The organism is Sinorhizobium arboris LMG 14919, from assembly GCF_000427465.1.
In the GTDB taxonomy this organism is placed as follows: Bacteria; Pseudomonadota; Alphaproteobacteria; order Rhizobiales; family Rhizobiaceae; genus Sinorhizobium; species Sinorhizobium arboris.
The window spans coordinates 56,600-170,376 of record NZ_ATYB01000009.1; the positions used below are offsets into that span (position 1 = coordinate 56,600).

104 protein-coding genes and 5 pseudogenes (2 of these 109 running past the window's edge) are annotated in these 113,777 nt (G+C 62.0%); 51 read left to right on the forward strand and 58 right to left on the reverse strand.

What is annotated here, in order from left to right; translation table 11 throughout:
- A protein-coding gene (locus SINAR_RS0108055) for an ABC transporter substrate-binding protein (protein ID WP_027998625.1) crosses the window boundary here: on the reverse strand, positions 1–709 show its 5' portion. It extends 551 nt beyond the left edge of the window; the window shows 709 of its 1,260 coding nt (coding positions 1–709); it begins with the start codon at positions 707–709; its stop codon lies off the left edge, out of view.
- A gap of 167 nt (positions 710–876) precedes the next feature.
- Between SINAR_RS0108055 and SINAR_RS0108060 the strand changes: the two genes are divergently transcribed.
- A complete protein-coding gene (locus tag SINAR_RS0108060; RefSeq protein ID WP_027998626.1) occupies positions 877–1,896 on the forward strand; it encodes a LacI family DNA-binding transcriptional regulator in 1,020 nt (339 codons plus the stop codon).
- Here the strand turns inward: SINAR_RS0108060 and SINAR_RS1000000137700 are convergent.
- Positions 1,850–2,068 carry a type II toxin-antitoxin system Phd/YefM family antitoxin gene (locus SINAR_RS1000000137700; RefSeq protein ID WP_084617284.1) on the reverse strand — a complete coding sequence of 73 codons (219 nt, stop codon included), beginning with the start codon at positions 2,066–2,068 and terminating at the stop codon, positions 1,850–1,852. The two genes, SINAR_RS0108060 and SINAR_RS1000000137700, sit on opposite strands and share 47 nt — an antisense overlap.
- On the opposite strand from SINAR_RS1000000137700, the pseudogene SINAR_RS1000000135145 reads away from it, so the two are divergent.
- Positions 2,012–2,182 (forward strand): annotated as a pseudogene (locus tag SINAR_RS1000000135145) (integrase); the annotation flags it as partial. The gene SINAR_RS1000000137700 and the pseudogene SINAR_RS1000000135145 sit on opposite strands and share 57 nt — an antisense overlap.
- 50 nt (positions 2,183–2,232) lie before the next feature.
- Here the strand turns inward: SINAR_RS1000000135145 and SINAR_RS0108070 are convergent.
- From SINAR_RS0108070 to SINAR_RS0108080, 3 genes are all read right to left on the reverse strand, one after another.
- Positions 2,233–2,637 (reverse strand): type II toxin-antitoxin system VapC family toxin, encoded by a 405-nt coding sequence (locus tag SINAR_RS0108070; protein ID WP_027998628.1) that lies wholly within the window; start codon positions 2,635–2,637, stop codon positions 2,233–2,235.
- The gene (locus SINAR_RS0108075; protein ID WP_027998629.1) at positions 2,634–2,867 is read right to left on the reverse strand and encodes an AbrB/MazE/SpoVT family DNA-binding domain-containing protein; all 234 of its coding nucleotides are present in this window, start codon (positions 2,865–2,867) and stop codon (positions 2,634–2,636) included. Before SINAR_RS0108075 ends, SINAR_RS0108070 begins: the two co-directional genes overlap by 4 nt.
- A gap of 125 nt (positions 2,868–2,992) precedes the next feature.
- Positions 2,993–4,315, reverse strand: coding sequence for an MFS transporter (locus SINAR_RS0108080; RefSeq protein ID WP_027998630.1), 1,323 nt, complete (start codon positions 4,313–4,315; stop codon positions 2,993–2,995).
- Between the two features lie 443 nt (positions 4,316–4,758).
- Here SINAR_RS0108080 and SINAR_RS0108090 point away from each other — a divergent pair, with 443 nt between their 5' ends.
- Both SINAR_RS0108090 and SINAR_RS01000000133150 read left to right on the forward strand, forming a co-directional pair.
- Positions 4,759–5,574 carry an SH3 domain-containing protein gene (locus tag SINAR_RS0108090; protein WP_027998631.1) on the forward strand — a complete coding sequence of 272 codons (816 nt, stop codon included), beginning with the start codon at positions 4,759–4,761 and terminating at the stop codon, positions 5,572–5,574.
- A 39-nt stretch (positions 5,575–5,613) separates the two neighbouring features.
- Entirely contained in the window at positions 5,614–5,796 is a 183-nt protein-coding gene (locus tag SINAR_RS01000000133150) for a hypothetical protein (RefSeq protein ID WP_033057195.1), read from the forward strand.
- A 58-nt stretch (positions 5,797–5,854) separates the two neighbouring features.
- On the opposite strand, the gene SINAR_RS0108095 is transcribed toward SINAR_RS01000000133150, so the two are convergent.
- The 4 genes from SINAR_RS0108095 to SINAR_RS0108110 are packed head-to-tail and all read right to left on the reverse strand — an operon-like array spanning position 5,855 to position 9,570.
- Positions 5,855–7,042, reverse strand: a complete 1,188-nt coding sequence (locus SINAR_RS0108095; RefSeq protein ID WP_027998632.1) for a M24 family metallopeptidase — start codon at positions 7,040–7,042, stop codon at positions 5,855–5,857.
- Between the two features lie 34 nt (positions 7,043–7,076).
- Positions 7,077–7,490, reverse strand: coding sequence for a cupin domain-containing protein (locus SINAR_RS0108100; protein WP_027998633.1), 414 nt, complete (start codon positions 7,488–7,490; stop codon positions 7,077–7,079).
- A gap of 29 nt (positions 7,491–7,519) precedes the next feature.
- The gene (locus SINAR_RS0108105) at positions 7,520–8,362 is read right to left on the reverse strand and encodes a phosphoenolpyruvate hydrolase family protein (RefSeq protein WP_027998634.1); all 843 of its coding nucleotides are present in this window, start codon (positions 8,360–8,362) and stop codon (positions 7,520–7,522) included.
- A gap of 11 nt (positions 8,363–8,373) precedes the next feature.
- Entirely contained in the window at positions 8,374–9,570 is a 1,197-nt protein-coding gene (locus tag SINAR_RS0108110; protein ID WP_027998635.1) for a Tm-1-like ATP-binding domain-containing protein, read from the reverse strand.
- Between the two features lie 105 nt (positions 9,571–9,675).
- On the opposite strand from SINAR_RS0108110, the gene SINAR_RS0108115 reads away from it, so the two are divergent.
- From SINAR_RS0108115 to SINAR_RS0108145, 7 genes are all read left to right on the forward strand, one after another.
- Entirely contained in the window at positions 9,676–10,317 is a 642-nt protein-coding gene (locus tag SINAR_RS0108115; RefSeq protein ID WP_027998636.1) for a TetR/AcrR family transcriptional regulator, read from the forward strand.
- Positions 10,318–10,670: 353 nt separating this feature from the next.
- Positions 10,671–11,978, forward strand: coding sequence for an ABC transporter substrate-binding protein (locus tag SINAR_RS0108120; RefSeq protein WP_027998637.1), 1,308 nt, complete (start codon positions 10,671–10,673; stop codon positions 11,976–11,978).
- 147 nt (positions 11,979–12,125) lie between these two features.
- Positions 12,126–13,031: a carbohydrate ABC transporter permease gene (locus SINAR_RS0108125; RefSeq protein WP_003526755.1), complete on the forward strand. Its 906-nt coding sequence runs from the start codon at positions 12,126–12,128 to the stop codon at positions 13,029–13,031.
- 1 nt (position 13,032) lies between these two features.
- Positions 13,033–13,992, forward strand: a complete 960-nt coding sequence (locus tag SINAR_RS0108130) for a carbohydrate ABC transporter permease (RefSeq protein WP_027998638.1) — start codon at positions 13,033–13,035, stop codon at positions 13,990–13,992.
- A complete protein-coding gene (locus SINAR_RS0108135) occupies positions 13,989–14,192 on the forward strand; it encodes a hypothetical protein (protein WP_027998639.1) in 204 nt (67 codons plus the stop codon). The genes SINAR_RS0108130 and SINAR_RS0108135 overlap by 4 nt, the downstream gene beginning before the upstream one ends.
- Entirely contained in the window at positions 14,189–15,298 is a 1,110-nt protein-coding gene (locus SINAR_RS0108140; protein ID WP_027998640.1) for an ABC transporter ATP-binding protein, read from the forward strand. The genes SINAR_RS0108135 and SINAR_RS0108140 overlap by 4 nt, the downstream gene beginning before the upstream one ends.
- Positions 15,298–16,374 (forward strand): ABC transporter ATP-binding protein, encoded by a 1,077-nt coding sequence (locus SINAR_RS0108145; RefSeq protein WP_027998641.1) that lies wholly within the window; start codon positions 15,298–15,300, stop codon positions 16,372–16,374. The genes SINAR_RS0108140 and SINAR_RS0108145 overlap by 1 nt, the downstream gene beginning before the upstream one ends.
- 109 nt (positions 16,375–16,483) lie before the next feature.
- Here the strand turns inward: SINAR_RS0108145 and SINAR_RS0108150 are convergent, their stop codons facing one another.
- The 4 genes from SINAR_RS0108150 to SINAR_RS0108165 are packed head-to-tail and all read right to left on the reverse strand — an operon-like array spanning position 16,484 to position 20,291.
- The gene (locus SINAR_RS0108150; protein WP_027998642.1) at positions 16,484–17,458 is read right to left on the reverse strand and encodes an NAD(P)-dependent oxidoreductase; all 975 of its coding nucleotides are present in this window, start codon (positions 17,456–17,458) and stop codon (positions 16,484–16,486) included.
- A gap of 25 nt (positions 17,459–17,483) precedes the next feature.
- Entirely contained in the window at positions 17,484–18,176 is a 693-nt protein-coding gene (locus SINAR_RS0108155; protein WP_027998643.1) for a FadR/GntR family transcriptional regulator, read from the reverse strand.
- 2 nt (positions 18,177–18,178) lie between these two features.
- The gene (locus SINAR_RS0108160; protein ID WP_027998644.1) at positions 18,179–19,348 is read right to left on the reverse strand and encodes a mandelate racemase/muconate lactonizing enzyme family protein; all 1,170 of its coding nucleotides are present in this window, start codon (positions 19,346–19,348) and stop codon (positions 18,179–18,181) included.
- 55 nt (positions 19,349–19,403) lie between these two features.
- Complete coding sequence (locus SINAR_RS0108165; protein WP_027998645.1) at positions 19,404–20,291, reverse strand: sugar phosphate isomerase/epimerase family protein; 888 nt, start codon at positions 20,289–20,291, stop codon at positions 19,404–19,406.
- A gap of 312 nt (positions 20,292–20,603) precedes the next feature.
- On the opposite strand from SINAR_RS0108165, the gene SINAR_RS0108170 reads away from it, so the two are divergent.
- Positions 20,604–21,455: a sugar phosphate isomerase/epimerase family protein gene (locus SINAR_RS0108170; protein WP_027998646.1), complete on the forward strand. Its 852-nt coding sequence runs from the start codon at positions 20,604–20,606 to the stop codon at positions 21,453–21,455.
- A 513-nt stretch (positions 21,456–21,968) separates the two neighbouring features.
- Positions 21,969–22,343: a VOC family protein gene (locus tag SINAR_RS0108175; protein ID WP_027998647.1), complete on the forward strand. Its 375-nt coding sequence runs from the start codon at positions 21,969–21,971 to the stop codon at positions 22,341–22,343.
- A 136-nt stretch (positions 22,344–22,479) separates the two neighbouring features.
- On the opposite strand, the gene SINAR_RS1000000137705 is transcribed toward SINAR_RS0108175, so the two are convergent.
- Positions 22,480–22,668, reverse strand: coding sequence for a hypothetical protein (locus tag SINAR_RS1000000137705; RefSeq protein ID WP_027998648.1), 189 nt, complete (start codon positions 22,666–22,668; stop codon positions 22,480–22,482).
- Positions 22,669–22,858: 190 nt separating this feature from the next.
- Positions 22,859–23,041 carry a DUF3606 domain-containing protein gene (locus tag SINAR_RS0108185; RefSeq protein ID WP_027998649.1) on the reverse strand — a complete coding sequence of 61 codons (183 nt, stop codon included), beginning with the start codon at positions 23,039–23,041 and terminating at the stop codon, positions 22,859–22,861.
- A 293-nt stretch (positions 23,042–23,334) separates the two neighbouring features.
- On the opposite strand from SINAR_RS0108185, the gene SINAR_RS0108190 reads away from it, so the two are divergent.
- From SINAR_RS0108190 to SINAR_RS1000000137715, 5 genes are all read left to right on the forward strand, one after another.
- Positions 23,335–23,745: a hypothetical protein gene (locus SINAR_RS0108190; RefSeq protein ID WP_027998650.1), complete on the forward strand. Its 411-nt coding sequence runs from the start codon at positions 23,335–23,337 to the stop codon at positions 23,743–23,745.
- Positions 23,746–23,906: 161 nt separating this feature from the next.
- Entirely contained in the window at positions 23,907–25,061 is a 1,155-nt protein-coding gene (locus tag SINAR_RS01000000133155; RefSeq protein WP_150852004.1) for an efflux RND transporter periplasmic adaptor subunit, read from the forward strand.
- Positions 25,061–25,777: an ABC transporter ATP-binding protein gene (locus SINAR_RS01000000133160; protein WP_150852005.1), complete on the forward strand. Its 717-nt coding sequence runs from the start codon at positions 25,061–25,063 to the stop codon at positions 25,775–25,777. Before SINAR_RS01000000133155 ends, SINAR_RS01000000133160 begins: the two co-directional genes overlap by 1 nt.
- A complete protein-coding gene (locus SINAR_RS0108205) occupies positions 25,774–27,006 on the forward strand; it encodes an ABC transporter permease (protein ID WP_027998651.1) in 1,233 nt (410 codons plus the stop codon). Before SINAR_RS01000000133160 ends, SINAR_RS0108205 begins: the two co-directional genes overlap by 4 nt.
- 455 nt (positions 27,007–27,461) lie before the next feature.
- Positions 27,462–29,072: a calcium-binding protein gene (locus SINAR_RS1000000137715; protein ID WP_027998652.1), complete on the forward strand. Its 1,611-nt coding sequence runs from the start codon at positions 27,462–27,464 to the stop codon at positions 29,070–29,072.
- Positions 29,073–29,103: 31 nt separating this feature from the next.
- Here SINAR_RS1000000137715 and SINAR_RS0108215 read toward each other — a convergent pair whose 3' ends face one another.
- Positions 29,104–29,718 carry a UbiX family flavin prenyltransferase gene (locus SINAR_RS0108215; RefSeq protein ID WP_027998653.1) on the reverse strand — a complete coding sequence of 205 codons (615 nt, stop codon included), beginning with the start codon at positions 29,716–29,718 and terminating at the stop codon, positions 29,104–29,106.
- Positions 29,715–31,166 (reverse strand): UbiD family decarboxylase, encoded by a 1,452-nt coding sequence (locus SINAR_RS0108220; protein ID WP_234710581.1) that lies wholly within the window; start codon positions 31,164–31,166, stop codon positions 29,715–29,717. The genes SINAR_RS0108215 and SINAR_RS0108220 overlap by 4 nt, the downstream gene beginning before the upstream one ends.
- A 177-nt stretch (positions 31,167–31,343) precedes the next feature.
- Between SINAR_RS0108220 and ubiT the strand changes: the two genes are divergently transcribed.
- The 4 genes from ubiT to SINAR_RS01000000133165 are packed head-to-tail and all read left to right on the forward strand — an operon-like array spanning position 31,344 to position 34,205.
- Positions 31,344–31,850, forward strand: a complete 507-nt coding sequence (gene ubiT, locus SINAR_RS0108225) for a ubiquinone anaerobic biosynthesis accessory factor UbiT (RefSeq protein WP_027998655.1) — start codon at positions 31,344–31,346, stop codon at positions 31,848–31,850.
- Positions 31,841–32,818 carry a ubiquinone anaerobic biosynthesis protein UbiU gene (gene ubiU / locus SINAR_RS0108230; RefSeq protein WP_027998656.1) on the forward strand — a complete coding sequence of 326 codons (978 nt, stop codon included), beginning with the start codon at positions 31,841–31,843 and terminating at the stop codon, positions 32,816–32,818. Before ubiT ends, ubiU begins: the two co-directional genes overlap by 10 nt.
- A gap of 5 nt (positions 32,819–32,823) precedes the next feature.
- Positions 32,824–33,759, forward strand: coding sequence for a ubiquinone anaerobic biosynthesis protein UbiV (ubiV, locus tag SINAR_RS0108235; protein ID WP_027998657.1), 936 nt, complete (start codon positions 32,824–32,826; stop codon positions 33,757–33,759).
- Positions 33,756–34,205: a hypothetical protein gene (locus tag SINAR_RS01000000133165; RefSeq protein ID WP_209439298.1), complete on the forward strand. Its 450-nt coding sequence runs from the start codon at positions 33,756–33,758 to the stop codon at positions 34,203–34,205. Before ubiV ends, SINAR_RS01000000133165 begins: the two co-directional genes overlap by 4 nt.
- 476 nt (positions 34,206–34,681) lie before the next feature.
- Here SINAR_RS01000000133165 and SINAR_RS01000000133170 read toward each other — a convergent pair.
- The 5 genes and pseudogenes from SINAR_RS01000000133170 to adhP form a co-directional block, all read right to left on the reverse strand.
- Positions 34,682–35,830, reverse strand: a pseudogene (locus SINAR_RS01000000133170) (NnrS family protein); the annotation flags it as partial.
- Positions 35,827–36,501 carry an iron-sulfur cluster repair di-iron protein gene (gene ric / locus SINAR_RS0108250; protein ID WP_027998658.1) on the reverse strand — a complete coding sequence of 225 codons (675 nt, stop codon included), beginning with the start codon at positions 36,499–36,501 and terminating at the stop codon, positions 35,827–35,829. The gene ric and the pseudogene SINAR_RS01000000133170, both read right to left, overlap by 4 nt.
- 250 nt (positions 36,502–36,751) lie before the next feature.
- Positions 36,752–36,880: an excalibur calcium-binding domain-containing protein gene (locus SINAR_RS1000000135150; RefSeq protein WP_084617219.1), complete on the reverse strand. Its 129-nt coding sequence runs from the start codon at positions 36,878–36,880 to the stop codon at positions 36,752–36,754.
- Positions 36,881–37,094: 214 nt separating this feature from the next.
- Positions 37,095–37,613 (reverse strand): GNAT family N-acetyltransferase, encoded by a 519-nt coding sequence (locus SINAR_RS0108255; protein ID WP_027998659.1) that lies wholly within the window; start codon positions 37,611–37,613, stop codon positions 37,095–37,097.
- A gap of 443 nt (positions 37,614–38,056) precedes the next feature.
- Positions 38,057–39,079, reverse strand: a complete 1,023-nt coding sequence (adhP, locus tag SINAR_RS0108260) for an alcohol dehydrogenase AdhP (protein WP_027998660.1) — start codon at positions 39,077–39,079, stop codon at positions 38,057–38,059.
- A 463-nt stretch (positions 39,080–39,542) separates the two neighbouring features.
- Here adhP and SINAR_RS0108270 point away from each other — a divergent pair, with 463 nt between their 5' ends.
- The 3 genes from SINAR_RS0108270 to SINAR_RS0108280 all read left to right on the forward strand — a co-directional run bounded on the left by SINAR_RS0108270 (position 39,543) and on the right by SINAR_RS0108280 (position 43,308).
- Positions 39,543–42,221 (forward strand): ATP-binding protein, encoded by a 2,679-nt coding sequence (locus tag SINAR_RS0108270; RefSeq protein WP_027998662.1) that lies wholly within the window; start codon positions 39,543–39,545, stop codon positions 42,219–42,221.
- A 195-nt stretch (positions 42,222–42,416) separates the two neighbouring features.
- Positions 42,417–42,785, forward strand: coding sequence for a hypothetical protein (locus SINAR_RS01000000133175; RefSeq protein WP_033057200.1), 369 nt, complete (start codon positions 42,417–42,419; stop codon positions 42,783–42,785).
- A gap of 115 nt (positions 42,786–42,900) precedes the next feature.
- Positions 42,901–43,308, forward strand: a complete 408-nt coding sequence (locus SINAR_RS0108280) for a c-type cytochrome (protein WP_234710582.1) — start codon at positions 42,901–42,903, stop codon at positions 43,306–43,308.
- Positions 43,309–43,431: 123 nt separating this feature from the next.
- Here the strand turns inward: SINAR_RS0108280 and SINAR_RS0108285 are convergent, their stop codons facing one another.
- The 8 genes and pseudogenes from SINAR_RS0108285 to SINAR_RS01000000133180 form a co-directional block, all read right to left on the reverse strand.
- On the reverse strand, positions 43,432–45,102 hold the full coding sequence (locus SINAR_RS0108285; RefSeq protein WP_027998664.1) for an ABC transporter ATP-binding protein: 1,671 nt from the start codon (positions 45,100–45,102) through the stop codon (positions 43,432–43,434).
- Entirely contained in the window at positions 45,099–46,016 is a 918-nt protein-coding gene (locus tag SINAR_RS0108290) for an ABC transporter permease (RefSeq protein ID WP_027998665.1), read from the reverse strand. The genes SINAR_RS0108285 and SINAR_RS0108290 overlap by 4 nt, the downstream gene beginning before the upstream one ends.
- An 11-nt stretch (positions 46,017–46,027) precedes the next feature.
- Complete coding sequence (locus SINAR_RS0108295) at positions 46,028–46,942, reverse strand: ABC transporter permease (protein ID WP_027998666.1); 915 nt, start codon at positions 46,940–46,942, stop codon at positions 46,028–46,030.
- 75 nt (positions 46,943–47,017) lie between these two features.
- Positions 47,018–48,526: an ABC transporter substrate-binding protein gene (locus SINAR_RS0108300; protein ID WP_027998667.1), complete on the reverse strand. Its 1,509-nt coding sequence runs from the start codon at positions 48,524–48,526 to the stop codon at positions 47,018–47,020.
- Between the two features lie 74 nt (positions 48,527–48,600).
- Positions 48,601–49,506 carry a 5-dehydro-4-deoxyglucarate dehydratase gene (gene kdgD / locus SINAR_RS0108305; RefSeq protein WP_027998668.1) on the reverse strand — a complete coding sequence of 302 codons (906 nt, stop codon included), beginning with the start codon at positions 49,504–49,506 and terminating at the stop codon, positions 48,601–48,603.
- A 60-nt stretch (positions 49,507–49,566) separates the two neighbouring features.
- Complete coding sequence (locus SINAR_RS0108310) at positions 49,567–50,331, reverse strand: FadR/GntR family transcriptional regulator (RefSeq protein WP_027998669.1); 765 nt, start codon at positions 50,329–50,331, stop codon at positions 49,567–49,569.
- Between the two features lie 115 nt (positions 50,332–50,446).
- A pseudogene (locus tag SINAR_RS1000000136510) lies at positions 50,447–50,548 on the reverse strand (short-chain dehydrogenase); the annotation flags it as partial.
- A gap of 176 nt (positions 50,549–50,724) precedes the next feature.
- Positions 50,725–51,176, reverse strand: a pseudogene (locus SINAR_RS01000000133180) (Lrp/AsnC family transcriptional regulator).
- Between the two features lie 119 nt (positions 51,177–51,295).
- Between SINAR_RS01000000133180 and SINAR_RS0108320 the strand changes: the two are divergent.
- Entirely contained in the window at positions 51,296–52,252 is a 957-nt protein-coding gene (locus SINAR_RS0108320; RefSeq protein WP_027998670.1) for a nucleoside recognition domain-containing protein, read from the forward strand.
- Between the two features lie 162 nt (positions 52,253–52,414).
- Here the strand turns inward: SINAR_RS0108320 and SINAR_RS01000000133185 are convergent.
- The 4 genes and pseudogenes from SINAR_RS01000000133185 to SINAR_RS0108340 all read right to left on the reverse strand — a co-directional run bounded on the left by SINAR_RS01000000133185 (position 52,415) and on the right by SINAR_RS0108340 (position 56,190).
- Positions 52,415–53,729, reverse strand: a pseudogene (locus tag SINAR_RS01000000133185) (MFS transporter).
- A 141-nt stretch (positions 53,730–53,870) separates the two neighbouring features.
- Positions 53,871–54,068, reverse strand: a complete 198-nt coding sequence (locus SINAR_RS0108330; RefSeq protein ID WP_027998671.1) for a hypothetical protein — start codon at positions 54,066–54,068, stop codon at positions 53,871–53,873.
- 138 nt (positions 54,069–54,206) lie between these two features.
- Entirely contained in the window at positions 54,207–55,397 is a 1,191-nt protein-coding gene (locus SINAR_RS0108335; protein WP_027998672.1) for an acetyl-CoA C-acyltransferase, read from the reverse strand.
- A 25-nt stretch (positions 55,398–55,422) separates the two neighbouring features.
- Positions 55,423–56,190, reverse strand: coding sequence for a 3-hydroxyacyl-CoA dehydrogenase (locus tag SINAR_RS0108340; RefSeq protein ID WP_027998673.1), 768 nt, complete (start codon positions 56,188–56,190; stop codon positions 55,423–55,425).
- 121 nt (positions 56,191–56,311) lie between these two features.
- On the opposite strand from SINAR_RS0108340, the gene SINAR_RS0108345 reads away from it, so the two are divergent.
- Positions 56,312–57,355 carry an AraC family transcriptional regulator gene (locus SINAR_RS0108345; RefSeq protein WP_027998674.1) on the forward strand — a complete coding sequence of 348 codons (1,044 nt, stop codon included), beginning with the start codon at positions 56,312–56,314 and terminating at the stop codon, positions 57,353–57,355.
- Here the strand turns inward: SINAR_RS0108345 and SINAR_RS0108350 are convergent.
- The 12 genes from SINAR_RS0108350 to SINAR_RS0108405 form a co-directional block, all read right to left on the reverse strand.
- A complete protein-coding gene (locus SINAR_RS0108350; protein ID WP_027998675.1) occupies positions 57,337–57,855 on the reverse strand; it encodes an RES family NAD+ phosphorylase in 519 nt (172 codons plus the stop codon). The two genes, SINAR_RS0108345 and SINAR_RS0108350, sit on opposite strands and share 19 nt — an antisense overlap.
- A complete protein-coding gene (locus tag SINAR_RS0108355; RefSeq protein ID WP_027998676.1) occupies positions 57,852–58,241 on the reverse strand; it encodes an antitoxin Xre/MbcA/ParS toxin-binding domain-containing protein in 390 nt (129 codons plus the stop codon). Before SINAR_RS0108355 ends, SINAR_RS0108350 begins: the two co-directional genes overlap by 4 nt.
- 107 nt (positions 58,242–58,348) lie before the next feature.
- The gene (locus tag SINAR_RS0108360) at positions 58,349–59,353 is read right to left on the reverse strand and encodes an Ldh family oxidoreductase (RefSeq protein ID WP_027998677.1); all 1,005 of its coding nucleotides are present in this window, start codon (positions 59,351–59,353) and stop codon (positions 58,349–58,351) included.
- Positions 59,350–60,474 carry a mandelate racemase/muconate lactonizing enzyme family protein gene (locus SINAR_RS0108365; protein WP_027998678.1) on the reverse strand — a complete coding sequence of 375 codons (1,125 nt, stop codon included), beginning with the start codon at positions 60,472–60,474 and terminating at the stop codon, positions 59,350–59,352. Before SINAR_RS0108365 ends, SINAR_RS0108360 begins: the two co-directional genes overlap by 4 nt.
- Before the next feature lie 138 nt (positions 60,475–60,612).
- Positions 60,613–61,503 carry a glycine betaine ABC transporter substrate-binding protein gene (locus tag SINAR_RS0108370; RefSeq protein WP_027998679.1) on the reverse strand — a complete coding sequence of 297 codons (891 nt, stop codon included), beginning with the start codon at positions 61,501–61,503 and terminating at the stop codon, positions 60,613–60,615.
- A gap of 21 nt (positions 61,504–61,524) precedes the next feature.
- A complete protein-coding gene (locus SINAR_RS0108375; protein WP_027998680.1) occupies positions 61,525–62,280 on the reverse strand; it encodes an ABC transporter permease in 756 nt (251 codons plus the stop codon).
- Complete coding sequence (locus SINAR_RS0108380) at positions 62,277–63,392, reverse strand: ABC transporter ATP-binding protein (RefSeq protein ID WP_027998681.1); 1,116 nt, start codon at positions 63,390–63,392, stop codon at positions 62,277–62,279. The genes SINAR_RS0108375 and SINAR_RS0108380 overlap by 4 nt, the downstream gene beginning before the upstream one ends.
- Entirely contained in the window at positions 63,389–64,051 is a 663-nt protein-coding gene (locus SINAR_RS0108385) for an ABC transporter permease (protein ID WP_027998682.1), read from the reverse strand. Before SINAR_RS0108385 ends, SINAR_RS0108380 begins: the two co-directional genes overlap by 4 nt.
- Positions 64,052–64,212: 161 nt before the next feature.
- A complete protein-coding gene (locus tag SINAR_RS0108390) occupies positions 64,213–64,893 on the reverse strand; it encodes an isochorismatase family protein (RefSeq protein ID WP_027998683.1) in 681 nt (226 codons plus the stop codon).
- On the reverse strand, positions 64,893–66,197 hold the full coding sequence (locus SINAR_RS0108395; protein ID WP_027998684.1) for a M24 family metallopeptidase: 1,305 nt from the start codon (positions 66,195–66,197) through the stop codon (positions 64,893–64,895). Before SINAR_RS0108395 ends, SINAR_RS0108390 begins: the two co-directional genes overlap by 1 nt.
- 91 nt (positions 66,198–66,288) lie before the next feature.
- Positions 66,289–67,281 (reverse strand): GlxA family transcriptional regulator, encoded by a 993-nt coding sequence (locus SINAR_RS0108400; RefSeq protein WP_027998685.1) that lies wholly within the window; start codon positions 67,279–67,281, stop codon positions 66,289–66,291.
- 7 nt (positions 67,282–67,288) lie between these two features.
- Positions 67,289–68,824 (reverse strand): trimethylamine methyltransferase family protein, encoded by a 1,536-nt coding sequence (locus SINAR_RS0108405; RefSeq protein ID WP_027998686.1) that lies wholly within the window; start codon positions 68,822–68,824, stop codon positions 67,289–67,291.
- A gap of 231 nt (positions 68,825–69,055) precedes the next feature.
- On the opposite strand from SINAR_RS0108405, the gene SINAR_RS0108410 reads away from it, so the two are divergent.
- Both SINAR_RS0108410 and SINAR_RS0108415 read left to right on the forward strand, forming a co-directional pair.
- Positions 69,056–69,943, forward strand: coding sequence for a LysR substrate-binding domain-containing protein (locus SINAR_RS0108410; protein ID WP_027998687.1), 888 nt, complete (start codon positions 69,056–69,058; stop codon positions 69,941–69,943).
- Between the two features lie 236 nt (positions 69,944–70,179).
- Positions 70,180–72,600 carry a GcvT family protein gene (locus SINAR_RS0108415; RefSeq protein ID WP_027998688.1) on the forward strand — a complete coding sequence of 807 codons (2,421 nt, stop codon included), beginning with the start codon at positions 70,180–70,182 and terminating at the stop codon, positions 72,598–72,600.
- A gap of 156 nt (positions 72,601–72,756) precedes the next feature.
- On the opposite strand, the gene SINAR_RS0108420 is transcribed toward SINAR_RS0108415, so the two are convergent.
- Both SINAR_RS0108420 and SINAR_RS0108425 read right to left on the reverse strand, forming a co-directional pair.
- Positions 72,757–74,070 (reverse strand): glutamine synthetase family protein, encoded by a 1,314-nt coding sequence (locus tag SINAR_RS0108420; RefSeq protein WP_084617222.1) that lies wholly within the window; start codon positions 74,068–74,070, stop codon positions 72,757–72,759.
- Positions 74,060–74,962 (reverse strand): MurR/RpiR family transcriptional regulator, encoded by a 903-nt coding sequence (locus SINAR_RS0108425; RefSeq protein WP_027998690.1) that lies wholly within the window; start codon positions 74,960–74,962, stop codon positions 74,060–74,062. The genes SINAR_RS0108420 and SINAR_RS0108425 overlap by 11 nt, the downstream gene beginning before the upstream one ends.
- Positions 74,963–75,117: 155 nt before the next feature.
- Here SINAR_RS0108425 and SINAR_RS0108430 point away from each other — a divergent pair, with 155 nt between their 5' ends.
- The 9 genes from SINAR_RS0108430 (at position 75,118) to SINAR_RS0108470 (ending at position 83,285) form a co-directional block, all read left to right on the forward strand.
- Positions 75,118–75,933 (forward strand): N-formylglutamate amidohydrolase, encoded by an 816-nt coding sequence (locus SINAR_RS0108430; protein ID WP_027998691.1) that lies wholly within the window; start codon positions 75,118–75,120, stop codon positions 75,931–75,933.
- Positions 75,923–76,573, forward strand: coding sequence for a cysteine hydrolase family protein (locus SINAR_RS0108435; RefSeq protein ID WP_027998692.1), 651 nt, complete (start codon positions 75,923–75,925; stop codon positions 76,571–76,573). Before SINAR_RS0108430 ends, SINAR_RS0108435 begins: the two co-directional genes overlap by 11 nt.
- A gap of 120 nt (positions 76,574–76,693) precedes the next feature.
- On the forward strand, positions 76,694–77,866 hold the full coding sequence (locus SINAR_RS0108440) for an ABC transporter substrate-binding protein (protein WP_027998693.1): 1,173 nt from the start codon (positions 76,694–76,696) through the stop codon (positions 77,864–77,866).
- 51 nt (positions 77,867–77,917) lie between these two features.
- The gene (locus SINAR_RS0108445) at positions 77,918–78,652 is read left to right on the forward strand and encodes an ABC transporter ATP-binding protein (protein ID WP_027998694.1); all 735 of its coding nucleotides are present in this window, start codon (positions 77,918–77,920) and stop codon (positions 78,650–78,652) included.
- Positions 78,645–79,352, forward strand: a complete 708-nt coding sequence (locus tag SINAR_RS0108450) for an ABC transporter ATP-binding protein (protein WP_027998695.1) — start codon at positions 78,645–78,647, stop codon at positions 79,350–79,352. The genes SINAR_RS0108445 and SINAR_RS0108450 overlap by 8 nt, the downstream gene beginning before the upstream one ends.
- Before the next feature lie 3 nt (positions 79,353–79,355).
- On the forward strand, positions 79,356–80,246 hold the full coding sequence (locus SINAR_RS0108455) for a branched-chain amino acid ABC transporter permease (protein ID WP_027998696.1): 891 nt from the start codon (positions 79,356–79,358) through the stop codon (positions 80,244–80,246).
- A gap of 12 nt (positions 80,247–80,258) precedes the next feature.
- Positions 80,259–81,287 carry a branched-chain amino acid ABC transporter permease gene (locus tag SINAR_RS0108460; protein ID WP_027998697.1) on the forward strand — a complete coding sequence of 343 codons (1,029 nt, stop codon included), beginning with the start codon at positions 80,259–80,261 and terminating at the stop codon, positions 81,285–81,287.
- Entirely contained in the window at positions 81,284–81,952 is a 669-nt protein-coding gene (locus tag SINAR_RS0108465) for a cysteine hydrolase family protein (RefSeq protein WP_027998698.1), read from the forward strand. The genes SINAR_RS0108460 and SINAR_RS0108465 overlap by 4 nt, the downstream gene beginning before the upstream one ends.
- Before the next feature lie 19 nt (positions 81,953–81,971).
- The gene (locus SINAR_RS0108470) at positions 81,972–83,285 is read left to right on the forward strand and encodes an aspartate aminotransferase family protein (RefSeq protein WP_027998699.1); all 1,314 of its coding nucleotides are present in this window, start codon (positions 81,972–81,974) and stop codon (positions 83,283–83,285) included.
- Between the two features lie 200 nt (positions 83,286–83,485).
- Here the strand turns inward: SINAR_RS0108470 and SINAR_RS0108475 are convergent, their stop codons facing one another.
- The 6 genes from SINAR_RS0108475 to SINAR_RS0108500 form a co-directional block, all read right to left on the reverse strand.
- The gene (locus tag SINAR_RS0108475; protein WP_027998700.1) at positions 83,486–84,490 is read right to left on the reverse strand and encodes a TRAP transporter substrate-binding protein; all 1,005 of its coding nucleotides are present in this window, start codon (positions 84,488–84,490) and stop codon (positions 83,486–83,488) included.
- Positions 84,491–84,529: 39 nt separating this feature from the next.
- Positions 84,530–85,807, reverse strand: a complete 1,278-nt coding sequence (locus SINAR_RS0108480; RefSeq protein ID WP_027998701.1) for a TRAP transporter large permease — start codon at positions 85,805–85,807, stop codon at positions 84,530–84,532.
- A complete protein-coding gene (locus SINAR_RS0108485) occupies positions 85,807–86,340 on the reverse strand; it encodes a TRAP transporter small permease (protein WP_027998702.1) in 534 nt (177 codons plus the stop codon). The genes SINAR_RS0108480 and SINAR_RS0108485 overlap by 1 nt, the downstream gene beginning before the upstream one ends.
- Positions 86,341–86,358: 18 nt before the next feature.
- Complete coding sequence (locus SINAR_RS0108490) at positions 86,359–87,537, reverse strand: fumarylacetoacetate hydrolase family protein (RefSeq protein ID WP_027998703.1); 1,179 nt, start codon at positions 87,535–87,537, stop codon at positions 86,359–86,361.
- Positions 87,538–87,698: 161 nt separating this feature from the next.
- A complete protein-coding gene (locus tag SINAR_RS0108495; protein WP_027998704.1) occupies positions 87,699–88,418 on the reverse strand; it encodes a FadR/GntR family transcriptional regulator in 720 nt (239 codons plus the stop codon).
- A gap of 46 nt (positions 88,419–88,464) precedes the next feature.
- A complete protein-coding gene (locus SINAR_RS0108500; RefSeq protein WP_027998705.1) occupies positions 88,465–89,916 on the reverse strand; it encodes an FAD-binding oxidoreductase in 1,452 nt (483 codons plus the stop codon).
- Positions 89,917–90,098: 182 nt separating this feature from the next.
- Here SINAR_RS0108500 and denD point away from each other — a divergent pair, with 182 nt between their 5' ends.
- The 4 genes from denD to otsA all read left to right on the forward strand — a co-directional run bounded on the left by denD (position 90,099) and on the right by otsA (position 95,480).
- Complete coding sequence (denD, locus tag SINAR_RS0108505; protein ID WP_027998706.1) at positions 90,099–91,082, forward strand: D-erythronate dehydrogenase; 984 nt, start codon at positions 90,099–90,101, stop codon at positions 91,080–91,082.
- Positions 91,079–91,975 carry an NAD(P)-dependent oxidoreductase gene (locus SINAR_RS0108510; RefSeq protein ID WP_027998707.1) on the forward strand — a complete coding sequence of 299 codons (897 nt, stop codon included), beginning with the start codon at positions 91,079–91,081 and terminating at the stop codon, positions 91,973–91,975. Before denD ends, SINAR_RS0108510 begins: the two co-directional genes overlap by 4 nt.
- Positions 91,968–93,746 carry an IlvD/Edd family dehydratase gene (locus SINAR_RS0108515; protein ID WP_027998708.1) on the forward strand — a complete coding sequence of 593 codons (1,779 nt, stop codon included), beginning with the start codon at positions 91,968–91,970 and terminating at the stop codon, positions 93,744–93,746. Before SINAR_RS0108510 ends, SINAR_RS0108515 begins: the two co-directional genes overlap by 8 nt.
- A gap of 342 nt (positions 93,747–94,088) precedes the next feature.
- Positions 94,089–95,480 (forward strand): alpha,alpha-trehalose-phosphate synthase (UDP-forming), encoded by a 1,392-nt coding sequence (gene otsA / locus SINAR_RS0108520; protein ID WP_027998709.1) that lies wholly within the window; start codon positions 94,089–94,091, stop codon positions 95,478–95,480.
- Between the two features lie 117 nt (positions 95,481–95,597).
- Here otsA and SINAR_RS0108525 read toward each other — a convergent pair whose 3' ends face one another.
- A complete protein-coding gene (locus SINAR_RS0108525; protein ID WP_027998710.1) occupies positions 95,598–96,977 on the reverse strand; it encodes an alanine/glycine:cation symporter family protein in 1,380 nt (459 codons plus the stop codon).
- A 418-nt stretch (positions 96,978–97,395) separates the two neighbouring features.
- Between SINAR_RS0108525 and SINAR_RS0108530 the strand changes: the two genes are divergently transcribed.
- Positions 97,396–99,465 carry an ATP-dependent helicase gene (locus SINAR_RS0108530; protein ID WP_027998711.1) on the forward strand — a complete coding sequence of 690 codons (2,070 nt, stop codon included), beginning with the start codon at positions 97,396–97,398 and terminating at the stop codon, positions 99,463–99,465.
- Positions 99,466–99,503: 38 nt separating this feature from the next.
- Here SINAR_RS0108530 and SINAR_RS0108535 read toward each other — a convergent pair whose 3' ends face one another.
- Positions 99,504–100,394 carry a LysR family transcriptional regulator gene (locus SINAR_RS0108535; RefSeq protein WP_027998712.1) on the reverse strand — a complete coding sequence of 297 codons (891 nt, stop codon included), beginning with the start codon at positions 100,392–100,394 and terminating at the stop codon, positions 99,504–99,506.
- A 177-nt stretch (positions 100,395–100,571) separates the two neighbouring features.
- Here SINAR_RS0108535 and SINAR_RS0108540 point away from each other — a divergent pair, with 177 nt between their 5' ends.
- Positions 100,572–101,468 carry a DMT family transporter gene (locus SINAR_RS0108540; protein WP_027998713.1) on the forward strand — a complete coding sequence of 299 codons (897 nt, stop codon included), beginning with the start codon at positions 100,572–100,574 and terminating at the stop codon, positions 101,466–101,468.
- Between the two features lie 242 nt (positions 101,469–101,710).
- Here the strand turns inward: SINAR_RS0108540 and SINAR_RS0108545 are convergent, their stop codons facing one another.
- A complete protein-coding gene (locus SINAR_RS0108545; protein ID WP_027998714.1) occupies positions 101,711–103,432 on the reverse strand; it encodes a tetratricopeptide repeat protein in 1,722 nt (573 codons plus the stop codon).
- A 747-nt stretch (positions 103,433–104,179) separates the two neighbouring features.
- Between SINAR_RS0108545 and SINAR_RS01000000133195 the strand changes: the two genes are divergently transcribed.
- The 4 genes from SINAR_RS01000000133195 (at position 104,180) to SINAR_RS0108565 (ending at position 109,690) form a co-directional block, all read left to right on the forward strand.
- Complete coding sequence (locus SINAR_RS01000000133195) at positions 104,180–107,227, forward strand: GAF domain-containing protein (RefSeq protein ID WP_033057206.1); 3,048 nt, start codon at positions 104,180–104,182, stop codon at positions 107,225–107,227.
- Positions 107,224–107,613 carry a response regulator gene (locus SINAR_RS0108555; protein ID WP_027998715.1) on the forward strand — a complete coding sequence of 130 codons (390 nt, stop codon included), beginning with the start codon at positions 107,224–107,226 and terminating at the stop codon, positions 107,611–107,613. Before SINAR_RS01000000133195 ends, SINAR_RS0108555 begins: the two co-directional genes overlap by 4 nt.
- Positions 107,610–108,854: an adenylate/guanylate cyclase domain-containing protein gene (locus SINAR_RS0108560; protein ID WP_027998716.1), complete on the forward strand. Its 1,245-nt coding sequence runs from the start codon at positions 107,610–107,612 to the stop codon at positions 108,852–108,854. The genes SINAR_RS0108555 and SINAR_RS0108560 overlap by 4 nt, the downstream gene beginning before the upstream one ends.
- A gap of 383 nt (positions 108,855–109,237) precedes the next feature.
- The gene (locus SINAR_RS0108565) at positions 109,238–109,690 is read left to right on the forward strand and encodes a hypothetical protein (RefSeq protein ID WP_027998717.1); all 453 of its coding nucleotides are present in this window, start codon (positions 109,238–109,240) and stop codon (positions 109,688–109,690) included.
- A gap of 121 nt (positions 109,691–109,811) precedes the next feature.
- Here the strand turns inward: SINAR_RS0108565 and SINAR_RS0108570 are convergent, their stop codons facing one another.
- On the reverse strand, positions 109,812–110,342 hold the full coding sequence (locus SINAR_RS0108570; protein WP_027998718.1) for a cytochrome c family protein: 531 nt from the start codon (positions 110,340–110,342) through the stop codon (positions 109,812–109,814).
- Positions 110,343–110,650: 308 nt separating this feature from the next.
- Here SINAR_RS0108570 and SINAR_RS01000000133200 point away from each other — a divergent pair, with 308 nt between their 5' ends.
- The 3 genes from SINAR_RS01000000133200 to SINAR_RS0108585 all read left to right on the forward strand — a co-directional run.
- Complete coding sequence (locus SINAR_RS01000000133200) at positions 110,651–111,601, forward strand: NAD(P)/FAD-dependent oxidoreductase (protein WP_050577450.1); 951 nt, start codon at positions 110,651–110,653, stop codon at positions 111,599–111,601.
- Positions 111,598–112,035, forward strand: coding sequence for an Rrf2 family transcriptional regulator (locus tag SINAR_RS01000000133205; protein ID WP_033057208.1), 438 nt, complete (start codon positions 111,598–111,600; stop codon positions 112,033–112,035). The genes SINAR_RS01000000133200 and SINAR_RS01000000133205 overlap by 4 nt, the downstream gene beginning before the upstream one ends.
- Before the next feature lie 207 nt (positions 112,036–112,242).
- On the forward strand, positions 112,243–113,777 hold the 5' portion of the coding sequence (locus SINAR_RS0108585; RefSeq protein WP_027998719.1) for an oxidoreductase. It continues 559 nt past the right edge of the window; the window shows 1,535 of its 2,094 coding nt (coding positions 1–1,535); the start codon lies at positions 112,243–112,245; its stop codon lies beyond the right edge, outside the window.

Below are 113,777 nucleotides of genomic sequence, written 5' to 3' on the forward strand. Positions count from 1 at the left end.
GCGGGGCGATGTAGAATTCGAGCGCCTTTTTATGCGCTTCGTTATCGATGATAACTTTGCCATCCTTGTCGAGGATCACACCGGGCGAGCCCGCCTGAAGCACATGTGCCATCCACTCTTCGGAAAAGGTGCCGATGGTATCGGTGCCCCAGAAGTCGGTTTTGCCGTCGCCATCCGTGTCGCGGGTGAAGAACTTTGCCATGTCGCGCCATTGCTGCCAGGTCTTCGGCGGAGCAAGGGGATAGCCATACTTCTCTCGGAACGCCTTCTGCTCCTCCGGTTTTTCAAAGAGGTCCTTCCGATAAAAAACGATCTCCGCATTCGCCCAGGCGGGCATTCCGATCATTTTGCCGCCAACCTGAGAGTCGGCGAGCAAAGCTGGCGGCAGATCCTTGCGAACCGCGTCGGTGAAAAGCGGTGAGAGATCCTCGACATGGCCCGCGAATTTGGCGTTCCAGACAACATCGATCGTAACAACATCGAACGCCGATGAACCGGAGGCGATCTCGGCCGAGAATTTGTCGAATACGCCCTGGTAGGGAACGACCGTGAACTTCACCTCGACGCCGGTCTCGGCGGTGAACTTCTCGGCCACGGCCTTCTGCAGCATCTCGCCGCCGCCCTCGACCAGGATATTGATGGTTTCGGCGTTCGCCGGCGCCGCCATGAAGATGAGCGCAAGCGCGCTGGCTGAAAGCAAATCCTTCATGGAATCCTCCTCCCTTACAGCGAGGCTCTCACTCCAGCCTCCGATAAAGGCAACCATAATTGGGGCATGACGACGTTGTCAATGCACATTGTCGACGTTGTCATGAAAAATGTCGACGTTGTCATCTCCTTGGTGTACTACTGCTTTCGGAGAGAGAGGATTCCGATATGGTCAGCATCGTCAGTGTCGCTAAAGCGGCAGGGGTATCGAACAAGACCGTGTCCCGGGTAATCAACGGCGAACCGCATGTGACCGAGGACACGCGTGAAAGAGTGGAAAAGGCCATTCGGGATCTCGGCTACATTCCCAACATGGCCGCGCGCCAAATACGCTCAAGCCGCTCCAACACGTTCGGGATCATCACCGACTATGTTTCCACGACTCCCTATTCGGTGGATATCGTGCGCGGAATCCAGGATTGGGCCAACACGCACGGAAAAAGCATCCTGATGGCAAACTCCGGCGGGTTACCCGAAAGGGAGGCGGAAATCTGGAAGATGTTCCGGTCCCACCGTATCGACGGGGTGCTCTATGTGACCATGTACCACCGCGTCGTGGATCCCGAGGCCGGGGATGTGAGCATACCGACAGTAATGATCAACTGCCGGCCGCAGACGGGCGAACTCTTGCCATCCATCGAGCCTGACGACTTTCAGGGCGCCCGGGACCTCACCCGATATTTGCTTGAACGGGGACATCGCAGGATCGGCTATATCAGGCTCAACCCGATTCTGCTCGGCGCCCAACTGCGCCTCGATGCCTTCCGCCGCACCGCGAAGGAATTCGGCCTCGCGGAGAGCGACCTCTCCATTCGTCTTGGAATGGAAGGCCCGGTCGGAGCGGAGGAGAATTATGTGTTTGCGGCAGCGTCCGAAATTTTGCAGCAAAAGGATCGTCCAACCGCGATCATGAGCGGCAATGATGAAATGGCGATCCAGATCTATATTGCAGCTTTGACGTTAGGACTAAGAATCCCGCAGGACGTCAGCATTGTCGGTTTTGACGATTTCAGAACGGTATCGTTGGCGCTCAAGCCCGAACTGACCACCGCGGCATTGCCGTACTATGATCTCGGTTTTCAGGGTGCCGAGTGGTTGAACAGCGTCATTTCTGAAGAAAAGGTGCGCGCGAGTCGTCGCGTCATCTCGTGCAAACTTGTCGAGCGTACATCCGTGTGTGCTCTGTAAAACTGCCAACTTTCTGCTCGCCCAGTCTCAGGTCCGCCGTCGCCTCGACGCGACGGTCGCGCCGTGCCAGCCGCAGATAGTCCTTGTAGGCAAGCAGCACAGTCCTCGGGCGGCCATTCTTGGCGATGATCACCGGCTCGCGCAGGGCGGCATCCTGGCGGAACAGCTCGATGCCATCCTGCCGTTCGACCGCCGCGACGAGCGCGCCGCGCTGCTGACCGCCGACGACGTCGCCACACTCAAACACCTGGCGCAGCAGGGCATGGGCGAAAACACGCGGCGGGCATCCGGCTGATCGTCTGAGCCGTGCGGAACGGGATACCGACTCGGAGACCCCTATGGATGTGGCGCGATCAGCGACAGCGTCGGAAAGTAGGTGCGATAGCGTCCGATATCGCGGGTCAGCAGCGGAAACTGGCTAACTGCGGCATGCGCGCCGATGAAAAAGTCAGATAGGACACCAGTCCTTGATCCTCCTGCCCGGCGATATTGCGTGAAAGCTTTTCCTGCAAGGAAAAGCGCGGCTCGAGGAATTGGCGTCATCTCCAGTCCAGCCTCCTCGAGAAATACTTCAAGATCCTCAACGCGATCGTATCTGACCGACAGCTCCGCGTAGACCAAATCGTTGATCAGCAAAGGCCCGTTCAGACTCGCCGCTTCGAGCTGAGCAATCGCCCAATCTGCCCAATTGTCGTCGTTGGTGACAACGTCCAAGAGGACGTTGGTGTCGATGAATGTCATGCTTCGCCACGGGTCAGGGCCATGATGGAGTCGGTATCGAGTCCTTTACCGGCATGACCCCGCAACTTCGCAAAGCGGCTCGCCGGCGGCTTTTTGTCTGCACGCGTCAGCACGACGGTGCCGTCGGCAGCACGGCGAAAGTCAACTTTGCTTCCGGGAACGATGCCCAATAAATCGCGCACTGGCTTCGGAATCGTCACTTGCCCCTTGGCGGTAACTGTCGTTGCCATCTGCCTTCCTCGGTAATACCAGACACATGAAAGGTATTACCTCATGCAGGCGATTTCAAGCAGGCCGGGGAACGCCGAGCCGCCTCAATGGTGGTAACCGCCCGCTTTCCGCATCATAGACGACTCTACGTTCGAGGCTCGATTGGCTGCCAAATGCTCATTCTGCGGGTCTCCGGCATTAAGAAGATGGCGAGCGCGAAGCACACTGCAGGAACGACGATTGGGTAGATCAGCGCGTACCCGATGCTACCCGTCGCTGCGAAAGCCGCCGAGGTGATGAACGGCACCAATCCGCCGCCCCAGCCGTTTCCGATGTGATACGGCACTGACACCGACGTGTATCGAATCCTTCCGGGAAAATACTCCGCCAGAAACGCCCCAACCGGCCCGTAGACCATGCCGACATAGCAGACGAGGATGAAGATGATGAAGATCGCGATTGGATAGTTGATGTTGTCGGGTTGCGTGACCGCACCGAGCCACGAATACAGCGGGTAATAGGTGAGCGCGGCGAGCAGCATTCCTCCCAGGATCACTGGCTTGCGGCCGATAATATCGGAAAGCCAGCCAAACAGGATCAGGCTCGGCGTTGCAAGAAGCAGTGCCGCTCCGACGATATAGGCCGAGTTCAGCGGATCCACTTTGGAGACCTGCTGCAGAAAGTACAGCGCCCAGAATTGTCCGCTGTACCAGACCACCCCCTGCCCGATGAGCACGATGGTGGCGATGCCAACATATTTGATGTTGGAGCTGAGGAACGCTTCCCTCCAGGGATTTTGGGTCATCTGCCCCTTGGCCTTGATCTCCTGGAAGATTGGTGTCTCCTGGAGCTGGAGCCGGATGTAGATTGCGATGCCTACCAGCAGGAACGACACCAGGAACGGAACGCGCCACGCCCATGCGTCGAAAGCTTCGCTGCCGAAATAGGTTCGCGCCGCGATGATCACCGCCAGCGACACCACGATTCCGAGAGTCGGAGAAGTCTGGAGCCAGCCTGTGTAGTAGCCGCGGCGTTCATCGGGAACGTGCTCGGCGACGTAGGTGATGGCGCCGCCATACTCGCCGCCCAAGCACAAGCCCTGGATCATCCGCAAGCTGAAGAGGAGGAACGCAGCCGTCAGACCGATCGACTCGTAGGTCGGGATTAAACCGATCGCACCGGTGCCCAATCCCATTCCTGACAGCGTAATCAGGAACGTGTATTTGCGGCCGACCCGATCGCCCATCCAGCCGAAGAGGAAAGCGCCCAGTGGGCGGATCAGGAATCCTGCCGTGAAGAGCGCAATCGTACTCAACAGCGCCGCAACCGGGTGTGATTGCTCGAAGAACTTGACCGACAGAACCGCAGCCAGGCTCCCGAAGATATAGAAATCATACCATTCGATGATGTTTCCCACCGATGCCGCAACGATCACACGGCGGAAATCCGTCGGGACTTGAATGGCCATGTTGCTTCCTCCCGTTTCAAGACATGGCTCCCTGCAATTTCCAATAGTTTTACCACAAAAATAGCTTGGCCAAAATTGAGTATTGCTCCGGAACCGACAGATCTCTGGTAGTAAGGGCTGGCAGAAAAACCTCTCGTTCGCGGGAATTGCGAGTTGTTACTTCATCGTAAGGATGCCCCGCGCGCATCGGCGGACGAAGAAGCGGACTGCCGCTTTGGTGACGTCGTGGACGGGAAAGGGCTGAAAGCCCTTGCCGATCACGGCAGTCGAGCCCGTTCAAGCTGCGTTCATGCAAAACGGGCTAAACTATTGAAAGACAAGACGGTGGCGGCCGCCTGACAGAAGCTGGCAGGCGCTCCAACTATGCCCGGGAACCGGAAAGGCCGGAGTAGATTCAAATACCGGACGTGGCATGACGCCCGCCTCCCAGGGAGTTGAAAAACGTGAAACGCACCCTTTTGAAAATTGCCGCGAGCGGTATGCTCTTGCTTGCTCCGGCGATCGCTCAGGCAGCAGAGGGCTTCGCGACGGCGAACGTCAATATGCGCGCCGGCCCAAGCACGGCATATCCGGCGATTACCGTAATACCGGCCGGCGAATCCATCGAGATCTACGGCTGTCTTGCCGACGTGCCATGGTGCGACGTGGAGTTCTACGACGGCCGTGGCTGGGTGCATGGCCGGTACATCCAGGCACTTTATCAACAGCGCCGGGTATATGTCGGTCCTCAATATTATCGCCGGCTCGGTATTCCTGTCGTCGTCTTCAGCTTCGGCAGCTATTGGGATCGTCACTACCGCGACCGTGATTTCTATCGCGACCGCGATCGCTGGCGCCGCGGGCCGGACTTCTATCGCAGCCCGGATCGCCGTGCGGAACCTGACCGCCCGCCCAGCCGCAGGCCTGGCTTCGAGCCGAGGCCAGCTCCGCGCCCGGATTTTGACCGGAGATTGGAGCGGAGGCCCGATTCCAGTCGCAGTCCTGAAAGACGCCGGGACTTCGACGATCGTCCGGATCTCCTTCCGGACGTCGAGCGCGTGCCCAACCGCAGGCCCGATGTCGATCGGCGGCCGGACTCCGATCGTGATCTACGCAATGATCGCGATCGCAGCCGCCGGAACTTCGAACGCGGGGGCGATGACGGCAATCGCGTCATCCGCCGCGGCGACGACGATCGCAGCCGGAACGGTGGTGACAGCGACCGCCGCAGGCCGCAGCGGCGGGTCTGCCAGCCGGGCGATCCGGATTGCCCGAACTAGTGGTGGTCGGCGACGAGGAATTGATCCTCAGGGGCCACGGTGTCCGGTAAGACGACGACGCGTATCGGACTCCGCGGCCGCCGGACCAACGACATGGCCCTGCCGAAAGACAGGCAGAGCGCCAAAGGACACAACCAGCCGGCTGCAGGGCGACTGAACGGCCCGGGCCGCCGTCATGCCGAAGTGCCTTGGGTTCTCGACACCGAGATTCACCATACCTGAAAGACGAGGAGCCCGGCACACCGTCGCGCGCCTTCTTTCGCAGAAGTCTCGCCGCTCGCTAAACCGCCCCGGGGTTCCAGCCGCGCCCTCTGCTGCCAAACATTTCGTATCCGTCCTTGGTGACGGCGAGCGTATCCTCGAGCTTGATGAAACCGCGCTCCGGGTGAAGCATCGTCGTCTCGACGGAAACGACCATTCCTGCCTCCAGGGGTCGATCCGCATCTACGCCTTCATAGGCGACGGGGTGGTTGGTCATCAGGAACGGCGCTTCGTGGCTGATGAGACCCATGCCGTGGCAGAAGAAGTCGGTAAAGGCGGCGGACGGCGAGCTTTTCAAAACCTCTTCCGCCGAGGCGATCATCTCACTGCCCGTTGCCCCGGCCCTGATCCTGGCAAAGGCCGCCTGCTGGACCGAATCGACTTCAGCCAGCAGGTCCTCGAGCTCCGCATCGGGCTCGCCGAGCACGCCCATCCGGCAAAGGTCACCGATATAGCCCTGGTAGTTGCCGCCGGAATCAATCGAAAGCACCTCACCCTTCGCCCATGCCTGCGGCGAGGCCGCACGGTTGTGACTGGCACCCAGCGTCAGCAGGCAATACTCGAAATGCAGCCCACGATTGGTTTCTTCTCGCCTGAGCCGTTCAATGATCTCGCCCTTGGTGGATCCCTCGCGTGCAGCCGCGATGGTGGCTAGCATTGAATCGGTGATCAGTTCGGAGGCAACCTTGAGCTTCTCCAGCTCCTGCGGTGTCTTGATCGAACGCAGCCGCTCGAGCGTGTGCGTCGCGTCCACGAAACGCGCAGCTTCAAGGCGAGAAGCCAAGAGATCCCGCGCATCGGCGGGCAGGAAGGGCGGTTCGATGCCGATCCGAGCACCCGCCTTACCGATCTTCCTCAGGTGCTCGACCGCAAGAGCTGCTGCGTCGAGTGTACCCCAGGTCGCCGTATGAACGGCGGGTGTCCAGAAAGGGTTGTTCTGGTGTTCTCCCCCTTCCATGCGGTTGCCGATATACGCCGAGTGATCGGGAGAGCCCTTCTCATAAACGACGATCGGCAGATAACGGCTGTGGCCAATAGCATCCATCGCGGCGAAGAAGATGAACCTGTAGCCGCCCAGCAGGTACTGCGTGTTGTGCTTGGATGTGGCGAGCAGAACGTCAATGCCCGCCTCCTCCATGAGCTTGTCGAGTTTCGCCGCATCGAAGGGCGGCCCCGCCGCCCGCATTTGTGTTGGGCTGATATCCACGGAATTTCTCCCACAAAGCCGTTGTCGTGCGCCCTCAGGTACCGGGCGGGATCAGACGGAAATCAGGCAGATCCCGAAGCGCACGCTCGGGGCCGGCCGGTGAGTAGACCACGAAAAGCTGCATCGGGCCGGGGCCCGTGTTTCTCGTCGAGTGGAAGCGGCTTTCCGGTACATAGATAGTGCAGCCGGGCCCAACCCTCTGCGTCACCGGATCCCCGTTCTCGTCCTCCACCATCTGCTCGCCCTCTCCCGAGATGACGAAAATGATCTCTTCCGCGCCCGGATGATTGTGACGCGCATGCCCCTCCCCACTCGGCAAATCGACCACACCACCCGAGAAGCGTTCGGCTCCGTTCACCTCCGGTGCGACCGTCAGCGCAAGCCGGCCCCAGTCGAAGCCGAAGCTGTCGACATCCTCCGCGTAGAGAAAATATTTGTCCTTTGCCATGCCGCGGCCTCCTCCGCATCCTGCTCGCTTCAGACCACCGTACTGGTGGCAAGCGCCTTGAACTCTTCCGTCTGCTTGCGGATCGCCACCTCCGCAGGCAGGCGTTCCATGGAACTTGCGCCATAAAAACCATTGCAGCTTGGGCAACGATCCAGGATGTACCGTGCATCCTCCGGCATCGAAATCGGTCCCCCGTGGCAGAGCACGATGACGTCTGTGCGTACCGAGCGCGCGGCCGCCGCTATCGCGTCGATTTCGCTCACGCAATCGTCGAGCGAGATCGCGGAGGTGGCGCCGATCGCGCCTCCCGTGGTAACGCCCATATGAGCGACGACGATGTCCGCACCCGCCTTCGTCATCGCGATCGCTTCTTCCCGGTTGAAGACATAGGGTGTCGTCAGCAGGTCGAGCCGGTGGGCCTCGGCGACCATTTCCACCTCGAGGTCATAGCCCATTCCGGTCTCCTCGAAACTCCGCCGCATCCGTCCATCGAAGAGGCCGATGGTGGGGAAATTCTGCACGCCGGAAAAGCCCATGGCCTTCAGTTCCGCGAGAAACTGGGGCATGAAAACGAATGGATCGGTGCCATTGACACCGGCGAGTACCGGTGTCGCCTTCACGACCGGCAGCACCTCCAGGGCCATTTCCTTCACGATCTCATTGGCATTTCCATAGGCGAGCAGACCGGCCGCCGAGCCGCGGCCCGCCATGCGGTAGCGGCCGGAGTTATAGATGATGATCAGGTCGATGCCCCCCGCCTCTTCGGCCTTGGCCGAAATCCCCGTTCCCGCCCCACCTCCGATGATCGGCTTGCCGGCGGCGATCATGCCATGGAACTTTTCAAGAATGAACTTGCGGGGGATAAGTGGCATCGGTGTCTCTTTCAGGGGTTGGCGATGTTTCGGTAGGCGGCGACTGCGGCCTCGGCAAACTGCGGATCGTTGATGTGGAGCGGAAGGCGCTCGATGCGGCGCCGGTCATTTCTATCGACGGTGGCTTCCAATGCCTCGAAGAGCGCCGCATCCGCCGCAGGATCGAAGAAGGCGCCGCCCTCGACATCGAGCGCCGACACGCCGCGCTCCGGGATCAGGAACCGGAGAGGACCGTTGCAGCGGTTCAGCTTTGCGCCAATCCACCTTCCGATCGCGGCGCATTCCTCCGGAGTCGTGCGCATGAGCGTGACGTTTGGATTGTGGCGGTACAAGAGCCGGTCGGAATATCGCTCAGGCACCGTCTCGGGCGCCCAGAAATTGACCATATCCAAAGCCCCGACGGAGCCGACATAGGGCAGATCGGTGCGCGCAATTGCGCCGAAACGGTCCTCCGTCGCCGGCAGCACGCCGCCGAAGAGAAGATCGCACACCTCCGTCGTGGTGATGTCGAGCACCCCCGACAGAAGCCCGGTGTCCGCAAGCTTCTCCATCGCTCGTCCGCCGGTGCCTGTGGCGTGGAAAACCAAACAGTCATGGTCAACCCTCAGCCGTTCAACGATTGCAGTCACACAGGGCGTCGTCACGCCGAACATGGTCAGGCCGAGAGCGGGCTTCGAGGCCGTTTCCTCCGCCGGCCGGTTCGCCATGGCGGTAATCGCTTCGGCCGCGTTTTTCAGGATCACGCGGCTCACGCGGTTGAGCCCGGCCATGTCGGTAACCGACGGCATCATGATGATGTCGGAGACGTCGACATAGGGTGCCACGTCGCCGGACGCGAGCGTCGAGACCATGACCTTCGGCAGTCCGAGCGGGAGCCTGCGCATGCCGGCGGTGATGATCGACGTCCCGCCCCCGCCACCGATGCCCACCACGCCTGCGACGTCTTCGCGTTCGGGAAGAAAGCGCGCGAAGGCCTCGCCCATCGCGGCGACCGCCATTCCTCGGTCGTCGCCGGAAAACACCGCGGCGGCACCGTCCGGATGGGCGGCAGCCACTGTCTCGGCGGGAATGTCGACCGTAATGGCGGGACGACGTGTGCCGACATCGACCAGAACAGGCCGGCCGCCCGCTGCCTCGACGCAGGAGGCAAGATAAACGAGTTCCTCCCCCTTCGTGTCGGCCGTCCCGACGACGTAGATGTGCTTCATCTCTCCTCCCCGGCGACCCCTGGCCCTCCTCTGCCTTGAAAAGCCGCCCCATGCCGGCCGTTTGCCGGCACTTGCAAAATTATGAGATGCGCGTATCGTAAAGATATGGATGTCTCACGTCAACAGAGCGAATCCTCCGCACGCGCCGAACGCGGTCCCCGGGCCCGCACACGCAAACTCATGCTGGATACCGCCACACGATTGATGCAGTCGGGTATAACGCCCTCGGTGAGTGAGGTCGCGGAAGCCGCCGAAGTTTCGCGCGCGACTGCCTACCGATATTTTCCGAGCCAGGCGGCGCTGGTTCATGCGGTGGTGCACGAGGCGCTCGGTCCGATTCTCGACTGGCGATCCGAAGCGCCCGATGCGCTCACCCGCGTCGGCGATCTGCTCGCAACCGCCATGCCGCGCATCGATGAGTTCGAGGCGACTTTCAAGGCTGCGCTGAAGCTCTCGCTCGACCAGTGGGCCCAGCGCCAGGCCGGCACGCTCGGTAACGAACCACAGCTCACGCGAGGGCACCGCGTCGAACTCCTTCGACAAGTCACCGTGCCGCTCGAGGGCAAGGTGTCCGATGAGGCGCGCGAGCAGCTGGCTCAGGCGCTCTCGCTTGTTTTCGGTGTGGAAGTGCTGGTCGTGCTCAAGGACATTTGGGGCCTCTCGGCCGAACGCGCGCAATCCGTTGCAGAATGGGCGGCGGCAGCCTTGGTCGAGGCCGCGGTGCGGGAGGCGCAAACAGCGGCATGATCTTGCGCACTCTCGCCGCGCATGGGAAACTGGTTTGACCACTTGGAGGAAGGGCGTGTGCGACGGCTTGTGGACAAGCTCGCCCTGCTTGAAATGCGGGTGGAGCATGCGAGGGTAAAAATCGGCGACAAGCCGGCATTGCCGCGGTGGACTGCGGCAGATGGCGGCGAAACAGTGACCTTGACCCTCGTTGGATTTGGTACTACCAGATTGGTGCTGCATTCCTTCGGGCTTGATATCTGTCCCAGTTGCAAGGGTCGAGGAGGACCCGCCGCAGAAGCGCCAATCAGGAGGATTTGACAGACGGACCGCCGTGGTAAGGCGGGCGGGATACACAAAGGGGAGGAAGTGTCATGCGCAAGACAGTGGCCGGCCTGTTGGCTGGTATCAGCTTTATGTTCGCCTGCGGGACGTCCGCGCAATCGCAAGAGCTGACGATTTTCTGGGCCGAATGGGACCCGGCCAACTATCTCCAGGAGCTTGTAAACGAATACGAGGCCGAGACCGGCGTGAAGATCACGGTCGAGACGACTCCTTGGGCGGACTTTCAGACGAAGGCCTTTACCGAATTCAACGCCAAGGGCTCGGCCTATGACATGGTCGTCGGCGACTCGCAATGGATCGGCGCCGCATCGGAGGCCGGCCACTACGTCGATCTCACCGAGTTCTTCAACCAGCACAAGCTGAACGAGGTGATGGCTCCCGCCACGGTGAAGTACTACTCGGAGTATCCTGCGAACTCCGGCAAATACTGGTCGATCCCTGCCGAGGGCGACGCTGTCGGGTGGTCATACCGCAAGGATTGGTTCGAGGACCCGAAGGAGATGGAAGCCTTCAAGGCGAAGTATGGCTATGATCTCGCTCCGCCGAAGGACTGGAAGCAGTTGCGCGACGTCGCCGAGTTCTTCCATCGTCCGGACCAGAAGCGCTACGGCATCGCGATCTACACCGACAACTCCTATGACGGCCTCGTTATGGGCGTAGAGAATGCCATCTTCTCTTTCGGTGGAGAACTCGGAGACTACAGCACATACAAGGTCGACGGGATCATCAACTCGGAGAAGAACGTCAAGGCTCTGGAAGCCTACCGCGAGCTTTACGGCTTCACCCCTCCAGGCTGGGCCAAGTCCTTCTTCGTCGAGAACAACCAGGCGATCACCGAAAATCTGGCGGCGATGAGCATGAACTACTTCGCCTTCTTCCCGGCGCTGGTCAATGAAGCATCAAACCCGAACGCGAAGGTGACGGGCTTCTTTGCCAACCCGGCCGGCCCGGATGGCGACCAGTATGCCGCTCTCGGCGGCCAGGGCATCTCCATCGTCTCCTATTCGGAAAACAAGGAAGAGGCGATGAAATTCCTTGAGTGGTTCGTCAAGGACGAGACACAGAAGCGCTGGGCCGAGCTCGGCGGTTACACGGCAAGCGCCAAGGTGTTGGAGTCCGAAGAGTTCCAGAATGCGACGCCCTATAACAAGGCCTTCTACGAGACCATGTTCAAAGTGAAGGACTTCTGGGCAACGCCCGAATATGCCGAGCTGCTGATCCAGATGAACCAACGCATTTATCCCTATGTGACGGCCGGCCAGGGTACGGCAAAGGAGGCGCTCGACGCTCTCGCCAACGACTGGAACGCGACCTTCAAGAAGTACGGCCGCCAATAACGCTAAGACACTGCGGGAGGGTGCCCGGCTCCCTCCCGTTCTTCAACTTGGCACCGGACAGGGCTCGCGCCGGACGTGGCGACGCGCTCAGGCAATACGCAGATGGCGCGAGCGCGCCCTGCGTCGGGCTCTGGGAGGAGGAGCACATTGGCCACCGTGGTTATGACATCGTTGGATTCGAAGTCGCGCGCCGCTTCGCGCGGCTTGAGCGACATCAAAATCCGCAACCTTTTCATTATTCCGACGATCCTGTTCCTGATCGTCTTCAACATTTTCCCGTTGATCTACTCGCTCGGCTATTCCTTCACCGACTTTCGTGCTTCGACGAACGCGCCGGCTACCTTCGTCGGCCTGCAGAACTACCGGGAACTGTTGAACGACCCCTTCATCTGGGCAAACTTCGCCATTACGGCGAAATACGTGATCGTGTCGGTTACCGGGCAGGTTGTCGTCGGTTTCGGCACGGCGATGCTGCTCAACCGTGAAATTCCGTTCAAGGGTCTCATCACGACACTGCTTCTGCTGCCGATGATGCTGTCGATGGCGGTGGTCGGGCTCTTCTGGAAGCTGCTCTACGATCCTTCCTTCGGCATCATCAACTACGCGCTCGGCCTCGGCTCCTTCGAGTGGCTGGCGAATCCCGAAATGGCACTCTACGCTGTCGCCATCACCGACATCTGGATGTGGTCGCCCTTCGTGATGCTGCTCTCGCTCGCGGGGCTTTCGGCCGTGCCGAGGCACCTTTACGAGGCGGCTGCCATCGACCGAGCGGGACCGTTCTACACCTTCTTCCGTATCACTCTGCCGCTCGTTGCGCCGATACTCATGATCGCAATCATCTTTCGCACGATGGAGGCTTTCAAGACGTTCGATCTCGCCTACATTCTCACCAGCCAGCCGACCACGGAGGTGATCTCGATCCGCCTCTACAAGATGGCGTTTCAGGAATGGCAGACCGGGCGGTCCTGCGCACTGGCCTACATAGTGCTGATCATGGTGCTCGCGATCACCAACATTTACGTCAAGTATCTCAACAGGGTGAAGGAGCGCTGAGATGGCGGCCGTCCAAACTCGCTCCGAGCGCGCGCTGAACCGGGTGGCGATCGCCGCCGTGCTCGTCATCACGCTGCTGTTCCTCGCGCCGATCTATTGGATCACGTCTACGGCCTTCAAACCGCGGAACCTCGCGACGACCATCCCCCCGACGGTCATTTTCGAGCCGGAGATCTCGCCCTTCGTCAAGCTCTTCACCAAACGCTCTCAGTTGCGGTCGGCACCGGAGCCGGAAGACTATGCTGCCGCTCCCTGGTGGGAACGGCTGGTCTTCGACGGCGGTGAAAAGGTCGTGCGTTCGGGACGCGGTGAGGTGCAGTTGTCCGGCTACCCCAGCCGTTTCATGAATTCGCTCATCGTGGCGATCACCTCTACGGTGCTCGCCGTTGGCATGGGCACCTTCACGGCCTACGGCTTCTCGCGTTTCAAAGTGAAGGGCGAAGCGGACCTGTTGTTCTTCATTTTATCCACACGCATGCTGCCGCCCGTGGTCGTGGCGATCCCGATGTTCCTGATGTACCGGGCCGTCGGGCTGAACGACACTCACTGGGGTCTCATCATCCTCTACACCGCCTTCAATCTGTCCTTCTCGGTCTGGCTGATGAAGGGCTTCATCGACGAGATTCCCAAGGAGTACGAGGAGGCGGCGCTCGTCGACGGCTACACGCGCTTGGAAGCCTTCTTCAAGATTGTGCTGCCGGAGGCCGCCACAGGCATCGCCGCGACCGCGGTCTTTTGCTTCATCACGGCGTGGAATGAATATGCCTTCGCGTTGATCATGACGAACCGGCGCGCGCAAACGGCACCGCCCTTCATCCCGAGCCAGGTCGGCTCTGGCCTTCCGGACTGGACCGTCATCGCCGCAGGTACCTTCCTGTTCCTGCTGCCGGTCGCAATCTTCACCTTCCTGCTCAGGAACCATCTCCTGCGCGGCATGAGCTTCGGAGCGATCCGCAAATGACGTTTCGTGCCATAAACGAGAAGTATCTCGCGCCAGGGGCGCAGCTTCTGATGATTTTCGGCATCATCGCGCTGTGCCAGCCATGGAACCTGTTCCTTCATCGCTATGGATTGACGATGACGTTAGTTGGGCTGATTGCCTTCATGATCACGTCGAAGGTCCCGCCGGAACAGAAAGCTGACGAGAGCAGGAATCCATGACGCAGATTGAATTACGCGGCATTGAGAAGCACTTTGGTGCCGTTCAGGTCATCAAGGACCTCAATCTCACCATCGCCGACAACGAGTTCATTGTTCTGCTTGGCCAGTCGGGCTGCGGCAAGACGACCACTCTACGCGCGATCGCCGGGCTCGAAACGATCGATCAAGGCGACATCCTCATAGACGGTCAGCCGGTGCAGCACATAAAGGCGTCGCACCGGGACATCGCCTTTGTGTTCCAGTCCTTCTCGCTCTACCCGCACATGACGGTTTTCGAGAATATCGCCTTCCCGCTCCGCGCCACGCGCGGCAATCGTACGGATATCGAGCGCGAGGTTCAGGCGGTCGCAAAAACGCTCCAGATCACCCACCTGCTCGCCAAAAGGCCCTCCGCTCTTTCCGGCGGCGACATGCAGCGCGTGGCGATCGGTCGGGCACTCGTCCGGCGTCCCAAGGCGATGCTCATGGATGAGCCGATCGGCGCGCTTGACGCGAAGCTCCGCGAAGAGATGCGCGCTGAAATCAAGCGACTTCACATCAAACAGGGCTCGACAACGATCTATGTGACCCACGACCAGGTCGAAGCGATGTCGCTGGCCGATCGCATTGTCGTCATGCACGAAGGCGTGCTGCAGCAGGTCGGCAGCCCTCACGAGGTCTACGCTCGTCCTGCGAACATGTTCGTCGCGCAGTTCGTCGGGAGTCCGGTCATGAACATGTCCGACGTGACGGTTTCCGAGGACGCGGGGCATGCGCGCGTCCTGGTCCGAGGCGCTCCAACTCCCTTCGATTTTCCGTCGAGTCTCACGGCCCAGCTCGCTGCCGCCGGGGCTCAAAACGGCAATCTCACTCTGGGCGTACGACCCGAAGGGGTCCTCGTGTCGAGGGACGCACGTGACGGCTTCGTGCCCGTCGAGGCGCATATCATCGAACCGCTCGGCTCGCATGACATCATAGACCTGCAGGTAGGCGACCAGATGCTGCGCGCGCGGACAAAAAGTGGTTTCGTACCCCGGCCCGGCGAGGCCGTCTGGGCTCGCATAGATCCGGCTCAGGCGCATTTCTTCGACAGCTCGACTGGCACATCTTTCGGGATCAGGCTCTGATGGCGCACATCGAACTCAAAGGCATTACCAAGACCTTCGGAACCCACACCGCCCTGAAGGATCTCAGTTTCGAAATTGCGGACGGAGAGTTTTTCGTGCTGCTCGGCGAAACGGGCGCCGGCAAGACGACGACCCTCAGACTGATCGCCGGGCTCGAAAAGCCGACGGGCGGACAGATCTTCATCGACGGTGAGGATGTCGCCGACTGGGGCGCCGCCGAGCGCGACGTGGCGCTTGTGCTGCAGCAGTATTCGCTCTATCCCCGCTATACCGTCCGCGAGAATCTGGAATTTCCGCTGAAATCTCGCATCCGGCGTGTCGAAGCGGTCGAGATCAAGGAGCGTGTCGCCCGTGTCGCGAGGACGCTGCGGATCGAGCATTTGCTCGACCGCAAGACGGACCGCCTATCGGGTGGCGAGATGCAGCGCGTGTCCATCGGCCGAGCCATCGTGCGCAAACCGCGCGTCTTTCTGATGGACGAACCCCTTTCCGCTCTCGACGCCAAACTGCGCGAGGCGCTGCGCACTGAACTCAAGAACCTTCAGATGAATCTCGGCGCGACCTTCCTTTTCGTCACCCACGATCAGATCGAAGCCATGTCGATGGGCGACAAGATCGGCGTACTCAACAAAGGCCAACTCGTTCAGACAGGCACCCCACAGGAGATCTATCGCCATCCGGTCAACACTTTCGTTGCGCGCGCAGTCGGATCGCCGCCGATGAACCTGATCTCCGGCAAGCTCGCGGCCAGCGAGGCTATCGCGGACGAGGGCTATCGCTTGCCTTTTGACGCGGAGCTCGGCGCTGCGCTTGACGGACGGCCCCTCACCTTCGGCATCCGCCCGGAGGATCTCTTCCTCGAAAGCGGCGCACCCGGCGAGGCCCGCGTGCACGACGTCGAGAATCATGGCGTCGAGAAGATCGTCACGCTTCGTACAGGCAACCATTTCTTGCAAGCGACGGTACCGGCTCGGACCGAGCTCGAGATCGAGGAGTCTGTTCGCTTCTCCTGGAATCCGGATAAAGTCGTGCTCTTCGACGGTGGAAGCGGAATGAGCCTGCGCCATGCTGGCTGAGGCGTCACTGGGGATCAAAAGCCGATTGGCATCGTTGTCGTGACTTCCCGCCCGCTTGCTCGTCATAGGCATGGTCACCAGGACGCGTCCATCCGGAATGGGCGATGCCCTATGCCGGGAACCGTCGCCTATAGTGTTCCACGACCTCAGGATTGCGGAGATTAACGGGCAGTCCCCCTTTCATGACGCGGAGCGCTTCGGCCGCAGCTCCTGTTCCCATGCGCATCATGCTTTCCTCGGTGATGCCGGCGAGATGAGGCGTCACGATCACATTGTCCTGCCGGAAGTAGGGATGCTCGGGCGGGAGGGGCTGTCTGGAGAACACGTCAAGGGCAGCGCCGCCGATATGCCCCATCTCCAGCGCCTCGATCAACGCAGCGTCATCCACAACCGGACCGCGCGACACGTTGACGAGGATCGCGCCCGGCTTCATGCTCGCAATTCGCGCGCGGCTTAAAAGCCCGGTCGTCTCGGGCGTGAGCGGGCAACAAAGAACGACGATATCCGCCGTCGAAAGCAGGTCGTCTACTGAGAGAAACCGGACCCCGTCCGGCAGGCTTTCCGGCGAGCGGCTGTTCGCAACGACCTCCAGCCCGAACCCGTACTTCGCGATCCGGAACACCGCCTTGCCCACATTGCCCATCCCGATCACGCCCATGATGCGGCCGGCGAGATCAACTGCTCGGTCGGAGTGGGCTCGCCCAGCGCTCCACCCCATGTTTCTGAGATCGCGGTCCATGGGACGGAACCGGCGCAGCAACGCAAGCGTCACCATGAAGACGTGCTCCGCAACAGTCGGTGCGTTGACGGCCGGCACATTGGCGATAAGCACACCGGCGGCCGTGGCCGCGTCATAGGGAATCATGTCGAGCCCCGCACCATGCCGGACTGCAGCGCGCAGGGCCGGTGCGTTTCCGAAGAAGGCCGGCGGTATCGGCGCGCGCACGATGACAATCTCCGCACCCTCGCCTTCGCGAAGCAGCGTGTCGGGATCCGGGGCGGACGCGACGCGGAGATCGCCCGCCGCTTTCAGCATGGCTTCGGCGCCGGGGTGCAGGCGGTGGGTCGAGAAAATGAAACTCATCGGCCTCCTCTTTGCCGACCGGGAACTACTGCGCGGCTGTCGCAGGCCCGCCGATGAGGCCCTTCCAGTAGCTTTCCGCGCCCTGAAGATGCGCGTTCATCAAAGCCTGGGCGAGATTGCCGTCGCGTGCGAGCAGCGCCTCGTAGATACGGATATGTTCTTCATGCGAGCGGCGGCTGCGGGCGATATCGGCGAAGTAGATGGGCAGTCGCTGTTCGCCCATGGTGTAATAGACGCTGCAGACCCGGTGGAACACGCTGTTCTTCGTCGCCCGCACGATCTCCAGATGAAAGTCCCTGTCCTCGCGCGCGAGGCCCTCGCCTGCAGCGATCTTCGCCTCGGAAGCAGCGAGAATTTCGCGCAGCCGCTCGTAGTTCTCCTCCGTCGCCCGCGCGCAGGCGAGCTCCGCAGCCTTGATCTCGTGGATCTTGCGGAGTTCTACCGTCTCGTAGATCACGATCGGGTCCAGTGGCACGCCGGCGCGCGCGAAGAGTGCTATGGCCTCGACACTCGCCTCCGTCGTCGTCAGATAGATACCCGACTTCGGCCGGCGCTCTACAATGCGCATGGCTTCCAGGATTGCCAGAGCCTCCCGGATCTGCCCTCGGCTAACGGCGAAGTGCTCGGCGAGCTCCCGCTCCGAGGGTGTTCGCCCAATGCCGCTCGACGTCGAAAATAGATGGGCCGCCAGATCCGAAAGCAGATTGTTTTCTTTCATGGTTACAGTCTTTGCGCGTGAGTTTCCAGGACGCGCTCGTTTATCGTAAATCCCAAGCCGGGTTTGTCGGGAATCTCTAGCATCCCGTCTCTCACGGCGACAGTCTCCTCGATGAGGTCGTGGATCATCGGGTTCGCGCCGAGCGAGTATTCGACGACGAAGCTTGCCGGCGAGGCCGCGCAGATGTGCAGACCAGAGAAGAAGCACGGCGCACCGGCCCACAAATGCGGGGCAAAGCGGAGGTTGAAGGCACTGGCGATCGCACCGATGCGCATGGCCTCCGTAATGCCGCCGCAGAACCCCGGATCGGGCTGGAAAATATCCGCTGAGCGCAGCACCGCAAGGTCGCGGAAAGCAAAGCGAGTGGCCTCGCTCTCGCCGGCGGCGATCGGCACGGTTCCAGCGGCGCGCACTTCCGCCATGCCGGCTTTATCGTCTGCGATCACCGGCTCCTCGAACCAGGCAAGATCGCAATCGCGGACGAGCTGGACGAAACGTTTCGCGTCAGCAACCGTATAGGTGCCATGCGCGTCGACCATGATGTCCACCGAAGGGCCCAGCGCCTTGCGGGCAGCACGCACGCGGGCGGCCGAAATATGCGGCGCGCGGTCCATTGCGCCGACCCTCATCTTGACCGCCTTGAACCCGCCACTGGCGAGGTAGGACTGCAGTTGGGCGCCGATCTTTTCGGCACTCTCCCACCCGCCGGAGGCATAAGCAGGCAGCCGATCCGCCTTACGCCCGCCGAGCAGCTTCCATACCGGCACGCCCAGCGATTTGCCGAGAATGTCCCACAATGCGATGTCGACCGCACTGATCGCGGCAATCGAGAGACCCCGGCGTGACAGCTCCGGCATAGCATGGCCCGACATCGCCGCCGTTTCGTGGCGAACGCCATTGTAGAGCATCTCCCAGATGGCGGAGATATCGGCGGCATCGCGACCGACGAGCCTCGGCCCCACCTCATAGTTGAGCATGTGCACGAGCGTGCCGTAAGTACCCGCGCTCCCCGCAGCGTTCTTGCCCTCACCCCACCCCACGATCCCGTCATCTGTTTCTATGCGAAGGATCGCCGCGTCGAAGGTTGTCAGTCGACCGAAATCGCTGCGATGCTGCCGATTGGCTTCGATAGGTATGCGAACCCACCAGGCTTGGACGGTCTTGATACGCATTTCGCCTCCCCACCCTCGCAGCACGCCGGCCGCGGGGCATGCTCGGGACCCGCCCTCACTCGATCAGCGGCAGGATGGTCTCTGCGGTGATCCGCATCTGGTCGTCGTAGAACTTCTCGGTCAGCAGGCTCGATCCGTGGTCCTGGATGAATTTGAGCTGCTCCGGCGGGATATCGACCGGGTTGCGCTCGACCATGTCGCGGTATTTCGCCGCCGGCGTGCGGTCTACCGGAGCGACGAACTCATTGGTGAGCGCGCCGTCGTATCCGATCTCCTTCAAAGTGGCGACGATCTTCGGCCAGTCGAGATGACCGAGCCCCGCCGCAAAGCGGTTGTTGTCCGCCACATGGAAATCGAAAAGCCGGTTTCCGGCGAGCCTGATCGCGTCGTATATGTCCTCCTCCTCGATGTTGAGGTGAAAAGCATCGAGGCAAACGCCGCAATCGGGGTCAACTGCATCGGCCAGCGCGAGCGCTTGGGCAGCACGGTTGAAGAGATAAGTCTCGAACCGGTTGAGCGGTTCAATCGCCAGCCGGACGCCCTTTTCCCGTGCGTGGGCGAAGCACTCCTTCGTCGCATCCACGACCCACTGCCATTCCTCCTCCTCGGTGCCATCCGGAACGACCTTGCCGACGGTCGCGGGTACAAGAGTGACGATCTCGCCTTCGAGCTCGCTCACCATCGTTATAACGCTCTTCACGTAATCCACCGACTTTGCGCGCTGGTCCTCATTCCTGGCTGCGAGATTGCGCTCGCCGAGCGTTAGCGTCACCGCGCCCCAGCAGCGAATGCCGTGTTCTTTGAGCAGTGCGCGCGTGTCCTTGATGTCGTACTGGGCCGGTTCGCCTGAAATCTCGATGCTCTCGTAGCCGTACTTCCTGATGCGTCTCAGCGTGACGGCGAGAGGCTCCGCCCGCATCCAGTTGTGCGTCGAAAGGTGCATGAACGTCCTCCCAGACTATCGTTACTCCCGCGGCGCTCGAGGGGTGCCGCGGCATTTCCTCCACTCCGGCCAAATCCATTCTGGTTTGGCCAATTCTGCATCGTAAAAGGTCTATCCCAAATTATCTCTGCCGGCAAGTTGATTACGCAGCCTTTCATTTTCAGGCATTTTCACACGAGAACGCCGTATCACGGCGCTTGGAGTCGACATCATCGATGCCTGTTACCTTGACCGGATCGCCCCATTTGGTATTACCAGATCTCGGCCAGGTGGAGGCGTGACCGCGGCAGTGGGAAACGGGAGAATGGAGCCATGAAGATCGGTATGTGCATGTTTCTTTGGACGACGAGCGTCGGCCGGAAGCATGAGAAGCTATTACGGGACATCAGGGCGACCGGCTTCGACGGGGTAGAGATACCGATCTTCGAGGGCACTCCGGACGACTATCGCCAACTGGGCGCATTGCTCGATGGCATAGGTCTGGAGCGCACTGCCGTGTCTGCCATGAGCGACCCTTCCATGAACCTGATCTCGCCTGACACTGCGACGCGCAAACGCGGCATCGCCTACATGCAATGGGCTATCGACTGCGCGGCCGCTCTCGGCGCTCGCACGTTAAGCGGTCCACTGCATTCTGCGCTAGGCCAGTTCTCCGGCACCGGGCCTACCGCCGCGGAACTGAGGCGGTCCATCTCCTCGCAGCGCACGATCGGCGACCATGCCGCTCAGCGCGACGTCACCGTTGCGCTCGAGGCGTTGAACCGCTTCGAATGTTATCTCGTCAACACAATGGACGACCTTGCTGCTCATATTGATGCAATCGGGCATCCGAATATTCGCGCCATGTACGACACCTTCCACAGCAATATCGAGGAAGCCGATCCAGTGGGGGCCTTCACCCGCAATGCGGACCGCATCGTTCATGTCCACATCTCGGAGAACGACCGCGGGGTACCGGGCCGTGGCAACATTCCATGGCCGGAGACCTTCAAGGCAATCCGTGCCAGCGGCTATGACGGCTGGCTGACAATCGAGGCCTTCGGTCGCGCATTGAAAGACCTCGCGGCCGCAACGAAGGTCTGGCGCGATTTTTCCGAGACGCCCGAAGTGGTCTATCGCGACGGATACCGTCACATCCGGGACGGATGGAAGGCAGCGGCATGACGGATCCGGCCCTCCGGACGAAATCATAAAGGCTCCAGTTGAACAGCCCGCGCCGCTCAGTCTGGTTTCCCAAGAGGCGGAGCGACCGGCATCTATGTCGCCAACGCTGCCGACGAAAGTGCGTTGGGCGCGGCGGCAGCGCGAGTGTCACCACAGATAATTCGGGGCCGGCAGGACAAGCATCGCCTTGCCTGACCGGACGGTTTAGAACCGATGCAAGCACTGTGCCGGGACCTTGGCCGAACAGGCGCCATCTGCATGTTTCCCGTAGTCGTAATCGGTTGAAGGGCAAAAACATGCAGCAGATCAGACGCGCGGCGCTGTAGGGGTGTTGCCCTTCTGCACTCCCCACCCTCTGTTCCTTGCCATTAACGGCCGAGGCATGCCATCAAAGTGTGAGACGCAAGCGGCCACGAAGTCCTTTGCAGCGTAAGCAGACATTGCAGGTTGCGCGGCAGAGGTATGATCCGGGCGCATCGTCGTCAGGCAGGTCCGCACACTTCAGGAGAACCCATGTTTGACCATGTCAAATTCGGCGTCACCGATTACGCAGCGAGCAAATCGTTCTTCCTCAAGGCACTCGCGCCGCTAGGCGTAACCGTAGTCTCGGAAGGTCCGCCGACGTACGGTGTCGAGCTTAGCCCAAAGGGCAAGGCTTCATTGTGCCTGTACCAAACCGAGGAGAAGCCGGCCCATCTTCACCTGGCGTTCACAGCCGAGAATCGCCAGCAGGTCGAAACCTTCTATCGCGCGGCCCTCGAGGCGGGTGGCAAAGACAATGGTGCTCCTGGTCTGCGCCCGCACTACCACGCAAACTACTATGCAGCTTTTGTCATTGGCCCGGACGGGCACAACATCGAAGTGGTTTGCCACGAACCTGAGGCCTAGTCCCGACATCGAGAGGACATTCACAAAGGGGCTTCGCCCATCAGCGGCCGCCGGGTTCTTTCCGTTTGGTGTGTGCAGATCCGTTTGCGACCGAGCTCATGCCAATGATGAACCCGGGATACCGTCGCCCTAACCCTCAATATCTCCACCTGGGAGCGCGCTTGGAATTGTGAAGCAACTCGCGTGCTGTGGCGAACCGGCCGAAGAGGCGGGTCAAGCGCCGTTTTTCTTCCTCGCACAGGTTCTGCCGTCGGCAGAACTCCGTCACTGACCACATTTCGGTGGCAACCTCTGTGTTTGCCGCTTGCGGCTGAATGCGCTCCATAGAAATCCTCCCATCCCATGACGCGAGAACACTAACAAAGGCTATTTTAGCAGCAAATAAACTAAGACATGTGCCGAGGTTTTTTATCGGCGCATACAACGGCAGCCACTCGATCCAACGCTGCAGGAGAGCGGCCGCATGATCGCCGCGACAGCCCTGGTTGCCCGCCGACGCCGATGCGCGCCCTCCTCTAGCCTTTCAGGCGGCTGGCCGCTTTGTCAGCAGCGTCGCGGTCGCTGCCGTGCTGCTTGATGATGCGGCGTGCATCCGCAGCGGAGATGCCGTGCTTTCGCGCGAAGTAGTCGACCTCGTACTTCTGGGTGCCGGATACCAGTCGGCGGTCAGCTGCCGTCTTAGCCTTGTCGTCTGCCATCTGGGATCTCCTTCCGTTGACTGACGAACAACGCAGACGGGAATCGCAGGTTCCGAGCCTCATGCGATCACCAGCACTCTTTCGGGCCAACACATCAACGCACCACAGACCGCCGGCGACAGGGGTTGCAGGCGATACGCTGCGCCTTTCGAGCTAATTATGTACTCCCGGATAAGTAGTCGGATTCGAGGCTAACGACGGGCTTCCCGATAAGAGTGTATTAGCATTGGTGCACAGTCTCAGCTGGGGCTGGCGCTGTGACATTTGAAAGCGTGTAAACAGGAGAGTCGGAAATGTATTTCAGGACAATTATTGCCGCCGCAGCCGTCACGGGGATGACGTCGGGAGCTTACGCTGCGGTCGTCGAGGGATCAAACGTCTGCGGCGAACTGCCTAACGCCAAGTGGAGTTGGGCAATCAGCTATGGTGAGCCGGTCATTTCGGGCGGCGAGACCTCGACGGCGATCGGTGCCATCTCCTACCAGGGGAACGGCAACGTCGGAAAAGCCGAGGTGACGACGACCACCGCACCGACGATCTCGACCACCACGATCAGCTGCACCGCCCTCAACCCGGCCGGCAAGGTCAACGCCGATCATTCAACAACGACGACCGTGGTCGAGACCATCGATCCGGGCGGCAGCAGCACTTCGAACCAGGTCGTCTGCAATCCCGGCGGAACCCTGCCAGCCTGCCCCCTTTGAGGCCATAAGACCGGGGGAGGCTTCGATGCCTCCCCCACCCCCATCTACCTGGCGCGAAAGGACAAATTGCCGTGCGAAAGATACCGTCTTGGTTGTTTTCATGCGCCGTTCTTGCCGGCTCCGGTTGGCTCCTCGTGCAGTCCGGCTTTTTAGAGGATCGCATGGAAATTGCCGAACTGGCGAGCCTTGTCGCCGGCGATGCTGCGAACGCAGCAGCTTCCGACCGGGTCGCTCCAACCGGCGGGCATGCCTTTCGCGTGACGCCTGTAACCCATCGCCCGATCGTCGAGAGTGTCCAGGCGACGGGCTCCCTCGCCCCGGTGGCACTTGTCTCGGTGAGCTCCCAGGTGTCCGGCCAGATCAAGCAGATCTATGCGGACTTCAACGGCGAGGTTCGCCGGGGCGACGCGATCGCGCTGATTGATCCGCTTTCCTTCGAGATCGCCGCAGAGCAGGCCGAGGCCCAGGTGGGCATCGCGCGCGCCGGGCTCAGGAAGGCCGAAGTCGCTTTGCAGGATGCGGAAGCAGACCTCGTGAGAAAGCAGGCTCTCGCCAGCCGCGGAACGGGCTCAAAGCTGGAGGAAGTCAAGTCCAGAGCAACGCGCGATCTCGCCTCTGCCGAGGTCGAAAACGCCAGGCATGCTCTTCTGGCCGCCGCGGCGATGCTGAAACAGGCACGGGCCGATCTCGAACGCACCGTTATCCGCTCGCCGGTGGACGGAACGATCATTCAGCGCAGCATCGAAGTCGGTCAGACCGTCGCCGTCAGCCTTCAGGCGCCGGTGCTCTTCTCGATTGCGCAGAACCTGCGTGAAATGCAGGTCAACGCTTCGATCCCGGAGGCCGAAATCGGCCGCATCCGCGTCGGTCAGCGGCTGGAATTCACGGTCGACTCCTACTCGGGCCACCTCTTCCATGGCGAGGTCGTGCAAATACGAAAACAGCCGCAAGTGACCCAAAACGTCGTGACCTACACCGTCGTTGCCAGCGCACCGAACGTCGACCTGCGGCTGCTGCCCGGCATGACTGCGACCGCGCGCATCGTTGTCGAGGAGGGCGGCTCGACGCTCGCGGTGCCGACGGCCGCGCTGCGCTTCCGTCCTCCCGGAGAACCGAGAAGTCTCGAAAGCAGGGTGTTTGTCGAACGGGAGGGGCACGCAGTGGCGGTACCCGTTCGGCCCGGCGCAACCGACGGCAAGTTCACGGCGATCCTGAGCGACGCGCTCATGGAGGGGGATATGGTGATAACGGGACTCGCGTCGGGTCGCGAGCGCGATCTGAAATCGGCCCGCGGAAGACTTGTCGGAGCACTCTGATGGCGATCATCCGTCTCGACCGGATCAGCAAGTGCTACGGCGTCGGCTCTCTGCCTGTGCATGCCCTCCGCAACATCTCGCTCGAAATCTTTGCCGGCGAATCCGTCGCCATAATGGGGGCTTCCGGCTCGGGCAAGTCGACGCTGCTCGGCCTTTTGGGCTGTCTCGATGCGCCAACAGCGGGGCGCTACCATTTGGCGGGACAGGAGGTCGGGACGATGTCGAAGCAGGCGCTGGCGCATACACGCTGCCGTCGAATTGGCTTCGTCTTCCAAAGCTTCAACCTGCTGCCCAGATCGACGGCTGCCGAAAACGTGGAACTGCCTCTGGTTTACGCGGGTCTGCGGCCGTCGGCGCGGCGTGCCATGGCAATGGCAGCTCTCGAGCGCGTCGGCCTTGCGGATCGCGCGCTCCATTACCCCAATCAACTGTCCGGCGGCCAGCAGCAGCGCGTGGCGATTGCCAGGGCGCTCGTCATTGAACCGGATCTGATCCTGGCCGACGAACCGACCGGCGCTCTGGATAGCGTGACCGGGCGGGAAATCCTGCAGCTTCTCCATCAGGTCAACGCCCTTGGGACGACTGTCATCGTCGTTACTCACGACCGAAACGTGGCTGCCGGCATGCGCCGGACGATCGCCTTGGCGGACGGGCGGATCACAGCCGACCTGCGGACTGGGAATGGCACGCCAGGCCGGCAGGAGGTGCTTGCATGAGACCGTCGGATATTTTGGGAACCGCCACCCGTGCGCTGCGCGGCAACAGGCTGAGAAGCGCCCTGACGACGCTCGGGATCATCATCGGCGTCGCGTCCGTTGTCGTGATGGTCGCCATCGGCGCTGGAACGCAGGCCGCGATCAAGGAAGAGATCGAGAAACTCGGCGCGAGCGTCGTGATGGTCATTCCGGGATCGGCAAATGCGGCGGGAGCCAGACTTGGAGCCGGAACACGTCCGACTCTCTCCGACGACGACGCTGCCGTTATCAACGACGATGCGGCCGGCGTCGTCGCGGCGGCTCCAAGCGTGGCGGGGGTCGCACATTTAGCCACGGCGATCGACAACTGGTCTTCCGGTGTTCACGGGGTCACGGAAGCCTATTTCACTGCACGAGACTGGGACCTGGCCGCTGGGCGCCAAATCGACGAACAGGATGTCGAAAGCGCCGCGAAGGTTGTGATGCTCGGCGCCACGACGGCGGAGAAGGTTTTCGGGGAAGCCGACCCGATCGGCCAGACCATCCGTGTCAATCATTTGCCAATGGAGGTGATCGGACTGCTTGCTCGGAAGGGGCAGACGATGGACGGCTCGGATCTGGATGACGTGGCTCTCATTCCGCTCAGCACCGCTCGCGATCAGCTCTTCGGACGCAGCATGGCGAAGACCAGATCCGTATCGATGATCACCGTCAAGGCAATGGACGAACAGCGGATCGAAGAGACCGTCGAGGAAATTCGCGATGTATTGCGGTTCCAGCATCGGCTGGCCCCCGGGCAACCCGACGACTTCCGGATCAACAATGTCGCGGAAAGTGCGAGGGTTCAGGAAGAGTCCTCGGCCGCGCTGACCCGTCTGCTGGCGGCGATCGCCTCCGTTTCCCTTTTGGTGGGGGGCATCGGCATCATGAACATCATGCTTGTCTCCGTCACCGAGCGCACCCGCGAGATCGGCATCCGCATGGCGGTCGGGGCTAAGCCGGCGATCGTCATGGCACAGTTTCTCGCTGAAGCGACGATCCTGTCCGTAGCAGGTGGCGTCGCCGGTGCTGCGATCGGTTTCGGCGGGGCAGTCTTCGCCGAACAGCAGCTCGGAATGCGTGTCGAGCTTTCGGCTGCCCCGGTCCTGCTCGCATTCTTTTTCTCGGCACTGGTTGGCCTCGTCTTTGGCCTTTATCCAGCGGTTCGCGCGTCGCAAAAGTCGCCGTTGGAAGCACTGCGTTATGAATAATGATCGTGATCGGCAATCTGCACTCCGGCACTCACAGCGGACCACTTGGAGCGGTATTGCCATGTGGTGACCTGGCGACCTGAGTGGACGGCATGTGCCCGCTGGAGAAGAGGATAACGACCGGCGCGATCGAGATGAACGCACGTGCAAACGAGTCCCAATCGCCCTGCACGTCCCGAACGGACGGGTTCGGCTGAGACGTCCCACTTCGACTGTTTGCGTTTCGGCTGGTGATGGGGACGAAGGGCCAAAGACGTCGTTAATCGCATCCGAGTGAATGCATGTTATTTCGAAAATGCAATTATGACCGCCGTAACTTTGAAGTATTTTTGAACTGACATACTTTATATCCCGACGACAACAATTGATATTTGCAATTGTTCTTTTGGTATAGTGGACTTATATTTGGCCACTGCGCTAAAGTTCTCGCTCCAACGCACTGACGGGAGGCGATCATGACGAACACCATTGGAACAAGAGGTGACGACAGCCTGCGCGGCGGACCAGAGACCGACCGGTTGTGGGGCCTGATCGGCAATGACGATCTCGATGGCGGTGAAGGCAATGACCTTCTCGATGCCGGCGCCGGCGATGACCTCCTGACGAGCGCGAGCGGCTACGACAGACTTGATGGCGGAGAGGGAAACGACACGATCGTCCTGCTCGGTGTCGGCGGGGCAATAACGGGTGGCGCGGGTTTTGACACTCTCGTCGTCGACCTGTCGACGAGGATCGAGCCGGTGCGGTTTAACGGCGTTTCCGGCCATGCCATGATCGGCTTCATGCCTCAGTTCACCGATCATATCTTCTTCAGCAACATCGAGCGGTTGGTGCTGAAGACCGGGAGAGCCGCCGATTTCGTCTCCGGCACACCCGGCGACGACTGGATCTCGACCGGCGCCGGCAACGATGTGATCGGGACGGCGTGGGCCCTCGACGTGGGTCCGGTCGCGTTCGGCGACGATGTCGTCGAGGCCGGCGACGGCAACGACATGATCGGCGATGGTATCGGCGCCAACCGACTCTTCGGAGGGTCGGGCAACGACGTCGTCATCACGGCGTTCAGCACAGCGGAGGCCGACGGTGGCACCGGCAATGATGTGCTCTACTTGCAACATCACGGCGATCCTCAAAATATCACCCTCGATCTGGAGCGGGGCACGGCCTCGACCGGCCTCGTTTTCCGCGGTTTCGAGAAGATCAACATTACTCTCGGCAGCGGCGACGACGTGGTCTTTGGCTCCTCAACCGTGATGGCGTCCGTTGTTGCCGGCGAAGGCGACAATGTTCTGATCGGCGGCAGCAGCGGTGATCATTTCGACGCCGGTTTTGGCGACGACGTGATGCACGGCAATGGCGGCAACGACACACTCATTGGCCGCGGCGGCGTCGATCTCATCGACGGTGGCGACGGCGATGATTTGATCCGACTCTTCCGCCCCGAAGGCATAATCGACGGCGGCGACGGCGACGACACGCTGCACATCGCGGCAGACCGTGTCATGGGCGCCATCGACTTCGACGCGGTGGCCGGCAAGATGGGCCCGAGCCTGGTGTTCCGCGGGATCGAGAGCTTCCGAGTGGTCACGAATTTGTACGATCAAAACGACGACACGCTGCGCGGCGGCGCCGGCAACGACTTCCTCACCAGCAATAACGGCGACGATCTCATCGACGGTCGGGCTGGCGACGACGAAATCTCGGGCGGCGGCGGCGGCGATCACCTGATCGGCGGCGCGGGTGACGACCGAATTTGGGGCGGGCGCGGCGCCGACCACTTAATCGGCGGTGCAGGCGCCGATACCTTCATCTGGAGCCGCGGCGACTTGAGCGGTAGCGGCATCGACCACGTCTTGGATTTCAATCCGGCGAGCGGTGATGTGCTGCGGTTCGACCGGAGCACCCTGCATGCGATGGGGATCCGCGACTTCACCGCCTTTCTATCGCTGGTTTCGGACACCGAAGACGGCGCCTTGTTCTCCTACGGCTTCGGGAGCCGCGACGGCATTCTGCTTGAAGGGGTCGCTCTCTCCAGCCTGCGCTCCGACGACGTCCTCTTCTTCTGAACCGGTTTCTCGGACAGCGGCCGTGCGGCGTTCACGGCCCGCCTTTCATCGCCGCAGTGTACTGACGGTGCGAGTGCGGGTCCCATTCGGCTGCAAGTGCCGCGACCGGCAAGCCGACCAGATCGACTGCCCGCGCAGCAAGATGGTCGATGATCTCCTCGACGCTTTGCGGCTTGTGGTAGAACGCCGGTACCGGTGGCATGACGATTGCACCCATCTCGGTGACCGCCGTCATGTTGCGCAGGTGGCCGAGATGCAGTGGCGTCTCCCGCGCCATCAGGACGAGCCTGCGCCGCTCCTTAAGATGCACGTCCGCCGCCCGCACAATGAGATTGTCGGCCAGGCCGCCGGCGATCGCCGCAAGCGTGCGCATCGAGCAGGGCGCCACGATCATGCCTGAGGTCCTGAACGAGCCGCTGGCCACGGCCGCGCCGATGTCGTCGGCCTGGTGGTTGCGATCGGCTAGCGTCAGCAACCGATGCAGCGCATCGGGGCCGACCTCGTACAGCAGCGTTCGCCTGGCCGCGTTCGAGACGATGAGATGTGTCTCGACCGATGGGAGTGCCGCGAGCCGCTCGATGATCCGGAGCGCCAGCGCCGCCCCGGAAGCACCGGAAACGCCGATGACCACCCTTTCCTTGCTCATATCGCTTCTCCCAGGCCCATCTCGGCCCAAAGTTGATCGACCCTCTCGACCACCTCGGTCGGCATCTTGAGCACGCGGCCCCACTCGCGATCCGTCTCCGGCGTTAGCTTGCGCGTGGCGTCGAGCCCGAGTTTGCCGCCGAGGCCGGGCTTTGGGGATGCGAAATCGAGGTAGTCTATCGGCGTATCTCTGAGGATGGTCACGTCGCGACTTGCGTCGAAGCGGGTCGACAGCGCCCAGACGACATCGCCCCAGCTCCTGACATCTATGTCCGGATCAACGGCGATGATGAGTTTGGTGTAGTTGAACTGCGGCAGCATCGACCAGAGCCCTAACATGATCCGTTTCGCCTGGCCGGCATAACGCTTGTCGAGCGAGACAACCATCGTGCGGTAGGAGCACGCCTCCGGCGGCAGATGGAGGTCCACGATCTCGGGGAACTGTCGTTTGACTAAGGGCAGGAACAACTCCGCCATCGCCTCTCCGAGCTTCGAAGGCTCGTCCGGTGGTCGGCCGGTGTAGGTGGAGAGATAGATAGGCTTGCGACGCGTGGTTATTGCAGAAAGCGTCATCACCGGAAAGCATTCGACGGAATTGTAGTAGCCGGTGTGGTCGCCGTAAGGTCCCTCCTCTGCGGTCTCATGGGCCGAAACCATTCCTTCCAGGACGATTTCGGCGTTGGCCGGAACGGACAGAGGCACCGTCATCGCGGGTGCGACCGCTGGCCGCTCCGCCTTCAACAGCCCTGCAAACGCGAGTTCGCTCATGCCTTCGGGCAGCGGCATCACCGCCGCCAGGATCGTTGCCGGATCGGCGCCGATCGCGACCGCCACCGGCATGGCTTCGCCGCGTTCTCGCCACAGGCGATGGTGCCGCGCACCGCCGCGGTGGGCGAGCCACCGTAGGATGAGCCGGTTCGGGCCCAGCACCTGCATGCGATAGACGCCGACATTGACGTCAGCCGGGTTATCCGGCGCACGCGTGATCACCAGCGGCCAGGTGACGAGCGGCGCGGGCTCTCCCGGCCAGCACCATTGGATGGGCAGGCGGGAAAGATCGGCCTCGGCGCCACTCCAGACCGTCTCCTGGACTGGCGGCCGAGTAACGGTTCGCGGCCGCATCGCGAGCACGCCCTTCAAGAGCGGCAGCTTGCCCCAAGCGTCCTTCAGCGACTGCGGTGATTTCGGTTCGCGCAGCTCCGCAAGCCTGTGTGCAAGATCCGACAGCCTGCCCGACGAGACCCCGGCCCCCCACTCTATTCTCTCCCGCGTGCCGAAGAGATTGGCGAGCAACGGTATTTCGCATATGCGACCGGAAGCATCGACCGGCTTCTCGAACAGCAAGGCCGGCCCGCCGGCCTGGAGCACGCGCCGGTGGATTTCCGTCACCTCATGCACGAGGGAAACCGGTCGCGAAATGCGGCGCAGGCGACCGCGCTTTTCGAGCATGGCGGCAAAGTCCTGAAGGCCTGAAAACCGGCGAGCACAAGGATCAAGATCGTTCATGCGGCGCTGTGTCGCCCGCAAAATCCCATCTGTCTTTGCGCTGGCTCAAACTCTGCCGCGGAGCTTGCGGATAGGTTCGCCGACGAAACTGCAGAATCGACATTCCCGAAGGCAAAACAGATGAATTTTCCGCGACCGCTGGCCGCACCGCTTGTCGTCGTGCCGATCCCGATTATCGAGGGCGCGGTGAGGCTAATGTTTTCTCGCCTGCTGAGGCGACATCCGGCGCTGTTCGACCGCCTCGGGGAGCACAGGGCCAAGCGCTATGCTTTTCGGCCGACCGACCTGCCGCTTTCTTTCGTTATAGAACCGGCAAGACCCTCGGTCTCGGTCATGCGCAAGCAACTCGAAGCACCCGCTGATGCTGTTGTGGGCGGGCCGCTGTTCCTGCTGCTTGCTCTTCTCGAAGGCCGTTCAGACGCCGATGCGCTCTTCTTCTCCCGTTCGCTCATGGTCACTGGGGACATGGAAGCACTGCTGGCGCTGCGCAATGCGCTCGACAGCGCCGAGATCGACCTGCCGCGCGACCTCGGGGAATCCGCCGGTCCCCTCGCCGCCTTTGTCATCAGAACCGCTGCTGCAATCCGCCGCCGGGCGCTCGCCGGGGAGAATGCTGCATGGAACTGATCTGCCCGGCCGGAACTCCGGCGGCCTTCCGCGAAGCGGTTGATGCGGGCGCCGATGCCGTCTATTGCGGCTTCCGCGACGAGACGAACGCACGCAATTTCGCCGGACTCAACTTCTCGCGCGAGGAACTCGGCGAGGCGATCGCCTATGCCCGACGCAGAGGCACGCAGACATTCGTCGCGCTCAACACCTTCATGCGCGCGGGGGAGGAAACTCTCTGGTACCAGGCCGCCGCAGACGCCGTCCGGCTCGGTGCGGACGCGCTCATTGTTGCCGATTTCGGCCTGATGGCCCATGTCGCCGAGACTTATCCCGAGCAGCGGCTTCACGTGTCGGTGCAAGCTTCCGCTTCCAACCCGGACGCGGTGAACTTCCTGGTAGCGGCATTCGGCGCAAAGCGCGTTGTGCTGCCGCGCACACTGACCATCTCCGATATCGCTCGTCTCGCTCGGCAGATCCGCTGCGAGATCGAAGTTTTCGTCTTCGGCGGGCTCTGCGTGATGGCGGAGGGCCGCTGCTCGCTCTCCTCCTACGCGACGGGCAAGTCGCCGAATATGAACGGCGTCTGCTCGCCGGCAAGTCATGTGCGCTATCGTCAGGAAAAGGGCAGCCTCGTGTCGGAACTTGGCGCCTATACGATCAATCGCTTTCCGCAGGGCGAGGCGGCGGGATATCCGACGCTGTGCAAGGGCCGCTTCGACATCGCCGATGCGCGAGCCTATGCTTTCGAGGATCCGGTCTCACTCGATGTGATGGACCAGATCGACGCGCTGCGGGATGCCGGAGTGAGCGCGCTGAAGATCGAGGGCCGCCAGCGCGGCAAAGCGTATGTCGCAGAGGTGGTCTCGACATTGCGCATGGCGCTCGACTCGCCGCCGGAGGAACGGCGGGCAATCCTTGCCCGGCTGAGATTGTTGAGCGAGGGCCAACGCACGACGTCCGGCGCCTACGAGAAGCGCTGGAGGTGATGCAGATGAACGCCGGCACACCCACGCTCACCCTCGGTCCTGTCCTCTATTTGTGGGAGGGAGAGAAATGGCGCGACTTCTATTTCCGCATCGCCGACGAGGCGCCCCTGAGCCATGTCGCCATCGGCGAAACCGTCTGCTCGAAACGGCTGCATTTCACCGAACCGTTCCTGGCCGGGGTGATCGAACGGCTGGAGGGGGCCGGAAAGCACGTCGTGCTCTCGACCCTGGCAATGGTGACGCTTGAGCGCGAGAGCGGGTATGTCCGGGGCCTGGTTGCCGACAGTCCCTATCCCGTCGAGGCAAACGACCTTTCGGCGTTGGCGTTGCTGGAGGGCAGGCCGCACGCGGTGGGGCCGCTCGTTAACGTCTACAACGCCGCGACGGCCCGCCTGCTGGCAAGGAGAGGGGCCACAAGCATATGCCTGCCGCCGGAACTGCCGGCCAGTTCGATTTTCGAGATCGTTTCGCAAACACCCGAGATCGCCTTCGAGGTGCTCGCTTTCGGGCGAATGCCACTCGCGATCTCCGCGCGCTGTGCCCATGCCCGCGCCAAGGGCCGCCTCAAGGACAATTGCCAGTTCGTGTGCGGGGAGGATCCGGACGGGCTCCCGGTGAAGACGCTCGACCGGCAGTCCTTCCTCGCTCTTAACGGCGTGCAGACGGTCTCCTTCACCTGCCAGTCGCTCCTTGCCGAGTTGCAGGATTTAGTCTTCTCCGGGGTGAGCCGCTTCCGGCTGTCGCCGCAGGACTGCGACATGGTGGCGGTCGCCCGCCTCTACGATGCCGTCTTGCACGGGCGCATGGATGCCGAAGACGCTACCGCCCGGCTCCGGCAGCTCTACCCGGCAGCCCCGCTCTCCAACGGATTTCATCACGGTCGGGAGGGGGCCGCCTGGGTCGCTCGGGCTCGCGATATCGGACATGGAGCAAACGCATGAGAGCCATCCACCCCCACCCGAACGCCTCCGGCCTCGCGCCCGAAAACGAGGAGATCTGCCGCGCGGTCGAGCGCATGCGTGATGCCGTTCTGAGCAGCGCCACGGACTGTGAATGCCGCGGCCGTTTGGACGAGGCCCTGCGCCGCTTCGAAATGCTTGAACAGGCCCGCGTCACCCAATTGCTGCTCGCTGCAGCCGATGAGCAGCGGCGGAGGATCGGTTCGCTGCTGATGCTGCTTGGCGACCCTTTCCAGGAGCAGTTCGACGAACCGGACGACAGCCTTATCGCGGAGGCGGGCCTGCTCCTGGGCGATATCTCAGCCGCAGCGGAACTCGGCTCCAGGCTGCTATCGCAGGCGCGTCGGCTCTCTTCTCGTCACCGAGCGGCAGTAGAAACGCCAGTCCACTCACACACTGAATGGCCGGTGAGTCACACAGACACATAAGGAGAACACTCAATGGGAAACCGTCGACCCGGTGCGCCAGTGGACATCATTATTGTGCAAGCGGCACTTGGGGAGATGCGCGTTCATCTCGAATTCATGGAAGAAGATGCGAGACGCTTTGCAGGCCCCGACGGGCTGGCGACCGGACTTTACAATCCAACGCCGCCTCGGCCAGCCCGGTACAGGCGGATGACGAATTAGGCCGCCAGGACCGCAACGCCGATGGCACGTTGTGGCTCGAACCCTGTCCCGGCAAGAAGGACTGGTATTTGAAAGCTTCAACAGCTTGTCCTTGGCGAGGCCGAGTCTTGCGGTCGGTTCGAAGCTGTAGTGGTGGAGGCAGCCGGCAGGCCGGCGGCATGCGGATGATTCGTATGCGGTGGCATAGGCGTGTTCGCCGTTGGGCGTCCGGGTGGATCAAACCTAGTCCGCTGGTTCGAAGGCTGGGTGGTCAACTCGCCGTCACCGGCGTCAATCACGGCACGATTGATGGCCGCGCTGAACACCGGTCTGGGCACCGGACCGATCATTGCGGGGATATAGGCCACCAGGAAGAGCGCCCAAGCTGCCATCCAGCATATGGCGGCAGCAACGACGGCATCAAAATACGGCACGCTGATCCAGGCCTCGAAAACACGCAGCAGCGCCGATAACGACACGAGCGAGACTGCGCCGCCCATGGAGCGGCTAAGGATCAGGGTCTCGCTATCGCGGCGCATCGCCGGCCGCATCATGAAGGCGGACATCATTGTTCCCATTGCACCGACCGTCAGCGCATGCAGGGCATCGTCCGGTGCAACGCGGCTGGGAAAAATTGCCGAAAGGCCGCTCAGAATGAGCGCTACCGGCATCCAGGCGAAGGCGACATGCAGGATGAACAAGGCTGGGTAGCGGGTGGTTCTGAAGCTCTGCCATCCCACCATTTGCAGCAAAAGCAGCGCCCCCGAAATCACCAGCAACGCGGGTGATATGGGCGGCCAGGCGGGACTGCGACAGGCTGCGATAAGAATACCCGCGATCGCCAGGTGCGAGAGGTCCCGCCGATTGCAAAGGGGCTTACCACGGCCCATCCGGATCAGCCATGACCGGGTCAAGGCGGGTATGGCGCGTCCGCCTATCAACACGATCAGTACGGCATAAATCAGCGGCGCCGGACCCGAGCCTTCGTCGAGGCCAGCCAAGGCACCTATGCCAAGCGCGACTGTCCCGAGGGGCGCCCAGCACCGGTCCCATGCTCGGGAGGCCACGAGGCCATGCGTCAAGACCGCGGTCAGGAATGCAAAATAGGCCGACACCCCGATTGCGGCCGCGATGAAAGGCAGATGCGCAGAGAGCGCACCAGTCAGACGGGTGGCGCACCAGAGGCACGTGGCGGCCATCGTGGCCGCCGGCGGAACGGAACCTCTTTTTGTCCAGGCTGGCAGGGCTGTCAGAAGATAGCCACCGGCGGCAGCACCGCCCATGCCGAACAGAAGCTCGCGGCTGTGCCATGCGACCCTATCCGGCGCGTGTTGCTCCGGGAGAATCCAGACCACGGGAGCAAGAAGCGCCCATAGTCCCGCGACAAAAAACATGGGTCGATATGGCGTCAGCCAGACGGATTTCCAGGCATATCCGTGCGTCAAACGGCCGCCTGGGATTGTGTTTCGAAACGGGGAAACAGCACAGCGTTCTCGATATGCATGTGCATCACCAGGTCGTCGGTGAACTTTCGCAGTCCCGAATACAGCGCGGCCCACGAGCCGCAGGCGGCGGGCGGCAGCGAAAATCCATGGGTCAGATGCTCGACCGTCCGAAGAAGCTCTGCCTCCTCCTCATGCTCGTGGCGCATCTGCGCGATCGAATGGTCAATTATCGGGCTGCTGCCACGCCGCATCATCGGAAACAAGATGTGCTCCTCCTTCATCATGTGGCTCTCGAGTTCGTCCCGCAGGCGATCGAGTGCCTGAGAGAGACCTAACGGAGCCGATGGGTGGTCTGCGTGCACGCGCTCCACCTTTTGGGCGAGCGGGATGAGCCAGGCAAGTTCCGCGCGGTGCGTCTGGTGATATCTGTCCAGTATATGTCCGATGAGGTCCGATGTTTCCTCGGGCGCATCTCGTCTTGCAGCCTCCGCGAGGGCCTCCAGCTCTGCAATCAGCGCCGACGGCGCGAGACCGGCCTTGGCGGCGGCTTCCGAGAGCCGGACGTTGCCACCGCAACAGAAGCTGATGCCATGACCCCGGAAAAGTTCCGCGGCTCCGGGCAACTCTGCTGCGATCGCTGCCACTGTTTTGTCGAGACTTAATGCCGTCATGGTCTTTTCCTTGTCTGGATCTCCCGCCAGGGCTGTTCTTGGCTCCAGACTGGCCGCAGCCGCTCGCGAGCAGAGCCTCCGAACCCCGGACGTTCTTGTGCATGAGAACGGCGCATCCGTCTTTGTGCCTGCGCAAACAAGTCCGATCACGCGCTCGCAAAACGAGCAGAGGAAGACCAGATGGCCGCCGTCGTCGTCGCCAAGCGTATGGGAACAGTTGTTTTTTGCCGCGCAGTCGACGGGTGGCTTATCATTCGCAGGCAGTGCCATCACGGTCCCGGTCCCGCTTGCGAAGGTAAGCCGGCTTGCCCGCACAAATGGGGGGCCGCCCCAGTTGCGCATGCGGCGGAGCAGCTCGGAAACTAGACCACGCCGCCATTACAGGCGGGCTGACTGTCTTTGCTCGTGTCGGTCATTGCGTACGATCTCCCGTAAAGAGAGCAGCAGTCCTGGGCATTGGTGCCCGGACAAGCCTCATCGATCGCAGTTGATCTTCGCAATTCTCACGAAAGCTCGAGGACGCATGTCGGCACTCGGGCAGGAACGGCAATGCTCCGGCCGGGGAGAGAATTTTGGTCCGGCTCGGCAGCGCCTTATGCCGCTTTGAGTTCCTTCCGGACCAGGAGAATTGTGGGGTCGTCGGGGTCGGTCACAGTCGTGAATCCCATCTGCTGCTCGATTTCGATCGCCGCTCGGTTCTCGCGCCGTTCGATAGACTCGAGCACCTTGACACCCTTGGCCGCGGCGACCTTCGAGAGATATCCCAGGAGCTCCCAACCAATGCCGCGGTTCTTGTAATCCGCACGAATGCTGATCGCCACCTCGCCACGCTCGAATTTGGGATCACAGGCAAGCATGGCGGTTGCGATCAGTGGGTCGCCGCCCTCGCCAAAGGCCAGGTAATTCTCCGTCCGGACGTGATCCACATCGGTGAGGGCAGCGATACGCTCCTTGCCGACCTCGTTCAGGCCAGTGAGATAGCGGAAACTCAGGTCCTCTTTGGTCACATGGGTGAAGAACTCGGCAAGCATCGCCTCGTCCTCGGCCCGGACGGGCCTGACGTGAATCTTGACACCGGTTCGGGTCGTCAGATCTGCGGTCCGGCTTTCCATGGTCATCTCCTTTAGCTGCGCCTTCGTTCAAGCCGGCAAGTGCTCCCTGAAGGCGATTTGGCTGAACCTTCTGCCGAACGGGAATGGAGCGCTTTGCTCCAGATCAATCTACCGGTCAAAATTCAGCGCATGACGGTTTCCGGGTCGCGCCGGTTGCGGCATCGGCAATCGAGACGGCTCATCGTTTTTCCTGCGATCTTTCAAAGCGTGCCAAGTGCGGCCTGACCCCTTCTCAGGCGTTCTTCGGTGGCTCGCGGCCGCAACCTGCTCGACATTGATCGGCGTCTCACCGACGACCACGCCAGCGGCATGCCCGTGCCGTGAAGGGGTGCGTTTGGCGGCGCAGATATCCGTCTATTGAAACCGCACGGCATGCCGCCCGCCGACAGGATGGGTCGGCAAGCGGCGTTCGCGTCGAGAATGCATCAATCTGGTCGAAAGATTCAGCCGTTCAGATCGAGAACGATGCGGCCGTCGATCCTGCCTTCTTCCATCCGTTCGAAGATGGCGTTGATGTTCTCGAGCTTGTCCCAAGAGTAGTGGGCTGCGACCTTCCCCTCGCCGGCAAACTCCAACGCCTCCTCAAGATCCTGACGGGTGCCGACGATCGATCCACGCACCGTTATGCGCTTTAAGACCGTGTCGAAGACCGGGAGGCAGATCTGGCTCGGCGGGAGGCCGACGAGTACCATCGTGCCCTTCGAACGCAGCATGCCGTAAGCCTGTTCCATCGCCCTTGATGAGACTGCTGTGACCAGCGCACCGTGGACGCCGCCTGTTTGCTTCTGCACCTCCTCGACCGCGTCACGCGTACTCGCGTCGACGACGAGATCGGCGCCGAGCTGTTGCGCAAGCCTGAGCTTGTCGGGGAAGATATCCGCCGCGGCGACATGCATGCCCATGGCCTTAGCATACTGCACGGCCATATGGCCGAGACCTCCGATGCCCGAGACTAGAACCCATTCGCCCGGCCTAACCTCCGTCTCCTTCAGACCCTTATACACCGTGACCCCGGCACACAGCACCGGGGCCGCCGGACCGAACTCTAGCTTTTCAGGCAGCCGCCCGACGAAATCCGGATCAGCCAAGCCGTATTGGGCAAAGGTGCCGTCAAGCGAGTAGCCGGTATTCTGCTGACTGCCGCAAAGCGTTTCCCAGCCGGTTCGGCAAGGCGTGCAGCAGCCACACGCCGTGTGCAGCCACGGCACGCCGACCCGGTCCCCCTCCTTCAACCGCGTGACGCCGGCGCCGAGTTTTGCGACATAACCGACCCCTTCGTGACCGGGAATAAAGGGAGGTCTCGGCTTCACCGGCCAATCTCCCTTGGCGGCATGCAAGTCGGTGTGGCACACGCCGGTGGCCTCATATTTGACGAGGATCTGGCCGGGTCCTGGTTGCGGTATCGCCAGTTCCTCGATCAGGAGCGGCTTGCCGAACTCGCGCACTACAGCGGCTTTCATAGTCATATCGATCTCCTTTGATGCTCGACGTTGGCGCCGGCTCAACCAGCGCCGCGCACCTCCCCAGAGGGACGCTGCGGGCGGAAGCTTAGCTCCAGAGCAAGCCCAATCCGTTGACGGGCATCAAAGCAGGCGGTTGCGGAAATGCATTTGTCTCACCAATGAGACAGTGACCGATGGCGATCCATCGAAAATCGGCCTGGCAGGCGACGTGAGACCACAAGGCGCTATTACGGGCGGCAAGGCTGCTCGCCTTCACCTTGAGGAGTTCGAACGAAGACTCTCCCACCTGGCGGCCCACGCCAGGGGCCATCATGCTTTTGCCGAACCCGTGTCTTAAGATCAATGTTGCTGAACAGTCCTCCGACTTTTTTCGGAGGCAATGCGTTACGTCAACAGTCAAAGGCCAGCGTCATTCTAAACTGCCAAGCGACAGATTATATTTGCTATAATCTCGAGGGGAATCGTAATGCTGCTCGATCGAGAGGGTCCGATCGAAGCTTTGCTGACCGCCATGCGGAACGCAGCGGGCGGGCATGGCAGCACGGTCCTGCTCGAAGGCGAAGCAGGCATCGGCAAGACCGCTCTCCTGCGCGAGTTTGCGGAGCGTGCGGAAAAGGATTGCACAGTCCTATGGGGCTGGTGCGAGGCGCTTTTCACGCCGCGCCCGCTCGGACCTTTGCAGGACATGGGGCGACTGCTTGACGCGCGCGTGGCGGCACTGCTCGATCGGACCGCTCCACCGGGGCGACTCTTTCCAGCACTTTTGGATGTGCTTCAGCGTGCCGATCGTCCGATCGTACTTATCTTCGAGGATGTGCACTGGGCCGACAACGCAACGCTCGACCTCGTAAAGTATCTCGGTCGCCGCATCGCACTGCTTCGCACAGTGCTGGTGCTCAGCCTGCGCGGCGATGAAGTCGACGCCAATCATCCTCTGATGCAGGTCATCGGCGATCTGCCGTCCGCGTCGGTCACCCGCATAGCGCTTGAACCGCTGTCTCCAGAAGCCGTTGCGCTGTTGGCAAAACAGGCGGGGCGCCGCGCCGCCAATCTCTACCGGGTCACCGAAGGCAACCCGTTTTTCGTCACTGAACTTTTGGCAAGCGGTGAGGCGGAGTCCGGCCGCGTGCCGGCCTCGATACGCGATGCGGTCTGGGCGCGCCTCTCCCGGCTCACGATGGCTGAGCGCGAAGTGCTCGAGGTGATCAGCATTGTGCCGGGCAGCGCCGAGCCGTGGCTGATCCGGGCGCTGCTCGGTGCCGGGTCAGAAGCGATGGTGGACCAATGCGTGGCGCGCGGATTGTTACGGCGAGACGAACAGGGCGCTCTGATGTTTCGCCATGAACTTGCCAGGCAGGCGACACTCGACCGACTGCCGCCGAGCCTTCAGAGGGCGCTCCATGCAAAGGTGGAGGCTGCCATATCGCAACGCCCCGCGGCACAAGCATCCGCTCTGCTGTCACGCCGCGTGCACCATGCTGCCGGAGCCGATGACGGCGCGCGCGTCCTGGAGCTCGCGCCGCAGGCTGCGGCTCAAGCGGCGCGTCTCGGCGCCCACCGGGAGGCGGCCTCGCACTTGGCGACGGCTCTCAGATACGTTGCGCAAGCCACACCGGAACTGGCTGCGCAGCTTTATGACGACTGGGCCAGCGAGGCGGGACTGTCGTTGCTTGTCTACGAACCGGTGATCGAGGCGCATCATCGCGCTATCCAGCTATGGCGCAAACTCGGACGCGTCGACAAGATCGGACCCAATCTGTGCAGGCTGTCAAGGCTGCACTGGCGCCGCGGCGAGAGCAAACCGGCGGAATCTTATGCTGAGCAGGCCGTGCGCGAAATGGAAAGCCTGGCGCCTGGGCCGGGACTGGCGATGGCCTATAGCACGCGCTCTCAGCTCCACATGCTGCACTATCGTTTCGATGAAGCGGTCGACTGGGGCATGCGCGCGATCGCACTCGCCGATCAACTGGGCGAGATCGAAACACGCGTTCACGCCTTAAACAATGTGGGCACCGCGCTCCTGTTCGCCGACCGTCCAGGCGGGCGCGAGCGGCTGGAGGAAAGCCTGGCACTGGCGCTCGAGCACGGATTTCACGACCATGCGGTGCGAGCCTATACCAACTTCGCCGAGTGTGCGCTTGCATCCAAGGACCTTGCCCTGGCCGAACGCCTGTTGGCCGAAGGCATCGCATTGTCGACCAGGCACGATCTCGATTCGGCGACACAATATCTGCTCGGGCGGCAGGCGCAGCTTCGCATGGAACAGGGTCGTTTTCGCGAAGCCGAGACCATTGCACAGGGCGTCATGAATCTGGATCGCCTGCCCATGGTCATGCACCTGCCGGCCCTCATCGTACTCGGAAGGGTGCGGGTGCGAATGGGTGAGCCCGACAGCTTGGCCCTTCTCCAGCGAGCACTCGAGGAGGGTGTCGCGACCGGTGAGCTCCAGCGAGTCGTGCCGGTCCGCCTGGCGCTGGCCGAAGCCGCCTGGCTCGCCGACGACCAAAGTGCAAGCCACAGACAACTGACCGCACTCGCCGCGATGGATCTCAACAACTTCCGAAGCCCGGACTTCGGTGAACTGGCGGTCTGGTGGCAGCGTTGCGGCATGGCCGAGCCGCTGCCAAAGTCGAAGGCGCAGATCCCGTTGCAGTGTGCTGCCGAACTCCGCGGCGATCCGCTGGCGGCGGCAAGGGAATGGGACCGCCTGGGGCTTCCCTATGAGGCGGCACTTGCCCTCGCTCAGGTCCGCGGAGCCGATGCCGGACCGGCGCTTGCTCGCGCCGTCACCATGTTCGACTCGCTGGGCGCGCGCCCCGCTGCGGCGCTGGCGCGAAAGCAAGCGCAGCGCCTGGGAGTGGCGGGCCAGTTGCCGAAAGCTCGCCGAGGGCCGTACGGGGTCGCGCGCCGTCACCCGCTCGGCTTGACCCGGCACGAACAGCAGGTGCTCGCCTTGATTGCCGAAGGCATGAGCAATAAGGAAGCAGCGCAGCACCTGTCGCGTTCGCCACGCACGATCGAGCATCAGGTTTCCGCTGTGCTCGGCAAATTCAACGCGGCCAACCGGATGGAAGTCCTCCTGCGCCTGCGCGGCGAACCGTGGCTGCTGTCACCGGTCGACACCCGGCCCTCCGCCGAAAATTAGGCAATCGCGTGAAATTTAGGGGATCGGCTGCCAGGAAATAGGGGGACCGCACCGATGCACCCCTGGCGGCTCCGCGCTTAAGCTAAGCATGTCACCAGGGGAACTGCCTACCCACAGCGCCGAGCGTACTAAACGCATAAAGGATGCGGCAGCACCTTGATCGGGCAGTCGTTAGCTCGTGGAGGAGGAAGAGCGATGGCCAGATATTTTACCGCATTTGCAACGACTTTACTCGCGACGACTGGCGTCGCGGCGGCGTCGGACCTGGCGCCCGCGAGCGGCCACAGCATTCATCTCGGCAGCTTCCATGGTGCTCTGTATTACACGGTTGAGAAGGACGGCTACCGTGTGGTTGCGACCGTGGCCTCAGGGACAGAAGCGCAGCCGATCCGCTTCGTGTCCACCCTCGGACCCGGGCAGCGCATGATGATCTCCGTGCCCCGCGCCCTCGGCGAGCCATCTGCCGAGCTGGAGATCACGCGCGACGGCGAAGCTCTCGTCCTGCATGAACCCGGAGCCGCCCTGATCGACAGCATGGCGACCAGCGCCCTCCTCGAGGAGTGACGGTCCTTTTCGCCGGTCCGAATCCCGGGTGGTCATAGCCGCAAATTCCGTCCTGCCATTTCGACCGCCGGGAGGAGACGGCAAGGCAAGGCTTCGAGACAACAGAATGCGCCCAATGAAGCATCTGGTTCTGCTCGCTGTCGTCACCTGTGGGTGCGCGCTTGGTTTCGGAGGACCCCTGCAGGAAGCCCCGGCCGCCGACAAGGTCTACAAAGTCATTGACGGCAAGGCCGATGTTCGGACGTATAACGGCTACCGGCGTTATCATGCCGGCTGCAACCATTGCCATGGCCCCGATGGCGTCGGCTCAACCTTTGCGTCGTCTCTCGTCGCCCGGCCGCTCAGCATCGAGACGTTCAGGCGCGTCGTGCGCAACGGCCAGAGCAGTGGTGACGGCTCTGTCATGGGAGGGTTCGCCGACGATCCCAACGTCGCTCCTTATATCGACGACATCTATGCCTATCTGCAGGCCCGCGCCGACGGCGCTCTCGGCCGCGGGCGACCTCAACGAATGAGTCCTTAGAACGCTTTGGCCGTTGATCCATTCTCGCTGCGGCCTTCGCAAGCTGACGAATGTCATCGCGAAAGCGGAGCAAGCAGCTCGCGGACGACAGCTGCGTCCGGGTCGTCGGTCATTTCCCTATGCCTACTTTGACAAACCTATCGAAGGAGAGACGCCGCTCGGGTCGCGCTGCGACCACTTCGGCTGCGGGACGGCCCGCAGCAGCGCTTGCGTATATTCGTGCCGAGGAGAGGCGAAAAGGGCTTCCGTTTCGCTTTCCTCGACGATCTTGCCGCGCTGCATCACCAGGATACGGTCAGCGAATTGGCGCACGATGGGCAAATCGTGGGTGATGAAGACATAGGAGAGGCCGAGACGCTGGCGGAGATCAGCCAGAAGCTCGATGACCTGCATCTGGATCGACACGTCGAGCGCCGAGACCGCCTCGTCACAGACGATCAGCTCGGGTTCGCTGGCGAGCGCCCGGGCAATGGCGATGCGCTGCCGCTGCCCACCCGAAAACTGATGCGGATGCCGTTCAGCATGCTCCGCCTTGAGGCCGACAAGCTCCAGCAGTTCCACGACCCGCTGTTCCCAGCGTTCGCGCGGCAGGATGTCCCGGTGGATCGCCCAGGGCTCCGAAATGATCGAGCGGACATTCATGCGCGGGTTCATCGACCCGAATGGATCCTGGAACACCATCTGCACCTTTCGGCGGAAACCGTTGAGCGCCCTGCCCTTAAGTTTGAAAATGTCCTCGCCGGAAAAAAGCGCCGTGCCGGATGTCGGCTCGTTCAGTCTCAGCAGCATGCGTGCAATGCTCGATTTACCCGAACCGGACTCGCCGACGATCCCGAGCGTCTCCCCGCGACGAAGCGTGAAACTGACGTCATCCACTGCCCTGAACTCCCGTTTTGGCGAAAACGGGCCGGACCCCAGCTTGAAATGCTTGCTCAAGTGGGAGACCTGTAACAGGACCTCGCCTTCCGCGGTGGGCCGACGCCGTTTCGATGTGCCGGCATGAGGCAGCGCCGACATCAGCCGTCGGGTATAGGCGTGGCTCGGATTAGTGAAGACATCCTCGGCTTTGCCGCTTTCCACCACCTTGCCGCCATTCATCACGATAATCCGGTCGGCCATGGCCGCCGCAACCTCGAGATCGTGGGTGATCATGATCAGCGCCATGCCCGTTTCACGCTGCAGGTCCCGCAAGAGTTCGAGGATCTGCGCCTGAACGCTGACATCGAGCGCCGTGGTCGGCTCGTCGGCGATCAGAATATCCGGCTCGAGGGCGATCGCCATGGCGATCATCACGCGCTGCCGCTGTCCGCCGGAGAACTGGTGCGGATAATAGTCCATCCGTTTTTCCGCCTCGGGAATGCCGACGCGTTCCAGCAGATGTACGACCTTGTCGCGCACGGCGCCGCCCTCGCCTGCGCCGTGGCTCTCGAACACCTCGGCAATCTGCCGGCCGACAGTGTAGACAGGATTGAGATAGGCCAGCGGATCCTGGAAGATCATGGCGATGCGGCGGCCGTTCAGTTCACGCCGGCCTTCGTCATCGAGGCGGGAAAGATCGGTGCCGTCGAACACCATCGAGCCCGAGACGATGTCGCCCGGGGGGCAATCGATCAGCCCCATCACTGTTCCGGTGCTGACGCTCTTGCCCGATCCGCTCTCGCCGAGGATGACGAGCGTCTCACCAGGACAGACATCAAACGAGACGTCATCGACAGCGCGCATCGGATCGCCTTCGGACAGGAAGTCGACCGTCAGATTGTCGATTCGCAGGATGGGTTTGTCCGGCGCGGTCATCGCGGGGCCTTTCGCAGCGATTGCAGGCGCCAGCGCTGCAGCGGATCGGCGACCGTCCGAGCCCAACTGGCGAGGATGTTGAGAGAAAGCGTCGTCAGCAGGATTGCGAGTCCCGGCCAGAAAGCGATCCACCACGCCGTCTTCAGGTAGCCGCGGCCGTTGGCCACCATGGCGCCCCAGGTGAAATCCGGTGGCTGAATGCCGAGCCCGAGGAAACTCAAGGAGGATTCGGCCAGAATGACGGTAGCGAAGTCGATGGCCGCGATCGTGACGAGCGTCGGCAGCACGAGCGGCGCGATGTGGCGGAACAGGATGCGTCCCGCACTAGCGCCCATGGAGCGCGCGGCACTCACGAACATGCGCTCGCGCAATTCGAGCACTTCGGCCCGCGCCGTGCGGATAAAGATGGGCATGCGCGTAATTGCCAGCACGATCACCAAGTTCGTCATGCTGGGACCGAGCGTATAGAGCACGATCAGCGCAAGCAGCAGAGAGGGAAAGCTCATCACGACATCGGCCAGGCGCAGGATGACGTGGCTGTACCAGCGCTCCGAATAGCCGGCGGCAAGACCGAGGATGCCGCCTAAAGCCATGGAGCAGAAGACGGCGGCGGCCGCGATGCCGAGCGTGTTCTGCGCCCCGACAATCAGCCGCGCCAGGATCGGTCGTCCGAGCGTATCCGCTCCCAGAATGTAGATGAACCCGTGCTCCAGTGCGAAGGGCGGCAGATTGCGTTGCCTGAGCCCGAGCTTGCCGGCAAGTTCGCCGACGAAGAGCGGCCCGACAAGCACGCAGACGATGAGCACAAGCAGAAACACGGCTGCGCAGAGCGCCAGCTTGTCCCGTGTGAGATAGATTGCGAGCTGCCGAAGGGCGCCGGGCGATCTTTCGGATGGCAATGCCAGGTCGGTCATTGTCGCCCTCCTCAGTAGCGAATGCGCGGATCGAGCACTGCGTAAAGAAGATCGATCGCGATGTTGACGATGAAGATGGCGATTGCCGTGACGAGGATCGTCGATTGCACCACGGCAAAGTCGCGCTGGATAATCGAATCGATCATCAGCTTGCCGATGCCCGGCCAGCCGAAGATCGTCTCGACGACGACAGCGCCGTTGATCAGTCCGGTCGCCAGGTCACCGGCGACGGTGATGACCGGCAGCAGCGAGTTTCTGAGCGCGTGACCGAAGATGATCTTGCGGCGCTTCATGCCCTTGGCGTGTGCCGTCTTGATAAAGGGCGAGGCGAGCGCGGAGATCATCGTGCCACGCACCACCTGGACCAAAAGCCCGAAAGGGCGCAGCATCAGAACGACGATCGGCATGATCCAGTGCAAGGCAGTGCCCGTGCCCGACGTCGGCAGCATGCCGAGCCCGACCGCGAAGACGAGAATGCCGACGATCGCGATCCAGAAATCGGGCGTGCTGGCACCCGCCAGCGAGACGAGGCCGGCGATGCGGTCGAACAGGCTTCTGGGACGGGCGGCGGCCAGCGCGCCGACGACGATGGCCAGAACGGTCGCGAGCGTCATCGCGACCAAAGCGAGCTTCAGCGTCGCCGGAAAGGCCTCGAGAGCGACATCGATTGCCGACCGGTTCTGGCGCAAAGACTGGCCGAAATCCAGGGACATGAGGTTTTGCAGATACTGGAAGAACTGCACGTAGATTGGTTGGTCCAGACCGTTCAGGCGTGCAAATGCCTGGCGCGCCTCGAGACTCGAATCGAGCGGCAGGTAGAGCGCCGACGGGTCGCCGGTCAAACGCGTGAGGAAGAAGACGAGCGTCAGCAGGCCGATCACCGAAATTACGCTGTGATATGCCCGCCGGCCGATATAGCCGAGCATCATGCGGAGCCTCTGGTTCCCTTGCAGTTCAGGCGAGCGCGCCAACGTATCGCGCGCTCGCCTCGATGGTGACACTCAGTCCTTGACGCCGATATTGGCGAGCGGGATCTCGCTGTTTGTCGTGATGTCCGGCTTCCACTCCAGGCGGCTGCCCATCCGGGTGTAGCCGATCATGTGGAACATCGGGATGTCGACCGCGAGCTCGTCATGCACCTTCGCGAAGATCGCCTTGAACTTTGCCGTACGGTCGCCACCGGTGGCAGCCATGGCATCGGCGACCTCCTTGTCGAGTCCCGCATCGTTGAAGGTCGAATAGCTTCCGCCCGACGTATAGAAGATCGGAACGGTGAAGGCTGCGTCGCCCTTATTGTTGTCATGCATCATCTGCAGCAGGTTCGGCCCGCGGCTTTCCGGGAAGGGCTTCTGCAGGTAGCGCAGCCAATCATTCACGTCGAGCATCGTGAGCTTAACGTTCAGACCGACATCCTGCCACATGGCCATCATGGCTTCCATGGCTTCCGTACCGTTGGGGTAAATGCCGTTGCGGCCGATCAGTTCGATTTCGGTATCGACCGGAACGCCCGCAGCCTTGGCCTCGGCGATCAGCGCACGCGCCCGTTCGGCATCGAAGGCCCAAGGCGCCAGCTTGTCATCATGGCCGTTGATGCCGGTGACGACCATCTGCGAAGCCCGCTGCACGTCCTCGCCGAAAAGCTGGGCAAGGCCATCCCAGTCGATCGCCAGGTTCAGCGCCTTGCGGATTCGGACGTCATCGAGCGGAGCAAAGCCGGCGTCGATGCGGATCGCGGTCGTTTCGGAGTTCAGGTAGGCGAAGTCCGTTTCCGGATTGGTCGCATCCTGGATCGCGATGGACGGCGTGAGGTCGGCCTCGCCGGTCTCCACCATGGCGGCCCGAATCGAGGATTCCGGGCGCCAGACGTAGCTGGCCTTGGCAATGGCCGGCTTCTCGCCCCAGTAGCCGTCGAAGGCTTCCAGGACGACTGTCTGCGGCGTGAAGCTCGAAAGCTTGAAGGGCCCGGTCCCGACCGGATCGTTCACGGCCTTGTCCGCCGGCGTGTTCGGCGAGACGATCATGACCACGCTGAGCAGCGTCGGCAGAATCGGCTGCGGCTTATCCGACTTGATCTCGACCGTCAGGTCATCGATCGGCGTGACCGTCAGCTTGGCATCGCCGAACTTGGCAATGTTGCTGCAGGTCAGCTTGCCGCCGGTCATCCGCTCGATCGAGAATTTGACGGCCTCTGCATTGAAGGCGGCTCCATCCTGGAACTTGACCCCCTCGCGCAGCTTGAGCTGCCAGGTGTTCGGGTCGGACTGCGTCCATTCGGTCGCAAGACCGGGCGTCGGCTGGCCGCTTTTCGGATCGATGATGGTCAGCGGCTCGACCACGTTGCGGCTCAGGATCTGGCCGACATTGGTGATGATGGTACCGCAGGGTTCAAGGTTGGCCGGCTGCTCCGGCAGGACGATCTTGATTTCCGAGGCACTCTGCGCGGCGGCATAGCCGGCCCAGCCGGCGACCACCATTGCGCCCGCGATGACGCGAACAGACTTGTTTTCCATTGCAATCCTCCCCAGTTTGAACGAACGACGATTTCTGGGACAGGCGCCCTCCTCCGGGCGCCCACCCGTATTTCTCAGCTGCGCGACGCTTCAATCAGTCCCTGCAAGATCTCCCGCTCTTCGCCGGTCAGATCGACCAGCGGCGGGCGAACCGGACCCGGCGCAAAGCCGGCAAGCTCCACCCCAGCCTTGATGATCGAGACCGGGTACCCGGCCTTTCGGTCGCGCAGGGCTGCAAAGGGGAAGAAGAACCTATGCAGGATGCCTTCCATCACGCCCCTGTCGCCGGCCCGCATCGCCCGGTAGAAGCGCTGCGCCAATTCCGGCACGAAATTGAACACCGCCGACGAATAGGTCGTAACGCCGACGCCGTTGAATCCTTCTGCGAAGAGCTCGTGGGTCGGCATGCCGCCGATATAGCAGAGCCGGTCGCCGAGCTTGGCCGTTACGTGTCGCACGAGGTCCACCTTGCCGGTGCCGTCCTTGAAGCCGATCAGGTTGGGGCAGGCTTCGGCAAGACGCGCGACCGTGTCGGCATTGGCGACGGAATTGGCGCGGTTGTAGAGAATGACGCCAAGCCCCGTCGAATCGCAGACGGCCTTCACATGGGCATAGATGCCTTCCTGCGGCGCTTCCGTCAGGTAGTGCGGCAGCAGGAGAATACCGTCGGCGCCGGACTCTTCGACGATCTTCGCCGTCTCGACGGCAAGCGACGTGCCATAGCCGCAGCCGGCAATGATCGGCACCTCGCCCGATACGTCCTTTGCTGCGCGGGTGACCTGGCCCACTTCGTTCGGCGAGAGCGAAAAGAACTCGCCGGTGCCGCCGGCAGCGAACAGGGCCGCGGCCTTGAAGCCGGAAAGCCACTCCACATGCCGCCTGTAGCTCTCCAGATTGAGCTTGTAGTCCGACGTGAAGTGAGTGACCGGAAAGGACAGGAGCCCCGAACCGACACGCGACTTGATTTCTTCAGGCGACAATGAATTCCCTCCGGCTGCGAGCTTAAGACGGGAAATTCATATGATGACTTTGAAGATGAGTCAATCAACCTCGCCGGCTTTTTCGCTCTGGCGCCAGGTCGTAAGCGAACGGTACCGCTTGATCCCGGTGACGAGATGGCGGCGCATGGCCTCCCGAGCCCGGTCCGGGTCGCGCGCAAGGATCGCCTCGGCAATCTCCCGGTGCTCGAGGAGAATGGGCTCGTCCCGGCTCGGCAGCGGATCCACGCCGCCCATGACCGTGCGAAACTTCACGCGCGGGATCATGCGGCGCCCGACATGCTCCAGAAACGTGCGGAAGCGGGCGTTGTTCGTGGCAGTCGCTATAGCCATGTGAAACTGGAAATCCGCCTCGTCCGTAGGTTTCCCTTCGGCGACGAGATGGGCAAACCGCTCGACCTGAGCCTGGATCTCGGCCTCTTGCGCCGGTGAGCTGCGCGCCGCCGCCAGGCCTGCCGCTTCGACCTCGATACCGATTCGGAGCTCCAGTTCCTCGATGATATCGGAAATCTTGTCGGTCTCGCCGGTGAAGAGCTTGAGGCCCGGGTCGCTCTGCCGCGGTCCTATCACGAAGACGCCCGACCCCTGCCGCGACTCCACCAGACCGTCGGCCCGAAGCGCCGCAATCGCCTCACGCACCACCGTCCGACTGAAGCCGAACTTGTCGATCAGGGCCGGCTCTGTCGGCAACTTGTCGCCCGGCGCATAATATCCCGCCTCGATCTGCGCCTTTATAGCATTTGCAACTTGCGAGGAAAGCGACGGGCGGCCGCCCCCCTTTTTTGGACTTGGCATGAATATTCCCATACCCCCACATCTAGAGTCATCATATGACTGCGACTAACAGTTGTCGCAGACATCTTATGGGATTATCAAACTGCGGTACAGCAGATTCGAGCCGGTGTTCACGCTCGACTAGCGGGGGCGCGACAGGAACATCAGCCCCTGAGCCTGGCTTGTCCTGATGCACCTTCGGGAACGGCGGCTCTGGATAACGGCGAGCGCCCGCCTGCATGGCTCCTGTTGGGGAGGCCGAAAGGCTGGGGCGAGATCTAATCGATCGCATGCCATAGCGCGGAGGCCCCGAGGGACCTCACCGGGCTTTCCGACCGACTTTCCCTGGAGTCTCGGAAACGGCGTCGACGAGGCGTCCATTTCTTCGCGTATTGAGCATTCGCTACAGCAGACGGCATGCTTCGATCAAAGTCGAAATGCCGTTTCCTCTTTCGCCGTCCGGATTATCATCATCGTGAAGAACCGGGCGACATTGGTCTGATCGCGGAATAGCCTGTCGCAGAGAGCGTCGAATTCTTCCATATCGCGCAGTCGCAGCATTAAGACGACATCGGTTTCGCCGGTGACGGCATAGGCGTGTGAAACCGCTTCTTCGGTGATTGCGACGTCCAGAAAGCGGCGCATGTGCTGCTCGCCGTGCAACTTCAGTTCCACCGTAACCAAGGCCTTGATCCCTCGGCCGACCTTGGCGGGATTGAGGATGGCGACCATGCGCTCGATTACGCCTGATTTGCGGAGCCGTTGTACACGGCGCAGACAACTTGAGGGAGAAAGGCCCACCTCGTCGGCCATATCGACATTTGTGGCGATGCGTCGCGCTGCAGAAGGTTCAGAAGCTTCCGGTCGATCCGATCCATCCGGCTACCATATCCGTCAACTGTGTCTTTGCAATAAAATTGCACAATCATGCAATTTTTGACCACAAATGCGAACCGGACCGGGCTAGCAGATCGAGGCAACCGGAAAGGAGCCTCGAATGCCGTTCTTGACGCCCATCTTGTGCAAAACCCGCGACACACTCGAAATTTACTGGGTGCTTGTCCGGATCACGGTTCCCATCGCGGTTCTGACCGAGCTCCTGTCGAGGATGGGAGCGATCGAGGCGATTGGCCCCGCTTTTGCGCCTGTCATGAACCTCGTAGGGCTCCCTCCGGAGCTGGGACTGGCTTGGCTGACGGCGATGCTCGTCGGTATATGGGGCGCCGTCCCCCTCATATTCACTCTCGTTCCCGCATCCTCGCTGAGCGTGGCGGATATCACGGTCTTCTCAGCGCTCATCTTGTTCGCGCACGGTCTGCCTATCGAGCAGAAAATCATTCGTGAGGCCGGCCCGGGTATGATCGCAACGACAACGCTGCGCATCGCAGGCGGTTTGCTGTACGCTTTTCTGCTGCACCATCTTCTACTCGCCACCGGCTGGTTGTCGGCTCCGGTGAACCCCGCTTGGATTCCAGTAAGCGCCACACCCGATTGGGCCGAATATTTCCATGGTCTTGGAGAGACCATGCTCTCGATGCTTGTCATCCTCCTCGTTCTGTCCTGGAGCCTGGAACTCCTTAAGGCGACCGGACTGCTGGAATTGATGATGAAGGCCCTTTCGCCCGTATTGCGCCTCGCAGGTATCCGGGGCGAAGCGGGTCATCTCACCGCCGTCGGATTGTTCCTGGGGATTTCTTACGGCGCCGGTCTTCTGATCCGCGAGGCGCAATCCGGCGCAATATCACCACGCCAGATCTTTCTGTCATGTGTGTTCATGGGCTTCGCGCACAGTGTTATCGAGGACACTCTCGTCGTGATCTCGCTTGGTGCCGATGTTTACGGCGTTCTTGCCGGGCGGCTCGCTTTCGCCGTAGCGGCAACCGCCGCAATTGCTGCTCTGCTTCGCCACCTGCCGGACAAGACATTCACGCAGATGTTTCGGGTGACGCCATAAATGCAGGGGGCGGTGAGCTTCGACGGAACTCCGCTTTTGGGGTCTTCGACCACCTCTTCGCTCCTTTCCTGCAGGACCAATCGGCTACACGGCATTCTTCGACCGGAATTCCAGAACCGAGTGCAGACTGGACTTTCGAGGGCCCTGCTGACCCGCCAGGCATCATGCCAGCGATACCCGGCGCGTCTCGGCGTCGATCAGAAAGGCCGCAACGGCAGCGACGAGCAGAAGGCCGGCAAAGATGCCGATGGCAAAACCGAAACTCTGCGCCACCACGAACCCCATCAGCGACGGGGCGAGCAGGCCGCCGAGCCGGGCCATAGCGCCGGCCGCGCCCATGCCGGTCGCCCGCGATGCGGTGGGATAGAGCTCCGGCGTATAGGCATAAAGCGCGCCCCAGGTGCCGAGCAGGGCGAAGCTCATGATCAAGAGCGAGACGCCGATCAGTATGGCGGTTCCCCGCCAATACGAAGAGCAGGCAGCCAAGCGCCGACAGCAAGCAGAAGCCTATCAGGGTCGGCCGGCGGCCCCATTTCTCGACGCCGTAGGCAGCCAGCGCATAGCCGGGAATCTGGGCAAGCGCGAGGATAACGAGGAAGCCATAGCCGCGAACGAAGCCGAAGCCCTCGCCTGCGAGCCTCGGAGGCATCCAGGTGAAGACGCCGTAATAGGATATCGAGACCAGAAACCAGATCGCCAAGATCATCAGACTGCGCTTGCGCAGATCCGCAGAAAAAATACCCGCACTGGCCGCCGGCGGCGGCGACACCAGGGTTATGTCGGCGCCAAGCTGCGTCTTGCCGTTGATCACGAGGATCCGGTCGACAATGGCCTTTGCCTCGGACGTTTTCCCAAGGCGGAGCAGATAGAGCGGCGATTCCGGCACCAGGAAACGCAGGCCCACGCCGATCAGGGCCGGGAATGCGGTCACTGCGAAGATGTATCGCCAGGCATCCGCGACGCCGGCAAGGCTCGCGGCCCAGGCGGCGAGTGCCACTATGAGCGTGCCGACAGCCCAGAAGCCTTCCAGCATGACCAGCCAGCGCCCGCGATTACGGGACGGCAGAAACTCCGCCATCATCGCATAGTCGACCGGCAGCGTGCCGCCGACGGCCGCGCCGGTGAGAAACCGCAGCAGAAGCAAAACGGTAAAGTCCTGCGCAAAGACGGACAGCAGGCCGAAGACGGCATCGCAGGCGACGGTGGCGATCAGGACGCGCCGGCGGCCGATACGGTCCGCAAGCCGGCCGAAACCCGCGGCCCCGAACAGCATTCCGAGAAAGAAAAGCGTGCCCGTCTGCAGTGCCTGCGGAACCGTCAGGCCGAAAGTGGCGGCGATCGATGCGGCCGTGAAGCCGACCGCCAGCACCTGCATGGCATCGGCAGCCCAAACCAGACCGAATATGGCGAGAAGGCGGCGCTGGTAGGCGCCGGTTCCGGCGCGATCGAGCGCATCGTCTACTGTGATTGTCGTCATTCGCCCTTTCTCCAGATTGGCGAGCCGCTGCAGTCAGCACCTCGGCCGTGCTGCGCCGATCGCGCAGCATGCCGCAACCGCTTCGTCAACCCGCAAATCCGTCCTTGCGCAGTTTGGCAACGACTTGCTGTCCAGCAGGTATCACAAGTCCCCATCGCGGCGCCTGATCTCGATCCGCTGGAGCACGAAATCGACTGCCGACAGGCCGGGCATGGCGAGAGCGTCGACAAGGCTGCGTTGCTTGCCGGCCAAGCGCCCGTATTCGTCATAGGTCGCAAGGGCATTGGAAGGCTCGCCGCGGCCGGTGATGATTGCCGGATCGTTTTTCGTGATGTTCACGGCTCAGCTCCATTAGGCAATGCGCTAGGTTTACCATTGGCGAAGGCGATGGCAAGCAAGCGGTCGCCGCTGAAGCCGGATCAACGTGAACCCGGTCAACACGTGAACGGGGCCGACACGGGGGGTCTCGTCATCCCGTCAGCCCGATATCTCCACTGCCACTGCGGTCGCCTCACCGCCGCCGATACACACGGAGGCAATGCCGCGCCTCAGACCGCGGCGGCGCAGTGCATTGACGAGCGTGACGATCACCCGGGCGCCCGAAGCGCCGATCGGATGCCCCAATGCGCAGGCGCCGCCGTGGACGTTCACCTTTTCCGCATCGAGGCCGAGCTCGCGCATTGCCGCCATCGGCACCACCGCGAAGGCCTCGTTGATTTCGAAAAGATCGACATCGCCGATTTCCCAGCCGGTGCGCCGGCAGAGTGCTTTGATCGCCCCTATCGGCGCCGTCGGAAAGAGGCTGGGGGCATCCGCATGGGTGGCATGACCGCAGATCATCGCCAGAGGCGCAATGCCCTGTTTATCTGCCGCCGACCGGCGCATCAGCACCAGCGCCGCCGCGCCGTCGGAAATCGAAGAGGCGTTCGCGGCCGTGATCGTGCCGCCGTCGCGAAAAGCCGGTTTCAACAGGGGAATCTTGTCGAGCCGCGCCTTCTGCGGCTGCTCGTCCAGGCTGACGGTCCGCTCCCCCTTGCCTGAGGCGATGCTCAAGGGGACGATCTCCTCCGCAAAGCTGCCATCGGCACTTGCCTTCTGTGCCCTCTCGAGGGACGCAATGGCATATTCGTCCTGGGCGCTGCGGGTGAATTGATAGGCTTCCGCGCAATCCTCGGCAAAGGTGCCCATCAGGCGTCCCTTGTCATAGGCATCCTCAAGGCCGTCGAGGAACATGTGGTCCAGAACCTTCTGGTGCCCTATTCGGTAGCCCTGCCGCGCGCGATCGAGCAGATAGGGAGCATTGGTCATGCTTTCCATGCCGCCCGCGACCACGATCGAGGCGGATTCCGCCTTGATCAGGTCATGCGCCAGCATCGCCGCCTTCATGCCCGAACCGCACATCTTGTTCACGGTGGTCGCGCCGACGCCGGGCGGAAGACCCGCGCCGAGCGCAGCCTGACGGGCCGGCGCCTGTCCCTGTCCCGCAGTCAGGACGCAACCGAACATGACTTCGTCGACCATTTCCGGCGCAACCCCGGCACGCTTTAAAGCGTCGGCAATCGCGGCCGCGCCGAGGTCGGCGGCGGAAAGGTCCTTCAACTCACCTTGAAAACCGCCAAGCGGGGTCCGGGCCTGCCCGACGATAACCACCGGATCGTGATTGTTCATTCGAACCTCCTTGCATGGCCATGTTTCACCGGGGCGCCATGCGCAAAGCCCCGTCGAGGCGGATGACCTCGCCGTTGAGCATCATGTTCTCACAAATATGCTTCACGAGCGCGGCGTATTCCTCGGCCCGACCAAGGCGCGGCGGAAAGGGCACACTTGCCGCGAGCGCATCCTGAACCTCCTGAGGCATGCCGGCCATCATCGGCGTATCGAAGATGCCGGGCGCAATGGTGACGACGCGAATTCCGAAACGAGCCAGCTCGCGCGCGGCCGGAAGCGTCAGCGCAGCGACACCACCCTTCGACGCCGCGTAGGCAGCCTGGCCGATCTGCCCGTCGAAAGCGGCGATTGAGGCCGTATTGACGATCACCCCGCGCTCGCCGCCGGCATCCGGTTCTGCCTGCGCCATGACCTCGGCGGCAAGCCGCATCATGTTGAACGTCCCGATCAGGTTGACGGTGACCGTGCGGGCGAAACTGTCCAGTCCATGCGGGCCGTTCCTGCCGAGAATCTTTTCGCCGGGCGCAGTACCGGCACAATTCACCAGTCCATGGACGTGCCCGAATTCCTGCTTGGCAAATGCCACTGCGGCTGCGGCATCGGCCTCATTCGTCACGTCGGCATTTCGCAAGCGCACCCGTGGGCCGAGCTCGGCAGCAGGTTTTTCCGCCGCAGGAGGTTTCACGTCGAGCCCCAGCACGCTCGCGCCCTCCTGAGCCAGCATGCGCGTCACAGCTGCGCCAAGTCCGGAACTGGCTCCGGTGACGATAAAGACTCGGCTCTTGAGTTGCATAGGCTCCAGCTCCAACTGTTTCCGACCGGGATGATGCAGAGGAGAAATATGGTATGCAATGACCGAATGGCTCAGATTGCGTGATCGCTTTTGCAATGGCCGCTAAGAGGGACCGCCACTCATGGAACGCCGGATGATCGCCCCATGTTTCATGGATGACACTCTCGAATGCCTCCGGCGCAATGGAGTGGATGCCGAGCCCCTCCTTGCACAAGCCGGCTTGCCGTCCGTCGTCACCGGGCCCGTTTCGGCCGAACAATACGGCGCCTTTTGGCATGCGGTGGCGCAGGCCATGGATGACGAGTTTTTCGGCGAGGGCGCACGGCCGATGCGCGCCGGCAGCTTCGCATTGCTGTGTCACGCCATTCTTTCGACCGTGACGCTCGAACAGGCGCTGCGGCGAGCGCTGCGCTTCCTCAGGGTGGTTATCGAGGATCCGCATGGCGAGCTGGTCGTCGAGAACGGTCTGGCACAGATTGTCCTCAAGGACGCCGGAGCGACGCGCTCCGCCTTCGCTTATCGTACCTTCTGGATCATCCTGCATGGCGTCAATTGCTGGCTGATCGGACGCCGGATTCCGATCCGCTGGGTCGACTTCCGCTGCAGTGCGCCCCCCGCCGGAACCGATTATCGGCTCTTCTTCGGTGCGCCCGTCCACTTCGATCAGCCCCGGACGCGGCTTGTCTTCGATGCCGAGTACCTGAAACTGCCGCCCATTCGTGACGAGCGGGCGCTGAAGCACTTCCTCCGGCATGCGCCTGCAAATATCCTCGTGCGCTATCGGCACGACGCGGGACTGGCCGCGGCAATACGCCAGCGGCTCCATGCCACGGCTCCGTCCGCCTGGCCGGGTTTCGAGGCGCTTGCCGCGCGCATGCGGATTGCAGCGCCGACCCTTCGACGGCGATTGAAGCAGGAGGGCCAGACCTATCGATCGATCAAGGAGGACCTGCGCCGGGCGCTTGCGATGGAAGCCCTCGCTGGCGGCCGGACGAATGTGGCCCAGCTTGCCGTCGAGCTCGGTTTTTCCGAGCCGAGCGCCTTCCATCGCGCGTTCCGCAAATGGACCGGAAAATCCCCGGCGCAATTCCGGCGTATTGCTGCGCGGACGGATTTCGCGGAAAACAATTCACCACGGAAAGGCACTCAACCCCAGGAGAGCTGATCCTTGGGGAGCCGGCCACTTGGATCATACACGTCGACGCGATGCGGCAGATCCGGTCCCCACGTCCAAAGGACGAGGTTCCGGTCTCCCTCTTCGGCCCCCGGTGCGAAACTCGGAACCAGAATGCCGGCGGCACCGCGCGAATGGAGACGGTCGTAAATCGCCCAGGAAGCCGGACGCCTCCCCTCGGCAAGCGCGCCCGCCCAGCTGCAGGCCATCTCCTCTAGCGATACCCCGTGTTCCGCCCTCCCCCTCTCCGTCGTGAGATCAGCGATGTCAGCGCAATCGATGTCGTAGGAGCAAAGTACGCAAGGATCGATACGACGGGCGAAGCCCTGATTGGCCTCCTTGACCGCCGTCATGATGCTGAGGGCAAGGTAAAGCGTCTTCACGCCCTTCGGTTTGAAGCGCGCGCCCTTTATTGCCGCGCCATCGCCGGATGTAGGTTTGAAAGCCCAGCGTGGGTCATGCGCGCGATAGCAGGTTCCGGTGAACCTCAAGCAAAGCCCCCGAGGGCCATGTGATCGAGATAATCGCGCACGGCCGCCGCCTTGCCGTCCTTCACCAGAGCTTCGGCCGTTCGCCCACCGAATGCCGGGAGGGGCTGGGCGCGATACCACGCCATAGCCTGCTCCTTGCCGCCTGCCCAGTCGGCGACCCGGCTGATGATCTCAAGCATTTCGCGGAGGCGGTTCTGCGTCTTCGTCCCGCGGCTGCGCTCCAGCCGGTAGAGCGTTTCGCGGGCAAGCCCGGCGGTTTCGGCAAGCTGCGTTTTCGACATGCCGAAGCCGTCCGCGACCTGCTGAACCGCGATCTTTCCGCCCTTGTCCATGTAGGACAGTATCAGCGGCCCGTCATCGCTTTGGATCTTTTGAGCCTGAGCCATATTGCGTCATATCCAAGAACATATTTTCTGTGCAAAATATATGACAGCGCACGCGACTTCGCAAGATCGACACGACCGCCCATCGATGATGAGCTGGCTTTCCACCTTTATCCAGGCTTCTGACCGACCTTTGATTCAGAAAGCAAAACGGCCTTCTTCCAAAGATCGGCATCGACGCAAACGGGCTGCTTTCGTCCGGAGTGGCCGGGAAGCCTTACGCCGGCCGCGTCATGGGAGGCGACCAGATTATCCATCGCTTCGGAGAAGCGATCGGCGGCGAAGTGACCAGGGTCGATGGCGATCAGGAACTGGCCGACATGCGGCGGCCCACCCTCGTCGTTCCCGAAGGCGCTCGCCTCCGTGCTGAGGGCCGAACCGGTCAGGGCGGCAGCAAGGATTTCCACAAGAAGGGCGATATTGGCGCCCTTGCGACCGCCGGCGGGCAGCAGCGAGCCTTCCAGCCCGGTGGCCGCGTCGGTCGTCGGCTGTCCGTTCCTGTCCTGGGCCCAGCCGATCGGGATCGCCTCGCCGTCATCGCGGCGCAGGATCATCTCCGTCTTGGTGACCGCGCTCATGCTCTGATCGACGAGAATGGCGGGCGCCCCTTCTTTCGAAGGCACGGCAAAGGCAAGCGGGTTCGTGCCGAAGAGCGCCCGCGTCGCCCCGGGCGGCGCAACGGAGGCAGGCGCATTCGAAACACAGATGCCGATCAGACCGGCGTCGGAAAGGGGTCGGACGTGATGACCGAGCGCGAGGCAATTATAGGAATTGCGCACCGCCATTGCCCCGACGCCGGCCTGGCGTGCGAGCTCGATCAGGACCGGTGTGCCGGCGGCTATGGCGGGATGTGCGAAGCCGGATCTTGCGTCTACCGTGACCGTGGCACCGCGTGTCGTCACCTCGGGCAGGGCTTCTCCATCGACCTTTCCGATCGACAGGTGCCTGCAGAAGACCGGCAGGTAATAAAGGCCGCAGACGCGATTGCCGTCAGCCTCCGCCGTGGCGATCGCGCTCGCCACGGCGCGTGCGTTTTCGGCGGCCGCACCATGGACCGTCAGCGCCTTGAGGCAAACCGCCTCGATCTCCTCACGGGACGTTTCGACCGGTGTCATCGGCCTGCCGCATAGCGTCTTTCGCCTTCGGCGACCAGGTCTTCGGCGAGCTGGAACCCGAGTCCAGGCTTCTTGAAGGCATCGAGCCAGCCGTTCCTGGGAGCCAGATCGGGCGAGGAGACGATATCCTTCTGGACGAGCTGCCACATGATCTGATTGCCGTCGTCGAGGTTGGGAATGGCAAGCCCGATGTGGTGCTCGGCGCAGGTGGTGATGCCGGTCGTGAACGAAGAATGGATGCAGATCTTCAGCCCGGCGGCCTCCGCCACGGCTGCCGCCTTCATCATCGGCTGTATGCCCCCGATTTCGCGCGGGCCGATGCAGATCATGTCCGCGGCACGCTGCCGGCATATCTCGTAGACGTCGTAGAGCGTGAAGGCCGCCTGATCCGCAACGATCGGAATGCCGACTTTCTCGCGCACATGCGCCATGGCCGGAATGCTCCAGCTGGCGGTCGGCTGCTCGATGAACTCGATGTCGTATTTTTCGAGCTTTCGGCACATGTTGATCGCGTCATGGACGCTCCAGCCTTCGTTCGCATCGAGGCGCAGGCGCGCGTCGCCGATCTCGCGGCGAACCGCCGCGGTGATTTCGAGGTCGAGCTTCTCGCCGCGGCCGACCTTGAGATAGAAGACCCGCTCGCCCTGGGCGTGGCCGACGGCCGCATCGCGCGCAAGCTCCTCGGCCGTCTCGCCCTGCAGGAAATAGAAATATCCGACCGCCTGACGGTGAGCGCCCCCAAGCAGCTGGTGAACGGGCAGGCCCGCGAGTTTGCCCTGCAGATCCCACATGGCCATATCGATGCCGGAGAATATCTGATTGGCCGCGCGCATGATATTGGCGCCGTGCCCGAGATATTCCTGGTGGAAGATGCGCGCGATGAGCGGCGCCACATCGTGGGGCGAATGGCCGACGAGATGTTTGGAGAGGCGATAAAGGATAGCCGCCGTACCGGTCTGATCCGGCGCGACCGTGCACTCGCCGGTGCCGACCGTGCCGTCATCCGCCTCGATCTCGATAAGGTTGACCGCAAAAGATTCACGGATGCCGTAGGACCAGTGATAGGGCTGCTTGAGCGGCAGAACCAGCGGGCGGACGCGGACGTTCGATATTCTCACCATTCTCGGAATTCCTCGAAAAAACGGCCGGTACGGCCGATCCGATATATCTGCAACCGGTTCTCCGGCACGCACTCTTTCCGCCCGCCGGCAGGAAACCTGCAGGCGGGACGAGACGTTCGTCGATAAATGCGGCGCGTTTTACATGCCGAGCGACTTCAGGTAGTCGGCGGCGACCGTTTCGATGGTCTTCCTCTCCACATCGACCTCGCTGTTCAGACGCTGCATCGTCGCGTCATCGAGCTTCTTCGAGACCGCTTCGAGCGTTTCCTTGAGATCCGGATTCGCGTCGAGCACTTCCTTGCGCACAACAGGGGTCAGCGCATAGTTGGGGAAGAAGCCCTTGTCGTCCTTCAGCGTCTTCAAGCCGAGTGCCGCGATCTGGCCATCGGTCGCCTGCGCGGCGATCGTGTCGAGGTCGCCGTTGGCCAGCGCGTTATAGGCGAGACCGAGGTCCATCGGCCGCACATTGGCGCGCCCGGTCTCGAAACCGTAGACCTCCTCCAGACCGATCAGGCCGTCCGGCCGCTTCGGAAACTCGGCCGTCGTGCCCATCAGGATATCCTTGCCTTCGTTATATGCCGTGGCGAGGTCGGAGATCGTCTGCATTCCGTCGGTCTTGGCATTCCCCGGTTTGATGACATAGGCGTAGGTATTGTTCGCCTCGGAAGGCGCCAGCCAGACAAGGCCCTTTTCACCGTCGAGTTCCTTGACGCGGTTGTAGGTTTCCTCCGGCGAAAGCCGCTCCGTCACCTTGTTGAAGGTGATGAGCGAAGTCCCCGTATATTCCCAGTAGAGATCGACCTCGCCGTTCTCCAGTGCAGCGCGGACGATCTTGGTGCCCATGCCGTCCTTCTTGTCGACGGTGTGGCCCTTTTTCTCGAGGAGCTGTTTGGTGATCTCTGCGATGATCAGCTGCTCGGTGAAGTTTTTCCCCCCGACGGTCAGCGTGGCGGCCCAGGCGGTGGTGGTAACGAGCGCGATGGCCGCCGCCGACAGAAGCGTCTTGGCAAGTTTCGGTGCGAAATTCATTTCGGTTCCTCTCTCATTTTGTTATCGCAGCGGATTGATGCCTCGTGGAACGAGGTAGTACTGGATCTGGCCGATGATGAAATCGACCAGGACCGCGAGCATTGCCGTGGGAATTGCCCCGGCCATCATCATCGGGAGTTCGTCCAGCGAGATCCCGGTGAAGATCAGTTCGCCAAGCCCGCCCGCGCCGATCAGAAAGACCAGGGGCGCGGATCCGACGCAGATCGCGAGCGCCGTGCGGATGCCGCCGAAGATTACGAAAAGGGCGTTTGGAAGTTCGACCCGCCACAGAACCTGCCGCGGCGTCATGCCCATACCGGTGGCGGCCTCCACGAGGTGTGGCGGCACGGCGCGAAGGCCGGCATAGGTGTTGCGCACGATCGGCAGCAGGGTGGCGGCCCAGAGGCCGAAGACCGCGGGCACCGTACCGATACCGAGCAGCGTCATGGAAAGGGCAAGTATCGCAAGCGTCGGCACGGTGCTGCCGATATTGAAGACCTGCATCACCGCCTCGGAAACGAGACGGAAAGCAGGGCGTGAAAGCACGATGCCGATCGGCACCGCCACAAGGATGGCAAGCCCTCCCGCCCATGCGACCAGTTCCAGATGCTGCACGGCGAGATAGGAGATGTCATCGGAATAGGCGAGGATCTCCTCCGCCATGCCGCTCCACCAAAGCCAGGCGACAGCTCCCGCAAGCACGACGAGCACGATCAACGGCGCGGTCTCGATGCGGCGGCGTTGCTGCGGTGGGGCGTGGCCGACGAGAGCGCTCATGCCTTCCCTCCGTGACCGAGATTGTGCACGATGGAGCGATAGCTCATCACGCCCGCCATCCGCCCGCTCTCATCGACGCAGGGCAGCAGCGGCATGTCATGGGCGAACATCAGCGACACGGCCTGCCTGAGATCGCCGGTGGTCGGCACGGCGGACTTTACCGATTCCGCATGGTCGCCCACCGTACCGGAACGCAGCTCCGCCACCTGCTCGCTTAGGAGAGACTGCGGCGCGCCATCGGCATTGAGGACAAAGACTGCAGCGCTGCGCGACGACCGCATGCGCTCAAGGGCATGTGCGACGGAGTCCGAACTCCGGACCGTGATGAAGCCCGTCTCCATGGCATCGCACACCGAGACGAGTCTCAGCCGCTTGAGCGCCCGGTCCGAGCCCAGGAAGTCTTCGATGAAGCTGTTGGCGGGACGGGCGAGAAGGTCATCAGGCGCGGCATATTGTTCGAGCCTGCCACTGCGAAAAATCGCGATCTTGTCCGCCATCTTCACCGCTTCGTCGAGGTCGTGCGAGACGAAAATGATCGTCTTGCGGATCTCCCGCTGCATCTTCAGGAACTCCTCCTGGATGACCTCGCGGTTGATCGGGTCGATCGCCCCGAACGGCTCGTCCATCAGCATGACCGGCGGATCGGCCGCCAGCGCGCGCAGGACGCCGACGCGTTGCTGCTGACCGCCTGAAAGTTCTTTGGGATAGCGCTTGAGGAAAAGGTCGGGCTGAAGACCCACCAGCTCGAGGAGCTCTTTTGCACGGGCACGCGACTTACGGCGATCCCAGCCGAGGAGGTCCGGCACGACACAGATATTTTCCTCGATCGTCTTGTTCGGGAAAAGGCCGATCTGCTGGATCACATAGCCGATGGAACGCCGCAGCTCGATCGGATCGACGATGCTGGTGTCCTTGCCATTGATGAAGACCTTGCCGCTGGTCGGCTGGATCAGCCGGTTGATCATCTTCATCGTCGTCGTCTTGCCGCAACCCGAGGGACCGAGCAGCACGCAGATCTCGCCGGTGGGCAGGTCCAGACTCACATTGTCGACGGCAATGAGAGGATCATGCGCCGGGCCGTAGTGCTTCGTCAGATTCTCGAGCCGGATCATGGCGTGACCTCCCCCTGAATGCCGCGTGACGTGAGAAGGCGCTGGACGAGCGCGAGGAAAAGGTCGGCTGCGATCGCAAGCAGCGAGACCGCCAGTGCGCCGGTTACCAGCTGACGGGGATCGGACTGGCTGATGCCCCGCGAGATGAAGGTGCCGAGACCGCCTGCCCCGATATAGGCCGCGATCGCGGTCACGCCGATGTTCATGACGACGGCAGTCCGCACCCCGGCCATGATGACCGGAATGGCGAGCGGGATTTCGACCTGCCGCAGACGTTGCCAAGTGCTCATCCCCATTCCTTTCGCAGCCTCTCGCAGAGCTGGATCGACATTGGTGATGGCGGTGTAGGTGTTACGGATGATGGGAAGCTGGGAATAGAGAATGACGGCTACGACCGCCGGAACATAGCCGATCCCGTGTCCGATCGGCGAGAGCAGCGGGATCATCAGGCCGAACAACGCAATCGAGGGAACGGTGATCATCATCGACGCGAGATAGAGAACGGTATCGGCCGTGCTCTTCGACTGCGTGATCGCGATCCCGATCGGCACGGCCGTCGCGATCGCAATCCCGACCGCCAGGAAGACGATCGAAATGTGCTCGATCGTCCGCGTGCCTATGATGTGCAGATTGTCGATGATGAACCTGACTATCTCCATTCGTTGCCGCCTGCCTTTCCTAGACTGGATCACGCACTTCGGCCGGAACGGCCTGAATCATGAGCGTGATCGATTTCAATAATCTGAGCGGGGGTGCAGGCGGAAAACCGGCTGCCCCCGAAATGTGCCGCTGGAGCGGATGCGTCCCATTTCAACGCGCGCTAGAGTTCGCCGTAGAGTCTGGCGGCATCCCCGAAGGTGTAGCGCAGGGGCACGGATCCCTCGATCTGCCATGCTTCGACCGTATCTCCTTCCATAAGGGCACACGCGGCTTCGGTATCGACGACCGCGCCGCCATAGAGGCGGTTCGCCAGGTTGAGAATGCCTGTCTGGTGCATCGCAAGGCCGCCGCTTCCGCAGGCGTCCTTGACGAGCAGGACATGCAGGCCGAGGTTGATTGCGTCCTTGACCGTGGCATCGACACAAGCCTCGGTCCAGACGCCGGCGATCACCAGCCATTGCACGTCTGCGTCCCGCAATTCGCCGATCAGAGGGCTGTTGCCGAAGGCGCTTGCTTCGTTTTTGACAAGCAACCGCTCCGACGGAAGCGGAGCGACCTCCGGGCAGATCGCCGTGAGCGGATCGTCCTTGTCGCTGAATGCGGAACGTCCGTCCGGCCCGATCGGATGAAACGGGCGAGGATTGTCGGCAAGATCGACGATGTAGGCGCAGTGAACGACGGGGATGCCGCTGCGGCGGGCCGCCTCCTGAAGGCGTGCGGCATTGCCGAGTACCGTGTCGTAACCTTCCACGAGATAGCGCTCGTCGTGGCGATGCTCCTCCTGGAGATCGATAAAAAGGGCGGCAGCTTTCGCACCATCGATCCGCAACGGCTTCCTCATCAAGTCTCCCCGCTCAGGAATTCGTCCTCATAGGGGAAGCGCGACAGGAGTTCCGTGCCGTTCTCCGTAATGAGAATCTCGTCTTCGAGTTTCACGCCCTCACGGCCGCCCTTTTCGCCGATATAGCTTTCGACCGAGACGACCATTCCGGGCACGAGGTGCCCATCGCGACCGTAGGTCTCGTAGTCCATGGCATGGGCGATGAACGGCGTCTCTCCATGCATGCCGACCCCGTGCATCACCGACGTGTAGCGCTGATCGACAAAGCGGTCGGGTATCTTCCACGCCTTTTCGGCGATCTCGCGGAAGGCCATGCCCGGCTTGACGATGTCGATATTGTGCTGAACCTGCTCATAGGCCATCCGGTAGAGCGACTTCTGATAAGGCGTCGGCTTGCCGGGACCGCAGCGGAAGGTGCGCGAGAAGTCGGAATAATAGCCGTAGCAGCCGATCGTATCCGTATCGAGCGCGACGAGTTCTCCCGGTCTTATCTTGCGGCCGCTGGCCTCGTTGAACCAGGGATTGGTTCGCTGCCCGGAACTCAGCAGCCGGGTCTCGATAAACTCGCCGCCTTGCCGGATCACCTCGTGATACATGATCGCGAAGAGTTCGTTTTCGGAGACCCCCGGCTTGATCGCTTCGCGCACGGCGGCCACGGCAGCTTCGGCGCCGGCCATGGAAACCTGAAGGCATTTGATCTCTTCGGGAGTCTTGACGGCCCGGACGGCGAGAATTTCGCCTTGACAGTCCTTGACCTCGCACCCGCGCTTTTCCAGCGCCAGTGCCTGCAGGTGGCTGCACCGGTCCATGCCGAGCCTCATCGATCCGCCACCGTGCTGCTTGAGCAAATCGGTAATCTCGTCCGCGAACGGCCCGGCAGTCTCGTCGTCCTTTCCGGAAACGGAGGACCAGACAAGCTTGGACGGGCGGGCTTCGTCGACCGTGTCGAGGACCATCGAGACGTGATAGCTCTGCGGATATTCGAAGAGGACGACCGGGCCGTCCGTAGGGACGAAGAAGTAGCGGGTGGAGTTGCGCAGGAAGTACCCGAACATGTTTCGGGAGCCCGTGGCGTAGCGCTGGTTATAGGGGTCGAAGAGGACCACTGCGCCGTAACCGGCCGTGCGGATCCAGTCGCGAAGCTTCTTCAGCCGCCCCTTGCGCAGGGCGTCGGCGTCGATGAAGGACGGCTCCGTGTCCGAAAGCCACATGCCGCCGGCCGGATCGCCGGCGGCCGGATGGCGCATGCGATCCTTGAAATCCACGTCTTCAACGCTATCGGGGTCGAATACAACGATGCTCATGACATTCTCCTTTTCCGGCAGAATGGAGAAGAGTCGGAGCGCGCAATTGCCTGGATTCCGCAGCGTCTATGCCAGAATCCGCACAGTTTCATTATTTCAGTCCTGCGACTGCGCGGGGCGCTTCGCCCGCTCGCGAGACGCGGCGGCGAACGCTGTGCGGGACATATCCGAACCGCTGCTTGAAGGCGCGGGAGAAGTTTGCGGCATTTCCGAAGCCGCAGGCGACGGCGACTTCATTCACCTTCAGGCTGGAGTGCGTCAGCATGTCTGCCGCATGACCAAGCCTCAGATTGCGATAATAGGTATTGGGCGACGCGCCCAGCTCAACCTTGAAGGCGCGTTCGAGTGTATCGGATGAGACATTCAGGCGGCTTGCCAGATCCTCGATCCGCAATACGTCCTCGATGGCATCCTCCATCATCGCCACCGCTGAAAGAACGAGATCGTCGGCGATGCCGCACCGGATACGCAAGGTCAGCTTTCGGCGGTCGGCGTCCGGCCGCAGCGGACTGTGCATGTACCAGCCGGCCACGCCGTCGGCGAGTTCGGCGCCATAGTCCCGCCCGATCATGTCAAGCATCATGTCGAGACTGCCGATGCCGCCGACCGAGGTGAAGCGGCGGCGGTCGATCACATAGAGATCCGAGCGCATGTCGAGATGCGGGAAGGCTTCCTTGAAGGCCGGCTGGCTGGTCCAGTGAAGCGTGCAGGCGTGGCCGTCGAGCAGCCCTTTACGCGCCAGGAAGAAGGCGGCGTCCGCCACCGCGCCAAGTTGCACGCCGGAGCGGAGATTCTTGCGGATCCAGGCCATCTCCTCGTCCGCAACGAGATGCTCTGCGTCACCGCCCGAACACACGACGATTCGGTCGACTTCTGGTGCGTCGCGCACATGAAAGTCGGGCTCGATACCGATGCCGTTCGACGCCTTGATCTTTTCGCCGGCGGCGACCGTGGACCAGGAATAGCAGCGCCTGCCGGAAAGCGTATTGGCTGCACGCAGCGGCTCGATGACCGAACTGAACGCCATCAGCGGAAAATTCGGAAACATCAAAACCGCAAAGCGGATTTCCTGCGTATCCCTCATCTGCCCCTCAAGGTTCGCCTGCCCCGATCTCGGCGCGCCGCTTGATCGTATAGGCATCGAGCTCTTCGCGGACCGCCGGGTCGAGTGCCGGCTCCTCGTATTCGCGCAAAGCCTGCTGCCAGATGTCGGTCGCGCGCTCCAGCGCGTCGCGGCCGCCAGCCTCCTGCCAACTGCCGTAGTTCTGCCAGTTGGACAGCATCGGCTGATAGAAAGCCGTCTCGTACCGCGCCATCGTGTGCTCGGAACCGAAGAAGTGTCCTCCCGCCGGAACCGATTTGATGGCGTCGAAGCCGAGATCGTCCTCGGAGAATGGCATGGGCTCGAGGAAGCCCATCATGTTCTGCAGGATCTCCACATCGAGCACGAGCTTCTCGTAGGAGGCCGTCAGGCCGCCTTCGAGCCATCCGGCGGCATGATAGATGAGGTTGGCGCCACCGAGCACCGCCCCCCAGGTCGCCATCTCCGTTTCGTAGGCCGCCTGAAGGTCGACCGCGTTGGAGGCATTGGCATTGGAGGTGCGATAGGGAAGCCTGTAGCGCCGCGCGAGCTGGCCCGCGATAATGTTGGCCTTGGCGTTTTCCGGCGTACCGAAGGCCGGGGCGCCGGAACGCATGTCCACATTGGACGTGAATGCGCCGTACATGACCGGCGTGCCGGGATTGACCAACTGCGCAAGCGTGACGCCGAACAAAGCCTCGGCATTCTGCTGGCAGAGTGCCGCCGCAAGCGTCACCGGCGTCATGGCGCCCATCAGCGTGAAGGGCGTGATCGTCACCGGCTGCCCGTGCTCGGCCATGGCGATGAGTCCGTCCGCCATCGCATCGTCGAAAAGCCGCGGCGAATTCACCGAGATGATCGTGATGACGCCGGGGGAATGCCGCATCTCCTCGACGCTGATGCCGCGCGCGATCGCCATCATGTTGATGCCGTCCACGGCGCGCCCCCGCCCGATGGCGGTGCAGTGGAAGCAGAGATCGCTGAGCGTGATATTCGCCCTGTAGGTATCGAGGTGCCGCGAATTGGCCGGCAGCTCCATCGGCGCGCAGACCTGGTTCCCGAGAATGTGGATCGCGTTGAAGTGGTGGGCGAGCCGCGTGAAATTCTGGTAATCGGCAAGATTGCCCTGCCGTCGGCCGTTGACCCGATCGTGCACATTGGGCGGACCTGCCACGAGGCCGAAGGCGATCCTATTGCCTCCGATCGTCAGCCGTTTCTCCGGATTGCGGCTGGTCAGCGTGAAGGAAGACGGCGTCGTGGCGAGTGCTGCCTCGACGATGGATTCGTCGATGCGGATCATCAGGTTCTCACGGTCGACGATGGCGCCCGCCTTCTCGAACAGCGCCATCGCCTTTTCGCTCATGACGCGGATACCGATTTCGGAGAGGATCCGCATCGAATTGCGATGAAGCGCCTCGAGACGCGCCTCGTCGAGAAGCTGCATTGGCGCATAGGTATTGACGACCTCCTGCCACGGCAACTGCGAGATACCATCGCCGCCCCGGATCGCCCGCGATCGCCGTCCACCGCCGCGTCTGCCACTCATTGAGAACTGCCTTTCATCCCCCGATCCCGAGCGCCTGGACAACGGGGTGCCCCGGCCTCCGGATTTTGGTGCTTTTTCTTGTTCGCCTCACTTGAACTATGGACAATCACGCCCCGGTCTTCACACGATAAGTTTGGCGGCAATGACCAAAAAAAACCATGTCATGGCGCGCTTGCTGCTTGCAAGTGCCGAACCGGCCTGACTAGCATGGAGCAAAAGGGGAACTTTCAAATGAAGCCGCCGCCGCCATTGAACTACATCCGCTCCTTCGAGTGCTCAGCCCGGCATCTCAGCTTCACCGAGGCCGCAAACGAGCTGGGCTATACGCAAGCCGCCATCAGCAATCATGTGCGCGCGCTCGAACAGTATCTCGGACGCCAACTCTTCATCCGCTATCCGCGCAGCCTCAAGCTGACCGAAATGGGAGAGGCCTTTCTTCCCACCCTGCGCCAGGCTCTGAACCAGATCGATTTCGCCACGGAAGCAGTCCTCGCGTCGGCCCGCAACAGAACCGTCGTCATCTCCTGCCCGACCAGTCTTGCCGAAAACTGGCTGGCACGGTGCGTCGCCGGGTTCAGCAGGAAACATCCGGACGTGGAGATCCTTCTGCACGGCACCATCTGGGAGGATTCGACCGAGCAGATCGCCGATATTCTCATTTCGATCCGCCGTTTCGACAACATGCCGGCAAACGGCATGCAGTTGTGGAATGACAGACTTGTGCTTCTATGCGCACCCCAGTTCGTACATGGGCAGAATGCCATCAGGACGCCGGCAGACGTTCTGAGATCGAACTGGATCGCCGTGCACGGACGGCAGGAGTTCTGGCAGGAAATGGCCGACGCGCTCGGCATAGACGCATCCGCAAACGACAACCGGCTCTCCACCAACTCCACCAATATCGCGCTGGAAATGGCCGCGAGCGGCGCCGGCTGCATCGTGACCACCCAGTCGCTCGCGCGGACCTATGTGGATCGCGGGCTGCTCGTCGAGCCGTTCCAGATCCGCACCAGGAGCGCATGGAACTACTACCTCGCCGAAGGGCAGGCATCGAAGGGAACGACCGTCTCGAAGGTGCGCGACTGGATCATAGCGGAGGCTCAGAGGGTGATCGGCTGACCGGCTCACCCATTGGCCAGATAGCGGAAAGGGCCGATTCCAGACTAGCCGGAACCCGTCTGGCAACAAACGAAAATTGCGAGATCAATGACCTCGTTTTATTTGTCCATCCGATGACAAAAGGGGCCGATTTCCCGCTTTGCGCAGCTTTGCAAAAAACGGCCGGTCCCTAAACTGGAGCCGCGCCGGCAGAGATCAGCCGGCGGCAGAGGTCATTGTTTCAAGGCTGGATTTCCATGCGCTCCCACGCTCAAGCAGTCGTCATCGGCGGCGGTCTCATCGGCTGTTCCATTCTCTATCATCTCACCAAGCTCGGCTGGTCCGATGTCGTGCTTCTCGAGCGGAGCGAACTGACATCAGGGTCGACCTGGCATGCGGCTGCCAATATCCACGGCCTGCACGACTCGACCAATATCAGCCTGCTTCAGCATTATACGATGGCGCTCTACAAGGAACTGGAGGTGGAGACCGGGCAAGGCTGCGGCATCTTTCAGCCGGGTTCGCTCTATCTTGCGCAGACCGAGGCGCGCGAGCACCAGCTCCGGCTCCAGGAGGCCAAGGCGCGCCGCTACAAGATGAACTTCTACGAGATCGGCCGTGACGAAGCGGAGCGGCTGCATCCGCTCGTCAACTTCGACGGCATCCGCTGCATCATGTACGAGCCGGAGGGCGGCAATGTCGACCCCTCCGGCGTGACGATGGCCTATGCTGCGGGCGCGCGCCGGCGCGGCGCCGAAATCCACCGCTTCACGCCCGTCACCGGCACGGAGGCGCAAGCGGACGGCAGCTGGATCGTGCGCACCCCGAAGGGCGACATCCGCACCCGGTGGGTGGTCAACGCCGCGGGACTATGGGGCCGGGAAGTCGCCGCCATGGCGGGCCTCGAACTTCCGCTGATGCCGACGGAACACCAGTATTTCGTGACCGAGACCATAGCGGAGATCGCCGCCCTCGACCGGCGGCTTCCCTCCGTCGCGGACCGTGACGGCGAATATTACCTTCGGCAGGAAGGCCTGGGGCTGCTGATCGGCGCCTATGAGCGCGACATGCGCTTTTGGGCCGAGGACGGCACGCCGCTCGGTTTCGGTCACGAACTCTTCCCCGACGACCTCGAACGCATCGAGGAAAATATGATGCGCGCGATCGACCGTGTGCCCGTGGTCGGAACGGCGGGCATCAAGCGCGTCATCAACGGGCCGATGATCTGGTCGCCCGATAGCGCGGTCCTCTTCGGCCCGGTCCCGGAAATGACGAATTACTTCTGCTGCAACGGCATCATCCCCGGCTTCTCGCAGTCGGGCGGCATGGGCAAGCTAGCGGCAGAATGGATGATCGAGGGCGAGCCGTCGCTCGACATGTTCGGCTGGGACATGGCGCGCTTCGGTCACTGGGCAAACAGGGCTTTCACCAGGGCGCGCGTGCAGGACCAGTACAGCCACCGCTTCAAGATCCACTTTCCCAACGAGGAGCGGGCAGCCGGACGCCCCGTCCGCACCCGGCCGGCTTATGAGAAGCAGAAGGCGTTGGGCGCCGTCTTCGGCCTCAATTTCGGCTGGGAACATCCGCTCTGGTATTCCGCCGATGGCGAGCCGAAGGAAGAGACGATCGGTTTTACCCGCCAGAACTGGTGGGCACCCGTCGGCCGCGAGGCCCGCATGCTGCGCGAAAACGCCGGCATCATCGACATTTCCAACTTCGCGAAATATGCGGTGAAGGGAGCTGGCGCCTCGGACTGGCTGAACGCGCTTTTTGCCAACCGCATGCCCACTGAAATCGGCCGCTCGTGCCTGACCCCTCTCATCGGCAAGCGGGGCGGCATTGCGGGCGACTTCACGGTGACGAAGCTCGGCGACGACGAGTTCATGATCTTCGGCTCCGGCATGGCCGAACGCTACCATCAGCGCTTCTTCAATGCGGTTCCGCTGGCGGAGGGCACCACCTTTGTCTCGATGACGGAACGCCTTTGCGCCTTCAACATCGCCGGGCCCAAATCTCGCGATTTGCTGATGCGCCTGACCAATGACGACCTCTCCAACGAAAGCTTTCCCTTCATGCGGTCGCGCAGAATACGTGTCGCCGGCGTCGAGGTCGTCGCACTGCGCGTCTCCTTTACCGGCGATCTGGGTTGGGAGCTCTACTGCGACGCCGACCGGCAGGTCGCGCTCTACGACGCCCTGCTGGAGGCCGGCACGGATCTCGGCGCGGGGCCGGTCGGCTCACGAGCACTCGCCTCGCTGCGCATCGAAAAGGGCTATGGCAGCTGGAGCCGCGAGTATTCGCCGGAATACTGGCCGCAGGAATGCGCCCTCGATCGCCTCATCAAGATCGACAAAGGCGCATTCCTGAACAGGGACTCCTATCAGGAAATCGCAAGGAAGCGTCCGAGGCAGAAGCTCGCCATGATATCGATCGACGCCACGGATGCGGACGCCACCGGCGGCGAGCCGATCTTTCTCCAGGACGGCACCCCGATCGGCCAGGTTTCATCCGGCGCCTACGGCTATACCGTCGGCATGTCGCTCGCGCTCTGCTACATCAAGGCGGAAATGGCGAAACCGGGTGACAAGGTGAGTGTCGCCATCCTCGGCCGACCCCATGACGCAGTCATCCTGGAACGGCCGCCGTTCGACCCGGCAGGCGAAAGGCTTCGAATGTGACGGACAGATGTGTGCCGCCCTTCTGAAGGCGACACAGGTGCGAGCATCGACCAGAGGTCGCGTGCCGGTGACAGCGCCGCCGGTCAAGACCCGACGGCGATCGCGATTTCAATTTGAACGCTCCCATTTCGGGAGACGCCGCTCGCCCGTCGCCTTTCAGTAAACGCTTTCGTAGGCCGCGCAGATCTCCGCCTGGGTCTTGCCCGCAAGATAACCTATCTCGCCCTCCTTATGCTTGACGTAGACGTCGGCAAAGCCTTCAGGGAACCAGCCGCACACCGTCGCATCGCCCTTGAAGCGCTCGAGGGCCGCTTCGAGTGTCTGCGGCAGGCGGACGTAGCCGCGGGCGGCAAGGTCCTCCGGGTCCAGGAGCGAGAGATCCTCCTGCGTCGCCTCCGGCACCACCAGGCCCTCTTCAATGCCCTGTGCGCCGGCATGGACGATGGCCGCGAGGACAAGATGCGGATTGGCGGTTGCATCGGCGGCGCGGAACTCGAAGTTGAACTGTGCAGCACGGGCGATGTCGCTGATGTCGGAGACCGGGCAGATGCGCACCGATGCCTCGCGATCGCGAAAGCCGAGATTGTTGAAGGCCGCACTCCAGCGATGCGGCGTGAGGCGCAGGTAGGAGACCACGCTCGGCGCCGTGATCGCAATGATCGAATCGAGATATTTCAAAATGCCAGCAACGAACTTTCCCGCGACTTCGGAAAGCTCATGTTTGCCGTTCGGATCGTAGGTGACTGGGTTACCCGCCGCATCCAGCATGCTCAAATGCACATGCACACCGTTGCCGACGCCGGCCGGATCGCGGATCGGCGTGAACGTCGGTTCGTAGCGGAGCTCGCGGGCGACGAGACCCACGAGTTCGCGCGTGATCAAGGAATGGTCTGCGATGGTGACGCCCTCCTGGGGACCCATCGTCACCTCGAACTGGCCTGTGCCGAATTCTTTCAGAATCGTGTCGGGCGTTACGCCCGCCTCGCGCATCGCCGCAATGATCGCCTCGCAGAAATGCCGCTCCTGCTGAAATCCGCCGAGCGTAAAGGCTTTTCCGACGTCCGACACGAGATGCTTAAGCTGGAATTCATGCTCGAAGGCGCCGTAGAGTGTGACGCCTGCCACCCTGCGCAACCGCTGCAGGGCGGCCTCGAGGATCGAGCGTGTGCAGAATTCCCAGGGTCGACCGTCGGTGTAACGGATGTTGCCGAGGACGAAATTCTCCTTCGGGGCTCCCTCCTCGGTTTCGACGCTGACGCAGGTTGACGGATCGGGAATGAGCACGAGGTCGCCGAGCGAGCCGAAAGGGCTTTCGGCAATTGCGTCAAAGCAGGTGATCTGCACATTTGTCGGCGTCCAGCCGACACCTCGCTTCAAGCGCTTGTCCATCTGCGCCAGCGGAAACGCCTTGCCGCGCACCTTGCCCGAGAGATCGCCGCAGCAGGCCACCATCATTTCCTCACGTTTCATCTGCGTCCCCGTTGATCCTGTCCTGGTCATAGCCCGGCATCGCAAAGCGAATGCCGTCCCAATCGTTGATGCGTTTCTGCGTTGCCGCCCAGTCGCTCTCCGAGACGCGGACGATCAGTGCCTCGACGAGCGCCATGGCAGCCGAAACCGTGTCCCAGGCCGTGCCGGCGTCGATCGGCAGCGCGACGATGTGATCGGCGCTGCGGGCGGCCGGCGACATCCACTTGTCGGTGACGACGACGATGGTCGCGCCACGCTTCTGCGCGATGTTCTCGGCGAGGCGCGCGAGGCTGAGCTGGTAGCGCCGGAAATCGATCAGCAGCACGACATCCTTCCTGCGCATGCGCAGCACATGCTCCGGCCAGAATTCCGGGTTGTCGGCCATGTGATAGATGCCGCTGCGGATCTGCCGGAGATGGATCGACAGGAAGGAAGCGATGCTGTCGCTGACGCGCCCCCCGAGCAGGAAGATGTTGCGCGACGGGTCGGCGAGAAGCTCGGCCAGAATGTCGAACTGTGCCTGCGAGACCATCCCTGTCATTTCCCGCATGACGGCCGAAACGCGCCCGACATATTCCGACAGGAACTCCGAATGGCCGACCGGCTTCTGGCTGGACTTGAGGTCGAGCGGCGAGCGCTGACCTTCCTTCAGCTCCGCGATCAACTGCCGCTGCAGGTCCTGGAAGCCGCCGCAGCCGATCTTGCTGACAAAACGAGTGATGGACGGCGCGCTGACGCCAGTCTTGGCCGCCAGTTCCTGAATGCTTTCCAGCCCGGTGAAGGGATAGTCGGCAAGAATGGCATTGGCGATCTTACGCTCGCTGGCCGTCAGCTGCCCGGCGGTCTCGCGGATCCTCGCCCGGATTGTTGTCGACGATTTCCCATCGTTCATTGGCCTGTTCCCTCGTTGAACCGGATATTTGTGCCATGAAAAAAATTAGTCAAATGGAAAATTTGGATTGACTATGATTGAAAAATTTCTTTGACTGCCTGTCATCGCAGCCCGCGCTCCCGGCCTTCGCCGGACCGCACGACGGATTTCATTTCATGCTCAGGCTCGCAGATCGCGACACGACCAGATTGCTGCAGGCGGGCGATCCCGATCCGGTAGAATGGATCAACTCCGCCGGTCGATCGGCGATCTTCCTCACCTGCGAACATGCGGGCCGCGCCGTGCCTGCAGCGCTTGGCGATCTCGGGATTGCGCCCGAGGAGATGGATCGCCATATCGCATACGACGTGGGCGCCGAGGGTGTGGCGCGCGGCATTTCCCAACACCTCGATGCAGCACTCGTTCTGCAACGCTACAGCCGGCTCGTCATCGACTGCAACCGCCCCTTCGCGGCAGCGGACTGCATCGTGGCACAGAGCGACGGCACCGTCGTTCCGGCCAATGCCGACGTGTCCGACCGCGATCGCCGCGGCCGCTACGTCGAGATCCACCAGCCGCTGCATGAAGCCATCGCCGTCGCGCTTGACCAGCGTCAGGCGGCCGGCAAGGCGCTCTTCCTCGTCTCGGTACATAGCTTCACGCCGATGATGCGCGCGACCGGCGTCGTGCGGAACTTCGAGCTCGGCCTTCTTTACAATCGCGACGCTCGCTTCGCCGAACAGCTGGCCGAATTCTTCCGCCTCTCCAATCCGGACATCACCGTCAGGCTCAACGAGCCGTATCACGTCGACGATCTCTCCGATTACACGATCCCAATGCACGGCGAGCGGCGCGGCATTCCGCATGTGCTTCTCGAAGTGCGAAACGACCTTATCAACGACGCCCGCGGGCAACAGGAATGGGCGGACCGGCTGGCCGGCCCCCTGCGCTTTGCGGCAGAAGCTCTCGAAGGAACCATTGATGGCCGCTGACCATCTGACCACCCGCGACGTGCCGCTCGACCCGGCCGCTTCCGCCATCCTGTTCATCGACGTGCAGAACTTTTCCGTCAGCCGCGAGGGGGGCGAGTTCAAGGATGTTTCCGACGCGGAGATCGCCGGCAAGTACGGCTACTATTTCAGCCGTATCCGCGAGGTGGCGATACCGAACATGCAGCGCCTGCTCGCCGGTTTCCGCAAGGCCGGGATCGAAGTGTTGCACACGACGATCGAGAGCCTGACGAAGGACGGCCGCGACCGCAGCCTCGACTACAAGATCACCGGCTTCAACGTGCCGAAGGGCTCCTGGGATGGTAAGGTAATCGACGAACTCGAACCGCTGGAGGACGAAATCGTCTTCCCGAAGAGTTCCTCCAGCGTCTTCGTCTCCACCCATATCGACTATGTACTGCGCAACCTTAGGGTGAGGCAGCTCGTGCTGTGCGGCCTCCTGACCGACCAATGCGTGGAATCGGCAGTGCGCGACGCCTGCGACCTCAACTATCTGGTGACGCTCGTGCCGGATGCCTGCGGCACCTATTCCGAGGAACGCCATGACGCTTCGCTGAGTGCGATCAAGGGCTATTGCCGCCAGATATCGACCGACGATCTTTTGAAGGAAATCGGGCAGTAACCTGCCCAAACGGCCGACGGGAGGCAAAAAGGAGCATACGAGAGCGGCCCGCACAAGAAGGTCAAAAGACCAGGCCGCAAAACCGATCACTGCCGAACGGCATCAATAAGGGGAACGACCATGATGAAGACTTCCAGACTGTTTCTCGCAACGGCAAGCCTGGCGCTTGCCTCTTCCACAGCCATTGCCGACGACGACAAGATCCTGATCGGCGGCGCACTCTCGATGACGGGGATCCAGGCTCCCCTCGACACGCCCGGCTACAACGGCGCGAAGGTCGCCGTGAAATATCTCAACGACAATGGCGGCGTGCTCGGCAAGCAGATCGAGTTCATCAACATCGACGGCAAGTCGGACCCGGTGACGGTCGGCAATGTCGCGGTCGAGCTCATCGACAAGGGTGCGGAGATCATCGTCGCGCCGTGCGATTTCGACTTCGGTTCGCCCGCAAGCCGTGAAGCGCAGTCGGCGGGCCTCGTCGGCATCTCGACCTGCGCCTCCGACCCGCTCTATTCCTCCTGGTCTCTCGGCGACAAGCAGTTCACGCTCTCCATGTGGAACACCACGATGGGTGCGACGGCCGCCGACTTCGCCGTGAAGGAAAAGGGCTGGAAGACGGCCTATGTCGTCACCGACCAGTTCATCGCCTATACCAAGTCGCTCTCTAAATATTTCGTGGAGCAGTTCAAGGCCGATGGCGGCGAGATTCTGCTCGAAGACACCTACACGAACGGCGACAATAATTTCTCCGCCCAGCTCGCCCGGCTCCAGGCGCTCGGCAAAAAGCCGGACGTGATCTTCGTCTCCTCCTATGGAACGGACATCGGTGTGATTATCCGTGCGTTGCGCGAAGTCGGCTATGATGCGCCGGTTCTCGGCGGTGACGCCTATGACGACCCGGCCATGCACGAGGCGCTCGGCGAAAAATTCGGCAATGACGTCTATTTCGTCACGCATACCTGGATGGGCCCGGAGGCACATCCGGATATGCCGAAGTTCATCGAGCTCTACAAGGAGATGTTCGGCAAGGCGCCGGACACGTCCTTCGTTTCCACAGGCTGGGATACGATCATGCTGCTCGCCGAGGCGGTCAAGGCGGCCGGGACGACCGAAGGCGCCGCGCTCGCCAAGGCGCTGGAAGATGGCCAGTTCAAACTGCTGACCGGCGATCTCGATTACGGCACGAACGAAGAAGGCCATGTGCCGAACAAGGCTGCGGCCGTGATCGAGCTCAAGGGCGGCAAGCCGAGCTTCGTTGGATGGCGCAAGCCGGAATCCCTGCCTAAGCCCTGATCGGTCAATTCGGGTCGGCCGCAAGGCCGGCCCCGTCACTTCGGAAAAGCCATGTCTGAAACGCGTCTCGCGGTAAACGACGTGTCGGTGGAATTCACCGGCCTGCGCGCACTCGACCATGTCTCGCTCTCGGTCGCCACCGGCGAAGTCGTCGGCCTCATCGGGCCGAACGGTTCCGGCAAGACGACGCTCATCAATGCCATTACCGGTCAGGTGAAGCTGGCGACCGGCTCGATCACCGCCGGCGACACCACTCTGTCGGGTCTCTCGCCGCGTGAGATCGCGCTTGCGGGCGTCAGCCGCTCCTTCCAGATCGTGCGCATTTTCAACTCCATGACGGTTTGGGAAAATGTCGAGGCGGCCGCGCTGGCAAAGGGCGCCTCCCGCACTGTGTCGGCTGAACGGGCGAAAGGCCTGCTGGCCGAACTCGGCCTGACGGCGAAGGCGGACGAGCTTGGCGCAAGCCTCAGCTACGGCGACAAGCGCCGCGTGGAAATCGCCCGGGCGCTCGCCGCCGAACCGCGGTTCCTGCTGCTCGACGAGCCTGCGGCCGGCATGAACGATGCCGAGACGGAGACCCTGTTGCACACGCTCGCCGAATTGCCCGGCAAACGCGGCCTCGGCCTCCTCATCATCGACCACGATATGGGCCTCATCATGCGCCTCTGCCACAGGCTGCATGTGCTCGCTTCGGGCCGCACGATCGCGGAGGGTGACGCCACTCATGTCCGCAGCCACCCGGCCGTCATCGAGGCCTATCTCGGCAAGGGGGCGACCCATGCTTGACATCAGCGACCTTTCCGTCAGCTACGGTGCGATCCGCGCTGTGCGCAGCATCAGCTTCACGCTTCGAAAGGGCGAGCTGGTGAGCCTGCTCGGCGCCAATGGTGCGGGCAAATCCTCGACCATCAGGTGCATCGCCGGCGCGCTGAAAGCCTCCGGCGGCACGATTACGCTCGAAGGCAAGGACATCACCGCGGCGAACCCCGAACAGGTCGTGCGCGCGGGCCTTGCCACCGTGCCGGAAACCCGCGACGTGTTCCCGGACCTGACGGTCGCCGAAAACCTGATGCTCGGCGCCTATATCCACCGCCGCGACCAAGCCGGCAACCGCGACAACCTCGACAAGCTGAACACGCTCTTCCCGCGCCTCGCCGAGCGCTCGAAACAGGCGGCCGGCACGCTCTCCGGCGGCGAGCAACAGATGCTCGTCATCGCCCGCGCGCTGATGGCGCGGCCAAGCGTGCTTCTTCTCGACGAACCCTCGCTCGGCCTTGCGCCGGCCATCGTCGAACGCATCTTCGAGATGATCGAGACGCTGAAGAAATCCGGCCTGACCATCCTGCTCGTCGAGCAGAACGTGAACCAGGCGCTCGCCGTCGCCGACCGCGCCTTCGTCATGCGCCTCGGCGCCATCGTCGCATCGGGCACGGCCGAGGAGATCCGCTCGACCAGCGACCTCAGCGCGCATTATCTGGGAGGCTGATCCATGGCTTTCGCGATCCAGTTCGTCATCGACGTGTTGAGCCTCGGCGGCGCCTATGCCCTGATGGCGCTTGGCCTCGTCATCATCTACGGCATCCTGCGCCTCGTGAACTTCGCCTACGGCGAACTCATCATGGTGGCCGGCTATACGATGTTCCTCGCCAGCGGCTCCGGGCTGCCCTGGATCGTCATGGCAGTGCTCGCCGTCGGCATGGCGATCCTCTTCGGCATCATCACCGACTATGCCGCCTTCCGTCCGGTGCGCGCCAAGTCGGTGACGGCGGTGCTGATCACCTCCTTCGCCTTCTCCAACCTGCTGCAGAACGCGGCACTGCTCTTCATCTCGCCGCGACCGCGCAACGTGCCGCTGCCGGATATCTTCTCGCAGACAGTCTCGATCGGCGGTGCCATCACCCCCGTCCGCAACCTCATCACTATCGCCGCTTCGATCGTGCTGCTCGCCGGCGTCGCCTTCCTGATGCGCAGGACGACCCTCGGCATAGCTATGCGCGCAGCGGCGACGAACTTTACCATGGCGCGCATGCTGGGCGTGCCGGCGAACCTCGTCATCTCGTCCGCCTTCGCGCTTTCAGGTTTCCTGGCCGGCGTCGTCGGCATTCTCTGGATCGGCCGCATCGGCACGGTCGTTCCGGGCGTCGGCCTGGAACCGCTGCTCGTCGCCTTCATCGCCACGGTCATCGGCGGCATGCGGAGCCTGCCCGGTGCCGTCGTCGGCGGCTTCCTGCTTGCGCTCATCGACACCACGCTCAACTACACCCTGTCGCAGGACCTGCTGAAATTCCGCGACGCTTTCACCTTCAGCCTCGTCATCCTGATCCTGCTTTGGCGCCCGGAAGGGCTCATCAGGGGTCCGGCGAGCGGGCAGCGGACCTGAGGGAGCGCGATCATGAAACATTCCTTTCTCACCGCCCTCATCCTCATCGCCGTCATCGCCATCATTGCCGTCGGCAGTCAGCTCCTCGGCATCCGCCTTTATGACCGTATCGCCACCAACCTGCTGATCTCGCTCGTCCTGGTCGTCGGACTGCAGACCTTCATGGGCAATTCCGGTCTGCTCTCCTTCGCCCACATCGGCTTCATGGGCCTCGGCGCCTATACGTCCGCGGTGCTCACCATTCCGACTCAGATGAAGGGCATGGCGCTGCCGGACCTCTACGAATTCATGAAGGTCGTGGAAGTTTCGCCGCTCCTCGCCATGGTCGCAGCGGGCATGCTGGCCGCCGTCGTCGCAGCCGTCGTCGCCTATCCGCTGATGCGGCTTTCGGATGCGGCGGCGGTGATCACCTCCTTCGCGCTGCTTGTCGTGCTCTACACGGTCATGAACAACTGGAGCGCCTTTACCAACGGCCCGCGCACGCTCTTCGGCCTGCCGAAGACGACGGACATGCCGGTGGCCGCCATCGTCGCGTCCATCGTCGTCCTCGTAGCGCTTGCTTTCAAGGAATCGCGTACCGGCAAGCTGCTGCGCGCCTCGCGGGAGGACGAGATCGCCGCAGCGGCGCTCGGTGCCGACATTCCGCACCTGCGCTGGCGTGCCTTCATCCTCGCTGCATTCATCGCCGGCATCGGCGGAGCACTGTGGGGACACTTCATCACCTCCTTTGCGCCGAAAGCCTTCTATCTCAAGGAGACGTTTCTCATCATCACCATGCTGGTGATCGGCGGCGCCAGCACGGTGACCGGCGCCGTGGCCGGCACGATCCTTATCACCTTCGCCTACGAGGGGCTGCGCGGCACGGAAGGCGCGCTCAACGCCACCGCCTTCGGCGCCGGTCAGGTCGTCGGCCTCACGGAAATCGTCCTCGCGCTCGCCATGATCGCCGTGATGATCGTCAAGCCGGGCGGTCTCTTCCCGAACCGCGAGATAGGTCACATCCTCACCCGCGCCCGACGCAAGAAGGAGACAGTTGCATGAGCTGGAAGACCGCCTACCGATCTTTCTACTATGCCGGTGCCGAGGAGCCGGACGACATCGTGCTCGATCCGGAGACGACGGCGCTGCTGGTCATCGACATTCAGAACACCTATCTCGATCCGAAGGATACGCCTGAGGAAACCGCCCGCTGGCAACCTTTCTACGAGCGCATGCGCGAGACGGTGATCCCGAACACGGCGCGGCTGATCGACGAATGCCGCAAACGCAAGGTGGAGGTTATCTTCGCCCGCATCGCCTGCCTCAAGGCGGACGGTCGCGACCGGTCGCTGAGCCAGAAGAAGCCTGGCTTCAACTACCTGCTTCTGCCGAAGGAGCTGCCGGAGGGCCAGGTCGTTCCGGAACTCGAACCGCGTAGCGACGAGATCGTCGTCACCAAGACGACAGACAGCGCGCTGACCGGTACGAACCTTCGCCTCATCCTTCACAATATGGGCATCAAGGATGTCATCTGCTGTGGCATCTTCACCGACCAGTGCGTCTCTTCGACGGTGCGCAGCCTTGCGGACGAAAGTTTCGGCGTGGTCGTCGTCGACGATTGCGGAGCCGCGGCGACGGACGATCTGCACCGGCGCGAACTGGAGATCATCAACATGATCTACTGCCATGTCGTCTCGCTCGAAGAGCTTCTCACCTTTTTCAGATAGAGGAGAGGAGGATAGCGTCGTGCCCGGTCTCTACGCCCGCGAAAGCCGCTCGGTTTCCAAAATGGCGCACCTGCGGTTTTTTCCCCAGGCGGTCGTCGGCGGCAGCGGCGCCTATCTGACCACCGACGACGGGCGGCGGCTCCTCGATTTCTCCGCCTCCTGGGGCGCGGCGAGCCTCGGCCATTCCCATCCGGCGATCCGTGATGCGGTGGGCCGCGCGCTCTCCGATCAGGCGGGCGCGAGCTATCTTTCGTCGGCCAACGAGGCTTGCGTGCTGCTCGCCGAAAAGCTGCTTTCGCTCGTGCCGGAGCGCGCCCGCGGCCGTGTATGGTTCGGCCATTCCGGCTCCGACGCCAATGAGACGGTCGCCCGCATGGTCGTCGCGGCCACCGGCCGGCCGCGCATCCTTGCGTTCAACGGTGCCTATCACGGCGGCACCATCGGTTCCATGGGCATTTCCGGCCATCCGGCACAACAGGGCGGCCGGGCAGAGGGCCTGACGCTCGTGCCCTACCCGAACTGCTATGCCGCCGGCAGCCCCGAGGTTGCAAGGGACGCCGCGCTCGCCCATCTCGAACGGCTCTTCGCGACCGGAGTGCCGCCGGAAGAGGTCGCAGCCTTCTTCATCGAGCCGATCCAGTCGGACGGCGGCATGCTTGTGCCGCCGGACGGATTCTTCAAAGCGGTGGAAGCGCTCTGCCGCAGGCACGGCATCCTGATCGTATCGGACGAAGTGAAGGTGGGACTCGGCCGCAGCGGCCGCTTCAACGCCTTCGAGCATTCCGGTATCGAGCCCGACATCGTCGTCTTCGGCAAGGGTCTTGGCGGCGGCCTGCCGATATCCGCAGTGGTCGGCCCGGAAACCATCATGAACCACAGCGTTGCCTTCTCACTGCAAACCGTGCACGGCAATCCGGTCTGCGCGGCCGCCGCGCTGGCCGTATTGCAGACCATAGAGCGCGACCACCTCATCGAGAATGCGGAAAGAAGCGGCAAGCTGCTGCGCGAGTCGCTTGAACGCCTTGCTGCCCGCCATGCGCTGATCGGCGATGTGCGCGGCCGCGGCCTCGCCCTTGGCGTCGAACTCGTGGCCGATCTCGCCAGCCGCGAACCGGCTTCGCGTCAGGCGGCACTCACCGTCTACCGGGCCTTCCAATTGGGCCTCGTACTCTATTACGTCGGCGTGCGCTCCAACGTACTCGAACTCACGCCGCCGCTGACATTGACACAGGCGGAGGCCGAAGCGGGTGTCGCCATGCTCGACCGGGCGCTCACCGATGTCGCGGCCGGGCGAGTCGACGATGACTTGCTTGGAGATTTCGCGGGCTGGTAACTGATCCGCACTCAACGTCGGCACGGCGATGCCGCTGCTGATTATCGCGCGGTGTGCAAGGCAGGTTGACCCTCGCACATTTGCGAGCAGGCGTGATGGCGTTCCTCCCTACCGAATGACGAACCCGCGGCCGATCCGGCCGCGGGTCTTCTCTAAATAGTGAGCAAGGCCACGTTCCGGAACGCGGCCTTGTCTTTTGTTTACTTGCGGATCTCTTCCAGCTTGGCGAGAATACCGTCTACCACGTCGGCACCGATCGCAGCCTTGTGCTTTTCATAGACGACCATGGACTTCTCGCGGATACGAGCCTGTTCTTCAGGAGACAAGGCGTTCACCTCGAGGCCGGCTTCCTTGATCTTTTCCAGCGACTTCTTGTTGAGGTCCTGGATCACCTTGCGCTCTTCGTCGCGACCGACGACTGCACATTCACGCAGTGCTGCCTGCTCTTCCGGCGTATAGCTGTCGAAGATCGGCTTCGAGAACAGGAAGAGGAAGGGCGTGTAAGCGTGGTTCGTTTCAGTGACGTACTTCTGCACTTCGAAGAACTTCGAGGTATCGATCGTCACATAAGGGTTTTCCTGCGCGTCGATCGCCTTGGTTTCGAGCGCCGAGAAGACTTCGCCGAAGGCCATCGGAGTGGCGTTGGCACCGAGGTTCTGGAAGGTGTCGAGGAAGATGTTGTTCTGCATCACGCGAACCTTCATCCCTTCGAAATCTTCCCACTTGGTGACCGGACGAACCGAGTTCGACAGGTTACGGAATCCGTTTTCCCAATAGGCGAGATTGACCAGGCCGGCAGCTTCCAGCTTCTCGTTCATCATGTCGCCGAAATCGCCATCGAGCACCGTGTAGGCTTCCTGAGCGTTGGCGAAGAGGAACGGCAAGTCGAAGACGCCGAGTGCCGGGATGATGCCGACGAGCGGCGAGGACGACGTCACGACGGCCTCCTGCACGCCGGAGCGCAGGGCCTGCGTTGCCTGAAGGTCGCCACCGAGCGCGCCGCCCCAGAAAGCGGTAAGCTTCAGCTTGCCGCCCGACTTCTGATCGAGGCAGGCTTGCATCGCCTTGATGCCGTTGCCAACCGGATGGTCTTCGTTGATGCCGTTGGACACGCGGATGTTGCGGTCGTTGAACTCGGCGAAAGCCGGAGCCGCGGCCGAAAGGCCGAAAGCGATGGCAGTCGTGGCAAGGAGCAGTTTTCTCACGGGGTATCCTCCCTTGGATTTTGTTGGTGAGGTTGCGGATTAGTTGAGCCAGCGTGCGGGCACGATGACGATGTCCGGGAACAGGACAAGAAGGAAAAGCACCAGTATCTGGGCCACCAGGAAGGGAGCCACGCCTACGGTCACCTTCCCAAGCGGAACCCGGCCGACGCCGCTGACGACGTTCAACACGACGCCGACAGGCGGGGTCAGGAGCCCAATGCAGGTATTCATGATGAACAGAACACCGAAATAGACAGGATCGATGCCGGCCTGCTTGACGATCGGCATCAGCACAGGCGTCAGGATCAGGATCGTGGGCGTAAGGTCGAGTGCGGTGCCCACCACCAATACGACCGCCATGATCACGATCATCAATAGCGTCGGCCGGTCAATGAGCGGAGAGATGAAGCCGGTGATTTCTGCCGGGATGTTCGCGGCAGTTATCAGCCACGCAGAAACCAGTGCAGCGCAAACGAGGAACATGATGACAGCGGTGGTCTTCGCCGCCTGAAGAATGACGCGTGGCAATTCACTGGGCTTGAGCTCCCGATAGATGACCATGCCGACGAAGAGGGCGTAGGCTGCAGCGACCACGGCAGCTTCGGTCGGCGTCACGACGCCGGCCTTGATGCCACCCAGAATGATGACCGGCATGCCGAGGGCCCAAAGCGCTCTCCCGGTGGCGCCGAGCCGCTCTTTGATCGGCGTGCGTGGGAGCGGCTGGATTTTATCCTTCCGCACGACCAGCAGCCAGGTTGCGATCAGGGCGATACCCATGATCAGGCCGGGCACGATCCCGGCCATGAAGAGCTGCGTAATCGAGACGTTCGCCGCCACCCCGAACACGATGAAGGCCATGGATGGCGGAATGACGGGGGCAATGACGCCGCCTGCAGCAATCAGGCCCGCGGATCGGGGAACGTTGTAACCAGCCTTGGCCATCATCGGGATGAGGATTGCCGCAAGTGCCGCGGTATCGGCTGCTGCCGAACCCGAGATACTTGCCATGATCACGGCTGCCATGATGGCGACGATGCCGAGGCCGCCGCGGATGTGACCGACACAGGCGATTGCGAAATCGATGATGCGACGCGAGAGGCCGCCTGCGTTCATCAATTCACCGGCGAGAATGAAGAACGGGATGGCGAGGAGCGTGAAGGTATCCGCACCCGCGATCATGTTTTGTGCAATGATCTGGGTATTGAACATGCCCATGTACCACATGAGCATGACGCCGCAGAACATCAGCGAGAAGGCAACCGGCACGCCGATTGCCATGGCGCCCAGCAGCGACACGATGAAGACGACAAGAGTCATTATGTGCGCTCCGCCAGGTGCTCGAGGGACATGTTTTCACCGGCGAAGGCGGCGATCTCTTCTTCCGTGATGCGTCCCGTCAGCAAGCGGAAAAGGCGTTCGAGCGCGATCAGGACGACGCCTGCTCCGGTGAAAAAGCCGATCCCGTAAACCCACAACATCGAGATGCCGGTAACCGGCGCGGCCATCGAGGCGTTGATCGGCGATTGCTTCCAGGTGCCCCAGAAGAAGATCGCCGACACGGCGATGATGACAATGTTGGAGAGGATCATGCAGATGATGCGGCCCTTGCGACCGAACAGCATGACCATGGTCTCGACGCCGACGTGCGAATTTTCGCGAAAGGTGACGACCGCACCAATGAAGGTAAGCCACACAAAGAAATACCGCGACATCTCGTCCGAGACGTTGATGCCGGAGTTGAAGCCATAGCGCAGCACGACGTTCAGGAACACCATGACGGCCATACCTGCGAGCAGCACGATCAGCAGCAGCTCGAGGAGCCTGTAGAAAATATCGATCGCTCTTTGCATCTGATCCTCCCCTTTCGGCTACAGGAGCCCGCGTTCAGCGAGGTTTTTCATCAGAGCGCCAAGGCCGAAGCTCCATTTCGGGCAGCGGTCGCTATGGTCGACCCAGTTTACAAGGCGCCCGAGGCGCGGCGTCGAGATCTCGACCCGGTCTCCGATTTCATGCGTGAAACCAAGGCCTGCGCCGCGACGGTCCTTCACTGGCGCAAACATGGTTCCGAGGAAGAAAACCACGCCATCGGGATACTGGTGGTTGTCGTTGAGAAGCTGCGAAACGAGGTCTTCGGGGCTGCGGCTGATCGCCGACATCGGGCTGACGCCGGTCATCTTGAAACCTTCCCGGCCGTCGACGACAAGCGAGACCTCCGCCTGCTTCACGTCCTCGATCGTGAAGGCACCGTCGAAGAGCCGTATGAACGGGCCGATCGAGCAGGACGCATTATTGTCCTTCGCCTTGCTGAGAAGCAGTGCGGAGCGCCCTTCGAAATCGCGAAGGTTGACATCGTTGCCGAGCGCCGCGCCGACTATCTTGCCCTTCGACGTGACGGCGAGCACCACTTCCGGCTCCGGATTGTTCCAATCGGATTTGGGGTGGATGCCGATATGCGCACCGCAACCGACCGAAGACATGGGCTGCGCCTTGGTGAAGATTTCGGCATCGGGACCAATACCCACTTCGAGGTACTGCGACCAGAGACCGAGTTCCTGGAGCAGTTGCTTGACCTCTGCCGCCTTGTCGGAACCGGCAACGAGGCCCTTGAGATTGTCGCCGAGGACAGGGGCGAGCCGGCCGCGAATTTCCTGTGCGCGCAGCGGATCGCCCTTGGCCTGTTCCTCGATGACGCGCTCCAGCATGCTATCCGCAAAGGTCACGCCTGCCGCCTTGACGGCCTGCAGATCGGCGGGCGCCAGAAGATCGCCCGCCTCGCCTCGGAGGAATGCATCGAGAGAGCCGAGGCTTGCAAAACGCGAAGTATCGCGCAAGCCGTCGACAAGACCTTCGATCTCAAGAAGCGCGGAAAGCGTTGCCGCGAGGGGAGTAAGGTCGAAAACCTCTCCACCGGAGACCAGGACCGGGCAAGGCCCGCCTGCCGTTTTGGACCAGACACGCCCGACGAGCACCGCGCTGGATGCATCTGCAGGTAGGATTGAATCGGCGCTCAGCGCCTGCTCGAAATTCACCAGAAATCCTCCGCTTATCTCGCACCTGGAAGTACGGGTTCCTTATTGTCAGGATGTCTGACAACGGGATGACCCGCTTCTAGTATGACTTTTTGGCCATGTCTAGGCCGTCGGTAAGTAAAGTCTGATATTCTTCCAGGACCTCGCGGACGGCGCCAACCGATCCGTCCGCTGCGGGCCTAGAAGCTTTCAATCGTCAAGTCCAGACGCGCCGCTGCCCCGTTCAGATGATACCGCATTGCCTCCTCAGCCTTGACGGGATCCCGTGCCGCCACGCCATCGCGGATCGAGACATGTTCTGCAATCGTGACTTCAACGATTTCCTCCAGTATCGCGGCGGCACGCGCCGCGTTGATGGCCAGGCTGATCCGCTCCGCGATGAATCCGATGAAGAGCAGGAAATATTCGTTGTGGGTTGCCGCCGCGATTGCGCGGTGAAAGGCGAGGTCGGCGACGATCCCCTGCTCCGTCCATTTCTCTGCACCGGTCATCTGCTGCAGCGCTTCGTCGATCTTGCCCAGATCCTCCGGTGTATGATGGATCGCCGCAAGTCGTGCCGCCTCCACCTCCAGCGGAATCCGGAGCTGAAAGAGATCACGGAAGCTTCCCCGGTTCGAGAGATCTCCCTGCTCTATCCGAAGCGATTGCCGGCGTTCGATTTCCGTGGCGAAGGCGCCGACACCTTGGCGGGTCTCCACCAGCCCCTCATTGCGCAATTGGGCTATGGCCTCCCGCACGACCGAGCGGCTGACCCCGAAGGTCTTGGCTAGCAGATGCTCCGTCGGCAGTTTCTCTCCGGGCGCGATACGTCCCTCGATGATCTCCCTGCCGATCTTCGCAGCGATGCGCGCGGGCAGATGCTCGCTCCTGCTGAGCTGACCGAAATCCATTGCCGCCAAGATTGCTCCTCTCCACCAGATCACGATGACTTTAGGTCGGACCGACCTAAAATCTCAATTGACAACCAGGGTTCATGATCATCTCGGGATCAATGGCATGCTTTAGCGCCGTCAACAACTTTCGACGGGTGCCGGTCAGCCTGACATCGAAATCCGGGCGCTTCAGGCGGCCGATACCGTGCTCGGCGCTGATGCTTCCGGTGTAGCGATCGAGCACCTCGTTGACGACCATTTTGGCCGTGTAAATGCATTGGACTCGCTCCTCGGACGTACTGCCTGCCGGCGGCAAGACGTTGAGATGCACATTGCCGTCGCCGACATGGCCGTAGGAGACGCTGACAGCGCCCGGAAGCGCCTCGGATACCGCCTTTTCCGCCTCCTCGACGAAGGATGCGAGCTGTGAGAGCGGTACGGAAATATCGGTGCGCATATGCGTGCCGCGCTTCGCCTGGCCTTCGTTCATGCCTTCGCGGATCAGCCAAAGATTGCGAGCTTGCGTCTGCGAGGCGGCGATCGTTCCGTCGACGACGAGCCCTTCCTCCATCACACCTTCAAGGAAGCGCTGCATCAGATCGTCGACATCGACGAGACCGGAGCCGGAAATCTCCATGAGCACATAGGCCGGATATTCCGCCGGGATCGGGATCGGCAGATCGGGCATCGCCTCCTGCGCCAAGGTGAAGGCGAGCGGCGGCATGAACTCGAAGGCCGACATCAGATCACAGCAGTCCCGCCGCGCCCGGCGATAAAGCGTGATGGCGTCTTCCAGCGAGGCAAGCCCGAGCAGCGCGGTAGATACGCGGTCGGGATAGGGCATCAGCTTGAGGGAAACGGCGGTGATGATGCCGAGTGTGCCTTCCGCACCGATGAACAGCTGCTTCAGGTCAATACCGCGATTGTCCTTTCTCAGCGTCGAAAGACCTTCGAGGATGCTGCCGTCCGGGAGAACCACTTCAAGTCCAAGCACCAGTTCACGGGTCATGCCGTAGCGGAGCACGTTGACGCCGCCGGCGTTCGTCGAAACATTCCCTCCGATCAGGCAGCTTCCCTGCGCGCCGAGCGCAAGCGGAAAGAACATGCCCGTTTCCGCAATCGCATCCTTGAGCTCGGACAGGATGCAGCCGGCCTCCACAACTGCGGAAAAGTCGTCGGCATCGATCTTGCGGATGCGGTTCATGCGTTCGAGAGAAAGCACGACCTGCCGCTCCGGCGCATCGGGGATTGCGCCAAGCACGAGGCCGGTATTGCCGCCCTGCGGCACGATCGAAAGCCCGAGTTCGCGGCAGGCTTTCACAGCCGCTGCGACCTGCTCGGTCGAGCGCGGGCGAATCACAGCCACGGCGCCGCTGGTCACGTCGCCATGCCAGTCACGGCAGTAGCGGAGCGTTTCTTCCGTTTCCGTCAGCACCATGCCTTCACCGAGCATACGGCGTAGCGCCAGGCGCTGTTCCGCAAGGCCCGTCGCATCCTCTATCGTGGCCGCAATTCCGCTCGTCATCCGCCTTGCCTTCCTCCGCGCCGGTCCATGTGCTCGCACGTGAGCCGAGAATCTTTCCGCGAACCGCCAATATCCTGTTTTCAAGCGAAGCATATAAGGTTATCAGACAACCGTACAAGACAAATTTTCGAACCCGCATGAAAGACCTGGTCGCATGCGGCCTCACCATGGAGGAGACACCCATGCATATCCTGATCATCGGCGCTGCCGGGATGGTCGGCCGCAAGCTCACGCAACGACTTGTCAAAGACGGCACTCTCGGCGGCAAGCCGGTCGAGAAGCTGACGCTCGTGGACGTGGTGGCGCCGGAGGCGCCGCAGGGCTTTACCGGGACGGCCGTGGCACGCGAAGGCGACCTTTCCGCTTCCGGCGAAGCCGAAAAGCTGATCGAGGGGCGCCCGGATGTTATCTTCCATCTGGCGGCAATCGTTTCGGGTGAAGCCGAACTCGACTTCGACAAGGGCTACCGCATCAATCTTGACGGCACGCGCTATCTCTTCGATGCAATCCGCCTCGCTCACAATCAGGACGGCTACAAGCCTCGCCTCGTCTTCACTTCATCGATCGCCGTGGTCGGAGCACCGCTCCCCTTCCCCATCCCCGACGATTATCACCTCACTCCGCTCACGAGCTACGGCACCCAGAAAGCGGTCTGCGAGCTGCTGCTCTCCGACTACAGCCGCCGCGGCTTCTTCGATGGCATCGGCATCCGCCTGCCGACGATATGCATCCGTCCCGGAAAGCCCAACAAGGCCGCTTCCGGTTTCTTCTCCAATATCCTGCGCGAGCCGCTGGTCGGCCAGGAAGCCGTACTGCCTGTTTCAGAGGATGTCCGCCACTGGCATACTTCGCCCCGATCGGCGGTCGGCTTCCTTATCCACGGCGCGACGATCGACCTTGAAAAGGTCGGCCCGCGGCGAAACCTTTCCATGCCGGGTCTCAGTGCCACCGTCGGCGAGCAGATCCAGGCGCTGCGCCGCGTTGCCGGCGAAAGGGCCGCGAAGCTCATCCGCCGCGAACCCGACGAGATGATCATGAAGATGGTCGCCGGCTGGGCACCGGGCTTCGAGGCCAAGCGCGCCACCGAACTTGGCTTCACCGCCGAAAAGAGCTTCGACGAGATCATCCGCGTGCACATCGAGGACGAACTGGGAGGAAAGCTGTGATCGGGAAGCCGAAGATTGCGTTTCTAGGCACGGGCTTGATGGGTGCGCCGATGGCACGGCGTCTCCTCGATGCCGGTTTTCCGGTTACGGTCTGGAACCGTGATGCCGGCAAGGCCGAGCCGCTGGCCGCCAACGGTGCTGAAGTTGCTGCCTCGCCGGCCGATGCCGTTGCCGGCGCTGCAGTCGTCTTTACGATGCTGACCAATGGCCAGGCCGTATCCGAGGTCCTGTTCGAGCGCGGCGTCGCCGATGCACTGCCGGAAGGCACGATCGTGGTGGATTGCAGTTCCATCGCCCCGCCGATCGCCCGCGAACATGCCCGCAGATTGGCAGAAAAGGGCATCCGTCATCTCGACGCGCCGGTTTCGGGCGGCGTCGTCGGCGCGGCCGCCGGTACGCTCGCCATCATGGCCGGCGGCGATGGCGCCGTTGTTGAAAGCCTCAAGGACGTCTTCGCGGTGCTCGGCCGCGTGACCCACGTGGGCCCGAGCGGTGCCGGCCAGGTCTGCAAGCTCGCGAACCAACAGATCGTCGCCGTGACCATCGGCGCAGTGGCCGAAGCCATGATCCTGGTGGACGCAGGGGGAGCCTCGCGCGCGGCCTTTCGGGACGCGATCCGCGGCGGCTTTGCCGAAAGCCGGATCCTGGAACTGCACGGCGCCCGTATGGTGGAGCGCAACTTCACGCCGGGCGGCGCGTCGATCAACCAGCTGAAGGACCTGAATGCCGTAATGGCCATGGCGGAAGAAGTCTCCCTGGAGCTTCCCCTGACCAGGCAGGTGTGGCAGGAGTTTGCCGATTTCGTCGAGTCCGGCGGAGCCGAACAGGATCACAGCGGCCTGCTTCTGCATCTCGAAAAGCTCAACCCAAGGAACAAGGTCCGTCATGACTGACAAACCCCAGCGCCGCCTGCGCTCGCAGGACTGGTTCGACAATCCGGACCATATCGACTTGACAGCGCTCTATCTGGAGCGGTTCATGAACTACGGCGTGACGCCGGAGGAATTGCGTTCCGGCAAGCCCATCATCGGCATTGCCCAAAGCGGCAGCGATCTCACCCCGTGCAATCGGGTACACATGGATCTGGCCAAGCGCGTGCGCGACGGCATCCGCGATGCCGGCGGCATTCCGATCGAATTCCCGACGCATCCGATTTTCGAGAACTGCAAGCGCCCGACGGCCGCCCTCGATCGCAACCTCGCCTATCTCGGCCTTGTCGAAATTCTCTACGGCTATCCGCTGGATGGGGTGGTGCTGACCACCGGCTGCGACAAGACCACGCCGGCTGCCCTGATGGCGGCCTCGACCGTCGATATCCCGGCGATCGTGCTCTCCGGCGGCCCCATGCTCGACGGCTGGCACGAAGGTGACCTCGCCGGCTCCGGCACGGTGATCTGGCGCATGCGGCGCAAGTTCGCGGCAGGCGAGATCGACCGCGAAGAGTTCCTGCAGGCGGCGCTCGATTCGGCTCCTTCCGTCGGCCATTGCAACACCATGGGCACGGCTTCGACAATGAACGCGATGGCCGAAGCACTCGGCATGTCGCTGACCGGCTGCGGCGCGATTCCGGCTGCCTATCGCGAGCGGGGACAAATGGCCTATCGTACCGGGCGCCGCGCCGTGGAAATCGTCTTCGAGGACCTGAAACCCTCCGACATCCTGACCCGGGAAGCCTTTCTCAACGCCATCCGCGTCAACTCGGCGATCGGCGGATCGACCAATGCCCAGCCACATCTTGCGGCCATGGCCAAGCATGCCGGCGTCGAGCTCTATCCGGACGACTGGCAGGTACATGGCTTCGATATCCCGCTGCTTGCCAACGTCCAGCCGGCGGGTGCCTATCTCGGCGAACGCTATCACCGCGCGGGTGGCACGCCCGCCATCATGTGGGAGCTCCTGAAGGCTGGAAAACTTCACGGCGACTGTGGCACCGTCACGGGTAAAACCATGGCCGAGAACCTCGAAGGACGCGAATCCACGGACCGGGAGGTTATTCGGCCCTTCAACGATCCTCTCAAGGAAAAGGCAGGTTTCCTGGTACTGAAGGGCAATCTCTTCGATTTCGCCATCATGAAGATGAGCGTGGTCTCCGACGATTTCAGGAAGCGCTATCTTCAGGAGCCGGGCCGCGAGGGCGTTTTCGAAGGCAAGGCCGTGGTCTTCGATGGTTCGGAGGACTACCACAAGCGCATCAACGACTCCGAACTCGAGATCGACGAGAACACCATCCTGGTGATCCGCGGCGCTGGCCCGCTCGGCTGGCCGGGATCGGCCGAGGTCGTGAACATGCAGCCGCCGGATCATCTCTTGAAGCGCGGCATCAGCAGCTTGCCGACCATCGGTGACGGCCGCCAATCCGGCACGGCCGACAGCCCCTCCATCCTCAACGCCTCCCCGGAAAGTGCGGCCGGCGGCGGTCTCGCCTGGCTTCGCAACGGTGACGTGATCCGCATCGACTTCAATCAGGGCCGCTGCGACATGCTGATATCCGATGAGGAGATCGAAAGACGCAGGGCGGACGGTATTCCCGCCGTGCCGGCCGATGCCACGCCCTGGCAGCGCATCTACCGCAAGTCCGTCACCCAGCTTTCCGACGGCGCTGTGCTCGATGGTGCAGCGGAGTTCCGGCAAATCGCCAAGAATATGCCGCGCCACAATCACTAGGTTCCAGTGTCCGAAGATCGAGCGCCCTGTGTCGCCCATTTTGGACGCACGGCGCTCCAAGACCCCGATGATGGAAGGGCGGCTCCGGCCGCCCATTTTTTTTGGCAGCCTTCCAGGTCCGTGCTGCTCCTGGTCCGTAAAATCTGTCCTCTGTCCAGCGTAGCGACCCCTCGAATCGCGAGCAACGAAAGACGGCTTCAGCCGCAAGGCCACCGTCGCAACCCCATGTGCAAGTCGAATCTTCCCGGCGACTTTCCCTTCGCCGGGATCGTCTGCGCGAGAAGCGCGTTCCCCTCCTGAATGTTTGAACACCACATCGTTTCATTCATGAAAGGAACCGGCATGAGCCGTCTCGTTATTGTTTCCAATCGTGTACCCGTTCCGGACAAGGGTGGCATTGCGCCCGCCGGTGGGCTGGCGGTCGCGCTGAAAGTTGCCCTTGAAGAGCATGGCGGCATTTGGATGGGCTGGTCGGGACAATCGAGCGGGGAACACGAGCCAAAGCCGCTTTCTCAGTTGCGCCAGGGCAATATCATCTATGCGCTGACGGACCTCACGGATACCGATGTAGAAGAGTACTACCGCGGCTTCGCCAACCGCGTTCTCTGGCCGATCTGCCACTACCGGCTTGATCTCGCCGAATACGGTCGCAAGGAGATGGCCGGGTATTTCCGCGTCAACCGCTTCTTCGCCCACCGGCTTGCGCCGCTGGTCAAACCCGACGACGTCATCTGGGTCCACGACTACCACTTGATTCCTCTCGCCGCGGAACTGCGCCTGATGGGTTTGAAAAACCGGATCGGCTTCTTTCTTCACATCCCCTGGCCGCCTGCCGACGTGCTCTTCACGATGCCCGTCCACGAGGAGATCATGCGCGGCCTGTCGCACTACGATGTCGTCGGCTTTCAGACCGACCACGACCTTGAGAACTTCGCCGGCTGCCTCAGGCGGGAAGGCATCGGCGATGAACTTGGTGGAGGCCGCTTCAGCGCCTATGGCCGTATCTTCAAGGGCGGCATTTATGCAATCGGCATTGAGACTGCGGCTTTTGCCGAGTTCGCCAAAGAGGCACTGACCAACAAGACGGTCAGGAAAGCGCGTGAGAGCATCGGACACCGCAGCCTCATCATCGGTGTCGATCGCCTCGATTACTCCAAAGGAATCACGCAGCGCATCGACGCGTTTGAGCGCTTCATCCTGGCCAATCCGGCCCAGCAGGGGCGTGTGACCTATTTGCAGATCACGCCGAAGTCCCGTTCCGAAGTGCCCGAATACGAAGCCATGCAGCGCACGGTGGCCGAACAGGCCGGCAGGGTGAACGGCGCGCTGGGCGCAGTCGATTGGGTCCCTATACGCTACATCAACCGTTCGGTCGGTCGGCCTGTTCTTGCAGGGCTTTACCGGCTCGGCAAAGTTGGCCTCGTGACGCCGCTTCGCGACGGGATGAACCTGGTCGCGAAGGAATATGTGGCCGCGCAGGACCCGGACGATCCCGGCGTACTGGTGCTTTCGCGCTTTGCCGGAGCCGCCCGCCATCTAAGGGGTGCCCTGCTCGTCAATCCATATGACATAGAGGGAACCGCAAACGCTATGGCGCGCGCGCTCAGCATGCCGCTGGAAGAGCGGAAGGATCGCTGGAAGACGATGATGGAACACCTGCTGAAACACGACGTTTCGCGCTGGTGCCGGGACTTCCTTGATGATCTGACGGCATCACCCGATGAGTCGGGTTAAAGCAGTTCCAGGAAAAGGTCGCAGCGGTTTTCCGTCCGGATGTGCGCAGCCTCAAAGAGTTGGAGCGTTTCAATGAAGCACTGAAACGCTCCACCATCGCGTCCGCCGCAACAGCCTTCAGCCTCGGCTGTGCGACGCCAGTCCCGCGCCGGCGCGTTCTTCGGCAAAGTAGTCGCGCGTCAGTTGGGCGATGACCGGGGACAGGAGCAGCAACGAGATCAGGTTGGGAATGGCCATCAGTGCGTTCAAGGTGTCGGCCACCAGCCAGGCAAAGTCGAGGCTGAGCGTGGCACCGAAAAACACCGCGACGGTCCACAGGATGCGGAACGGTATCGCGCTCACGGTTCCGATCAGGAATTCCCAGCATTTCTCGGCATAGTAGGCCCAGCCAAGGATCGTTGTGAAGGCGAATAGCGCCAGGGAGATCGTCACGAGGTAATTCCCGAAGCCGGGCAGCGCCGCTTCGAATGCCGCGGAGCTCAGCACCGCCCCGGTCTCGCCCGAGGTCCAGACGCCCGACACCATGATCGCCAGACCCGTCAAAGTGCAGACGATGATCGTGTCGATGAACGTGCCCATCATGCCGATGACGCCGGAGAAAACAGGATTGGTTGTCGAGCCGGCGGCCTGTGCAATACCTGCAGTACCGAGGCCTGCCTCGTTCGAGAAGATGCCGCGCGCCACCCCCATGCGGATCGCCATCAGCACGGTGGAGCCGAGGAAACCGCCGGTGGCCGCCGTCGGACTGAATGCCTGGGTGAAGATGGTGGCAATGGCCTGGGGAATATTGCCGGCAAAGATAATCAGGACGACAGCCACGCAGACGAGATAGAAGATTGCCATGAACGGCACGACCCTCTCGGCCACCGCACCGATTCGCTTGATGCCGCCCAAGATCACCGCACCCGTTAAGACCATGATGACGACGCCGCTGATCCAGGTCTCGATGCCGAAGGCGTTCTGGACCGCGCTTGCGATCCCGTTGGCCTGCACCATGTTCCCGATACCGAAGCCCGCCAGTCCGCCAAAGATGGCAAAGGCGGTGCCCAGCCACTGCCAATTCTTCCCCAGGCCATTCTTGATCGCGAACATCGGGCCGCCGGCGTGTTCGCCTTTGTCGTCGACTTCGCGGTATTTCACCGCAACGACGACTTCGGCATATTTTGTTGCCATGCCGACGAAGGCCGTAACCCACATCCAGAACAACGCGCCTGGTCCGCCCACGGCGATTGCGGTTGCGACGCCGGCGATGTTGCCGGTGCCGATGGTCGCCGACAGCGCCGTCATGAGCGCGGCGTAAGGCGTAATCTCGCCTTCGGCGGCCTTGCCGGGGGTGCGGCTTTTCAGGATCATGCGGAAGCCGTAGGCCACTTTGCGGATTGGCATGAAGCCCAGGCGAAGCTGCAGATACAGACCGGTGCCGATGATCAGCACAATCATCGGCACGCCCCAAACGACGCCGTTGAGCCAGTTAAAGAATTGGTCAAGTGCTTCCACGAAACTGCTCTCCTCGCTAGTGCCCTATCTTTCCGCGATCCTGCGCACGTCGCTGACTTACGTCATCGGCAGATATTTTCAAACCGTCTTGTCCATGGCCACCGGCACGTTCAATTCTTCTCGGTCGAGGATGGACTAGGGGTGTCTCCCGACGGCGAGCAGCGGTGCCCATCGAGCTAGCCCGTCAGGCGCGACGGCACTCGCCGAGCCTCGGGAGCCGCGATCATACATAGAAGTCGGCCCTGGTGAATTTCATAGTGCGAATGCTCCTATTCATGAAATTGATAGTGAGCGGCTTTAAGAATGACCGCGGTGAGGAGAATGTCCCACTTTCCAACGACATCTTGCCCTTGTATGTTCCCTTTCCGTTCCGACCAGCTGCGGCCGGACCGTCGGAGAGCTCATCGAGGTGAAATGAATGGCGACAGCGGCCCATCTGGAGAAACTGAACGAGAGACAGCGCTGCGCCGTTGAATATGGTGTCGGAGCAGGAGAAAGCACCCAGGCGGGCCCGCTGTTGATCATCGCAGGCGCGGGCTCGGGGAAGACCAACACCTTGGCCCATCGCGTTGCTCATCTCGTCGTCAACGGAGCCGATCCCCGCCGCATTCTCCTCATGACCTTCTCGCGCAGGGCAGCCGCTGAAATGTCGCGCCGCGTCGCGCGGATCTGCGCGCAGGTGCTCGGCCCCAGTTCCGGCCAAATGACCGACGCCCTTTCGTGGGCGGGAACCTTTCACGGCATCGGGGCGCGGCTGCTCCGGATTTATGCCGAACAGATCGGGCTGGATCCGGAGTTCACCATCCACGACCGCGAGGACAGCGCCGACCTGATCAATCTCGTGCGGCACGAGCTCGGCTTATCGAAGATGGAAAGCCGGTTTCCGACCAAGGCCACCTGTCTGGCGATCTATTCGCGGGCAGTAAACGCGGAAATGCCGCTGAACGAAGTGCTCCGCAACTGGTACCCTTGGGCGTCTGGCTGGGAACAGCAGTTGAAGGAGCTGTTTGCCGGATATGTCGACGCCAAGCAGGCCCAGAACGTCCTCGACTACGACGACCTCCTTCTCTACTGGGCGCAGATGGTCAGCGATCCCTGCCTGGCCGACGATGTCGGCAACCGGTTCGACTATGTCCTCGTCGACGAATATCAGGATACGAACAAGCTCCAATCTTCGGTGCTGCTGGCGCTGAAGCCGGGCGGGCATGGCCTGACGGTCGTCGGCGACGACGCCCAATCGATCTATTCGTTTCGGGCAGCGACGGTCCGCAACATTCTCGACTTTCCGAAGCAATTCTCGCCGGCGGCCGAGATCATCACGCTCGACCGCAACTACCGCTCGACGCAGCCGATCCTCGCGGCCGCCAACGCAGTCATCGACCTGGCGCGGGAGCGCTTCACTAAAAATCTCTGGACGGACCGGGAGTCGGCGGAACGTCCTAAGCTGCTGACAGTGAAGGACGAGGCGGATCAGGCGAGCTGCATCGTCGAGCAGGTGCTTGCCAACCGTGAATCCGGGTTGCTCCTGAAGCAGCAGGCCGTCCTGTTCCGCACTTCGAGCCACAGCGGCCCGCTTGAGGTGGAACTGACCCGCCGCAACATCCCCTTCGTTAAGTTCGGAGGTCTGAAGTTCCTCGACAGTGCCCATGTCAAGGACATGCTGGCCGTGCTGCGCTTTGCGCAGAACCCACGTGACCGGGTCGCGGGCTTCCGGCTCCTGCAGATGTTGCCGGGCATCGGTCCGCAGACCGCGGGCAAGATCCTGGACACGATCGCGGCCGACCCCGAGCCGTTGATGGCGCTTGGCGAAATCCCGGCTCCGCCCAAGAGCGGCGCGGACTGGCCGTCCCTTGTCGAGCTGCTGCAGGCCCTGCGCAAACCTGCCTCCGGCTGGCCGACCGAAATCGAGATGGCACGAATGTGGTATGAGCCGCATCTCGAACGAATACACGAGGACTGCGAGACCCGCCGGGCCGACCTGGTGCAGCTCGAGCAGATCGCCGCCGGATATCCGAGCCGCGAGCGCTTCCTTACGGAGCTGACGCTCGATCCGCCGGACGCGACGAGCGATCAGGCCGGCGTGCCTTTACTCGACGAGGATTATTTAATCCTGTCGACGATCCATTCTGCCAAGGGCCAGGAATGGCGGTCCGTATTCATGCTCAACGTCGTCGACGGCTGCATTCCGTCGGACCTGGCCGCGGGCACGAGCCAGGACCTGGAAGAGGAGCGGCGGCTTCTCTATGTCGGTATGACGCGCGCCAAGGACAGCCTGACGCTGATCGTGCCGCAGCGCTTTTTCACCGGCGGTCAGCACGCGCAGGGGGACCGACATGTCTACGCAAGCCGCACGCGCTTTATTCCCGCGACCTTGCTTCAGTTCTTCGAGAGTGGAACCTGGCCCCTCGTGAGCCCCAATGCCTCCGAGCGCAGCGCCAGGCAAATCCGCATCGATGTCGCAGCACGGATGCGAACCATGTGGCGGTAGAATTCGGCGCTGTGCCCAGTCGTTCGCGCTCATGACCTTCAGCTCGCCAGAACCAGCCCCCCGTAACGGCTGATTTCGTTCTGGATTTCACCGACGAGCGTATCGAGCGCGGGATTTCGCGCCTTTCGCGCGCGGCGCGCGACATAGGCCAAGCCGGGGGGTGAGGGCAGGTGGGTGGTGACGATCTGCATCCCGGGGCGCAGATGGCGCTCGCTCAGAAGTGCTACACCCATGGCCGAAGTGACCGCCGCAACGATTCCGGCAGCGCTTGCACATTCAAACACGGTTTCAAGATTCACGCCGCCGTCCTGTCCGATGTCGAGCGCCCACCTTCTATAGAAACACTCGTCGTCGAAGGACAGGAAGGGAATCGCGCCGTTCTGCGGCAACGTCAGTTCCGGGTGCTTGACCCAGTGAAGCTCCTCCCGGAACAGGACAACATCGGTCGGGCGGACTTCATGAGCGAAAACCTGCAAGATCGCGGCGTCCAGTTCCCCGCGTTCGAGCATCGCCCGCAGGACCAGACTCATGCGGACCTTGGTACGGACGGAGACATGCGGATGCAGGCGGCGAAACCTCCCCAATATGCGTGCAAGATCGCTGCAGGCCGTATCTTCCGTCAAGCCGAGAGCGATGCGCCCCGCAAGCGACGTTTTCGACAGACTGAGAAGCGCCTCGTCGTGCAGGCCGAGGATTCGGCCGGCGTAATGCAGCAAATCCTCTCCGGCTGCGGTGAACATCGCTCCGCCTGGCTTGCGGCCGAGCAGGTCGCAACCGAGGCTCGTCTCAAGCCGCTTAATCTTGTGGCTGACTGCGGATTGCGACAGCCCCAAGGCTTCCGCCGCGCGCGTGATCCCGCCGTGATGGCGGACCGCCCAGAGGGCGCGCAGTGCGTCGATTTCTAAACGCCGGCTGTTGAACTCGATCATGCGGCCCTGACCCCCTGATGATGCGTTTCGGCCAAACTATGCGGCTTCAGACAAGATTTAGCAAAAGATCATTACTGTGCCGGCTCGATTGTCATGTCGTGATCGAAATTTGTCATGTGCAACCGAGTTTTTCGTTGCCTATGGCTGAGCGGCGAGCAATCCGCAACCGAGAGCCTCATGACACACCAACCCGTATCGGTGCCCGCACCGAATCCGTGCCGTTTTCTCTGGCCCCTGATGGCCACACTCCTGGTAATCGGCTGGAGTTCCGGCTTCGTCGGCATCCGCTATGCCAGCGAAGAGGCCTCCGTCGTGCTGGTTCTTTTCTGGCGCACGCTTCTGTCGGGCTTGATCCTGCTGCCCTTCGCCTTGGCTATCGGGCCCCGGATGCGGTTGCGCGGAGTGCTGGAGCAGATGCTCTTCGGCGTGATGTCGGTTTTTCTGTATCTGGGTGGCTTCGCACTTGCCATCGAGCAGCGGGTCCCGACGGGATTGGTCGCACTGATCTCGGACCTCTTGCCGTTGGCGATCGCGGCCTTGTCGCAGCCCGTATTGGGCGAGCGACTGAGCGCGCGACAATGGCTGGGAACGGCGATCGCGGTCGCCGGCGTACTCGTCGTGTCGTTCGACAGCCTCAGCTTCGGTGCCGCGCCGTCGTGGGCCTATGGATTGACGGTGGGTTCGATGCTGGTTTTCGCGCTCGCGTCGGTGATGCACAAGCGGCGGCGGATCCTGCACATGCCTGTTCACCAGAGTCTCTGCGTCCATACCCTTACCGGCGCGGCCTTGTTCGGCGTCTGCGCCATCATGCAGGGCAACCTGACCCCGCCGATGACGCGCGAGTTCGCCGTGGGAATGGTGTGGCTGGTGCTGGTTGCGACCTTTGCCGCCTATTCGGTCTACTATACCAGCCTGCGTCTCTTCCCGGTGGCGCAGGTCAGCGCAGCGATCTATCTCAGCCCACCTGTCACCATGCTATGGGCATGGGCGCTGTTTTCCGAACCGTTGACCGCGGCGATGTTCATCGGGCTGGCGGTGACGCTGGTGGGCGTCTGGATGACCTCGCGCGGGTGAGAGCGCTGGAATTCCGCGCCACGGCCTTCGGCTCGTCCCACCCAGGAGTGAGCGGCGCACCGGCTACGGTGAAGCACAACAAGGTTGATCTTGTGCAAGCCGCCCGCCGGATGTGGCCAATGGAGCCGGCTCAAGTTTGCGGCCGAGTATGCTTCAGCGGAGTAATAAAGGCACGAGTGCGATCTCGCCCGCCGATGATGAGCGCGGCGAGTCCGGCCAGCCGCGCCCTCTGTCGCAGACCCTCAGAGCCGTTCGAGGCGAAGCATCGAGGCGTTGCCTACCCACGCGTCGCGCCATCGGCGGGTCGCCGTTTCGACCATGGCCTCGTTGCCGCGTGCACGATAGACCTCGCTCAGCCCGAACAATGCCCAACCATTGTTCGGAGCGAGATCGAGGCTTTCGAGAAAGGCGTTCTCCGCACCATCGAGATCGCCGACGCGAAGCAGCGCCGCCCCGAGCGACTGCCCGACCGGATAATACCAATGGCGCGGCTCCATATAGGAGAGGCGATCCTCCACTTTCTTGGCCTGTGCGAAAGCGCGAACGGCAGCCGGCCAATCATCCCCCGCTTGGGCGATCCGCGCCGTGAGAACGTGCCCGGCTATTTCAAGCACGTCACCTGCGGGCATTCCGCCGGCTTCCAAGCCGCTCAGGTCGGACGAGCGGGCGATCTCGGCAACCGCCGTTCTTTCGACCCGTGCAGCTTCAAGATCGCCGCGCGCAGCCTGGGCTACGCCGCGCATATAATGCCAGGCCGCGTCGACAAACGGGAAGGCGCCTGTGGGGCGCGGCATCGCAAGGATCGTTTCAGGATCGCTGAACTGGGTATGCGCGAAGAGGGGCGCGGCCTTGATCGGCTGGACAAAAGCAGGTGCGGTGCGCGCGAGCTCGTCCGAAATCACCCCGGAGAGCTTCTGCGCCGCCTGGATTGCTGTCGGTCCGTCGCCAGCCATTTGCGCCGAAACCAGCAGGAAGTGGATATTGTGCGGATAATAGCCGCCCGCATAGAGCCCCTCAGGCGCCACGGCTTGAAAGAAAGCCTCATCCATTGCGACTGCCCGGCGGTTGACCGCAAGCGAATCCGCATAGCGTCCGACACGGTAGTAGATGTGAGAGGGCATGTGAGTGAGATGGCCGGCATCGATTACCATCTTTGCGAGGCGATCGGCGTAGGGCTCTGCACGCTCGGGCGTGGCCGAGGCCTCGACGGCATGAATGTAGAGATGAATGGCGCCGACATGATCCGGATTGCGCGCCAGCACCCGCTCAAGCGTCGAGACGATCTCCGTCGTTTTCCCCTTCGGTCTTGTACCGTCACCGGTCCAGTAGTCCCAAGGGTTGAGATCCATCAAGGCCTCCGCATAAAGAACGGCAATATCGTCGTCGTCCGGAAACCTGCCAGCGACCTCCGCCATGGCATCTGCATAGGCCTGGTCAAGAACCGTACGGTCGGTATCCGCAGCATAGCGGTGCGCCAGAGCGGCGATCAACGCCTGCTCACGCGGAGACGCGTTGGGCGCAAAGGCCACGGCCTTTGCCACCGCGGCCATTGCGGCAGCATTTGCGTCTGGATCCATCGGAGCATTGATGTTGGGGCCGAGCACGAGCGCCTCGCCCCAGAAACAAATCGCGCAAGACGGATCGAGTTTCTGTGCTTGCCTGAAGTTGCGTGCAGCCTCGGCATGGTTGAACCCGAAACTCAGCATCATCGCCTGATCTATATGAGCCTGCGCTTCGTCGCTCGCTGTCGAGGCGGCGGAGCGATGACCGGCCAGACTTGGCCACAGAGGAACTTGTTCGCCGCGGATAACTGGCGCCGGAAGCTGGTTGCCGCCGAACTGTTTCAGTTCGGTGCTCTTGGCCAGGTGGTGCTTCTCGTCATGGGCAAGCGCGGGTGCGACGGCGATCAGGATCGCTGCGGACAGGGCGCTGGAGAGCAGATGCGTTTTCATGGTCGTTCTCATCTGTTTCGATCGGAGGCTAGCGTTTCGGTCGTTTCACGCGCCTTTGCGCCTCGTCCGGAACAGACGAGGTGGTCAACTTCGAAACGCGTCACGCCGATGTCCTTAAGGATGTAATCCGGCAACTCGTGCAGGGCGCAGCCGCGTGCACGACTGATCCGCCTCCGACGGCGGATTGTCTCGGCAACTCGTGCAGCGTAGCTTAAGAAGGCTGGGCTTCGCGCCGCTGCAAGGAAGGCCGATGGGTTGATGTTGAAGGTCATAGACATGGTGCTTCCCTTCTCGGTCTGAGTATCCAGCAGCCGGTTGAGTCTCGCCAATGCGGCCGTGGGAGACGACCGCCGAGTCACTCCTGATGCGACGGCTACGGTTCGTTCAGCCCTCATGTGCAGTCGATACACCCCTATAAATACATGGGTCGCGCCGCTGCGGCAGTTCCTTAAGTAACTGGGCGCAGCCATGGCGCGCTCCGCCTCGCGGCATGGTTCCAGGGCGGATTGGACGGCCCGGCAAAGCGCTTGAAATTCCGCAAGGCGGCGCCAGGCTCCCTGTCACCCAGGGATGCATCGCCGTCCTCGTTCGGGCGGGCAATGAACTGTCCTGCCGTCCGGACAAATTGGCTGCGGCGCTCACAAGCATGTGCTAATTCTCGCCACCGCTGACCAGATAGAGTATTCTCACCTCACGGCGACGGCCTTGTATTCAGTGCGCTCACCGGGAGCTTGGCGGGGGTGCAGCGGGGGGTGCAAAGTGGAGGAATCGACGCTCCGTACTGATAATGAGGCAGCGTTTCTGAAGCGCGAGCTTTTTGACGCAATCGAACGGCAGTCGGCGACCAGCGAAATCCTGCGGGTGATTTCGGCCTCAACCCAGGATGCCCAACCCGTCTTCCACGCCATAGCAGCAAATGCGGCAAGGCTTTGCGCGGCCGAATTTTGCTTCGTCTTCAGGTTCGAGGGAGAACGCCTCCATCCCGTCGCCTATCACGGCATTTCACCGGAAGGCATCGAAGCGGTCCGCGCCAAATTTCCGCAGCATCCCAGTAAAGGCAATGTCACCGGGCGAGCCTTCATAAGCGGCGCCATTGAACAGATTCCAGACGTATTCGCCGACCCTGATTACCAGATGCTGTCGCTGGCGAGCATCGTCTCCTACCGAAGTGCCATCGGCGTGCCGCTGATGCTGAAAGGACGTCCGATCGGATCAATCGCCGTCACGCGTCGAGAGGTTGGATATTTCCCGGATCGGCAGATCGAACTCCTGCGAACATTCGCGGATCAGGCGGTGATCGCCATCGAGAACGTGCGCCTTTTCGAAGAAGCGAGGTTACGCAACAGAGACCTGACCGAATCGCTTGAGCAGCAGACGGCGACAGGCGAAATTCTACGCGTTATCTCCACATCGCCCACCGATGCACAGCCAGTATTCGACACGATCGCACAAAGTGCCGCTCGCCTGTGCGGGGCCCAATTCTGCCACGTATTTCGATACGACGGACAGCAGCTCCACTTCGTGGCGTATCACCGGCTGGAGCCCGAAGGCGTGGAGGCCGTCCGCTCTCTGTTTCCCGCACCGCCCGACCGAGGCAGCGCGGCCGGGCGTTCCATTCTCAGCGGGTCGGTGGAACAGATACCGGACCGTGTCCTCGACGCCGACTATAAGGCACACACCACGCTTGAGGTGAAATCCGCGAACTATCGAAGCCTGGTTGGCGTCCCGATCATGCGGAAGGAAAAGCCAATTGGCAGCATTGTGGTGGCACGAACGCAGCCAGGAGTGTTTCCGGACCGCCACGTAGAACTTCTCAGGACTTTCGCCGAGCAGGCAGCGATTGCGATCGAGAATGTGCGGCTGTTCACCGACTTGGAGAAACGAAATCTCGAACTAAGAGATTCGCTACAGCAGCAAACTGCAACAGCGGATGTTCTCAAGGTCATCAGCCGGTCCGCGTTTGATCTCCAGGCGGTGCTCGACACTCTCGTCGAATCCGCCGTGCGGCTCTGCGAAGCCTATGATGCAGCCATTTTCCTGAAGGATGGAGGCGACCGGCTCTGCCTCCACGCTCATCACGGACCAATTCCGATCGATTTCACGGGCTGGCCGATATCACGCGACTGGGTCACGGGCCGAGCCGTCGTGGACGGCAAGCCCGTTCATGTGCCCGATCTGACTGCGGCGCCGTTAGAGTTCCCGGACGGACAGAGCATGGCTGTTCGGTTGGGCCATCGCACCATTTTGGCAGCGCCCCTGCTGCGCCAGCAGGAGGCGATTGGCGGTCTCGTGATCAGGCGGACAGAAGTCAAGCCGTTCACCGAAAAGCAGATTGATCTCCTCCAGACGTTCGCCGATCAGGCGGTCATAGCAATCGAGAACGTGCGGCTGTTCGACGAGGTGAAAGCCCGGACGGCCGACCTGGCCGAAGCGCTGGAGCAGCAGACTGCAACGGCGGATGTGTTGAAAGTGATCAGCCGTTCTGCCTTTGATCTGCAGGCGGTTCTCGATACCCTCGTGACCTCCGCTGCTCGCCTTTGCGAGGCGGACATGGCGACGATGACTCGCCCCATGGGCGGTGCGCACTATCCGGTCGCCAGCTACGGCTTCTCGCACGAATTCGGTGAGTATCTGCGCGCGCTGCCGCTGGAACCGGGGCGCGGGACGATCGTCGGACGTACCTTGCTCGAAACCCGGCCGGTTCAGGTCGCCGACGTTCTCGACGATCCGGAATACGAGTTGATCGAGGGGCAACGACTCGGAGGCTTTAGAACGGTACTCGGGGTACCGCTGTTGCGCGAGGGGAGCCCGATCGGCGTGCTTGCACTAACCCGATCAAATGTGCGGCCTTTCGTCGAAAAACAAATAGAGCTGGCGTCGACTTTCGCCGACCAGGCCGTGATCGCGATCGAAAATGTGCGCCTCTTTGAAGAGGTGCAAGCCAGAACAGAAGAACTGTCGCGGTCCCTCGAGGATCTGAGGACTGCCCAGGGCAGGTTGATACAGGCCGAGAAGCTTGCTTCGCTTGGGCAATTAACTGCCGGCATCGCGCACGAAATAAAAAACCCCCTGAACTTCGTGAATAATTTTGCGGCGATCTCCGTCGAGCTGGTGGAGGAACTGCAACAGGCACTTGACGGCTCTGTCGCTCAAGGCGCGAGCCGGACGGAGATCGACGATCTTGCCGAAATGCTCAAGGCCAACCTCGAGAAGATCGTCCAGCACGGCAACCGCGCCGACTCGATCGTTAAGAACATGCTCCTGCACTCACGCCAAGGCGCTGGCGAGCGCCGGCCGGCTGACATCAACGCTCTTGTCGAGGAGAGCCTCAACCTTGCCTATCATGGTGCGCGTGCCGCGAAGCAGGGATTCAATGTGACGCTGGAGAAATCCTTCGATCCGGCGGCCGGCGAAATTGATCTTTACCCTCAGGAGATCACACGCGCGCTTCTTAACCTGATCTCCAACGGTTTCTATGCGACGAGCCAGCGGGCCGCCTCCGAGTCTTGCGAGGGTTATGAGCCGACGCTGAGCGCGGTTACGAAGAACCTCGGTGACACCGTCGAGATCGTTATCCGCGACAACGGCCCCGGCATTCCGGCCGCGGTGAGGGAGAAAATGTTCAATCCGTTCTTCACCACCAAACCTGCCGGCGAGGGAACGGGACTCGGACTGTCCCTCAGCCACGATATTGTCGTGAAGCAGCATGGCGGTTCCATTACGGTCGACACCGAGCTCGGTCACTACACCGAGTTTCGCATCCACCTGCCGCGAATGGCCGCCGCAAGAACGGGGGCGAACCGATGAGTCCCCTCATCCTGGTGGTCGATGACGAGCCGGATATTGAGCTGCTTTTCCGGCAGCAATTCCGCCGAGACCTGCGCGCCGGCCGCTTCAAAATGGAGTTCGCGCGATCGGCGCCGGCCGCGCTAGCGCGGATTGCCGATGCCGCCGATGTCACGCTCATTCTCATTCTGTCGGATGTCAACATGCCTGGAATGAGCGGACTTGAAATGCTGCCGAAGGCGCGGAGCGTACGGCCCGACGTACCGGTGATCATGATCACCGCCTACGGCGATCCGGACACGAGACAAAGGGCTTTGGAAGGAGGCGCGGAGGCACTGCTGAGCAAGCCCATCGACTTCGTCGCACTGAGCGAAGAGATCAACATGCGTGTCGGGCGCTTGGTATGAGCAACTGTATCCTCGTTGTCGACGATGAACCGGACCTGGAAGCACTGCTCATTCAGAAATTCCGGCAGCAGATCCGCGATGGGGCGCTGCGCTTTCTCTTTGCCCGCGACGGTATCGAGGCGCTGGCAGTGATCGCTGAGCACGACGTGGACCTGGTGCTGAGCGACATCAATATGCCCCGCATGGATGGCTTGGCGCTCCTGGCGACGCTTCAGGAGAAGGGAACAGACCTGTCCACGATCATCGTCTCCGCCTATAGCGATATGCCCAATATTCGCACCGCGATGAACCGCGGCGCCTATGACTTTGTGACCAAGCCGATCGATTTTGCCGACCTTCAGGCTACAATCGCCAAGACGATCCACCACGTCGAGGCACTGCGCGAGGTGCAGCGCCGACAGGAGGCGGCCGAACATGCGCGGGCGGCGCTTTCTCGCTACTTCTCACCCAATCTCGCCGAACGCCTGGCAAACAGCCGCGACAGCCTGGACCTTGGAGGCACGCGCCGGGAAGTTGCCTCGCTTTTCACAGACCTGACCGGGTTTACCACCCTGGTGGAAACGATCGAACCGAGCGAGCTCGGTCGCCTCCTCAACGACTACATTGCCGGAATGACTGATATCGTCTTTGCCCACGACGGAACCGTAGCAAAGATAATCGGCGACGCGCTCCACGTGCTGTTCGGTGCTCCCTCCGATCAGCCGGACCATGCCACGCGCGCGGTCGCCTGTTCGCTCGAGCTTGACGCCTTCGCATGCTCCTTCCGGGATCACTGTCACAGAAAAGGAATCTCGCTTGGCCACACACGCATTGGAGCGCACGCCGGAACCGCAGTCGTTGGCAATTTCGGAGGAGGGCGGTTTTTCGATTACAGCGCCTATGGTGATACCATTAACGTCGCCGCACGCCTGCAAGCCGCCAACAAAACCTTGGGCACGCGAATGTGCGTGAGCTCCGTTATTGCTGTTAGGGCACAGGCGTTCTGCGGCCGCCCGGTCGGCGACCTCGTCCTCAGGGGCCGCGCCCAGCCGATCCGGGCTTACGAGCCGCTTGATGCCGAGACTTGCGCCAGCTCAGAAACACAGGCGTACCTGCGGGCTTTCCAGGAGCTGGAGTCGGGCGATCCTCATGCAGTTGCAGCATTTGCGGCCCTCGTTGGCCGCGACGCGGAGGACCGGCTCGCCGGCTTCCATCTGAAGCGACTGTTAAATGGTGAAGTAAAAACGACGATCAAGCTCTGAAGATTGTCGCCACCTGATCCTCTGATCAGTGGGATCTATCATGCCTCCTCTTGACCTTCCGAATTGCCTGCCCAACCCAAACGAGGTGAGGTGATCTGTCCATTTGACCCATGAGCAATTCAAAACTGCGTAATCGAGATTCCATCCAACCTCGAGAAATGTTCTGTAACCCCGACTACACGGGTCGACATTATTTTAGGTATCAAGAATTTGTTCTAATAACGGCGCATCAATATTAAATATTGTTAAGATGACCGCCAGATAAACACCGATCATTATTGTCATCGAGGCTGGATACTGCCGGCGACTGAGGTCGCGACCCGACAATATCAGGCAGCCCCGACTGGAGGCTCATGCTTCCTCATTTTCTAGGAGACAAGAAAATGCGCTCGTTCATCAAGACACTTCCAATCGCAGCTCTCGTCCTGTCCCTGGCAGCGGGCGGTGCACTCGCCGCTGAACATCAGGGGCACGAGGATCGCGGCATTTCCTTGAGAGGCCCTGAAAACGGCGACTACTACAGCGGACTTTTCGGGGGCGACGGCGCTGCAGCGCCGGCGGTACCGGTATATCAAGCTCCCACCGCTGTGCGCGCGCCACGGCTCAGCAATATTCTCAGCGAGCTGCGTGCTGCCAACCATCTCATAGACACCAAGCGCTCAGAAGGCGAACTCAATGCCGTGACGTTCAACCGGCTGCGGCGTGAGGAAGCCAGCATTCGCGCACGGGCTGTTCAGGTGGCGGACCTGCACGGCGGCGCGATTCCAAGGGTATCGTATGCACACCTGCAAAAGGATGTGCGTCGACTTGACGGCGATATTGCCCACTCGGCCTGATGGCCATGCTCGCGGGCTATACCCTTCCGCCGCTGGAGAACCGCCGCAGCTCAGCTGCGGCGGTTTCCACAAAGCAAGATGTTTCCAGGGAAGCTGGAAGACTTCGAAGCTTGTGCCGCGGCTATCTTGACGCTGCGGCTGCGGTTTCGCCCGGCGGCAAGATCCTGAACATAAAGGTCGGCACCTTTTCCCCTGGCTTGAACGGACCCGGTACCTGATGGCTTACCGGTTCCAGGCTTTGAAGGAATGCCGCGATTGCGTCTGCGTCTTCCTTTTTGAGTTGCGCAAATGCGTGCCACGGCATAATCGGCGCCAGCATGCGGCCGTCGGGACGCTGCCCGGTCTGAATGGCAGTCACAATCTGTTCCCTGGTCCAGCTGCCGATGCCAGTCTCCTTGTCGGGCGTGATGTTGCGACCGATGAAAACGCCCTCCCCGGGGATTTCGAAGCCTACATCGGACCCGCCGAGAAAACGTGAGCTGTCGGGTTTTCCGAAGAAATATCCCGGCGTGTGGCAGTCGTTGCAGCCGCCGATCGTGACGAGATATTCCCCCCGCGCCACCTCGGGATCGTCGGCAGCAACTGCAGCCAGCGGCTGTAGCCCCAAAGCAGATGTGGCGAATAATGCGAATCCAAAGCTTAGCCGAGACATGCTTACCTCCCCCTGAGGCTCGCTGCTGAGGAAGACTGAATATCATAACGGAGTCGCGCTATATATTAGCCATTTTGAATTATCGGAACTGGATGTCGGCCGCAGAGCCCGACTTCGCAGCTAGGCGCATCATGTCGCCGCCACAAGCGGGCAAGTGCTTCATCGAACGCGCCGCGGCGATGTGCGGATGGCCGCTTCGACCCGGCCGGAGCGACAGTCTTCGCGTCTAATTGTAACAACAATTGTTGCGATTTTCGTGGCGTGCTGTATGCTGGCGGCTCGGACGAAATTCGGAGCGAGATAGACCAATGGAACGTGTTGTGGACGCGGCAATCGTCGGCGCTGGTATTGCGGGTCTAAGCGCCGCTTTGTTCCTCGGAAGAGCGGGCCGTTCCGCGATCGTATTTGATGGAGGCCCAAGCCGAATCGAAAGCGTCGGGGAAGTTCGCGAATATCTCGGTTTCGATGGTTTGCCGCCCCGGGAGCTTCTTTCCCGTGCCCGCGCCGAGGTTCACGGGTATGGGATCGGGATCAAACGTCACCGGGTATCCTCCGTGACGCCGCAGGCCGACGGGCTTTTCGAGGTGCAACACGGCCATTCGGTAACGTTTGCCCGTACAGTTGTTCTTGCGACCGGGCTGATCGACAAGCTGCCTCCGCTTTCGGGATTACCTAAGGTCTGGGGTCGAGATCTTCGCGTCTGTCCGTGCTTCGATGGTTATGAGGTGCAAGGAAAGCGCTTCGTCGTCTTCGGCGTGCCGAAGAGGCTGGTCCACATGGCATCGTGGGTTTGGATGTGGTCTCGCGATGTGACGGTGGTTTCGCAGCATGCATTCACGGATACCGAGCTCGAACGGCTGCGGCTTCTGGACATCGACGTGATAGCCGACGAGGTGACGGGACTGGTTCACAGCGGCGAGCGACTTGAAGCGCTCATGACACGCAAGGGCAAATCGATCGCCTGCGACGCCGCATGGATTGCCGCTGACATGGTAGCGGCCTCCGAACTCGCCGCACACCTGTGCGATGTCGACGAAATGGGACTGGCGCGGGTCGACGGCGCCGGCCGGACAAGCAGACCGGGGATTTTCGCCGTCGGAAACGCTGCAGATCCTGCCGCGCATCTCGCGCATGCATCCGCCGCCGGCACCAATGTCGGCCCGCATATCGTCATGTACCTGCTGGAGAGAGAAATCGAACGGCGGAAATTCAGCCGGAAGGATGCACATCCGGCCGACATTTCCCAGAGAGTGTCATGAGAATCGACAGCCGCTTGTCCCGCATGCTGCACGTCCTGCTGCACATGGCGCGCCATGATCGTCCCTACACGTCCGAGCAGATTGCCGGAATGCTTCAGACGAACGCTGTTGTCGTACGCCGGACCATGGCCGGCTTGCGCGCCCACGGCTATGTTCGATCCGTCACCGGACAGGGTGGCGGCTGGACGATCGCCTGCGACCTCAACAGAACGACCCTGCTGGACATTCATCGGGCGGTTGGCGGCCGTCATATCTTCGCGATTGGCATCGACAACGCCAATCCATCCTGCGCGGTCGAACGGGTCGTCAACAGCTCAGTCGCGGATGCGCTCAATCAGGCCGAACGGCTGCTGATGGGTAGACTGGGCGAGATCACACTCGCCGACCTGGCGGAAGAGTTCGATGCCATCTGCCGAGCCGAACTCAAACAGTAGCGCCTCTGCCGGCCGGCTCGGAGTTAGCTACGGGCTCGACTTCGAGGTTGGGTTCGGCGAACCGTCCTCTCAGCTGCCGACCGCGGCATCAAAATTATACACCCGTATAACAATTCTCTTGCCTGGCGGAAGGTTCCCGATATTTTGGCGGTCATCCGACCGCCGCGCTTCCATGCGGCGACCGCAGTTCCTTCAGGATGGCAGACCATGTCCCGAGACCCCCGCTTCGATATTCTTTTCGAACCCGTCAAGATCGGGCCGGTCACGGCCCGCAACCGCTTCTACCAGGTGCCCCACTGTTCCGGCATGGGCTACCGCTATCCCAATGCGGAGGCCCATCTGCGCGGCATGAAGGCGGAAGGCGGCTGGGCCGTCGTTTCGACCCAGGAGGCGGAAATCCACCCGACATCGGACCTGACGCCAGCCAACGAAGCCCGCCTTTGGGACGACGGCGACCTCCCTGCCCTTTCCGCCGTCACCGAGCGCATCCACGCCCATGGCAGCCTCGCCGCGATCCAGCTCGTGCACAACGGCCTGCACGTCGCCAACCGTTTCAGCCGGATGATTCCGCTCGCTCCTTCGCACGCCGTCAGCGACAGCCTCGATCCGGTCCAGGCGCGCGCAATGGACAAGGCCGACATCGCCGACATGCGCCGTTGGTACCGCAATGCCGCGCTGCGTGCCAAAAGGGCCGGCTTCGACATCATCTACCTCTATGCCGGCCACGACATGAGCGTGTTGCAGCACTTCCTGTCCCGCCGCCATAATGCCCGCAGCGACGAATATGGCGGCTCCTTCGAAAACCGGCTCCGTCTGTTCCGGGAGATTCTCGACGATGTGCGCGACGCGATCGGCGACACCTGCGCGCTCGCGGTGCGCCTTGCCGTCGACGAACTGATGGGCCCTTTCGGCATCACCTGGGAGGGGGAAGGCCAAGACATCATCTCGGCGCTTGGCGAGCTTCCCGACCTTTGGGACGTCAACCTCTCCGACTGGTCGAACGACAGTCAGACGGCTCGCTTCTCCGAGGAAGGCTACCAGGAGCCCTATATCCGCTTCGTCAAATCCGTCACGACCAAGCCGGTGGTCGGCGTCGGCCGCTATACGTCTCCGGACAGCATGGTGCGGGCGATCAAGCAGGGCATTCTCGACTTCATCGGCGCCGCGCGCCCGTCGATTGCCGATCCCTACCTGCCGCAGAAGATCGAGGAGGGCCGCATCGATGACATCCGCGAATGCATCGGCTGCAACATCTGCACCTCCGGCGACAACACGAACGTACCGATGCGCTGCACGCAGAACCCGACGATTGGCGAGGAGTGGCGCAAGGGCTGGCATCCGGAGATCATCGCGAAGTCGGAAACCCCCGAACCCGCCCTCGTGATCGGCGGCGGACCCGCGGGCCTCGAAGCGGCACGCGCGCTCGCCCAGCGGGGCGTCGATGTCGTGCTGGCGGAGGGCGGCGGCGAATGGGGCGGCCGCGTCGCGCGCGAATGCCGGCTGCCCGGCCTGGCGACCTGGGGCCGCGTGCGCGACTGGCGCGTGAGCCAGCTCAGCACCCGCGTCAACGCCGAGCTTTACCTGCACAGCCTGCTTTCGGCTTCCGACGTGCTGCAATACGGCATCCCCCATGTGGCAATCGCGACGGGCGCGAACTGGCGCACCGACGGCGTCGGCCGCACCCACCGGGTGCCGCTCGACTTTCTGTCGGCAGGTACCCTCGTCTCTCCCGATGCCATCCT

Bases quoted from the DNA above. Each gene is read 5' to 3' on its own strand.
- SINAR_RS0108060 (WP_027998626.1), top strand. From the start codon at position 877: ATGGTCAGCATCGTCAGTGTCGCTAAAGCGGCAGGGGTATCGAACAAG.
- SINAR_RS0108070 (WP_027998628.1), bottom strand. From the start codon at position 2,637: ATGACATTCATCGACACCAACGTCCTCTTGGACGTTGTCACCAACGAC.
- SINAR_RS0108075 (WP_027998629.1), bottom strand. From the start codon at position 2,867: ATGGCAACGACAGTTACCGCCAAGGGGCAAGTGACGATTCCGAAGCCA.
- SINAR_RS0108080 (WP_027998630.1), bottom strand. From the start codon at position 4,315: ATGGCCATTCAAGTCCCGACGGATTTCCGCCGTGTGATCGTTGCGGCA.
- SINAR_RS0108100 (WP_027998633.1), bottom strand. From the start codon at position 7,490: ATGGCAAAGGACAAATATTTTCTCTACGCGGAGGATGTCGACAGCTTC.
- SINAR_RS0108105 (WP_027998634.1), bottom strand. From the start codon at position 8,362: ATGCCACTTATCCCCCGCAAGTTCATTCTTGAAAAGTTCCATGGCATG.
- SINAR_RS0108110 (WP_027998635.1), bottom strand. From the start codon at position 9,570: ATGAAGCACATCTACGTCGTCGGGACGGCCGACACGAAGGGGGAGGAA.
- SINAR_RS0108115 (WP_027998636.1), top strand. From the start codon at position 9,676: ATGGATGTCTCACGTCAACAGAGCGAATCCTCCGCACGCGCCGAACGC.
- SINAR_RS0108120 (WP_027998637.1), top strand. From the start codon at position 10,671: ATGCGCAAGACAGTGGCCGGCCTGTTGGCTGGTATCAGCTTTATGTTC.
- SINAR_RS0108130 (WP_027998638.1), top strand. From the start codon at position 13,033: ATGGCGGCCGTCCAAACTCGCTCCGAGCGCGCGCTGAACCGGGTGGCG.
- SINAR_RS0108135 (WP_027998639.1), top strand. From the start codon at position 13,989: ATGACGTTTCGTGCCATAAACGAGAAGTATCTCGCGCCAGGGGCGCAG.
- SINAR_RS0108140 (WP_027998640.1), top strand. From the start codon at position 14,189: ATGACGCAGATTGAATTACGCGGCATTGAGAAGCACTTTGGTGCCGTT.
- SINAR_RS0108145 (WP_027998641.1), top strand. From the start codon at position 15,298: ATGGCGCACATCGAACTCAAAGGCATTACCAAGACCTTCGGAACCCAC.
- SINAR_RS0108150 (WP_027998642.1), bottom strand. From the start codon at position 17,458: ATGAGTTTCATTTTCTCGACCCACCGCCTGCACCCCGGCGCCGAAGCC.
- SINAR_RS0108155 (WP_027998643.1), bottom strand. From the start codon at position 18,176: ATGAAAGAAAACAATCTGCTTTCGGATCTGGCGGCCCATCTATTTTCG.
- SINAR_RS0108160 (WP_027998644.1), bottom strand. From the start codon at position 19,348: ATGCGTATCAAGACCGTCCAAGCCTGGTGGGTTCGCATACCTATCGAA.
- SINAR_RS0108165 (WP_027998645.1), bottom strand. From the start codon at position 20,291: ATGCACCTTTCGACGCACAACTGGATGCGGGCGGAGCCTCTCGCCGTC.
- SINAR_RS0108170 (WP_027998646.1), top strand. From the start codon at position 20,604: ATGAAGATCGGTATGTGCATGTTTCTTTGGACGACGAGCGTCGGCCGG.
- SINAR_RS0108175 (WP_027998647.1), top strand. From the start codon at position 21,969: ATGTTTGACCATGTCAAATTCGGCGTCACCGATTACGCAGCGAGCAAA.
- SINAR_RS1000000137705 (WP_027998648.1), bottom strand. From the start codon at position 22,668: ATGGAGCGCATTCAGCCGCAAGCGGCAAACACAGAGGTTGCCACCGAA.
- SINAR_RS0108185 (WP_027998649.1), bottom strand. From the start codon at position 23,041: ATGGCAGACGACAAGGCTAAGACGGCAGCTGACCGCCGACTGGTATCC.
- SINAR_RS0108190 (WP_027998650.1), top strand. From the start codon at position 23,335: ATGTATTTCAGGACAATTATTGCCGCCGCAGCCGTCACGGGGATGACG.
- SINAR_RS01000000133155 (WP_150852004.1), top strand. From the start codon at position 23,907: ATGGAAATTGCCGAACTGGCGAGCCTTGTCGCCGGCGATGCTGCGAAC.
- SINAR_RS01000000133160 (WP_150852005.1), top strand. From the start codon at position 25,061: ATGGCGATCATCCGTCTCGACCGGATCAGCAAGTGCTACGGCGTCGGC.
- SINAR_RS0108205 (WP_027998651.1), top strand. From the start codon at position 25,774: ATGAGACCGTCGGATATTTTGGGAACCGCCACCCGTGCGCTGCGCGGC.
- SINAR_RS1000000137715 (WP_027998652.1), top strand. From the start codon at position 27,462: ATGACGAACACCATTGGAACAAGAGGTGACGACAGCCTGCGCGGCGGA.
- SINAR_RS0108215 (WP_027998653.1), bottom strand. From the start codon at position 29,718: ATGAGCAAGGAAAGGGTGGTCATCGGCGTTTCCGGTGCTTCCGGGGCG.
- SINAR_RS0108220 (WP_234710581.1), bottom strand. From the start codon at position 31,166: ATGCTCGAAAAGCGCGGTCGCCTGCGCCGCATTTCGCGACCGGTTTCC.
- ubiT (WP_027998655.1), top strand. From the start codon at position 31,344: ATGAATTTTCCGCGACCGCTGGCCGCACCGCTTGTCGTCGTGCCGATC.
- ubiU (WP_027998656.1), top strand. From the start codon at position 31,841: ATGGAACTGATCTGCCCGGCCGGAACTCCGGCGGCCTTCCGCGAAGCG.
- ubiV (WP_027998657.1), top strand. From the start codon at position 32,824: ATGAACGCCGGCACACCCACGCTCACCCTCGGTCCTGTCCTCTATTTG.
- SINAR_RS01000000133165 (WP_209439298.1), top strand. From the start codon at position 33,756: ATGAGAGCCATCCACCCCCACCCGAACGCCTCCGGCCTCGCGCCCGAA.
- ric (WP_027998658.1), bottom strand. From the start codon at position 36,501: ATGACGGCATTAAGTCTCGACAAAACAGTGGCAGCGATCGCAGCAGAG.
- SINAR_RS1000000135150 (WP_084617219.1), bottom strand. From the start codon at position 36,880: ATGGCGGCGTGGTCTAGTTTCCGAGCTGCTCCGCCGCATGCGCAACTG.
- SINAR_RS0108255 (WP_027998659.1), bottom strand. From the start codon at position 37,613: ATGGAAAGCCGGACCGCAGATCTGACGACCCGAACCGGTGTCAAGATT.
- adhP (WP_027998660.1), bottom strand. From the start codon at position 39,079: ATGACTATGAAAGCCGCTGTAGTGCGCGAGTTCGGCAAGCCGCTCCTG.
- SINAR_RS0108270 (WP_027998662.1), top strand. From the start codon at position 39,543: ATGCTGCTCGATCGAGAGGGTCCGATCGAAGCTTTGCTGACCGCCATG.
- SINAR_RS01000000133175 (WP_033057200.1), top strand. From the start codon at position 42,417: ATGGCCAGATATTTTACCGCATTTGCAACGACTTTACTCGCGACGACT.
- SINAR_RS0108280 (WP_234710582.1), top strand. From the start codon at position 42,901: ATGAAGCATCTGGTTCTGCTCGCTGTCGTCACCTGTGGGTGCGCGCTT.
- SINAR_RS0108285 (WP_027998664.1), bottom strand. From the start codon at position 45,102: ATGACCGCGCCGGACAAACCCATCCTGCGAATCGACAATCTGACGGTC.
- SINAR_RS0108290 (WP_027998665.1), bottom strand. From the start codon at position 46,016: ATGACCGACCTGGCATTGCCATCCGAAAGATCGCCCGGCGCCCTTCGG.
- SINAR_RS0108295 (WP_027998666.1), bottom strand. From the start codon at position 46,942: ATGCTCGGCTATATCGGCCGGCGGGCATATCACAGCGTAATTTCGGTG.
- SINAR_RS0108300 (WP_027998667.1), bottom strand. From the start codon at position 48,526: ATGGAAAACAAGTCTGTTCGCGTCATCGCGGGCGCAATGGTGGTCGCC.
- SINAR_RS0108310 (WP_027998669.1), bottom strand. From the start codon at position 50,331: ATGGGAATATTCATGCCAAGTCCAAAAAAGGGGGGCGGCCGCCCGTCG.
- SINAR_RS0108320 (WP_027998670.1), top strand. From the start codon at position 51,296: ATGCCGTTCTTGACGCCCATCTTGTGCAAAACCCGCGACACACTCGAA.
- SINAR_RS0108335 (WP_027998672.1), bottom strand. From the start codon at position 55,397: ATGAACAATCACGATCCGGTGGTTATCGTCGGGCAGGCCCGGACCCCG.
- SINAR_RS0108340 (WP_027998673.1), bottom strand. From the start codon at position 56,190: ATGCAACTCAAGAGCCGAGTCTTTATCGTCACCGGAGCCAGTTCCGGA.
- SINAR_RS0108345 (WP_027998674.1), top strand. From the start codon at position 56,312: ATGGAACGCCGGATGATCGCCCCATGTTTCATGGATGACACTCTCGAA.
- SINAR_RS0108355 (WP_027998676.1), bottom strand. From the start codon at position 58,241: ATGGCTCAGGCTCAAAAGATCCAAAGCGATGACGGGCCGCTGATACTG.
- SINAR_RS0108360 (WP_027998677.1), bottom strand. From the start codon at position 59,353: ATGACACCGGTCGAAACGTCCCGTGAGGAGATCGAGGCGGTTTGCCTC.
- SINAR_RS0108365 (WP_027998678.1), bottom strand. From the start codon at position 60,474: ATGGTGAGAATATCGAACGTCCGCGTCCGCCCGCTGGTTCTGCCGCTC.
- SINAR_RS0108370 (WP_027998679.1), bottom strand. From the start codon at position 61,503: ATGAATTTCGCACCGAAACTTGCCAAGACGCTTCTGTCGGCGGCGGCC.
- SINAR_RS0108375 (WP_027998680.1), bottom strand. From the start codon at position 62,280: ATGAGCGCTCTCGTCGGCCACGCCCCACCGCAGCAACGCCGCCGCATC.
- SINAR_RS0108380 (WP_027998681.1), bottom strand. From the start codon at position 63,392: ATGATCCGGCTCGAGAATCTGACGAAGCACTACGGCCCGGCGCATGAT.
- SINAR_RS0108385 (WP_027998682.1), bottom strand. From the start codon at position 64,051: ATGGAGATAGTCAGGTTCATCATCGACAATCTGCACATCATAGGCACG.
- SINAR_RS0108390 (WP_027998683.1), bottom strand. From the start codon at position 64,893: ATGAGGAAGCCGTTGCGGATCGATGGTGCGAAAGCTGCCGCCCTTTTT.
- SINAR_RS0108395 (WP_027998684.1), bottom strand. From the start codon at position 66,197: ATGAGCATCGTTGTATTCGACCCCGATAGCGTTGAAGACGTGGATTTC.
- SINAR_RS0108400 (WP_027998685.1), bottom strand. From the start codon at position 67,281: ATGAGGGATACGCAGGAAATCCGCTTTGCGGTTTTGATGTTTCCGAAT.
- SINAR_RS0108405 (WP_027998686.1), bottom strand. From the start codon at position 68,824: ATGAGTGGCAGACGCGGCGGTGGACGGCGATCGCGGGCGATCCGGGGC.
- SINAR_RS0108410 (WP_027998687.1), top strand. From the start codon at position 69,056: ATGAAGCCGCCGCCGCCATTGAACTACATCCGCTCCTTCGAGTGCTCA.
- SINAR_RS0108415 (WP_027998688.1), top strand. From the start codon at position 70,180: ATGCGCTCCCACGCTCAAGCAGTCGTCATCGGCGGCGGTCTCATCGGC.
- SINAR_RS0108420 (WP_084617222.1), bottom strand. From the start codon at position 74,070: ATGAAACGTGAGGAAATGATGGTGGCCTGCTGCGGCGATCTCTCGGGC.
- SINAR_RS0108425 (WP_027998690.1), bottom strand. From the start codon at position 74,962: ATGAACGATGGGAAATCGTCGACAACAATCCGGGCGAGGATCCGCGAG.
- SINAR_RS0108430 (WP_027998691.1), top strand. From the start codon at position 75,118: ATGCTCAGGCTCGCAGATCGCGACACGACCAGATTGCTGCAGGCGGGC.
- SINAR_RS0108435 (WP_027998692.1), top strand. From the start codon at position 75,923: ATGGCCGCTGACCATCTGACCACCCGCGACGTGCCGCTCGACCCGGCC.
- SINAR_RS0108440 (WP_027998693.1), top strand. From the start codon at position 76,694: ATGATGAAGACTTCCAGACTGTTTCTCGCAACGGCAAGCCTGGCGCTT.
- SINAR_RS0108445 (WP_027998694.1), top strand. From the start codon at position 77,918: ATGTCTGAAACGCGTCTCGCGGTAAACGACGTGTCGGTGGAATTCACC.
- SINAR_RS0108450 (WP_027998695.1), top strand. From the start codon at position 78,645: ATGCTTGACATCAGCGACCTTTCCGTCAGCTACGGTGCGATCCGCGCT.
- SINAR_RS0108455 (WP_027998696.1), top strand. From the start codon at position 79,356: ATGGCTTTCGCGATCCAGTTCGTCATCGACGTGTTGAGCCTCGGCGGC.
- SINAR_RS0108460 (WP_027998697.1), top strand. From the start codon at position 80,259: ATGAAACATTCCTTTCTCACCGCCCTCATCCTCATCGCCGTCATCGCC.
- SINAR_RS0108465 (WP_027998698.1), top strand. From the start codon at position 81,284: ATGAGCTGGAAGACCGCCTACCGATCTTTCTACTATGCCGGTGCCGAG.
- SINAR_RS0108480 (WP_027998701.1), bottom strand. From the start codon at position 85,807: ATGACTCTTGTCGTCTTCATCGTGTCGCTGCTGGGCGCCATGGCAATC.
- SINAR_RS0108485 (WP_027998702.1), bottom strand. From the start codon at position 86,340: ATGCAAAGAGCGATCGATATTTTCTACAGGCTCCTCGAGCTGCTGCTG.
- SINAR_RS0108500 (WP_027998705.1), bottom strand. From the start codon at position 89,916: ATGACGAGCGGAATTGCGGCCACGATAGAGGATGCGACGGGCCTTGCG.
- denD (WP_027998706.1), top strand. From the start codon at position 90,099: ATGCATATCCTGATCATCGGCGCTGCCGGGATGGTCGGCCGCAAGCTC.
- SINAR_RS0108515 (WP_027998708.1), top strand. From the start codon at position 91,968: ATGACTGACAAACCCCAGCGCCGCCTGCGCTCGCAGGACTGGTTCGAC.
- otsA (WP_027998709.1), top strand. From the start codon at position 94,089: ATGAGCCGTCTCGTTATTGTTTCCAATCGTGTACCCGTTCCGGACAAG.
- SINAR_RS0108530 (WP_027998711.1), top strand. From the start codon at position 97,396: ATGGCGACAGCGGCCCATCTGGAGAAACTGAACGAGAGACAGCGCTGC.
- SINAR_RS0108535 (WP_027998712.1), bottom strand. From the start codon at position 100,394: ATGATCGAGTTCAACAGCCGGCGTTTAGAAATCGACGCACTGCGCGCC.
- SINAR_RS0108540 (WP_027998713.1), top strand. From the start codon at position 100,572: ATGACACACCAACCCGTATCGGTGCCCGCACCGAATCCGTGCCGTTTT.
- SINAR_RS0108545 (WP_027998714.1), bottom strand. From the start codon at position 103,432: ATGAGAACGACCATGAAAACGCATCTGCTCTCCAGCGCCCTGTCCGCA.
- SINAR_RS0108555 (WP_027998715.1), top strand. From the start codon at position 107,224: ATGAGTCCCCTCATCCTGGTGGTCGATGACGAGCCGGATATTGAGCTG.
- SINAR_RS0108560 (WP_027998716.1), top strand. From the start codon at position 107,610: ATGAGCAACTGTATCCTCGTTGTCGACGATGAACCGGACCTGGAAGCA.
- SINAR_RS0108565 (WP_027998717.1), top strand. From the start codon at position 109,238: ATGCGCTCGTTCATCAAGACACTTCCAATCGCAGCTCTCGTCCTGTCC.
- SINAR_RS0108570 (WP_027998718.1), bottom strand. From the start codon at position 110,342: ATGTCTCGGCTAAGCTTTGGATTCGCATTATTCGCCACATCTGCTTTG.
- SINAR_RS01000000133200 (WP_050577450.1), top strand. From the start codon at position 110,651: ATGGAACGTGTTGTGGACGCGGCAATCGTCGGCGCTGGTATTGCGGGT.
- SINAR_RS01000000133205 (WP_033057208.1), top strand. From the start codon at position 111,598: ATGAGAATCGACAGCCGCTTGTCCCGCATGCTGCACGTCCTGCTGCAC.